Annotated in this window: 129 protein-coding genes, 1 pseudogene, 1 riboswitch and 2 other annotated features (2 of these 133 cut by a window edge); of the genes and pseudogenes, 87 read left to right on the forward strand and 43 right to left on the reverse strand. The window is 36.4% G+C overall.

Annotated features, from left to right (window positions below):
* Window positions 1–590, forward strand: the 3' portion of a protein-coding gene (locus AABL52_RS02215) for a pirin family protein (RefSeq protein ID WP_341518839.1). 109 nt of this gene lie to the left of the window's left edge; only the last 590 of its 699 coding nucleotides appear in the window; the start codon falls outside the window, past its left edge; its stop codon occupies window positions 588–590.
* A 157-nt stretch (window positions 591–747) separates the two neighbouring features.
* Entirely contained in the window at window positions 748–2,397 is a 1,650-nt protein-coding gene (gene nprB / locus AABL52_RS02220) for a neutral protease NprB (RefSeq protein WP_141524336.1), read from the forward strand.
* A 192-nt stretch (window positions 2,398–2,589) separates the two neighbouring features.
* Here nprB and AABL52_RS02225 read toward each other — a convergent pair whose 3' ends face one another.
* From AABL52_RS02225 to AABL52_RS02240, 4 genes are all read right to left on the reverse strand, one after another.
* Window positions 2,590–2,907, reverse strand: a complete 318-nt coding sequence (locus AABL52_RS02225) for a metal-sulfur cluster assembly factor (protein ID WP_000082521.1) — start codon at window positions 2,905–2,907, stop codon at window positions 2,590–2,592.
* Window positions 2,908–3,025: 118 nt separating this feature from the next.
* Window positions 3,026–4,717 (reverse strand): methyl-accepting chemotaxis protein, encoded by a 1,692-nt coding sequence (locus tag AABL52_RS02230; protein WP_341518840.1) that lies wholly within the window; start codon window positions 4,715–4,717, stop codon window positions 3,026–3,028.
* Window positions 4,718–4,941: 224 nt separating this feature from the next.
* Window positions 4,942–6,636: a methyl-accepting chemotaxis protein gene (locus AABL52_RS02235; RefSeq protein WP_341518841.1), complete on the reverse strand. Its 1,695-nt coding sequence runs from the start codon at window positions 6,634–6,636 to the stop codon at window positions 4,942–4,944.
* Between the two features lie 413 nt (window positions 6,637–7,049).
* Window positions 7,050–7,868 (reverse strand): class I SAM-dependent methyltransferase, encoded by an 819-nt coding sequence (locus tag AABL52_RS02240; protein WP_001072222.1) that lies wholly within the window; start codon window positions 7,866–7,868, stop codon window positions 7,050–7,052.
* Window positions 7,869–7,982: 114 nt separating this feature from the next.
* Window positions 7,983–8,253: a binding site (T-box leader), on the forward strand.
* Window positions 8,254–8,303: 50 nt separating this feature from the next.
* Between AABL52_RS02240 and metG the strand changes: the two genes are divergently transcribed.
* On the forward strand, window positions 8,304–9,938 hold the full coding sequence (metG, locus tag AABL52_RS02245; RefSeq protein WP_341518842.1) for a methionine--tRNA ligase: 1,635 nt from the start codon (window positions 8,304–8,306) through the stop codon (window positions 9,936–9,938).
* A 42-nt stretch (window positions 9,939–9,980) separates the two neighbouring features.
* Here metG and AABL52_RS02250 read toward each other — a convergent pair whose 3' ends face one another.
* From AABL52_RS02250 to AABL52_RS02275, 6 genes are all read right to left on the reverse strand, one after another.
* Window positions 9,981–10,235: a hypothetical protein gene (locus AABL52_RS02250; RefSeq protein ID WP_341518843.1), complete on the reverse strand. Its 255-nt coding sequence runs from the start codon at window positions 10,233–10,235 to the stop codon at window positions 9,981–9,983.
* Between the two features lie 71 nt (window positions 10,236–10,306).
* Window positions 10,307–11,209 carry an EamA family transporter gene (locus AABL52_RS02255; protein WP_341518844.1) on the reverse strand — a complete coding sequence of 301 codons (903 nt, stop codon included), beginning with the start codon at window positions 11,207–11,209 and terminating at the stop codon, window positions 10,307–10,309.
* 139 nt (window positions 11,210–11,348) lie between these two features.
* Window positions 11,349–12,794 (reverse strand): sensor histidine kinase, encoded by a 1,446-nt coding sequence (locus AABL52_RS02260; protein WP_336182252.1) that lies wholly within the window; start codon window positions 12,792–12,794, stop codon window positions 11,349–11,351.
* Window positions 12,772–13,437: a response regulator transcription factor gene (locus AABL52_RS02265; protein ID WP_002145008.1), complete on the reverse strand. Its 666-nt coding sequence runs from the start codon at window positions 13,435–13,437 to the stop codon at window positions 12,772–12,774. Before AABL52_RS02265 ends, AABL52_RS02260 begins: the two co-directional genes overlap by 23 nt.
* A 364-nt stretch (window positions 13,438–13,801) precedes the next feature.
* Complete coding sequence (locus AABL52_RS02270) at window positions 13,802–14,263, reverse strand: L,D-transpeptidase (protein WP_000735049.1); 462 nt, start codon at window positions 14,261–14,263, stop codon at window positions 13,802–13,804.
* A 30-nt stretch (window positions 14,264–14,293) separates the two neighbouring features.
* Window positions 14,294–14,737 carry a DUF3978 family protein gene (locus AABL52_RS02275; protein ID WP_000388764.1) on the reverse strand — a complete coding sequence of 148 codons (444 nt, stop codon included), beginning with the start codon at window positions 14,735–14,737 and terminating at the stop codon, window positions 14,294–14,296.
* A 412-nt stretch (window positions 14,738–15,149) separates the two neighbouring features.
* On the opposite strand from AABL52_RS02275, the gene AABL52_RS02280 reads away from it, so the two are divergent.
* The 10 genes from AABL52_RS02280 (at window position 15,150) to AABL52_RS02325 (ending at window position 22,913) form a co-directional block, all read left to right on the forward strand.
* Window positions 15,150–15,764, forward strand: a complete 615-nt coding sequence (locus AABL52_RS02280) for a DedA family protein (RefSeq protein ID WP_341518845.1) — start codon at window positions 15,150–15,152, stop codon at window positions 15,762–15,764.
* A gap of 219 nt (window positions 15,765–15,983) precedes the next feature.
* Window positions 15,984–16,205: a helix-turn-helix transcriptional regulator gene (locus AABL52_RS02285; protein WP_076541749.1), complete on the forward strand. Its 222-nt coding sequence runs from the start codon at window positions 15,984–15,986 to the stop codon at window positions 16,203–16,205.
* Complete coding sequence (locus AABL52_RS02290) at window positions 16,195–16,902, forward strand: DUF3169 family protein (protein ID WP_341518846.1); 708 nt, start codon at window positions 16,195–16,197, stop codon at window positions 16,900–16,902. Before AABL52_RS02285 ends, AABL52_RS02290 begins: the two co-directional genes overlap by 11 nt.
* A 12-nt stretch (window positions 16,903–16,914) precedes the next feature.
* Window positions 16,915–17,997, forward strand: coding sequence for a site-2 protease family protein (locus AABL52_RS02295; RefSeq protein WP_048563509.1), 1,083 nt, complete (start codon window positions 16,915–16,917; stop codon window positions 17,995–17,997).
* Between the two features lie 96 nt (window positions 17,998–18,093).
* Complete coding sequence (locus AABL52_RS02300) at window positions 18,094–18,234, forward strand: DUF3985 family protein (RefSeq protein ID WP_000404783.1); 141 nt, start codon at window positions 18,094–18,096, stop codon at window positions 18,232–18,234.
* Between the two features lie 219 nt (window positions 18,235–18,453).
* The gene (locus AABL52_RS02305) at window positions 18,454–19,182 is read left to right on the forward strand and encodes an ABC transporter ATP-binding protein (RefSeq protein ID WP_048566638.1); all 729 of its coding nucleotides are present in this window, start codon (window positions 18,454–18,456) and stop codon (window positions 19,180–19,182) included.
* A complete protein-coding gene (locus AABL52_RS02310; RefSeq protein WP_048566637.1) occupies window positions 19,179–19,997 on the forward strand; it encodes an ABC transporter permease subunit in 819 nt (272 codons plus the stop codon). The genes AABL52_RS02305 and AABL52_RS02310 overlap by 4 nt, the downstream gene beginning before the upstream one ends.
* Window positions 19,998–20,007: 10 nt before the next feature.
* Window positions 20,008–20,778, forward strand: coding sequence for an ABC transporter permease (locus AABL52_RS02315; protein ID WP_048566636.1), 771 nt, complete (start codon window positions 20,008–20,010; stop codon window positions 20,776–20,778).
* A 12-nt stretch (window positions 20,779–20,790) separates the two neighbouring features.
* Window positions 20,791–21,480 (forward strand): response regulator transcription factor, encoded by a 690-nt coding sequence (locus tag AABL52_RS02320; RefSeq protein WP_048566635.1) that lies wholly within the window; start codon window positions 20,791–20,793, stop codon window positions 21,478–21,480.
* Entirely contained in the window at window positions 21,480–22,913 is a 1,434-nt protein-coding gene (locus tag AABL52_RS02325) for a sensor histidine kinase (RefSeq protein ID WP_048566634.1), read from the forward strand. Before AABL52_RS02320 ends, AABL52_RS02325 begins: the two co-directional genes overlap by 1 nt.
* Before the next feature lie 89 nt (window positions 22,914–23,002).
* Here AABL52_RS02325 and AABL52_RS02330 read toward each other — a convergent pair whose 3' ends face one another.
* On the reverse strand, window positions 23,003–23,389 hold the full coding sequence (locus tag AABL52_RS02330) for a DUF3938 domain-containing protein (RefSeq protein WP_001077775.1): 387 nt from the start codon (window positions 23,387–23,389) through the stop codon (window positions 23,003–23,005).
* Window positions 23,390–23,850: 461 nt separating this feature from the next.
* On the opposite strand from AABL52_RS02330, the gene AABL52_RS02335 reads away from it, so the two are divergent.
* Entirely contained in the window at window positions 23,851–24,372 is a 522-nt protein-coding gene (locus tag AABL52_RS02335; protein ID WP_341518847.1) for a GNAT family N-acetyltransferase, read from the forward strand.
* A gap of 110 nt (window positions 24,373–24,482) precedes the next feature.
* Here AABL52_RS02335 and AABL52_RS02340 read toward each other — a convergent pair whose 3' ends face one another.
* Complete coding sequence (locus AABL52_RS02340; RefSeq protein ID WP_000530035.1) at window positions 24,483–25,376, reverse strand: YitT family protein; 894 nt, start codon at window positions 25,374–25,376, stop codon at window positions 24,483–24,485.
* A gap of 277 nt (window positions 25,377–25,653) precedes the next feature.
* Here AABL52_RS02340 and AABL52_RS02345 point away from each other — a divergent pair, with 277 nt between their 5' ends.
* The 3 genes from AABL52_RS02345 (at window position 25,654) to AABL52_RS02355 (ending at window position 27,839) form a co-directional block, all read left to right on the forward strand.
* Window positions 25,654–25,938, forward strand: coding sequence for a hypothetical protein (locus AABL52_RS02345; protein WP_016085668.1), 285 nt, complete (start codon window positions 25,654–25,656; stop codon window positions 25,936–25,938).
* 28 nt (window positions 25,939–25,966) lie between these two features.
* On the forward strand, window positions 25,967–26,749 hold the full coding sequence (yidC, locus tag AABL52_RS02350) for a membrane protein insertase YidC (protein WP_098412669.1): 783 nt from the start codon (window positions 25,967–25,969) through the stop codon (window positions 26,747–26,749).
* 130 nt (window positions 26,750–26,879) lie between these two features.
* Window positions 26,880–27,839, forward strand: coding sequence for a hypothetical protein (locus AABL52_RS02355; protein WP_341518848.1), 960 nt, complete (start codon window positions 26,880–26,882; stop codon window positions 27,837–27,839).
* A gap of 81 nt (window positions 27,840–27,920) precedes the next feature.
* On the opposite strand, the gene AABL52_RS02360 is transcribed toward AABL52_RS02355, so the two are convergent.
* Window positions 27,921–28,148 carry a hypothetical protein gene (locus AABL52_RS02360; protein ID WP_341518849.1) on the reverse strand — a complete coding sequence of 76 codons (228 nt, stop codon included), beginning with the start codon at window positions 28,146–28,148 and terminating at the stop codon, window positions 27,921–27,923.
* A 166-nt stretch (window positions 28,149–28,314) separates the two neighbouring features.
* Window positions 28,315–28,551: a binding site (T-box leader), on the forward strand.
* Window positions 28,552–28,616: 65 nt separating this feature from the next.
* Here AABL52_RS02360 and AABL52_RS02365 point away from each other — a divergent pair.
* The 4 genes from AABL52_RS02365 to AABL52_RS02380 all read left to right on the forward strand — a co-directional run bounded on the left by AABL52_RS02365 (window position 28,617) and on the right by AABL52_RS02380 (window position 33,895).
* Entirely contained in the window at window positions 28,617–29,930 is a 1,314-nt protein-coding gene (locus AABL52_RS02365; protein ID WP_341518850.1) for an APC family permease, read from the forward strand.
* A gap of 108 nt (window positions 29,931–30,038) precedes the next feature.
* Window positions 30,039–31,223, forward strand: coding sequence for an MFS transporter (locus AABL52_RS02370; protein WP_341518851.1), 1,185 nt, complete (start codon window positions 30,039–30,041; stop codon window positions 31,221–31,223).
* Window positions 31,224–31,304: 81 nt separating this feature from the next.
* A complete protein-coding gene (locus tag AABL52_RS02375) occupies window positions 31,305–31,469 on the forward strand; it encodes a hypothetical protein (RefSeq protein ID WP_000312825.1) in 165 nt (54 codons plus the stop codon).
* Window positions 31,470–31,738: 269 nt separating this feature from the next.
* The gene (locus AABL52_RS02380; RefSeq protein WP_341518852.1) at window positions 31,739–33,895 is read left to right on the forward strand and encodes a SpaA isopeptide-forming pilin-related protein; all 2,157 of its coding nucleotides are present in this window, start codon (window positions 31,739–31,741) and stop codon (window positions 33,893–33,895) included.
* Window positions 33,896–33,926: 31 nt separating this feature from the next.
* Here the strand turns inward: AABL52_RS02380 and AABL52_RS02385 are convergent, their stop codons facing one another.
* Window positions 33,927–34,685: a TrmB family transcriptional regulator gene (locus AABL52_RS02385; protein WP_341518853.1), complete on the reverse strand. Its 759-nt coding sequence runs from the start codon at window positions 34,683–34,685 to the stop codon at window positions 33,927–33,929.
* Window positions 34,686–35,014: 329 nt separating this feature from the next.
* On the opposite strand from AABL52_RS02385, the pseudogene AABL52_RS27095 reads away from it, so the two are divergent.
* The 5 genes and pseudogenes from AABL52_RS27095 to AABL52_RS02405 form a co-directional block, all read left to right on the forward strand.
* Window positions 35,015–35,878: pseudogene (locus AABL52_RS27095) on the forward strand (cache domain-containing protein); the annotation flags it as partial.
* 171 nt (window positions 35,879–36,049) lie between these two features.
* Window positions 36,050–36,874 (forward strand): methyl-accepting chemotaxis protein, encoded by an 825-nt coding sequence (locus AABL52_RS27100; protein WP_423250477.1) that lies wholly within the window; start codon window positions 36,050–36,052, stop codon window positions 36,872–36,874.
* A gap of 77 nt (window positions 36,875–36,951) precedes the next feature.
* Window positions 36,952–37,254 carry an MTH1187 family thiamine-binding protein gene (locus tag AABL52_RS02395; RefSeq protein ID WP_001018860.1) on the forward strand — a complete coding sequence of 101 codons (303 nt, stop codon included), beginning with the start codon at window positions 36,952–36,954 and terminating at the stop codon, window positions 37,252–37,254.
* A 48-nt stretch (window positions 37,255–37,302) separates the two neighbouring features.
* Complete coding sequence (locus AABL52_RS02400; protein WP_001290594.1) at window positions 37,303–37,548, forward strand: YusU family protein; 246 nt, start codon at window positions 37,303–37,305, stop codon at window positions 37,546–37,548.
* 311 nt (window positions 37,549–37,859) lie between these two features.
* Entirely contained in the window at window positions 37,860–38,777 is a 918-nt protein-coding gene (locus AABL52_RS02405) for a proline dehydrogenase family protein (RefSeq protein ID WP_000436767.1), read from the forward strand.
* Between the two features lie 22 nt (window positions 38,778–38,799).
* Here AABL52_RS02405 and AABL52_RS02410 read toward each other — a convergent pair whose 3' ends face one another.
* Entirely contained in the window at window positions 38,800–39,639 is an 840-nt protein-coding gene (locus AABL52_RS02410; protein WP_000831469.1) for a D-alanyl-D-alanine carboxypeptidase family protein, read from the reverse strand.
* 97 nt (window positions 39,640–39,736) lie between these two features.
* Window positions 39,737–39,883, reverse strand: a complete 147-nt coding sequence (locus AABL52_RS02415) for a YuzL family protein (RefSeq protein ID WP_001096344.1) — start codon at window positions 39,881–39,883, stop codon at window positions 39,737–39,739.
* Between the two features lie 237 nt (window positions 39,884–40,120).
* On the opposite strand from AABL52_RS02415, the gene AABL52_RS02420 reads away from it, so the two are divergent.
* The 5 genes from AABL52_RS02420 to AABL52_RS02440 all read left to right on the forward strand — a co-directional run bounded on the left by AABL52_RS02420 (window position 40,121) and on the right by AABL52_RS02440 (window position 47,280).
* A complete protein-coding gene (locus AABL52_RS02420) occupies window positions 40,121–42,502 on the forward strand; it encodes a 3-hydroxyacyl-CoA dehydrogenase/enoyl-CoA hydratase family protein (RefSeq protein ID WP_098257774.1) in 2,382 nt (793 codons plus the stop codon).
* Window positions 42,503–42,523: 21 nt separating this feature from the next.
* Window positions 42,524–43,696, forward strand: a complete 1,173-nt coding sequence (locus AABL52_RS02425) for an acetyl-CoA C-acetyltransferase (RefSeq protein ID WP_001206343.1) — start codon at window positions 42,524–42,526, stop codon at window positions 43,694–43,696.
* 368 nt (window positions 43,697–44,064) lie between these two features.
* Complete coding sequence (locus AABL52_RS02430) at window positions 44,065–45,867, forward strand: acyl-CoA dehydrogenase family protein (RefSeq protein ID WP_002019643.1); 1,803 nt, start codon at window positions 44,065–44,067, stop codon at window positions 45,865–45,867.
* A gap of 138 nt (window positions 45,868–46,005) precedes the next feature.
* Complete coding sequence (locus AABL52_RS02435; RefSeq protein ID WP_341518855.1) at window positions 46,006–46,728, forward strand: MBL fold metallo-hydrolase; 723 nt, start codon at window positions 46,006–46,008, stop codon at window positions 46,726–46,728.
* Between the two features lie 3 nt (window positions 46,729–46,731).
* On the forward strand, window positions 46,732–47,280 hold the full coding sequence (locus AABL52_RS02440; RefSeq protein WP_097844288.1) for a TetR/AcrR family transcriptional regulator: 549 nt from the start codon (window positions 46,732–46,734) through the stop codon (window positions 47,278–47,280).
* 94 nt (window positions 47,281–47,374) lie between these two features.
* On the opposite strand, the gene AABL52_RS02445 is transcribed toward AABL52_RS02440, so the two are convergent.
* Complete coding sequence (locus AABL52_RS02445; RefSeq protein ID WP_002193867.1) at window positions 47,375–47,503, reverse strand: hypothetical protein; 129 nt, start codon at window positions 47,501–47,503, stop codon at window positions 47,375–47,377.
* 242 nt (window positions 47,504–47,745) lie between these two features.
* Between AABL52_RS02445 and AABL52_RS02450 the strand changes: the two genes are divergently transcribed.
* The 5 genes from AABL52_RS02450 (at window position 47,746) to AABL52_RS02470 (ending at window position 51,284) form a co-directional block, all read left to right on the forward strand.
* Window positions 47,746–48,459, forward strand: coding sequence for a CPBP family intramembrane glutamic endopeptidase (locus AABL52_RS02450; RefSeq protein WP_341518856.1), 714 nt, complete (start codon window positions 47,746–47,748; stop codon window positions 48,457–48,459).
* A 146-nt stretch (window positions 48,460–48,605) separates the two neighbouring features.
* Window positions 48,606–48,791, forward strand: coding sequence for a hypothetical protein (locus AABL52_RS02455; protein WP_044738025.1), 186 nt, complete (start codon window positions 48,606–48,608; stop codon window positions 48,789–48,791).
* A 13-nt stretch (window positions 48,792–48,804) separates the two neighbouring features.
* Window positions 48,805–49,053 (forward strand): spore coat protein, encoded by a 249-nt coding sequence (locus tag AABL52_RS02460; protein WP_001002991.1) that lies wholly within the window; start codon window positions 48,805–48,807, stop codon window positions 49,051–49,053.
* A gap of 244 nt (window positions 49,054–49,297) precedes the next feature.
* Window positions 49,298–50,248 carry an L-lactate dehydrogenase gene (locus tag AABL52_RS02465; protein ID WP_418656659.1) on the forward strand — a complete coding sequence of 317 codons (951 nt, stop codon included), beginning with the start codon at window positions 49,298–49,300 and terminating at the stop codon, window positions 50,246–50,248.
* Window positions 50,249–50,270: 22 nt separating this feature from the next.
* Entirely contained in the window at window positions 50,271–51,284 is a 1,014-nt protein-coding gene (locus tag AABL52_RS02470; protein WP_000666176.1) for a PTS transporter subunit IIC, read from the forward strand.
* 66 nt (window positions 51,285–51,350) lie between these two features.
* Here AABL52_RS02470 and AABL52_RS02475 read toward each other — a convergent pair whose 3' ends face one another.
* Window positions 51,351–51,998 (reverse strand): phosphatase PAP2 family protein, encoded by a 648-nt coding sequence (locus AABL52_RS02475; protein ID WP_341518857.1) that lies wholly within the window; start codon window positions 51,996–51,998, stop codon window positions 51,351–51,353.
* Window positions 51,999–52,141: 143 nt separating this feature from the next.
* Here AABL52_RS02475 and AABL52_RS02480 point away from each other — a divergent pair, with 143 nt between their 5' ends.
* The 19 genes from AABL52_RS02480 to yunB all read left to right on the forward strand — a co-directional run bounded on the left by AABL52_RS02480 (window position 52,142) and on the right by yunB (window position 68,698).
* Window positions 52,142–52,669 (forward strand): hypothetical protein, encoded by a 528-nt coding sequence (locus tag AABL52_RS02480; protein WP_341518858.1) that lies wholly within the window; start codon window positions 52,142–52,144, stop codon window positions 52,667–52,669.
* 242 nt (window positions 52,670–52,911) lie between these two features.
* Window positions 52,912–53,154: a DUF3937 family protein gene (locus AABL52_RS02485; protein WP_341518859.1), complete on the forward strand. Its 243-nt coding sequence runs from the start codon at window positions 52,912–52,914 to the stop codon at window positions 53,152–53,154.
* Window positions 53,155–53,812: 658 nt separating this feature from the next.
* Window positions 53,813–54,178 (forward strand): arsenate reductase family protein, encoded by a 366-nt coding sequence (locus tag AABL52_RS02490; RefSeq protein ID WP_000218969.1) that lies wholly within the window; start codon window positions 53,813–53,815, stop codon window positions 54,176–54,178.
* Between the two features lie 41 nt (window positions 54,179–54,219).
* On the forward strand, window positions 54,220–54,603 hold the full coding sequence (gcvH, locus tag AABL52_RS02495) for a glycine cleavage system protein GcvH (RefSeq protein WP_000026896.1): 384 nt from the start codon (window positions 54,220–54,222) through the stop codon (window positions 54,601–54,603).
* 379 nt (window positions 54,604–54,982) lie between these two features.
* Entirely contained in the window at window positions 54,983–55,327 is a 345-nt protein-coding gene (locus AABL52_RS02500; protein WP_000640866.1) for a toprim domain-containing protein, read from the forward strand.
* Window positions 55,328–55,330: 3 nt separating this feature from the next.
* Complete coding sequence (locus tag AABL52_RS02505; RefSeq protein WP_002008881.1) at window positions 55,331–55,639, forward strand: thioredoxin family protein; 309 nt, start codon at window positions 55,331–55,333, stop codon at window positions 55,637–55,639.
* Window positions 55,640–55,793: 154 nt separating this feature from the next.
* On the forward strand, window positions 55,794–56,138 hold the full coding sequence (locus tag AABL52_RS02510) for a hypothetical protein (protein ID WP_000781217.1): 345 nt from the start codon (window positions 55,794–55,796) through the stop codon (window positions 56,136–56,138).
* A gap of 125 nt (window positions 56,139–56,263) precedes the next feature.
* A riboswitch (SAM riboswitch) is annotated at window positions 56,264–56,371 on the forward strand.
* 179 nt (window positions 56,372–56,550) lie between these two features.
* Window positions 56,551–57,576 carry a methionine ABC transporter ATP-binding protein gene (locus tag AABL52_RS02515; RefSeq protein ID WP_088027909.1) on the forward strand — a complete coding sequence of 342 codons (1,026 nt, stop codon included), beginning with the start codon at window positions 56,551–56,553 and terminating at the stop codon, window positions 57,574–57,576.
* Window positions 57,569–58,234, forward strand: a complete 666-nt coding sequence (locus AABL52_RS02520) for a methionine ABC transporter permease (RefSeq protein WP_000359546.1) — start codon at window positions 57,569–57,571, stop codon at window positions 58,232–58,234. Before AABL52_RS02515 ends, AABL52_RS02520 begins: the two co-directional genes overlap by 8 nt.
* A 23-nt stretch (window positions 58,235–58,257) precedes the next feature.
* Window positions 58,258–59,070, forward strand: a complete 813-nt coding sequence (gene metQ, locus AABL52_RS02525; RefSeq protein ID WP_000735101.1) for a methionine ABC transporter substrate-binding lipoprotein MetQ — start codon at window positions 58,258–58,260, stop codon at window positions 59,068–59,070.
* A 71-nt stretch (window positions 59,071–59,141) separates the two neighbouring features.
* The gene (gene metQ, locus AABL52_RS02530; protein WP_000722402.1) at window positions 59,142–59,948 is read left to right on the forward strand and encodes a methionine ABC transporter substrate-binding lipoprotein MetQ; all 807 of its coding nucleotides are present in this window, start codon (window positions 59,142–59,144) and stop codon (window positions 59,946–59,948) included.
* Between the two features lie 238 nt (window positions 59,949–60,186).
* Window positions 60,187–60,972 (forward strand): Fe-S cluster assembly ATPase SufC, encoded by a 786-nt coding sequence (sufC, locus tag AABL52_RS02535; protein WP_000929163.1) that lies wholly within the window; start codon window positions 60,187–60,189, stop codon window positions 60,970–60,972.
* 15 nt (window positions 60,973–60,987) lie between these two features.
* Entirely contained in the window at window positions 60,988–62,280 is a 1,293-nt protein-coding gene (sufD, locus tag AABL52_RS02540; protein WP_000152177.1) for a Fe-S cluster assembly protein SufD, read from the forward strand.
* Entirely contained in the window at window positions 62,280–63,500 is a 1,221-nt protein-coding gene (gene sufS / locus AABL52_RS02545; protein WP_071724955.1) for a cysteine desulfurase SufS, read from the forward strand. The genes sufD and sufS overlap by 1 nt, the downstream gene beginning before the upstream one ends.
* Window positions 63,490–63,921: a Fe-S cluster assembly sulfur transfer protein SufU gene (gene sufU, locus AABL52_RS02550; protein WP_000009521.1), complete on the forward strand. Its 432-nt coding sequence runs from the start codon at window positions 63,490–63,492 to the stop codon at window positions 63,919–63,921. Before sufS ends, sufU begins: the two co-directional genes overlap by 11 nt.
* 48 nt (window positions 63,922–63,969) lie before the next feature.
* Window positions 63,970–65,367, forward strand: coding sequence for a Fe-S cluster assembly protein SufB (gene sufB, locus AABL52_RS02555; protein ID WP_001118824.1), 1,398 nt, complete (start codon window positions 63,970–63,972; stop codon window positions 65,365–65,367).
* Window positions 65,368–66,206: 839 nt separating this feature from the next.
* Entirely contained in the window at window positions 66,207–67,544 is a 1,338-nt protein-coding gene (locus AABL52_RS02560; protein ID WP_240527175.1) for a bifunctional metallophosphatase/5'-nucleotidase, read from the forward strand.
* Window positions 67,545–67,609: 65 nt separating this feature from the next.
* A complete protein-coding gene (locus AABL52_RS02565) occupies window positions 67,610–67,912 on the forward strand; it encodes a YunC family protein (protein WP_016118834.1) in 303 nt (100 codons plus the stop codon).
* Between the two features lie 54 nt (window positions 67,913–67,966).
* The gene (yunB, locus tag AABL52_RS02570; protein WP_000021813.1) at window positions 67,967–68,698 is read left to right on the forward strand and encodes a sporulation protein YunB; all 732 of its coding nucleotides are present in this window, start codon (window positions 67,967–67,969) and stop codon (window positions 68,696–68,698) included.
* Between the two features lie 36 nt (window positions 68,699–68,734).
* Here yunB and AABL52_RS02575 read toward each other — a convergent pair whose 3' ends face one another.
* Window positions 68,735–69,718 carry a M23 family metallopeptidase gene (locus tag AABL52_RS02575; RefSeq protein WP_000944676.1) on the reverse strand — a complete coding sequence of 328 codons (984 nt, stop codon included), beginning with the start codon at window positions 69,716–69,718 and terminating at the stop codon, window positions 68,735–68,737.
* Window positions 69,719–69,907: 189 nt separating this feature from the next.
* Between AABL52_RS02575 and lipA the strand changes: the two genes are divergently transcribed.
* Entirely contained in the window at window positions 69,908–70,804 is an 897-nt protein-coding gene (gene lipA, locus AABL52_RS02580) for a lipoyl synthase (RefSeq protein WP_000166376.1), read from the forward strand.
* 20 nt (window positions 70,805–70,824) lie between these two features.
* On the opposite strand, the gene AABL52_RS02585 is transcribed toward lipA, so the two are convergent.
* On the reverse strand, window positions 70,825–71,304 hold the full coding sequence (locus AABL52_RS02585) for a YbaK/EbsC family protein (RefSeq protein WP_341518860.1): 480 nt from the start codon (window positions 71,302–71,304) through the stop codon (window positions 70,825–70,827).
* Between the two features lie 74 nt (window positions 71,305–71,378).
* Window positions 71,379–71,933, reverse strand: a complete 555-nt coding sequence (locus AABL52_RS02590; protein ID WP_336182222.1) for a histidine phosphatase family protein — start codon at window positions 71,931–71,933, stop codon at window positions 71,379–71,381.
* A gap of 140 nt (window positions 71,934–72,073) precedes the next feature.
* On the opposite strand from AABL52_RS02590, the gene AABL52_RS02595 reads away from it, so the two are divergent.
* A complete protein-coding gene (locus tag AABL52_RS02595; RefSeq protein WP_144564054.1) occupies window positions 72,074–72,517 on the forward strand; it encodes a hypothetical protein in 444 nt (147 codons plus the stop codon).
* A gap of 22 nt (window positions 72,518–72,539) precedes the next feature.
* Here the strand turns inward: AABL52_RS02595 and AABL52_RS02600 are convergent, their stop codons facing one another.
* Window positions 72,540–73,355, reverse strand: a complete 816-nt coding sequence (locus AABL52_RS02600) for a YhfC family glutamic-type intramembrane protease (RefSeq protein ID WP_144564120.1) — start codon at window positions 73,353–73,355, stop codon at window positions 72,540–72,542.
* Between the two features lie 99 nt (window positions 73,356–73,454).
* Here AABL52_RS02600 and AABL52_RS02605 point away from each other — a divergent pair, with 99 nt between their 5' ends.
* Window positions 73,455–74,186 carry a MerR family transcriptional regulator gene (locus AABL52_RS02605; RefSeq protein WP_341518861.1) on the forward strand — a complete coding sequence of 244 codons (732 nt, stop codon included), beginning with the start codon at window positions 73,455–73,457 and terminating at the stop codon, window positions 74,184–74,186.
* Window positions 74,187–74,223: 37 nt separating this feature from the next.
* Here AABL52_RS02605 and AABL52_RS02610 read toward each other — a convergent pair whose 3' ends face one another.
* Window positions 74,224–74,802 carry a YhcN/YlaJ family sporulation lipoprotein gene (locus tag AABL52_RS02610; RefSeq protein WP_097844274.1) on the reverse strand — a complete coding sequence of 193 codons (579 nt, stop codon included), beginning with the start codon at window positions 74,800–74,802 and terminating at the stop codon, window positions 74,224–74,226.
* A gap of 115 nt (window positions 74,803–74,917) precedes the next feature.
* Here AABL52_RS02610 and AABL52_RS02615 point away from each other — a divergent pair, with 115 nt between their 5' ends.
* Window positions 74,918–75,229 carry a YutD family protein gene (locus AABL52_RS02615; protein WP_002073449.1) on the forward strand — a complete coding sequence of 104 codons (312 nt, stop codon included), beginning with the start codon at window positions 74,918–74,920 and terminating at the stop codon, window positions 75,227–75,229.
* A gap of 45 nt (window positions 75,230–75,274) precedes the next feature.
* On the opposite strand, the gene AABL52_RS02620 is transcribed toward AABL52_RS02615, so the two are convergent.
* From AABL52_RS02620 to glpX, 3 genes are all read right to left on the reverse strand, one after another.
* Window positions 75,275–75,772, reverse strand: coding sequence for a cytoplasmic protein (locus AABL52_RS02620; protein ID WP_340423189.1), 498 nt, complete (start codon window positions 75,770–75,772; stop codon window positions 75,275–75,277).
* A gap of 372 nt (window positions 75,773–76,144) precedes the next feature.
* Window positions 76,145–76,411: a DUF3055 domain-containing protein gene (locus AABL52_RS02625; protein ID WP_000392615.1), complete on the reverse strand. Its 267-nt coding sequence runs from the start codon at window positions 76,409–76,411 to the stop codon at window positions 76,145–76,147.
* 16 nt (window positions 76,412–76,427) lie between these two features.
* Complete coding sequence (gene glpX, locus AABL52_RS02630; protein WP_000439090.1) at window positions 76,428–77,399, reverse strand: class II fructose-bisphosphatase; 972 nt, start codon at window positions 77,397–77,399, stop codon at window positions 76,428–76,430.
* 147 nt (window positions 77,400–77,546) lie between these two features.
* Between glpX and AABL52_RS02635 the strand changes: the two genes are divergently transcribed.
* The 4 genes from AABL52_RS02635 to AABL52_RS02650 all read left to right on the forward strand — a co-directional run bounded on the left by AABL52_RS02635 (window position 77,547) and on the right by AABL52_RS02650 (window position 80,227).
* A complete protein-coding gene (locus AABL52_RS02635; RefSeq protein WP_097950958.1) occupies window positions 77,547–77,987 on the forward strand; it encodes a DUF86 domain-containing protein in 441 nt (146 codons plus the stop codon).
* A gap of 85 nt (window positions 77,988–78,072) precedes the next feature.
* On the forward strand, window positions 78,073–78,705 hold the full coding sequence (locus AABL52_RS02640) for a helix-turn-helix transcriptional regulator (RefSeq protein WP_000503348.1): 633 nt from the start codon (window positions 78,073–78,075) through the stop codon (window positions 78,703–78,705).
* A gap of 109 nt (window positions 78,706–78,814) precedes the next feature.
* Window positions 78,815–79,579, forward strand: a complete 765-nt coding sequence (locus tag AABL52_RS02645; protein WP_000276470.1) for a TIGR01457 family HAD-type hydrolase — start codon at window positions 78,815–78,817, stop codon at window positions 79,577–79,579.
* Between the two features lie 117 nt (window positions 79,580–79,696).
* A complete protein-coding gene (locus tag AABL52_RS02650; protein ID WP_341518862.1) occupies window positions 79,697–80,227 on the forward strand; it encodes an iron ABC transporter substrate-binding protein in 531 nt (176 codons plus the stop codon).
* Window positions 80,228–80,261: 34 nt separating this feature from the next.
* Here the strand turns inward: AABL52_RS02650 and AABL52_RS02655 are convergent, their stop codons facing one another.
* On the reverse strand, window positions 80,262–80,843 hold the full coding sequence (locus AABL52_RS02655; RefSeq protein ID WP_341518863.1) for an NAD(P)H-dependent oxidoreductase: 582 nt from the start codon (window positions 80,841–80,843) through the stop codon (window positions 80,262–80,264).
* Between the two features lie 381 nt (window positions 80,844–81,224).
* Here AABL52_RS02655 and AABL52_RS02660 point away from each other — a divergent pair, with 381 nt between their 5' ends.
* The 3 genes from AABL52_RS02660 (at window position 81,225) to AABL52_RS02670 (ending at window position 85,554) form a co-directional block, all read left to right on the forward strand.
* Window positions 81,225–82,013, forward strand: coding sequence for an ABC transporter ATP-binding protein (locus AABL52_RS02660; RefSeq protein WP_341518864.1), 789 nt, complete (start codon window positions 81,225–81,227; stop codon window positions 82,011–82,013).
* A complete protein-coding gene (locus AABL52_RS02665) occupies window positions 81,997–84,570 on the forward strand; it encodes an FtsX-like permease family protein (RefSeq protein WP_341518865.1) in 2,574 nt (857 codons plus the stop codon). The genes AABL52_RS02660 and AABL52_RS02665 overlap by 17 nt, the downstream gene beginning before the upstream one ends.
* 504 nt (window positions 84,571–85,074) lie before the next feature.
* The gene (locus tag AABL52_RS02670) at window positions 85,075–85,554 is read left to right on the forward strand and encodes a GNAT family N-acetyltransferase (protein WP_341518866.1); all 480 of its coding nucleotides are present in this window, start codon (window positions 85,075–85,077) and stop codon (window positions 85,552–85,554) included.
* A gap of 72 nt (window positions 85,555–85,626) precedes the next feature.
* Here AABL52_RS02670 and AABL52_RS02675 read toward each other — a convergent pair whose 3' ends face one another.
* Window positions 85,627–86,118 carry a phosphatidylglycerophosphatase A family protein gene (locus tag AABL52_RS02675; protein WP_000665100.1) on the reverse strand — a complete coding sequence of 164 codons (492 nt, stop codon included), beginning with the start codon at window positions 86,116–86,118 and terminating at the stop codon, window positions 85,627–85,629.
* Window positions 86,119–86,238: 120 nt separating this feature from the next.
* Here AABL52_RS02675 and yutH point away from each other — a divergent pair, with 120 nt between their 5' ends.
* Window positions 86,239–87,240 carry a spore coat putative kinase YutH gene (yutH, locus tag AABL52_RS02680; protein WP_097843797.1) on the forward strand — a complete coding sequence of 334 codons (1,002 nt, stop codon included), beginning with the start codon at window positions 86,239–86,241 and terminating at the stop codon, window positions 87,238–87,240.
* A gap of 60 nt (window positions 87,241–87,300) precedes the next feature.
* Here yutH and AABL52_RS02685 read toward each other — a convergent pair whose 3' ends face one another.
* Window positions 87,301–87,516, reverse strand: coding sequence for a hypothetical protein (locus AABL52_RS02685; RefSeq protein WP_001125489.1), 216 nt, complete (start codon window positions 87,514–87,516; stop codon window positions 87,301–87,303).
* Between the two features lie 312 nt (window positions 87,517–87,828).
* Window positions 87,829–88,065: a NifU family protein gene (locus tag AABL52_RS02690; protein WP_000431158.1), complete on the reverse strand. Its 237-nt coding sequence runs from the start codon at window positions 88,063–88,065 to the stop codon at window positions 87,829–87,831.
* A 207-nt stretch (window positions 88,066–88,272) separates the two neighbouring features.
* On the opposite strand from AABL52_RS02690, the gene AABL52_RS02695 reads away from it, so the two are divergent.
* The 3 genes from AABL52_RS02695 to AABL52_RS02705 all read left to right on the forward strand — a co-directional run bounded on the left by AABL52_RS02695 (window position 88,273) and on the right by AABL52_RS02705 (window position 90,025).
* Window positions 88,273–88,581, forward strand: coding sequence for a YuzD family protein (locus AABL52_RS02695; RefSeq protein ID WP_000248590.1), 309 nt, complete (start codon window positions 88,273–88,275; stop codon window positions 88,579–88,581).
* 52 nt (window positions 88,582–88,633) lie between these two features.
* Window positions 88,634–89,428 (forward strand): nucleotidyltransferase domain-containing protein, encoded by a 795-nt coding sequence (locus AABL52_RS02700; protein WP_341518867.1) that lies wholly within the window; start codon window positions 88,634–88,636, stop codon window positions 89,426–89,428.
* 96 nt (window positions 89,429–89,524) lie between these two features.
* Complete coding sequence (locus tag AABL52_RS02705) at window positions 89,525–90,025, forward strand: hypothetical protein (RefSeq protein WP_423250472.1); 501 nt, start codon at window positions 89,525–89,527, stop codon at window positions 90,023–90,025.
* A gap of 2 nt (window positions 90,026–90,027) precedes the next feature.
* Here AABL52_RS02705 and AABL52_RS02710 read toward each other — a convergent pair whose 3' ends face one another.
* Complete coding sequence (locus AABL52_RS02710) at window positions 90,028–90,666, reverse strand: DUF4304 domain-containing protein (RefSeq protein ID WP_341518868.1); 639 nt, start codon at window positions 90,664–90,666, stop codon at window positions 90,028–90,030.
* Window positions 90,653–91,123: an SMI1/KNR4 family protein gene (locus AABL52_RS02715; protein ID WP_341518869.1), complete on the reverse strand. Its 471-nt coding sequence runs from the start codon at window positions 91,121–91,123 to the stop codon at window positions 90,653–90,655. Before AABL52_RS02715 ends, AABL52_RS02710 begins: the two co-directional genes overlap by 14 nt.
* An 89-nt stretch (window positions 91,124–91,212) precedes the next feature.
* Here AABL52_RS02715 and AABL52_RS02720 point away from each other — a divergent pair, with 89 nt between their 5' ends.
* The 3 genes from AABL52_RS02720 (at window position 91,213) to phnA (ending at window position 93,004) form a co-directional block, all read left to right on the forward strand.
* Complete coding sequence (locus AABL52_RS02720; protein WP_016085720.1) at window positions 91,213–91,380, forward strand: hypothetical protein; 168 nt, start codon at window positions 91,213–91,215, stop codon at window positions 91,378–91,380.
* Between the two features lie 253 nt (window positions 91,381–91,633).
* On the forward strand, window positions 91,634–92,428 hold the full coding sequence (locus AABL52_RS02725) for a DUF2628 domain-containing protein (protein WP_341519687.1): 795 nt from the start codon (window positions 91,634–91,636) through the stop codon (window positions 92,426–92,428).
* A gap of 234 nt (window positions 92,429–92,662) precedes the next feature.
* Window positions 92,663–93,004, forward strand: a complete 342-nt coding sequence (phnA, locus tag AABL52_RS02730) for an alkylphosphonate utilization operon protein PhnA (RefSeq protein ID WP_000212737.1) — start codon at window positions 92,663–92,665, stop codon at window positions 93,002–93,004.
* A gap of 94 nt (window positions 93,005–93,098) precedes the next feature.
* Here the strand turns inward: phnA and AABL52_RS02735 are convergent, their stop codons facing one another.
* The 4 genes from AABL52_RS02735 to AABL52_RS02750 form a co-directional block, all read right to left on the reverse strand.
* On the reverse strand, window positions 93,099–93,896 hold the full coding sequence (locus AABL52_RS02735; RefSeq protein WP_341518870.1) for an ABC transporter permease: 798 nt from the start codon (window positions 93,894–93,896) through the stop codon (window positions 93,099–93,101).
* Window positions 93,880–94,539, reverse strand: coding sequence for an ABC transporter ATP-binding protein (locus AABL52_RS02740; RefSeq protein ID WP_000470294.1), 660 nt, complete (start codon window positions 94,537–94,539; stop codon window positions 93,880–93,882). The genes AABL52_RS02735 and AABL52_RS02740 overlap by 17 nt, the downstream gene beginning before the upstream one ends.
* 54 nt (window positions 94,540–94,593) lie before the next feature.
* Window positions 94,594–94,767: an aspartyl-phosphate phosphatase Spo0E family protein gene (locus AABL52_RS02745; protein WP_001054620.1), complete on the reverse strand. Its 174-nt coding sequence runs from the start codon at window positions 94,765–94,767 to the stop codon at window positions 94,594–94,596.
* Window positions 94,768–94,997: 230 nt separating this feature from the next.
* Window positions 94,998–96,068: an NAD(P)/FAD-dependent oxidoreductase gene (locus tag AABL52_RS02750; protein WP_000682069.1), complete on the reverse strand. Its 1,071-nt coding sequence runs from the start codon at window positions 96,066–96,068 to the stop codon at window positions 94,998–95,000.
* 501 nt (window positions 96,069–96,569) lie between these two features.
* Between AABL52_RS02750 and AABL52_RS02755 the strand changes: the two genes are divergently transcribed.
* The 3 genes from AABL52_RS02755 to AABL52_RS02765 all read left to right on the forward strand — a co-directional run bounded on the left by AABL52_RS02755 (window position 96,570) and on the right by AABL52_RS02765 (window position 98,315).
* Window positions 96,570–96,809 (forward strand): YuzB family protein, encoded by a 240-nt coding sequence (locus AABL52_RS02755; RefSeq protein WP_000595024.1) that lies wholly within the window; start codon window positions 96,570–96,572, stop codon window positions 96,807–96,809.
* A gap of 244 nt (window positions 96,810–97,053) precedes the next feature.
* Window positions 97,054–97,920 (forward strand): diaminopimelate epimerase, encoded by an 867-nt coding sequence (gene dapF / locus AABL52_RS02760; protein ID WP_000077403.1) that lies wholly within the window; start codon window positions 97,054–97,056, stop codon window positions 97,918–97,920.
* A 41-nt stretch (window positions 97,921–97,961) separates the two neighbouring features.
* A complete protein-coding gene (locus AABL52_RS02765) occupies window positions 97,962–98,315 on the forward strand; it encodes a HesB/IscA family protein (protein WP_000573830.1) in 354 nt (117 codons plus the stop codon).
* A gap of 144 nt (window positions 98,316–98,459) precedes the next feature.
* Here AABL52_RS02765 and AABL52_RS02770 read toward each other — a convergent pair whose 3' ends face one another.
* Complete coding sequence (locus AABL52_RS02770) at window positions 98,460–99,023, reverse strand: GNAT family N-acetyltransferase (RefSeq protein ID WP_098872582.1); 564 nt, start codon at window positions 99,021–99,023, stop codon at window positions 98,460–98,462.
* Window positions 99,024–99,181: 158 nt separating this feature from the next.
* On the opposite strand from AABL52_RS02770, the gene AABL52_RS02775 reads away from it, so the two are divergent.
* The 3 genes from AABL52_RS02775 (at window position 99,182) to AABL52_RS02785 (ending at window position 100,003) form a co-directional block, all read left to right on the forward strand.
* Window positions 99,182–99,370: a hypothetical protein gene (locus AABL52_RS02775; RefSeq protein WP_087959436.1), complete on the forward strand. Its 189-nt coding sequence runs from the start codon at window positions 99,182–99,184 to the stop codon at window positions 99,368–99,370.
* A gap of 66 nt (window positions 99,371–99,436) precedes the next feature.
* The gene (locus AABL52_RS02780; protein WP_341519688.1) at window positions 99,437–99,544 is read left to right on the forward strand and encodes a methyltransferase; all 108 of its coding nucleotides are present in this window, start codon (window positions 99,437–99,439) and stop codon (window positions 99,542–99,544) included.
* A 105-nt stretch (window positions 99,545–99,649) separates the two neighbouring features.
* A complete protein-coding gene (locus AABL52_RS02785; RefSeq protein ID WP_000833154.1) occupies window positions 99,650–100,003 on the forward strand; it encodes a YxeA family protein in 354 nt (117 codons plus the stop codon).
* Window positions 100,004–100,030: 27 nt separating this feature from the next.
* On the opposite strand, the gene AABL52_RS02790 is transcribed toward AABL52_RS02785, so the two are convergent.
* Complete coding sequence (locus AABL52_RS02790; RefSeq protein WP_340423138.1) at window positions 100,031–100,492, reverse strand: DUF523 domain-containing protein; 462 nt, start codon at window positions 100,490–100,492, stop codon at window positions 100,031–100,033.
* Between the two features lie 77 nt (window positions 100,493–100,569).
* Between AABL52_RS02790 and AABL52_RS02795 the strand changes: the two genes are divergently transcribed.
* Complete coding sequence (locus AABL52_RS02795; protein ID WP_341518871.1) at window positions 100,570–101,451, forward strand: helix-turn-helix domain-containing protein; 882 nt, start codon at window positions 100,570–100,572, stop codon at window positions 101,449–101,451.
* Window positions 101,452–101,885: 434 nt separating this feature from the next.
* On the opposite strand, the gene AABL52_RS02800 is transcribed toward AABL52_RS02795, so the two are convergent.
* Complete coding sequence (locus tag AABL52_RS02800) at window positions 101,886–103,073, reverse strand: MFS transporter (RefSeq protein ID WP_341518872.1); 1,188 nt, start codon at window positions 103,071–103,073, stop codon at window positions 101,886–101,888.
* 91 nt (window positions 103,074–103,164) lie between these two features.
* On the opposite strand from AABL52_RS02800, the gene AABL52_RS02805 reads away from it, so the two are divergent.
* A complete protein-coding gene (locus tag AABL52_RS02805; RefSeq protein WP_000158035.1) occupies window positions 103,165–104,034 on the forward strand; it encodes a LysR family transcriptional regulator in 870 nt (289 codons plus the stop codon).
* A gap of 584 nt (window positions 104,035–104,618) precedes the next feature.
* Here the strand turns inward: AABL52_RS02805 and AABL52_RS02810 are convergent.
* From AABL52_RS02810 to AABL52_RS02820, 3 genes are all read right to left on the reverse strand, one after another.
* On the reverse strand, window positions 104,619–105,866 hold the full coding sequence (locus AABL52_RS02810; protein WP_073516975.1) for an MFS transporter: 1,248 nt from the start codon (window positions 105,864–105,866) through the stop codon (window positions 104,619–104,621).
* Between the two features lie 175 nt (window positions 105,867–106,041).
* Entirely contained in the window at window positions 106,042–106,521 is a 480-nt protein-coding gene (locus AABL52_RS02815; RefSeq protein ID WP_341518873.1) for a GyrI-like domain-containing protein, read from the reverse strand.
* A gap of 123 nt (window positions 106,522–106,644) precedes the next feature.
* Window positions 106,645–107,634 (reverse strand): NAD(P)/FAD-dependent oxidoreductase, encoded by a 990-nt coding sequence (locus AABL52_RS02820; protein ID WP_000829779.1) that lies wholly within the window; start codon window positions 107,632–107,634, stop codon window positions 106,645–106,647.
* 462 nt (window positions 107,635–108,096) lie between these two features.
* Between AABL52_RS02820 and AABL52_RS02825 the strand changes: the two genes are divergently transcribed.
* The 5 genes from AABL52_RS02825 to pepA all read left to right on the forward strand — a co-directional run bounded on the left by AABL52_RS02825 (window position 108,097) and on the right by pepA (window position 112,592).
* The gene (locus tag AABL52_RS02825) at window positions 108,097–109,305 is read left to right on the forward strand and encodes an NAD(P)/FAD-dependent oxidoreductase (RefSeq protein WP_000856609.1); all 1,209 of its coding nucleotides are present in this window, start codon (window positions 108,097–108,099) and stop codon (window positions 109,303–109,305) included.
* A 123-nt stretch (window positions 109,306–109,428) separates the two neighbouring features.
* A complete protein-coding gene (locus AABL52_RS02830; RefSeq protein ID WP_048561638.1) occupies window positions 109,429–109,935 on the forward strand; it encodes an NUDIX hydrolase in 507 nt (168 codons plus the stop codon).
* Window positions 109,932–110,249: a YuiB family protein gene (locus tag AABL52_RS02835; RefSeq protein WP_341518874.1), complete on the forward strand. Its 318-nt coding sequence runs from the start codon at window positions 109,932–109,934 to the stop codon at window positions 110,247–110,249. The genes AABL52_RS02830 and AABL52_RS02835 overlap by 4 nt, the downstream gene beginning before the upstream one ends.
* A gap of 86 nt (window positions 110,250–110,335) precedes the next feature.
* On the forward strand, window positions 110,336–110,962 hold the full coding sequence (locus tag AABL52_RS02840) for a 3D domain-containing protein (protein ID WP_140392587.1): 627 nt from the start codon (window positions 110,336–110,338) through the stop codon (window positions 110,960–110,962).
* A 145-nt stretch (window positions 110,963–111,107) separates the two neighbouring features.
* Window positions 111,108–112,592, forward strand: a complete 1,485-nt coding sequence (pepA, locus tag AABL52_RS02845; protein ID WP_341518875.1) for a cytosol aminopeptidase — start codon at window positions 111,108–111,110, stop codon at window positions 112,590–112,592.
* Window positions 112,593–112,684: 92 nt separating this feature from the next.
* On the opposite strand, the gene cdaS is transcribed toward pepA, so the two are convergent.
* The gene (gene cdaS / locus AABL52_RS02850) at window positions 112,685–113,290 is read right to left on the reverse strand and encodes a sporulation-specific diadenylate cyclase CdaS (protein ID WP_001158733.1); all 606 of its coding nucleotides are present in this window, start codon (window positions 113,288–113,290) and stop codon (window positions 112,685–112,687) included.
* Between the two features lie 143 nt (window positions 113,291–113,433).
* Between cdaS and AABL52_RS02855 the strand changes: the two genes are divergently transcribed.
* Window positions 113,434–114,767, forward strand: partial view of a phospho-sugar mutase gene (locus AABL52_RS02855; RefSeq protein ID WP_001104195.1) — the 5' portion only. The gene runs 391 nt beyond the window's last position; 1,334 of the gene's 1,725 nt are visible here — the first part of the coding sequence; the start codon lies at window positions 113,434–113,436; its stop codon lies off the right edge, out of view.

Consider the following 114,767-nt stretch of genomic DNA (forward strand, 5'->3'; position numbering starts at 1 on the left):
TCGGTGCATTGCGTGTAATTAATGATGACCTAGTAGCGGCACAAACTGGTTTTGATATGCATCCGCATCGCGATATGGAAATCATTTCGTACGTTGTAGAGGGTGCTTTAACACATGAGGATAGCATGGGGAACCGCGGAACAATTGAGCGAGGACATGTTCAATATATGAGTGCTGGCACAGGTGTATTCCATAGCGAGCATAATTTAGGAAATGAAACACTACGTTTATTACAAATTTGGATTTTACCAGATCGTGCGGATCATAAACCAAAATATGGTGAGTTTACATTTGATTGGAGCAAGCGTGAAAACGAATGGTTTCATATGGTATCTCCACTAGAAGGAGAGGCGCCAATTCAAATTCACCAAGATGCGAATTTATATTCTTTATCGTTAGATGCTGGAAAAGAAATTCATTTTCCTGTGAAAGAAGGTCGTCAATTGTACCTTGTACAAATTGAAGGAAGTAGTGTAATAAATGGTGAAAAGCTTGTTATGCGTGATGCAGCAGAAGCGATAGAAGAAGATATTCATATTGAAGCGAAAGAGCAATCACACTATTTAGCAATCGAATTGAAAAGACAATAGAACGTTTATGAAAAAGAGGACACCCGATAGGATGTCCTCTTTTTTTGAGTGGAATTGTCAGAAAAAACTTTCTCAATATTTAGAAAAAGGTATTAGCCCGGAAAATAAGAATTGTATAAAAGTGTCAAAAATCTTTATGGGAATGGGGAATGTTATAGTGAAAAAGCAAGTCATTTCATCAGCATTAGCGTTAACTGTTATAGCCGGGGGATTTGGAACATTTGGAGCAACGACAACGAAAGCGGAAGAACAAAAAATTCAATATCATCAAGAATTTAAAACACCTGCATACATAGGTGAAGAATGGAAAGCACCGGAAGGACTAGATAAAAAAGAGACGGTCTTTCAATATTTAGAGAGTAAGAAAGATATGTTTAAATTAGCAGGAAATATTGATAAACACTTCAATGTCGTTGGGGAGGAAAAAGATGCTGAATCTGGTACGACACATGTGAAGTTAGTTGAGAAGCATAATAACATTCCTGTGTATGGTTCAGATCAAACTGTTACACTTGATAAAGAAAATAATGTAAAAGCATTCTTCGGACAAGTTATTCCGAATTTAGAGGATAAAAATATTCCTGCGTTTGCAAATATTAGTGCAGAGCAAGCTGAAACGATTGCAAAGGCAGATATTGAGAAGGAAATTGGTAAAGTAAAGAATTATGACGGTGTGAAAAAAGATTTATTTGTGTATGAAAAAGATGGGAAGTACTATCTTGCATACTTAGTTAAAGCATCGATTTCAAAACCAGCGCCAGGATACTGGCATTATTTTGTTGATGCAACGAATGGAAATGTGATTGAGAAATATAACGCTGTAGATCACATTACAGGATTTGGTTACGGCGTATTAGGCGATAGACAATCATTTGAAATTGCTCAAGATGAGAAAACAGGAGCGTTCAACTTGTTTGATGGTAAACGAGGACAAGGTGTTCATACATTTGATGCAGAAAATATGGATGAAAACTTGTTTAACTTATTCTCACAATGGCTTGGATACACAGGAGAAGAAGTTGAGAGTAAATCTAAGTTCTTCGAAGATAAAGCAGCGGTTGATGCGCATGTAAATGCAGGGAAAGTATACGATTACTACAAAAAGACATTTAATCGTAACTCTTTCGATGATAAAGGTGCGAAGCTTATTTCTACTGTTCACGTCGGTGAAAGCTGGAATAACGCAGCTTGGAACGGTATTCAAATGATGTACGGTGATGGCGATGGAAAGACATTCATTCCGTTATCTGCTGGGCTAGATGTTATCGGTCACGAATTAACGCATGCTGTAACTGAAAATACAGCAAACCTTGTTTATAAAAATGAGTCAGGTGCGTTAAATGAATCGTTATCTGATATTATGGGTGTCATGGTTGAGAAGAAGAGCTGGGATTTAGGTGCTGACATTTATACACCTGGAAAACCTGGTGATGCACTTCGTTCTCTGAAAGATCCAGCATCTATTCCAAATCCATTAAAACCAGGTGAAGGTTACCCAGATCATTACAATAAACGCTACACTGGAACAGCTGATAATGGCGGCGTTCATATTAACAGTAGTATTAACAATAAAGCTGCATATTTAGTGTCTGATGGCGGAGAGCATTACGGCGTGAAAGTAACTGGAGTAGGCCGTGAAGCGACAGAAAAAATTTACTACCGTGCTCTTACGAAATATTTAACTGCAAACTCTGACTTTAAGATGATGCGTCAAGCTGCTCTTCAGTCAGCTGAAGATTTATATGGTAAAAACTCTAAAGCTGTACAAGCTGTAACGAAAGCTTATGATGCAGTAGGCATAAAATAATAAGAGAAAAAGACCTGACTAGGATGTCAGGTCTTTCTTTATCCCGCTTTAATGGGCAGTAAGACCCCCACCTCAAAATTCAGCGAAAGCAAAGAAGTTAGGTGGGGGTCGGGCTGCCCATAAAAGTCCGATTGGTGAGGGCTAATAATCAGTGGGGGATGAAGCCCCCCACTGATTAAAGTTTCACTTTATTTAGTCGCGAATACCTAATGCGATTTTCGCCATACGTGACATGCGTTCTTTAGACCAGGGCGGATTCCAAACGACATTTACTTCTATTTCATTGACTTCAGGTACGTTCGTTGACAATACTTTTTTAACGTCTGATACAATTTGCCCAGCCATTGGACAACCGATAGAAGTCATCGTCATTGTAATGACAGCATTATTATTTTCATCTGCTGTAACGTCATAAACTAATCCAAGATTGATAATATCAACACCTAGTTCAGGGTCAATAACAGCTTCTAAGTTTGCATATAACTTTTCTTCAAATGCTTGTTGTGACATGTGTAGCACCCCCTGCATAATTAATGATATCGATTCTCATTATAACGGAAATGTGCATAATGTGCAGGAAATGAGCTCAAAAAAAGATCCCTTTTGGAAGAGGGATCTTTTTTAAAGGCTATTCAGTTTTGAAGTGAGATACGAGTTGATCTAATTCTTCAACTGTTTGTTTCATTTGTCTAGCGGTTTGTGTCATCTCATTCATCGTAATGACTTTTTTCTCAGCAGATTGTGCTGTTGCCGCTGTTTCACTAGATACTTCAGTCGAAATAGAAGCGATGTTATTCAGTGAAGCGTTCATCTCTTCAGCGCTTGCAGCCATTTCCTCAGCAGTTGCTGAGATGTCTTGCATTTGAGTAGATACTTTATTTACTTGTTCCACAATCGTTGTGAAAGAATTGCCAGCTTCACGAATGACATGAATGCCTTCAAATGCTTCAGAACGACCTTGTGACATCATAGAACTTGCAGTTTCAGTATCTTGTTGAATTTGATGTAGCAATTGGTTAATATCTGTTGCCGCTGTTTTAGATTGTTCAGCAAGTTTTCGAACTTCGTCAGCTACGACAGCGAAACCTTTTCCTTGTTCGCCAGCACGAGCTGCTTCGATAGATGCATTTAAAGCAAGTAAGTTTGTTTGTTCCGCGATATTAGAAATAGATTGTACAGCTGTATCAATGTATTTCGTATGTGTGATTAGACGTTCGACCACTTCTGACGTAGCATTTACCGCGTCGTGTATCGTTGTCATTTGTGAAACAGATTTTTGAATAACTGAACTTCCGTCGTTAGCCTGTTCAGATGTAGATACAGCAAGTTCAGTTACAGATGAAGCAGATTCAGCAATACGCTGAACGCTTACTGTCATATCGTCCATTGCAGTTGAGCTTTCTTCCATACTAGAGGCTTGCGATTGAATATTTGCATTTAAGCTAGACATCGAGCTTTGAACTCTTATTGTCGCCTCGCGTGATATATTCGTCTTTTCTAGCATATGTTCAGAAGCGTTTTGTACTTCTACGGATGTTTTTTGAACACGATTGATAATATGTTGTAGGTTTTCTAACATTGTATTAAATGATGTTGCGATTGCACCAATTTCATCATTACTATTTACTTGCAGGCGGGCTGTTAAGTCACCTTCTTGAGATGATAATTCTTTTAGTTTACTATCAATTTGTTGAATTGGTTTAACAAGTTTACCAGAGAACCACCATGCAAGAATGATAGCTACGATAATACAAATAACAAGTGATAAGAAGACAACATATTCGATTTGTAGTGAAGATTGATCAATTTTTTCGATAGATTGATCACGTAACTTAGCTTGCTCATTACTGTAATTTGTGAAGTCCCCAATTACTTTATAAACAGTACCATTTTCTGCATAAGCTACTTGTAAAGCCTCTTCCCACTTTTGTTCTTTTGCAAGAGTGAAAACTTTTTCTTCAATAAATTTTCTCCAAGTCGATCCGGATTCCATTGTATTTTTCACAGATTGAGAAATGTTAGGATTTGAAAGAAGCTGCTCTTTCGTATCTTCAAGAAGTTTACTCATCTCATTAAATTTGTCTAATTCAACTTGATCACGTTGTAATAAATAACCTCTTAAAGCAGAGAGTTGTACTTGATAAGCGTCCCCACGCTCTTTTAATTGTGTTGCTAGAGGAGAAATTTCTTTTTGTAATGCTTCAGCTTGACGAGATTGGTCAATAGCAAAAAATAAAATAAGAGCTAAGGCGATGCCAAATAAAGCGCAAATCGTTCCCATCATGAACATTAGTTTTTTTCGAATGCTAATAAAATTCATATGATAAAAAGCCTCCTTGTGAAATCTTAGTATTAGAATTAATAAATGTAAAAAATTGAAAGAAAGCTTTACTCCGACTGGAATAAAGCTTTCTTCTTTCCTTTAGGAATTATAGCAGACGGAATGAGAGATAGAAAGAGATATTTTAAGGTGAAAAAAGAGAGATTGTAAATCTCTCTTTTTAAAAATTTAGAGCTCATAGAAGTATACAGGAAAGTTTCGCTTTAAATGTTTGTTTTGAAATGAGAAACGAGAACTTCAAGTTCTTGTACAGTCGTTTTCATTTCAGACGCTTTTTTAGCGACGACACTCATTTTGTTTACTTGGTCACCAGCTGAAGTTGCTGTTTGTGATGTTTCGGAGGCAACTTCATTTGAAATAGAAGCAATGTTATTTAAAGCTGCATTCATTTCTTCAGAACTTGCGGCCATTTCTTCAGCAGTTGCAGACATTTCTTGCATTTGCGTAGAGATTTCGTTAATGTGGTTAACAATTTCTGAGAATGAAGATCCAGCGGTACGAATAACTGTAATTCCTTCAGAAGCTTCTGACTGACCTTGTGTCATCATTTCATTTGCTATTTTTGTGTCAGCTTGAATTTGATGAAGTAAATGGTTAATGTCAGTTGCTGCTAGCTGAGATTGTTCAGCAAGTTTGCGTACTTCATCGGCAACAACGGCGAATCCTTTTCCATGTTCGCCAGCACGTGCTGCTTCAATTGAAGCATTTAAAGCGAGTAAATTCGTTTGTTCCGCGATATTAGAAATGGATTGAAGTGCAGTATCAATATGATTCGTATGTGTAATGAGTCGTTCTACTACTTGTGATGTAGCGTTAACAGCTTCGTTAATGGTATGCATTTGTGTAATAGATTTCTCAATGACTTTATTCCCACTATCTGCTTTTTCAGCAGTTGTAACAGCTAGGCTAGCAACAGAAGAGGCAGATTCTGCAATACGCTGAACACTCGTTGTCATATCATCCATTGCAGTTGAACTTTCTTCGATGCTGGAAACTTGTGAACGAATGTTGTGTTCAAGGGCATTCATAGTTTCTTGGGTTTTTGCGGTATTTTCCATAGACGTAGTTGTTTCGATAAACACATTTTCAGACGCTTCTTTGACACTTGTGGATGTTTGTTGCACTTGTTTTATAATACGTTGTAAATTAGCGAGCATTTGATTAAAGGAATTGGCGATATCACCAATTTCATCTTTACTTGTTACGTGCAATCTAGCAGTTAAATCGCCGTCTTGAGAAGCTAATTCTTTTAATTTCTCATCAATTTGTTGTATCGGTTTAACAAGTTTACCAGAGAACCACCATGCTAATAAAATAGATGTTAACGTACATGTAATGAGTGAGAAGAAAATAATATATTGAATAAGAGATGAAGAAGACTCTACGTCAGCAATTAATGCGTCACGTTTATCATTTTCTTCATTTGTATATTTAGTAAAGCGACTTAAAAGGTCGTTTACATAATCGGTTTGAGCTAAAGCAATTTTGGATGCTTCGTCCCATTTTCCTTCTCGAGCGAGAGGGAGGACTTCATTATCTATGACGCTTCGCCATTTTCCTCCCATTAAAATCGCTTCTTTCATTCCTTCTGGGAGTTTTTTATCACTTGTTACTTTTTCTCTAGTATCAGCTAGTTTTTTTCCTTCTCGGTTGAATTTATCCAGTCCTTTTTGATCATGTGATAGTAAATATTCTTGTAAACCAGCAACTTGTGCTTGGAACCAATCGCCACGTTCTTTTAAAATCGTTGCTCTTTTTGATACATCATTTTTTAATGTTTCGACTTCATTGGCTTGATGCATGGCGAATGAAAGAATAACAATAAGAGCAATGCTAAATAAGGAACAAATACTTAAGAGTGTGAAGAGTAGTTTTTTTCGAATGCTAACATATTTCATCGTTACCCCTACCTTTTAAAAACTATTTATTATAATTTATAAATATCATGAACGACATTAATAAAAACATTATTATGAAGTTATTAATCTGTTCAATGAAAATTATAGCAGATAATGGAATATGGCAGATTCATATGAGTAAATGTTCTTAAAATGTATACATTTGTATATCAAAAAAATCATAAATAAAAATGAGAAATGCTATTGAAATTTGAAATAACATCATGTATACTTCTAATTAGTTGATAACGATTATCACTATCAACTATAAACATTACTCTTCGTTATGTTGGTCATACCCCTTTTTGACGACGTAAGTCAGAGACGAAATGTTGAAATATCTTGTGTCCTATTCTACAGAATTATGGTAATCTCCAACCTCAACTTATATGCGTGAGCATGCAAAAAGGATCCTATCCGTGAAGGGATCCTTTTTTGCATGCTGTCGCAATTAATGTATATAAACCGGGCACACGTTCTTCAATTCCTTCCGGTGCAGTAGAAGGGAAGACCCACCTTTGATGACATCCGTGTTCTTCAACTAGTTTTTCAATTTTAAAATGTTCTTCCGCAAGTGTTGAAATAATTTCTCCTAGCGTCCAGCGACGGATGAGCGTTTTAGGTAACGATTCTTTCTGCGCTTCTGTAAGAAGGATGCTATAAGCAACATCATCTTCAATTAATTCTTCATCGAAGTAATTTCCATTGGCCCGAAATGATGGGTGGTCTACTCCTAATAATTTCGTGTAAACAGGATGATAGTCACGAAGGATAAGCATGCCATCTCCTTTAAGCAAGGTAGCAATTTTTTGAAAGAGCGGTTTTAAATCTAAAAAGTAATGGAGTACACCAAGTTCCAGCAATACGATATCGAATGATTCGGAGAGCTGTACATTTAATACATCAGAAACGACATACTGGATAGAGACACCTGCTGCTTCGGCAAGTTCATTTGCATATTTTGCATTACTTGCTGAAATATCAACAACTGTTACGTCAGCCCCTAAAAGAGCTAGAGCAACGGCTTTATTTCCTTTTGACCCGAGTAAATTAATAATACGTTTTCCTTTTGGAGATTGTATGTAAGGTAAATAGTGATCTACCTCGCGCGCGGGATCTGCCATAAGCTTTTTCGCATAATCGGCTGGCGCCCCGTGGCGATTCGTCCAAGCTTCATAAGCAGCTGCATTCCAGCTTTTTTCATTATGTTTACTTAGTTGTTTTTGATTCAATCGAATCACTCCTTTTGTGAACGTATAGTTATTCTGTGTGAGAAGGGGATTTCCTTTTCTTTTTGAATTAAAGTTTGATTTTTCTGCAATTAGGTCGTAAAATACGTGTTATATATAAAAGCGTTGAAAAGGAAAAGTAGAATGAAATCATTCTGTCCAGAGAGCTTCGGTAGCTGAGAAGAAGCAAGAATATTCATTTGAACAATGGCCTTTGAGCTTCGTCCTGAACTTATCAAATGATAATAGTAGGCGGCGACGAGAGTTGGTACTCGTTATCAAAATCACAGTATAAGAGCATATAGCTCCGTACTTGTTAAGGCTAGTTATGTGAGTAATTGGCGAAATAAGGTGGTACCGCGACTGTTTATACAGCCCCGCCCTTATCTTTTTAAGATAAGGGCGGGGCTTTTTTATATTTAAAAGGAGGAATGTAAGATGAGTATTTTTATTGGAGGCGCTTGGCCGTATGCAAATGGTTCGTTACATCTTGGACATATTGCGAGTTTGTTACCTGGAGACATTTTAGCACGTTATTACCGGGCAAAAGGTGAGAATGTGTTGTATGTTTCGGGAAGTGATTGTAATGGAACACCGATTGCAATTAGGGCAAAACAAGAAGGTGTGACGGCGAAGGAAATTGCTGATAAGTATCATGAAGAGTTCCAGCGATGTTTTCGTAGCCTTGGTTTTACTTATGATTGCTATACACGTACAGATAGTGAGCACCATCATGAAACGGTTCAAAATGTCTTTTTACGTTTATTAGAAGAAGGTTATATTTATAAAAAAACAGTGGAACAAGCGTATTGTGAAACGTGTACGCAGTTTTTACCTGATCGTTATGTAGAAGGAGTTTGTCCACATTGCCATGAAGCAGCAAGAGGAGATCAATGCGATGCGTGTTCAGCTATTTTAGATCCACTTGATTTGTTAGAAAAGAAATGTAAGTTATGTGGTAGTACGCCATCCGTACAGGAAACAGAGCATTTCTATTTCGCATTGCATACATTTCAGGAGCAAATTAAAAGGGCTGTAGAAACTGCAAAACAAACAGGAGCATGGCGCGACAATGCGATTCAATTAACAGAGAGGTATGTTAAGGAAGGATTATTAGATAGGGCCGTATCACGTGATTTACCAATTGGGGTACCAATTCCAGTAGAAGGGTATGAAGATAAGAAAATTTACGTATGGATTGAAGCAGTGACAGGATATTATTCGGCGAGTAAACATTGGGCTGAAGAAGCAGGGAAAGATGATCAAGAGTTTTGGGGTAAAGAAGCGAAAACATATTATGTGCACGGAAAGGATAATATTCCGTTTCATTCCATCATTTGGCCAGCGGTATTGCTTGGAATAGGAGAAGGAGCTATTCCGCGTCATATCGTTTCGAATGAATATTTAACAGTTGAAAAAAGAAAATTATCTACAAGTAAAAACTGGGCAGTGTGGGTGCCAGACATATTAGAACGATACAATCCAGATTCCATTCGTTACTTTTTAACAGTCAACGCACCAGAAAATCGTGATACTGATTTCTCGTGGCGTGAATTCATTTACAGTCATAATAGTGAATTATTAGGTGCATACGGGAACTTTGTGAACCGGACATTAAAGTTTATTGAAAAGTATTATGGTGGTACTGTACCGAAGGGAAGTATTGATGTAGAACTGAAAGGTAAAGTAGAAGGATTATATAAAAATATTGGAGAGGCCATTGAGCAAACTACATTTAAGGTGGCGCTAGAAACAATATTTGAGGCAGTACGTTTTGCAAATAAATACTTTGATGAGAGGCAGCCGTGGAAACAACGAGAAGATGATCCAGTTACATGCGAAGAAACGATTTATAATTGTGTGTATCTTATCGCTAATTTTGCAAATCTCCTTGAACCATTTTTACCATTTTCAAGTGAAAGAGTTAGAAATACATTATCGATTGTGAAACGAAATTGGGAGCCTCAAAACACGTTGCCGAATAGAATTGATAGTATGCAGCCGCTATTTGAAAGAATTGATGTAAAACAAATTGAGCATGAGGTAGAAAAGTTATATGGAGCGGTAAAGTGAGATAGAGAAAAAGACCTTTCAAATACATGAAAGGTCTTTTTGTTATGCAGTAGGATTCTCTTTCTTATCCTTTAAGAAGAAAAGAACAGGAAGGATTATGAGAATAATAGCTGCAATATTATATGTTGTTTTGAATGTAGTATTAAAGTTTAAGTACTCTACTAAAGGAGTTTTGACTGCCCCAGCATATATACAAATGGGAATGAGGAGCAAATCGTAAAAATTCTTTTCTTTCATATATCTTATTAGGAAGAAGATACATATAATAGCAAAAAAGGCTACGCTTAAAATAGTCATTTATACCTCAAATAGATTTAAAATTATACCGTATTGTAACTGTATTTACATTTATATAAAATTTTCTCTTTTCATGCACTATGCACGCTACTATGTTTCTTTGCTTTCCTAGCTGCAAGCAGCTGAGGAGTAAAAATTCCAAGTAGTATAAAGATGATCCCAATCCACTGCATGAAGGTTACGACTTCATGTACAAGTGTAATAGAAGCGATAATGGCCGTGGGTAATTCAGCTGCTCCTAGTATTGTACTAAGTCCTGTTCCGACTTTTGGTACGCCAATTGAAAAACAAATGACAGGTACGACAACGCCGAACAATCCGAGGAAGAAAGCGTATTTCCAAAGACCGGCTTGCAGGGCACCATCCGTTAAAAAGGTTGGCGGGAAGAATAGGCATACGATAAGAGTAGCGCTTGTTGTCATAAGGAAGCTTTTCGCATAAGGCGGAACTTCTGTAGCAACGCGCCCGCTTGCAAACACATAGAATGAAAAAGAGACAGCGGCTAATAAACCAAAGATAATACCTTTCGTGGAAAAGCTTTGTCCGAGACCTTCAAAGACACCGCCTGCAAACAATGTACCAGTAAATAAAATAATGATAGATATAACTTTCTCACGGCTTGGAAATGTTCGATTTGCAATTGCTTCAATGACTACACCAATCCATGTGAACTGGAAAAGTAGGACAACAGCGATAGATGCTGGTAGTTCTTCTACAGAGATAGCGTAGAAGATACCAGTCATACTCATTGTTGTGCCAACTGTTAGTAAGGAAAAGAATTGCTTTTTTGTTACTTTATGACGTGAAGCGAAAAGAACGAGCAGAAGAAGCCCGATCCATCCGAAGACATATTGTCCCCCTAATAGTTGATGTGCTGAAAATCCATCAATGAATCCGAGTTTGAAAATAGTTGAAAGTACACCGTAGCTACAAGCTCCGAATAAAACGAGTAATGAATATTTAAATTTTTCCATGAAAATCCTCCTTTTACATAATAAAAAACGCCCGCTATCCAAATAAGGATAACGGGCGAACGAAACAGAGTAAGATACTCTACAAAATTCCGCCACTCATACGAAGTATGAATTTGGGGTATGAAATTGTAGTAGGTTTTTACATTGCTTTTGGGAATACAATAGAACATTTTACACCTTGAGCTGTGTTTTGTATCCCATAAGGAAACTGATGTTTATCTAATATTTGTTTTACAATATATAGCCCAAGGCCACTACCTTGCACTAATCCGTGTTTGCCAGGATTTGCGCGATAGAATGGCTCAAATAAATGGGCAAGTTTATCCTCATCAATTTGTGAACCTGTATTTAATACTTCTAATGCGTAACCGTTTGGCTTTTCATAAAGCTTTATATAGACATGCTGATGGTCAATTGTGTAATGAATTGCATTTGAAATAATGTTAAAAATAGCAGTTTGAATAAATTTAGGATCAGCTAAAATTTGTACATCTTGCTTAATGTTAGATTGAACATTTAATTGCTTTACAGATACAAAGTAATCTACTTTTTTCATAACATCCTCAATAATAGAAGTTAATGAAATAACTTCTAAATTCGGTTTAAATTGAGGGTTTTGTATTTTGGATAATTCTGACATCTTTTCCGTTAATATGTTAATATCTTGCATCATCTCATAGGAGCGTTTTAAATATTTATCTCTATCTTTATAAGCACCAATTCCGTGAATCATGCCATCGAGTTGTCCCATAACTGCCGCGATTGGTGTTTTTAATTCATGGGATACCATAGACATAAATTCTTTACGAGATTGTTCTAACTGTTGTTCCTTTTTAAGCTCATTTCTTAAATCTTGATTGCTCGCATGTAAATTCTTCACAATATTTGGGACCTGTGAAGCAGCTACTTGTAAATTAAAATCAGTTTGGTCTGTATTTTTGTTAAGTGCTTTTTTATCTGAGAAATCAATATTCATAATATCTTTTAAAGCATCGCTCATATATTGAAAAGGTTTGGCAATTAGTTTTGTATAAAGTAAAGATCCGAGTAAAGATAATGCAAGCATTGTCGCGCCAATATGTGGAGCTAATTGCTGCAGTGCATCTGCTAATTTTGGATGATCTTGTGCATCATTTGTTTTACTGGCTGCATCTTGTTTATGTAAGGCATCATTAGTAGCGACTTGCTTTTCCGTTTCTATAGGTGGAGCAGAAGTGCTATTTTTTTTCGCAATATTTTGGGTATGTTGTTCTTTTGCTTTTGCAGTTTGGCTAGGCTGCAAAAGGTGATTTATGGCTGTAGAGAGTGCTTTATAATCTATAATAGAAGGTTGGAAATTGGAAATCAAACTCTCTGAAACAGCCTTACTTTGATTCGTTTTACTTTGGTCATTTTGTTTGTCTGAATCCGCTTGTTCTGTAGACAGCGCTCCATTTTCTTTTGCAAAACGTTCTTTATCGTAGTTTGAAGCTAGAAAATAAATAATTTGATAAAGACAAAGTGATAAAAGAATACAAAATAATAAGGTTTTGATGAAAATATTTTTGGTGATGTTGTCTGTGCTACGATTCGATTTTGTAGCCAATGCCTTTCACCGTTTTAATATAAGGAATCCCTAATTTTTTCCTTAAGTTTTTAATATGTGTATCTATAACTCTTACATCACCATAATGTTCATAGCCCCATACCTTATTCAGCAAATCACTTCTTGATAATACTTTTCCACGATTTTGCAGTAAAGTATAAATAATTTCAAATTCCTTTGTTGTTAATTCAATTTGATTACCATGAACATAAGCGGCATATGCTGTAGAATTTAACATCAATTCATGGAATTGTAGTATAGTTGCAGTTTCTGCTTCCTTCGTTGCTGCCCTTCTTAATACAGCTTCTACACGTTTAATAAATACGGTGTAATGGAACGGCTTTGTAATATAGTCATCAATACCTAATTCAAATCCTTTAATTTCACTTTCTTCATTATGTAAGCCTGTTAACATAATGATCGGTACATCAGATTGTCCTCGCATAATTTTACAAATACTATAGCCATCTATATCTGGTAACATCACATCAAGGAGGACAAGATCGTATGAATTCTTTTGGAAAAGAAGTATACCTTCTGTTCCAGCGCCAACGACATCAACGGTAAAGTTTTGTGCCATTAGAAATTCACGAATCAGTTCTTGTATATCTGGGTTGTCTTCAATCACCAGTATATGCGTCATAGTAACACCTCCTAAATAACGCTTTTTACTGCAATATTCGAATTCATCATTTTTGAATGGCTCAGATTGTTTATACATATAATAAGCCCCCGCTATAAAATAATCATGAAAGTAGCAAGGGGATTTGTTTTAGCGAAACTGAATATTTCAGAATTACAGTAGTTCTATTATAGTATGTAATGTAAAATTTATAAAATATTATAACTGTATAATTTTAATATCCATGTTTATCAATGTTTTAATGTCATTTGACACAATCTATTTTCATTATATATGTAAATACAGTTGTTTTGCTACTGTAAATGAAGAAATAAAATAAGCCAAGACATAAAATTCTTGGCTACACGTAAATCGTGTTGTTAGGTTATTTTACAGTGACAGTAGCCTGCTGGGGAATACGCTCAAATAACCAGTGTATATCATTGTTATACATACGAATACAACCTAGTGTTGTCCATTTGCCGATTGCCTGATTATTGTTCGTACCATGAATCGCATAAGTTGTTCCATAAGTTCCAGCCATATTTAATCCTAGCCAACGGTCACCAAGTGGATTACGTGGGTCGCCGCCTTTAATTTTTCCTGTATAGTAAGGACGGTTTTTAATTTTATTAACGATTTGAAAAGTACCTTTAGGTGTAGGTGTGGCTGCTTTCCCAGTAGCGACAGTAAAACTCTTTATGAATTTTCCGTTTTGATAATAATCCATTTTATTTAACTGCGTGTTTACAATCAGTTGATCTTTCGTTGTAGCTGCCTCTGCATTTGTGAATGGAATAGTTAAAAATCCTAATGATAATAGTGCGCTTAATAATAGTTTTTTCATTATATTCTCCTTTTTATCATTGTAATAGTCTTACATACAATGAATTTGCAATCCTCGTAATACTTTATTTACATTTTCATCTAATGTTTCAAAGAAGGTAGTAATCTTTGGGTTTTGTTTGTTGTTTTTATCAATAAGTAATCTTTCATTTAGTAAAAGTTCACCATGTAGTCCAAAACTTTGAACTTGAATATTTAATTCATCTTCAGTTTCAGAAATAATTGGTAAAAAGTAGTGGAAAGCTTTCGTTGGAATGATGTAACTTTTGCCAATCATGCTTTCTTGATTTGAATTAATCCATTTTTTCGTAACGATCTTAATGTTCTTTTTTGAAACGATAAAAGACAGTGTTGTAGATTTTGTTAAACTTACGTCAAATTCACTTGTTTCACACATGTGTAAATTAAAAACGGTTTCATTTTGATGAGATTCAACATTTGTATTAATAAAATCGTGCATTTTATAAGCTTCCATTTCTTATTCACCCTTTTTTCAATTTCGAAAAACGACTTATATTTATTCAATTTAATGCTTAGTCATATATTGGTTAAATTTTTCAACAAATTCCGATATAATCTTACAATACGTATATGAAGCTAATATGAAGTTCGTATGAGTTTGTGGTGGTTTTTTATTGAGAACAAAATAAGGTGATTTTAAGTGTTAAAAACTGGATAAAAAATGCATATTAATTCCAAGTTTCTCACGGTATATATTTGTTAAGGTGTTTTGAAATGAACGTAAATAGAAGTAAATAAAGAACGGGAAATTTTAGTGTGAGCCTTACAAAAATGTAATAAAAATGTAAGCTATTGTGATAGTTATTTCGACAATTTTTTTATACAATAATAGTAAGAAGTTGTACGTGATTGGAAGGAGAGATGACATGGAATGGATTCATGAATTATTTCAGCAGTACGGGTACTATGTTGTACTTGTTGGTTTGCTGTTAGAATATATTGCACTTCCGTTTCCGGGAGAGCCAACGTTAGCATATGCGGGGTTTTTAGCACAGAAGGGCGATTTAAGTTTACCGATTTTAATTATCCTATCCTTTATTGGGACAAGTGTAGGAATGACAATTCAATACTTTTTAGGAAATAAATTAGGTATGCCCTTTATTCAAAAGTATGGGAAATACGTATTTTTAACACAAAGAAAAATCGACTTAACAAGAATGTGGTTTGATAAGTATGGATACTTCCTTATTTTTATCGGTTTCTTTATTCCTGGTGTACGTCATTTTACAGGATATTTTGCAGGAATTATTAACTTACCATTCCGTCGTTTTGCAATTACAATTTACTCAGGTGCTCTATTTTGGGTATCGTTCTTCTTAATCGGTGGTTATTGGTTAGGTGGAAACTTACATGACATCTTTGGAGTGCTAGAAGATCATATCGGTAAAATCATTATTGGAGTTATCGTGATTGTAGCAATTACGTTAGGTGTTCGTTTCCGCAAACAGTTAAAACGAGTATTGTTACAAAACGCAAGTTAATATGAAATCCATTCTATGTCAAAATTTAGGGAGGCAGTGCAAACGCACTGCCTTTTTTATTTTATGTTTCAATCTATTTTAATAAGTTTTTATTTGTTCATCTGTTTAAAATTATATAGATTATACTGTCAATTATTAACGTCAAAATGACAATTATAATTGACAATTATAAGGATATTATTTACAATTTTATTTAAATAAATGAAAAAGAGGGAAGACATGAAGCTTCAAAATCGAGTGAGGGAATTGCGAGCAAAGCATCGCTTATCACAAGGGGATTTAGGAAAAGCGATTGGATCATCACGACAAACGATTAGTTTAATTGAGCGCGGGGATTATGCACCATCTATTGTATTGTCGCTAAAAATCGCACAAATTTTCAATGTACCGGTGGAGGAAATATTCAAGTTAGTGGAGGGGGAAGAGGACGATGAAGAGTAATCGAAAAAAACAATTTGATGTTGTGGGGAAAATAGCATTAAGTATGATGGGTGGCTTTTTAACATCTTATATAGCTTTAAATTTACTCTCGGATGAACCGAGAAAATTATCATCTAATACATTTATAGGTGTATGTACTATTTTTGGAGTCTTAATGATGTACTACACTTGGAAGAATACACGTATGTTAGCAGAGGCACGCGATGAAGAAGAGAGCGTACAAGGCAGAAAATTAGGCATTATAAGTATATATTTACGTGTAGGTGATATAGTTACGCAAGCATGGTTTGTATATGCAGTTATTACATGTAGACGTGCACTGTTACAGGATACAAATGTTTCATTTGCAGTGTGGAATTTAGTAGCTTCTATTGTTTGTTTAACCACTGTAGTGATTAGCGGGCTCATAACAAAAAATCGTTATAATAAGCTATATCCTGAACAAGGTGTAACATATATGGAATCTATGAAAATGTGGACGAAAAACGCAGATGAAGGATTAAAGCACATTGTGCATGAGGCTGGATATAAAGCGTATGAATTTACGAATACAATATTGGCATATGTATGGTGGGCTGCCGTTATATATACAGCGGCTAGTGATATCGATTTTGTATTAATTGGCTTAATCTCATTTATTTGGATATTGCATCTTGGAAAATTCATGTACGAAATGCAGAGAAAAATGATTTATTAAGGGGAGAAAAGGGTGGATATTTTAAGAAGGCCAGCTGGTTCACTGACAGTGGCGTTAATTCTGTCCATTTTATACGGAGTGATCCGAACTGGGAAATTAGAAACAATGTTGAATATATGGGTATTATTGGGTATTTTTCTGTTAGTGGTAATCATTCATGAGTTAGGACATGTCGTATTCGGCGTAATAGGTGGTTTGACATTTAAATTTATGACAGTAGGGCCTATTACTGTTCAAAAAGAGAAGGGGAAAGTACGTATTCGAGAAAATAAATTATGGGCGTACTTCGGAGGCGTGGCAATGTTAATACCACCTTCTATAGTAACACCGAACCTTTCAAAAAAATGGGCATGGATGACTTTAGGTGGACCAATTACAAGTTTACTATTTGGTTTTACTTTTGGTTACATATACATGGTGAGTTATTATCAATATCTTTTATATTTTTCTGTTTTCCATTTTATCATTTTTGCGGTTACAATCGTGCCGATAAAAGGAACGCTTATGAGCGATGGTATGCAATTTCTTATTTTAATTAAAGATGATGAAAAGGCGAAGCAGCATGTATATAACATTCAAGTATCGAGTGAGTTATTTAGTTATAAGAGGCCGAAAGATTGGGATAAGAGATTAGTAGAACTTACCGAAGATAAAATAAAAGAACATAAAAGTATAAGAGAGATCATGAGCGGACTTATGCTTGTCTTCCTTGCCCGGTCGGATCAAAAGGGAATGGAAAAAGCGATACCGTATGTAGAACAAATCGTGAAACTCCCTGTAACGAAAGAAAATAAATTTTTCGTTAGTAGTTTTCATAGTTGGTATCTTTTATATAAAGCTCTTTATGAGATGGATCGTCTTTCTCTGCAAGAAGCGAAGGAACATTGGAAGGCCATTACAAAAATAGACTTACATGGGTATTATCGAGCACAAGCAATTGTTACATATGCAGAGAATGATTTAGAAGCTTCCCGTATGTATATGAAGAAAGCCGATAAAGAATTACAGAATGCTGAAAAGAATGAACTGGGATATTTACAATTAGAGAGAGAATGGTTTGAGCAGTTGAAAGAGAGGGTATCTTACGATGGGTAAGGTATCCTCTTTTTTCTATGTCGTCTTCTGCCGTTCCATAAAAAGTCTGTGGCGAGTAAAATAAGATAAGAAGAGCAAAGCTTGGAGGAATTCTAGATGGAAATTTTAACGATTATTTTAATAGTCCTGCTCATTTATGCTGTTTTTAAAGTAGCATATGTGGCATTAAAGATACTCGCGATCCTATTAGTTATCTTTTTAATCGTAGAGTTCGGCAGTAAATTGCTTGGGGGATAGGGTATGTTGTGGGTTTAGGGTGTCGGTAAATCGATAACCTGTATTGGAACGTTGATATAAGTGGAGAAATGATCGATATATTTGGAGAATCGTTGATATATTATAGTGAATACTAAGTGGGGTATATGGAAAAGAAGTTGCCGTGAGGGTAGCTTCTTTTTATTTGTTTATAAATTGTTTATTTTTACCTTCTATTCTTATAGTAAGGAGGCGATAGGGATGAAAAAAGCGGTTTTAGAAGTAAGAGATGTGACGAAAAGAGTGAAGGGAAGAACGTTGTTAAGCCACATGTCTTTTTCTGTTTATAAAAATGAAATTTGTGGTTTTGTTGGGCCAAATGGTTCAGGGAAGACGACTCTTATTCGAACGATTATGGGATTAATTCGACCAAATGAAGGTGAAATCTTAATTAATGGCAGTAGCGTACAAAAAGATCGGAAAGAAGCTCTTCAGCATGTGGGTGCAATTGTAGAAGCACCAATTTTCTTCCCTTATATGTCAGGGCGAAAAAATTTACGGAATTTAGGTAGGATTACGCTACGTACTGGTGGAGAAGTTCTTGAAAAAAAGGTGCAGCAAGTATTAGAAGTCGTCGGTTTAGAAAATCGTGCTGACGATAAAGTTGGTACGTATTCGTTAGGGATGAAGCAGCGTTTAGGGATTGCGCAGGCGCTTCTTGGGGATCCAGATTTTATCATTTTGGATGAACCGTCTAATGGATTAGATCCAGTTGGAATTAAGCAACTTCGTAAAATTGTACTCGACTTACAGCGTGAGAAGGGAATAACTTTTTTCATTTCTAGTCATTTAATTCGTGAATTGGAGCTTATGTGTGATTCATGGGTCATGATTCGTGAAGGATCACTAATATGGCGGGGGACGACGGAAGAGTTACAAGGAAGAAATAAAGAATTAGAAGATATTTTCGTGGAGATGATGAGCTCATGATGATGTTAGTACGCTCGGAATGGGAGCGGATTTGGGCTAAGAAAGTAACATGGCTTTGTTTTTTGATGATACCTGTGATGTTACTTGGGGCTGCGAAGTACTATTTGAAACATAATCAAAAAGTAGAAAGGATAGCAGTTGATTATACATATGCGAATTCATTCCCAGTGCTTGCATTATCAGAAATGCTTATGAGTATATGTAATCTTGTTTTACTCGTTTTGATTGTCCTTGTGTTTGCTCAAGAGTATCACAGTGGTCAAATTCGGATGGTAATCCAAAGGTCATACATGTATTCGGAAATTCTTATTGCGAAAATAATTACGATATTAGCAGTAAGTTTGCTATTTATAGGTGCCTATTTTATTTGTAGTTATTGTATTGGCTATATTTTCTTTGAGCATGAACCGAATATTCTTTTGTTTTATCATACGGAAAAAACGAATGCACTTGGCGTTTTCTTATACTGTATTTCTTATTATGGAATTGCTTATCTTACTTTAATAGCGATGGCTAGCATATTAATTATGCTTTCGGTTATAAGTAAATCGATAACAAGTGCAACACTTCTTGGTATGGGATTTATTATATTTTCTTTTGGATATCCAGCGATGGCGTTAGTGATAGGGAAATCACCGGCTTTTCTTTATATTAATTATTCGTCTTTAATTAAATTGCAACATGAGGGAATTGCTATAGCTTTATCTGGTAGTTCACGGCTGATTCTTTTTGGATCTGTAATTTTACTTGTATACATTGCTGTTTGTAATGTTGTAACAGTTTATTGGATAGGAAAAAAAGATAATTTTGTGTGAGGTGTGAAGAATGAGACAAATACTTATAAGCGAATTTGAACGGATTTTTGATAGAAAGAAGACGAAAGTATTAATTGTTATTTTTGGACTGTTACTTATTTTGCACAGTGTATGGGTTCATACTTTTGGAGTTGCTATTTACGATACAAAAGGGACGGAAGCAATCTTAAGTAATTTGAACTTTCCTGTTGCAGTTACAAGAGAATGGTATTTTACGCTATTCTTATTAATTTTTCCAATCTTATTTATTGATAGTTTTAATAGCGAAATTTCATCTGGCGCATATCGTCTTGTCATGATCCGCCCGGTAAGTAGAGGGGAATTATTATTGGCAAAATGGGCTACTCAAATGAGTATCGTAAGTTTATTTTTATTAATAGCATTTATAGAGAGTAATATATACGGAACATTTTTTATTAGGCACGCAGAGGAGACATTCTTTTTGGATAAACAAGTCATTTATGGGACGGGTGCCTCTATTTTATATACTGTAAAATATTATTTAATATTATGGTTTATCGCAAGTGCTTTAATTATGTTGAGTAGCCTTGTAAGCCTTTGGTTTCAAAATTCTATTATTACATATTTTGTGATAGTCGGTTTACTAGTAGCAAGTTTATATGTGAATGAAGAAGTAAGTTATTTTGTAATTGGAAGCGAATCAATTCTAAGAATATTAAGTGAGGGGAAAGTAACGTTTTACCTAATAAATGGTACAATTCTAGGAGGATGTGCAATAGCGGCTATGTTTAGTTGGTGTAAAAAAGATGTATTTAATTAGGAGGGACTTACCGTGGCGGACAAAATATTAGTTGTAGACGATGAACCGGATATTCTTACATTTATTGAAGATAGTCTTGTCATGGAGGGGTATGAAGTAAGAAGTGCACTAAATGGTGAAGAGGCTTTGAAAAAATTAGATAGTAGCGTGGACCTTATTGTTTTAGATGTTATGTTGCCAGATATGAATGGATTTAAAGTGTGCGAGAAGATGAGAGAGTCTTATGCATGTCCCATCTTATTTTTAAGTGCCGATGGTAGTGAACGCTCTCGTATAGAAGGTTTATTGATTGGTGGAGACGATTATATTAGTAAGCCGTTTAGTTTAAAAGAGTTGAAAGCGAGAATTATTGCTAATTTGCGTCGTACGACAGAATTGCAAATGATGGGGCAAAAGAATTTTCTACGTTATGGCGATTTAGTAATAGATTTGCAGAGTTATGAAATACTATTAGGTAAAGAAAAAATTCACTTTACAAAAAAGGAGTATGAAGTCGTGAAAATGTTAGCACTTCATGCTGGCCAAGTTTTGACGAAAGAGCAGCTGTTTGAAAAAATTTGGGGATATGATAGTGAAAGTGATGTCTCTACTGTAGTTGAGCATATAAAGAAAATTAGAACAAAGCTTAGTGTATATGATAGAGAATATACATATATTCAAACGGTGTGGGGAATTGGATATAAGTGGAGTGTACAAAATTGATGCAAAGATTACGGATTAAACAACAGCTAGTAATTGGCTTCTTAATAGTTTTAATTGGTAGTTTAATACTGACCGTTTTAACGGCGGTTAGTGGTTGGTATTGGTTAACGAAGAGTGGAAAAGTATTTCCTGCAAATTATTATGAGCAGAAAATTCCTATGATAAAAGAATACGTAAAAGATAAAGGCGCGCTATTGTTAGACGAGAAAGAGCAATATGAATTAGAGAAAATTGTCCCTCGTGAGGGCATTCAATATCAAATTGTTAATAGGCAAGGAGCTATTTTTTATGGTACATATAAAAAGAAAGTAATAACAAATGAGAGACCAATTTTGAGTGTTATTAATACAAATATTCATGAGGAAGATGATGATACTGAAGTTACGACATATCTGCCTTTAGTGGATAAGAATGGAGATTTACAAGGAGCGATAGGGTTTAATTATCATTTGATAATATCAACCGCTTCGGCAGTTGATTCCTTTTTTGTAATCTTATTTTTAGCTTCACCCTTTATATACATTACAATTTTATCCTACATCGTTTCAAACCGAATGGGAAAAAGAATAAAGAAACCACTTGCTGAATTATCAGAGGCTTCAAAAAGAATTCAAGAGCAGGATTTAAATTTTCATTTAGAATACAACGCGCAAAATGAGATTGGTGAATTAGTCAGTTCGTTTGAAAACATGCGTGGAGCATTAGCTACTAGTTTGTCACGACAATGGGAGTTAGAAGAAGAAAGAAGAGAATACATTAGAGCTATTTCTCATGATTTGAAAACACCGCTAACGATTGTGCAAGGTCATGCAGAAGGTCTGCAAAGTGGCTTATGGAAAAATGAAGATTTATTACATCGTTATTTACAAACGATTGAACGAAACACAAACAGAATGACAAAACTTCTTGAGGAGTTCCAAACAGTAAATGAGTTAGAAAGCTTTGCATTTCAATTACGTTTAAATAGAGTACATATAAATCCATTCTTTCTAAAAAAACTAGAAGAATATGAATGTATAGCTAGGAAAAAAGAAATTAAGTGGGATGTTATCTTTGAAAATAATGGGGATGTACAAAGCTTAGTATTTGACCAAGAGCGGATCAGTCAAGTAATGGATAATATCGTAATGAATGCAGTTCGGTTTACCCCGGTGTCAGGGAAGGTGCTCGTTAAAGTGTGTACTTGGCATGACACAATAGAGTTTCATGTATATGATTCAGGGCCTGGTTTCCAAGAAGGAGATTTGAAAAAAGTATTACAACGTTTTTATCAAGGAGATCAGTCACGCTCAGGAAGCAAGGAGCATTTTGGACTCGGTTTATATATTGCTAAGACAATTGTTGAGAAGCACGGCGGTAAAATACAGGTAGAAAATAGCGAGGTGCGAGGTGGGGCACATGTTTCGTTTCGGATTCCGAGCGGAGGTATGTAGGAAAGAAGTTGCCGTGAAGGTAACTTCTTTTTATTGTGGTGACGGGATCTGCAAAACAACATAAAAAAAGCTGGAAGAATCCTTCCAGCTTACGAGTTACTTTCAATTTGGCGACCGTTTTCTTCTTCATTGTCTTGTAAAAGGTTGAATACGTCTGCTAGGCAGAATGCAATGAACCAAGTCCATAGACCGTGGAAGAAAGCTGAGCTTAATTGAAGTGGTAATGTATAGTTAGTCATTGAGTAGGAAATACATCCGCCAACGATTCCGATCATTGTTAATAACATTGTTTTTTGTGCATTTTCTTCTGGATTGAAGAGGAAGTAAATGTATCCACCTAAAATTGAAGCGCTTACAAGGGTTTCGATTCCATTAAAAATGATATTCTCTCCAAGCTGAGTGTTTGTCCAGAAGCAGATTGTTCCACCGATAATAGCAAACAGGACAGCTATTGTATATCTTATATATTGATTCATATGTTCATCTCCCTATGTAATAAGATGATTTGGAAGTCAAAAAGGTAGGTATAGTATATTGAAGTGAATTTTAGTTGTACGTATCTTTTTTTATAAAAAGATCATGGAAGAATAACTAAGATGATCGGTTTTTTAAACCGTTACGTGTATGGTGTTTGAAATATACCCGACTGCTCGTTTCTTTTTGCTTGTAAAATAAGAGAAACTTCCAAGTCTATATACTCTTTTTTTGTGAGTCTGCTTTCATTATAACACATTTAGGCCCACAATAATAGAATTATCTGATTTTGTAATAAGTGTAAAAAATAAAAAGCGCAAGGAAATACCGTCAACGGTGCAGTTTAGTGGGAGAAGGATTTTAATTTATTATGATGAAATATGTAATCAAGGTGAGATCTAGGAAAGAGGCTTAAATATTATAAAAATGTTTTGTAGCATGAATGTAAGGGAGGAGAGCTAACTTGGAGATTGCAACAGAAAGATTAATAATTAGACCTTTTAAGAGTACTGATTTACAGGATGTATTTGCTATTTATAATAATGATGATACTTGTAAGTTCTTATTACATAATAAGTGGACTTATGAAGACATGCAGAAAAGATTTAATAAGAAGCTAGCAAACAACGTACTTACTAAAGAATCAATATTAAGTTTGGCAGTTATATACAAGACTAAAGTAGTTGGTGATTTATCCGTGTGGTACACAAATATGAGAGATACTGTTGAGATTGGTTATAGTTTTTTAAATGAAGTAGCTGGGAGAGGTTTGGCAACAGAAGCGGTAAGTAGTTTGGTATTTAAATTATTTAATGAATGTAATGTACATCGTATACAAGCTAATCTTGATGCACGTAATATAGCTTCAAAAAAATTGTGTGAACGAATAGGCATGAGAAAGGAAGCCCATTTCATACAAGATTTTTGGAATAAAAATGAATGGACAGATAGTTTTGTATATGGAATGCTATCCTCCGATTTGTAGTAATAAACTTAGTGATTTTATTATGCTAAAGGGTGCGTTAGTTGAATAACAAAGGGCATAACATATTATATATGACTAATATGTTATGCCCTTTAATGTATTAACCTTTTTTATATGCGTTTGAAACGGCCGACAATTTCAACTGTTTCAGTAATGTTCATAAATGCTTTGTTATCCACTTGACGGATAATACGTTTCATTTCGCCTAACTCATAGCGAGTCACGACAGTGTAAATCATTTTTTTCTTATGGTTTGTATAGCCGCCGACAGCATCTACCATTGTCACTCCGCGTATGCCGTGATGTAATAGTGCGCTTTTTATTTCCTCGCCTTTTTCTGTAACTGTCATTATCGTTAATTTAATATGTTTCGTATGCACGGCATCAATTACTTTACTGACTACAAACCGGCTAATTAACGTATAAAGCGTAATATCCCATCCGAAAATAAATCCTGCTGCAACAAGTAAGATTAAGTTGAATCCAAAGATGATTGCTCCAATCGAAATATCTCGATGTTTCGCTACAATCAATCCAACAACATCAAAGCCACCTGTTGAAGAAGCGAATCGGAATATGATTCCTGAGGCTGCTCCGCAGATTACACCGCCGAATACAGAGGACAGTAAAATATCGTCTGAAACTTGGTGTACAGGGATAATATTCATCGCTAACGATGATACAGCTACAAAGTACGCTGTTAAAAAGGTTGTCTTCTTGCCTAAGTAAAAGTGACTTAAAATAAGAAGAGGAATGTTTAGTAAAAAGATAAGTGCACCGATATTGTAATGCATTAAATAACCGATAATCATCCCTACACCAGCGAATCCACCGCTAATCATGTTATGCGGGATAAAGAACATATTCATAGAAATTGCATACAAAATAGAGGCTACGAAAATAACAACCAACTGTATGATAAATTCTAAGTGAAATGTTTTAGCTGCTGGGAAGGATAAAAAGGCGGTGTCGGGAACGTAATCGGCGTCTCCTAGTTGACCCATAGTATGTTTCATCTCCATATTCATTTTTGATTACAAGAAGAGAATAAAGGTTTTTTCAAAAACTGGCAATAGTTTTATTATAATGCAAAAATTTTATAAATTTCTAATAAATCAAGCCTATTCATTGATGTGTGTGAATATACTAAAGAAAGCGAATACAATGTTTCTTAATTATTGTTTTCTTGAGAAAATATGCAAAATACTTTTTTTGAAAATAAAAGGAAATAGAGAATGTTTGTTGAATGTGCTAAAATGATCTTATTAAGGATGTGAAGCGATGGAATTTTTATTGCAGGATGCAATTCTATATATATCGTTTGTAACGACGGCGCTTTGTTTGTTAGAAGTTTTCTTCCTTGCTAACGTTTCTCGTTTTGTGCGTCAGCAAGCATCAAGCGGTAGACAAAGAGCTTTTAAACTAGTTAATACGTGTGAAGAGGGTACTGGTAATGTACCGCTTTTCTCTATTTTTTATAAATATGGAATGATTCGATCTGTGCGCAGACAAGAATCAAGTGAAGAGAATGACGAGGTAGGTCCGTATACACCAATGTTTCGCTAAATAATTACGAAACATTGGAGGAATGAACATGTTAAAATCATACCGAGCTGTGCTCGTTAGTTTATCATTATTACTTGTTTTTGTTTTATCTGGTTGCAGTAATGCAGCCCCAATTGATGCACATAGTGCGGGAATTTGGGATCATTATTTCGTGTATCCAATCTCGTTTATGATTCAATTTGTTGCTCATCATATACCAGGAGCTAGCTTCGGGATTGCTATCATTATTATGACGCTCGTTATTCGTTCAGCAATGATTCCATTAGCTGTTTCGCAATATCGTAGCCAAGCGAAAATGAAAAAAATGCAACCTGAATTGCAGAAGCTCAAGAAAAAATACGGTGATGTAAGCAAAGATCTTGAAAAACAAAAGCAGTATCAAAAAGAAATGTCAGAACTAATGAAATCAGGGGGTTGGAATCCACTTGCTGGTTGCTGGCCACTATTAATACAAATGCCGATTTTCTCTGCTTTGTATTATGCGATTAGCCGAACAGAAGAGATTCGCACATCTTCATTTTTATGGGTGAACTTAGGACATGCAGATCCGTATCACATATTACCAATTCTTGCAGCGCTAACGACATTTATTCAGATGAAAGTTTTCCAATCTAATATTACACCTGGAGAACAAGTACAGATGCTGAAAATGCAGCAAATTATGATGCCGGCAATGATTCTATTTATGGGATTTGCGGCGCCATCAGGACTTGTGTTGTATTGGATAACAGGTAACTTATTTACAATGACACAAACAATTGTATTAAGAAGAATAATGGAACGTGAAGAATTACAATTACAAAAAGCTTAGAACAACGCCGCTCGGGATGAGCGGTGTTTTTTTTGTTAAGTCGTTAAGGAAATGTTAAGAAACCGACATTACTATAGGCATTGTATACGAAAGTGTACATGCTTTAGAAATATGAAGGAGGAAATTTCCTATGAAGAAGAAAACAGTTGGGTATTTAGCAATTGCAGGTGCTTTATCATTCGGAATCATTGGAGGAGCCGGCATACCAGCATTTGCGGCAACGAATACTCCAGCAGCTGAGCAATCTACAAAAACGGCGAAAAAAGATTTAGATGACGCTACAAAACAAAAGGTAAAAACGATTATGGCCGATACAAAGAAACAGTTGGAGGAGCTAGGTGTAAAGCTTCCAGAGAAAGAAAAACGTAAAGACATGTTCGCAGGATTAGATGATCAAACAAAAGAAAAAGCGAAGTCAATCTTAGAACAAGAGAAATCCGGAAAGCTAACACGTGAACAAGCGCAAGAGGAATTAACGAAGTTAGGCGTGAAAATGCCAGAGAAGGGTAAGCATGGAGATATGTTTGCTAACTTAGATGAAGCAACAAAAGAAAAAGCGAAGTCGATTTTAGAGCAAGAGAAAACTGGGGAATTAACACGTGAACAAGCAAAAGAAGAGTTAACAAAACTAGGCGTGAAGTTCCCGGAAAAGGGTAAGCATGGGGATATGTTTGCTAATTTAGATGAAGCAACAAAAGAAAAAGCGAAGTCGATTTTAGAGCAAGAGAAAACTGGGAAATTAACACGTGAACAAGCAAAAGAAGAGTTAACAAAGTTAGGCGTGAAAATGCTGGAGGGTAAGCGTAAAGATATGCTTGCTGACTTAGACGAAGCAACAAAGGAAAAAGCAAAGTCTATTTTTGAACAAGAAAAGTCCGGGAAATTAACGCATGAGCAAGCAAAAGAAGAATTAACAAAACTAGGTGTAAAACTTCCAGAGAAAGAGAAGCATGAAGATATTTTTGCGGGATTAGATGAGGCAACGAAAGAAAAAGCGAAATCGATTTTAGAGAATGAAAAGAAACAATTAGAGGCGTTGAATGTGGATCTTCCACATCACAAATTTTTAATGAAAAAAGATGAGAAATAATTGAGTGAAGTCGTACCTTTCGCGTGGGCAACCGAAAGGTACGTGAGAGGACCGATTTCTGTTAGCAGAAATCGGTCCCTTTTAATGATTTAATAAAAATTTTTTCATTGTTAGTATGTATCCAAAGACGCAGTAGAAGATTGCAAAACCGATAAATACTTCTGTATATTGGTATTTACCTAATACGTAGAAGGAAGCAGCTGGTATAAGAGCTACTGCTAAAATGCTATAACCAGGATACTTGTGCCTGTACATGATAGCGAATAGAGCCGAAAGTAATGTAGCGATAATACAAAAAACAGCAATCATTATTCGTGCACCTCCTATATGGAGTATACCATTTTTAGGGAATTAGAGAAGTGCCGTAACTTCTGTTATAATATAAGAAGAGAAATATTTCGTATGTTATATAAAAAAATATATTGATTTTTTCTAACAATTCAATATAATGGACAATAACTACAAAATTCGACATCAAGAAGTGATGATGAGGACATGATCAATTTTTTGCGATTCTCAGAGAGGGAAGCCTTTGGCTGTGAGCTTCCTAATACGGAAAAATGGATTACCACCTCTGAACTGCAGCAGTGAACGGATACCTAGTAATTGCTTGCCGGCAAAAACCGTTATTTAGACTTGAGAAATTGGTGAAGTGTGTCACTTTACGAATTGAAACAAGGGTGGAACCACGAATACAACACTCGTCCCTTTTTTAGGGAGGAGTGTTTTTTTATTTCATTTTTGCATCACACTAGAATTGGAAGGAGGATACGCAGCATGCATCATGATGAGAAGAACAAAATTGGTTTAACAGTAGCACTTTCTATTGTGGTAGGAACGATTATTGGATCTGGTGTGTTTATGAAACCAGGGAGCGTATTAGATTACTCGGGGAGTTCTAATATGGCCATTCTTGCTTGGGTAATTGGTGGTCTGTTGACGCTAGCAAGTGGTTTGACAGTAGCTGAAATTGGAGCGCAAATCCCGAAAAATGGTGGGTTGTATACGTATTTAGAGGAGATTTACGGAAGTTTTTGGGGATATTTATCAGGCTGGATGCAAACGATTGTTTATGGACCAGCTATTATTGGAACATTAGGGTTGTACTTTAGTTCTTTAATGATTAACTTCTTCTATTTAGATAAAGTATGGAATTTACCAATTGCAATTGGAACAGTTGTGTTCCTTGGCGTTGTAAATAGTATGGGAACAAAATATGGAGGTATCCTCCAAACGGTTACGACAATTGGGAAGATGATTCCGATCGTTTTAATTGTTGTGTTAGGTTTTTGGAAAGGAAATAGCGATATCTTTAACGTAGTTGTGCCGATATCGGAAAATCAAAGTATCGGGATGGCAATTTTAGCAACGTTATTTGCGTATGATGGCTGGATTTTACTTGCTTCGATTGGTGGAGAAATGAAGAATCCAACAAAGCTATTACCGAAAGCAATGACAGTTGGGATTTTAATTGTAACAGCTGCTTATGTATTAATTAACTTGGCATTATTAAATGTATTACCAGCAGCGAAAATTGTAGACCTTGGAGAAAATGCAACAGCGACGGCTGCGGGCATGCTATTAGGAGAGTATGGCGGGAAAATTATTAGTATTGGTATTATCGTTTCTATTTTCGGTTGTTTAAATGGAAAGATTTTAACGTTCCCACGTATCCCGATGTCGATGGCAGAACGTGGACAACTTCCATTTGCTAAGTTTATTGCAAAGGAAAGTCCAAGGTTTAAAACACCAGCAAATGCGATTACTGTTGAAATCATTTTAGGAATTATTTTAATGATTATTAGTGATCCGAATAAGCTATCTGAGATTTCCGTATTCATTATTTATATTTTCTACGTAATGACGTTTATTGGTGTCTTCATTTTAAGAAAACGTAATAAGAATAAAGAGCGTGCATACAGTGTACCGTTATTCCCAATCGTACCAATTGTCGCGATTTTAGGTTCGTTCTTTGTAATTGGTAGTGCAATTATCAATGATCCGGTAAGTTGTTTCTTATCAATTGGAATTGTCTTTACTGGACTTCCGGTGTATTGGTATTTAAATAAGAAGAATAAAACTACTGTTTAATAATTAGAAGGCAGGCGTATCATACGCCTGTTTTTTATTGTAAAAAAATTGTACTTGTGTTCAATTTCTATTTTGGTTACTATAGTCGTAGTAACCAAAATAGAAAGCGTGGGGAAAGACTTGAATTTTCGTGTGTATATTTTAGCTATCGCGGCTTTCGTAGTCGGAACGGTTGAGCTAATTATAGGAGGAACGCTTGATTTAGTTGCCGATGATTTAGGAGTATCTATTAGTGCAGCCGGTCAGCTTATCACAATATTTTCAGTAGTATTTGCTTTATCAGGTCCTGTTTTATTAGCATTAACAGGGAAATTTGAAAGAAAAACATTGTATGTTGGGGCATTATCAATTTTCTTAATCGGAAATATTATTTCAGCATGTAGTGTGAATTACGGGATGTTAATGTTCTCAAGGGTGATTTGTGCGGCGAGTGGTTCGCTTATTATTGCACTGTCAGTAACACTTGCTTCTAGTGTTGTAGAACCGCATTTTCGTGCGCGTGCAATTGGAATCATTTTCATGGGGATTAGTGGATCACTTGTACTTGGAGTACCCCTCGGTCTTGTACTCGGAAATGCATATGGATGGCGTGCACCATTTGTATTAATTTCGGTATTAACAGTTATGGCAATTGCTTGTATTTCATTATTCTTAACGAAAGTACCACCGACATCGGTATTATCAATAAGAGAACAAATTGCTACGTTAAAAGATAAGAAAATCGTAAGTGCACAGTTAACGTCATTCTTATTTTTAACGGGTCATTTAACGCTATATGCATATTTAACACCATTTTTAAAAGATGTGATGCATGTGGAAGCGAATTGGATTAGTGTATTTTACTTCATTTTCGGAATCGCAGCGGTACTTGGAGGCGGCCTTGGGGGCTTGCTTGCTGATAAATGGGGATCGAAGAAAAGTATTATCTCAATTATTATCGTATTTGCGTGTGCAATCTTCATATTGCCGATGATGACATTCTCATTCCCGCTGTTCATTATTATGATGGGGATTTGGAGTATGCTGAGCTGGGCTATTTCGCCAGCGCAACAAAATTATTTAATTGAAATTGCACCAGAATCGGCTGGTATTCAGCAAAGTTTAAATAATTCTGCTCTTCACCTAGGAATTGCACTCGGTTCAACAGTAGGCGGAGTTGTTATTGAAAAATCATCTGTTATATATAACGCTTGGGTAGGCGGTGGCTTTATTATATTAGCGCTACTTTGTGCGATTTTCTCTATTACGAGAGGACGTTCTACTCAGTTTGCGAAGGAAGAATCTATCGTTTGATAGGTTCTTTTTTTAATTTGTAAAATTTTGCAGGTTTTAGTAGATATATGGAGAAAGTTGTATGTAGCGAGGTGATGGAAAATGGCATATGATTTAGTCGGAGTTATATTGGGCCTTATACCAATATTTGTGGTCGCGTTTATTTTTAGATGGGTTCGTTTCATCTATCAAAATTCAGAGAAACAAGTGGAGCAAAATGAGAAAATTATTGAGCTGTTGACGGAGATAAAAGAAAAAGATAAATAACATGTATTCGTTTGAAATTTGTTTCTGGTAAGTAAAAAAGGCACTTATAAAGTGCCTTTTTATTATTTTTAAAAATTTTAAATATGTAACATTCATTTGTCAATAGCAGCATGAGAACAAACAATTGTAATGTTGCTTATTGCTTTGAAACTTTCTCAACAATTCGACAAGATAATACAAAAAAACCACCTATTCTCTTTTTTTCACTATAAGTACAATGAAACAGTAAGATTGCTTCATGTAGAAATTTATATATGGTGGTGGAGAGAATGAAACGAAAGATGGTAGGGAAATGGTTTAGTTTTTTTAGTGCTCTTATTATTTTATTAGGAATTGCAATGCCGCAAGTAAAGGCAGAAGTAATGAACAGAGAAACATATAAAATGGATTGGAGTTATAGTAATTCGAAACATCGTGAAATAAAAACAGAAATAATTAAAACGGCTTCGGGTAGTATTGCGTATTGTTTAACACCTGATTTGCGTTCTCCAAATGGAGATGATTTGCCTGAAATGGGGAAAACATCTGATGACGTATATCGTGTTTTATTAAATGGATATCCTCAAAAAAGCCCATCTGAATTAGGGGTAGCGACAGTAGAAGAAGCGCATTATGCTACACAATTAGCGGTATGGATTGCAGCAAATGAATTAACAGTAGAAGATTTAGTTGCAAAAAATGAACGAGTACATAATCTTATGAAGCGTTTAGTAGAGGCTTCAAAAAAAGAAACTGGATCACAAGATGTATTTTTTAAAGTTAATCCTGTAGATCCACAAACTGCTACACAAAAAGGTGATTATTTAGAAACAGGATTTTATGCAGTGCAAACAAATGCGGTTTCTGGCTCTTATACAATTCTTCCTGAAAACGCTCCTAAAGGGGTTCGAATTGTAAATGAAAATGGAGAAGAGAAAAGTACATTATCAATTAATGGAAAATTCAAGATTTTAATCCCGAAGGATACGAGTAGTGGTAATTTTAAAATGAAAGTGAAGTCTACTTTAACAAATTTACAAGCAATAGCTTTTAAAGGCTCGGAAAAAGTTCAAAATACAACAGTATTGTTACAAAGAAATAGTGAGAAAATCAGTACAGATTTAGTTGTAAATTGGGAAACAGTAGTCTCTTTAAAGATTATGAAATTAGGAGAAAAAAAGGAATTATTAAAAGGGGCTGTGTTTGAAGTTTCTAATGAAAACTTTAAACAAAATGTTACGACTAATGATAAAGGAATTGCGGAGCTAGGGAATCTTTCAATCGGTATATATAGCGTCAAAGAAATTCAAGCGCCAGCTGGATATGTGGTAGACGGAAGTGTTAAAAAAATTGAAGTGAAAACTGGTGAAACTGCTCTATTAGAGTGGAAAAATGAAAATATAAAAGGTGAATTAGAAATAACGAAAGTAGATATAGCGGATGGAAATACGAAACTGCCAAATGCAGAGTTTACAATCTACAACGAACAAGGGAAAGAAGTAGTAAAAGGGAAAACGGATGAAAAAGGTGTAGCGAAATTTAAACTACCATATGGAAAGTACACGTATAAAGAAACAATAGCACCGAATGGCTATGTAATAAATGAAGAGACGTTCTCATTTGAAATAAAAGAGAATGGAGAAATTATTAAACATATCGTTCAAGATAAGAAGGTAGAAGGTGAGTTAGAAATAACGAAAGTAGATATAGCGGATGGGAATACGAAACTGCCAAATGCAGAATTTACTATCTACAACGAACAAGGAAAAGAAGTAGTAAAAGGAAAAACAAATGAGCAAGGTATAGCGAAATTCAAATTACCATACGGAAAGTACACGTATAAAGAAACAATAGCACCAAATGGATATGTAATAAATGAAGAGACATTCGCATTTGAAATAAAAGAGGATGGAGAAATTATTAAACATATCGTTCAAGATAAGAAAGTAGAAGGTGAATTAGAAATAACGAAAGTAGATATAGCGGATGGAAATACGAAACTGCCAAATGCAGAATTTACAATCTACAACGAACAAGGAAAAGAAGTAGTAAAAGGAAAAACAAATGAGCAAGGTATAGCGAAATTCAAATTACCATACGGAAAGTACACGTATAAAGAAACAATAGCGCCAAATGGCTATGTAATAAATGAAGAGACATTCGCATTTGAGATCAAAGAGGATGGAGAAATTATTGAACATATTGTAAAAAATAAGAAAGAGGAAAAGGCATCGCTTCCTTCTAAGCCAAATAAGCCAACACCGAGTGGAGAAGTGAAACCCTCCGCTGATGTGAAGCCAATGCAACAACCTAATACTCATAATGAAGTGCGTTTACCAGCTACTGGCGGCGTTGGCAATGAATTTACCGTTTTATTCGTTTTAGGAATTGGCTTTATTATTGCTGGTGCTTATGTGTTAAGGATGAAAAATAGAAAAGAAATGTAGAAAAAAAACGCCTTGTAATAGAGGCGTTTTTTTAGTATCTCAATTTCCTCAACAAACTTTTAATTTCTTCATCTTGCATGAAGAGATCATGGTGTTTCTGGGTAATCTTTGCAAGTGCAACATCGTGATAAAAGAATTCTGTAAAGAACTTCACGAAAGGTTTTGACATTGTTTTCATTGCTTGCCATGACTCTTGCTCTACACCAGCAAATAAAATTTCACGGTCGTCAACGATGAGCAACAAGTAGCGTTCTAATGCGTTAGGTTCTTCTGTTGGGATTAGAAAATGCATGTTTTCTAAGTCTGTTTCTACTTTACCAACTATAAGCGACTCGAGTTTGACGCCTTGTTTTGCCTTTTCTTCTAGTGAAGGGAGATATTCTAAAAGAGTATCGTTCCAAGCTGAAATGCGAATTGATTCTTTTGCACTTTCGATGAGTTCTTTACTTTGAACTCGAATAGAAGATTGCATTTTTAAGCTCCACACACGGTCATCTGTAAATGATTTTTTTGATATATTCGTTTCCAATTCTTTAATATTTGATTGGAATTCTGTCGTTAATTTTTCAATTGCTAGCTTGAGTGGTAATGCTGTATACAGCTTTTTCTTTTCTGAAACAGAATCCATTACCATGCCTTTATCGATTAGGCGTGCTAGCACTTCATATATTTTTGCTTTTGGAACGCCAGAATGCTTTACAATCGTTGTAGCATCTAGTGGTTCGTTGCTTGATACGACAACTTCATAAGCTTGGCTTTCATATTGTGAGAAACCGAATTTTTGTAACATAGTTCCCTCCGAACGAATGAGATGATATAGCTTAAGGATAATGAACTATTTGTTTTTACACAAGTGGTAGTAGGTTTTCTACTCAAATTGAGATGAGAATTAATTTCAATTTTTTAATTTTATCCATTATACTTAATATAATGATTAATACGATTATAATACAACGAGAAGGAGATGCTTGGGGGAAGATGTTGAGAAGTTTACGTTTAAAAATTGCGGTAGTATTTTCGGTACTTATTTCTATGATGTTTGTAATATTAGGTACAGCTATGTATCAATTACAGAAAGAGAAGGAAGTGCGCTCCTTAGACCAGTATTCTCAAAATACGATGGATCTTGTTACAGAGCAACTTACGACATTTGTTCAAAGAACGGATGAAGATATGGGATATTATGCGAACAGTGAGATGGTTCGTAATATGCTTCAAGACGGAGTTACTCCAGAAGAAGAAGCATTTTTGACGAAAGAGTTTTCGGAGTATAAAAAGAATCATCCTGGCATTTTAGACTTATATATTGGTACGAAAGATAAAAAAACATTAAGTGCCAATCTTGCTGAAGGTGGACAAGTGCCAGAAGGATATGATCCAACGACAAGACCATGGTATAAAGACTCAGAGGCTGATGTGAAAAAGGTTCACTGGGGACAACCTATGTACGAAATTGCAACAGGTAAGTTAAGCGTGGGAGTTTCTAAAGCCATTACAGCTCAAGATGGATCTGTATTAGGTGTTGTTGCGATGGATGTATCACTTGGAACAATTCAGAAGTTACTTCATAATATTCAATACAATAATGGCGGAGAAATGTTTATTATAAATGATAAAAGTATGGCTCTTGTTTACCCAGAGAAAATAGGGAAAGATGTTTCGAAAGAGCCACTTGTGAAGAGTTTAAATAAAGAGGTAACAAAATATGCTGTCACTACATTAAAAGGTGAAGATGTAGTTGTTTATAGTCAGTCATTTGATTTGATGAAATGGAAAATAGGAATCTTTTATCCGAAAGAAACGATTGATGGGCTATTGAATAGTACGAGAAATACAGTCCTTATAATGGCATGTATTAGCTTATTAGTTGGAATCGTAGCTTCATACTTGTTCTCAAGAAGATTAGCGAGACCGCTGCAACTATTAAAGAATCACGTTCAAAAAGTAGCAGAAGGTGATTTAACGTTGCAAATGAAAGTGACAAGTAAGGATGAAGTTGGAGAACTGACGAATCATTTTAATCATATGGTTGAGCAAATGAATGAAATGGTAAGTAAAATTAAAAATAGTGTATCAACAGTGCAGCAATCAACGAATAATCTACATTATTTAACGAATGAAACTGTAGCGGCTAGTAGAGAAGTTTCAGGTGCAATGGATGATGTGAGCGGAGGAGCGTCTACTCTTGCTAATAGTGTCGATGAAGTTTCAGAACAGCTCGAGAATATGGCGCAGTCAGTGGAACAAATGAATCACTCCGTTGGTGAAATAAAAGGAGTGGCTGGCAAAGCTGAAGAGGCATCTAAGCAAGGATTAAATACGATGCGTAATTTAGTTCGTACGAGGGGCCAATCATCTTCGATTGTTGTTCATACAGAGGAAGCCTCCGGAAAGTTAGAGCAAAGAGTTGGGTCGATTCAAAATGTTGTAGAGCTTATAAAAGGTATTTCGGATCAAACGAATTTACTTGCTTTAAATGCTTCAATTGAGGCGGCACGTGCAGGTGAACAAGGTAAAGGGTTTGCTGTTGTTGCTGAAGAAGTTCGGAAATTAGCGGAACAATCAAAAGATGCAACAGTAGAAATTGCGACGATGATTGGTGATGTACAAGTAGAGGTAAGACGTGTTGTAGAAGTTGTAAGTAAATTGAAAGATATTGCGGATATACAAAATAAAGTTACGACAGAGGCAGAAACGGAATTCCGCACAATTATGTCAGTTGTAAATACGATTAGTACTTCGGTGGAACAAATTGTAGAAGAGGTACATAACATCGGTTACGAGCAAGGAGAAATTACAGCGGTAATGCATACAATTGCTGGTACGAGTCAAGAAAGCGCAGCTGTTTCGGAAGAGGTAAATGCTGCAACTGAATCTCAAGTGAATCATCTAGAAAAGGTAGCTCATACGATGGAAAGCTTGACGGAGCACATGAGCGACTTAGAAAGATTAGTTGAGCAATTTAAAATAGAGGAATAACAAATTAGTAAAATGATGAGTATTTCGGTAAAATAGACAATGGATATATAAGAAGCAAGTATAGGAGGAAGACTACTATGGCAATTGTTGACGTATCGATTATTCCAGTAGGAACAGGTAATCCAAGTGTTAGTGAATATGTAGCAGAAGTACAAAAGGTGCTAGAGAAAAATGCAGATCGCGTGAAGTATCAATTAACACCAATGAATACAATTATTGAAGGAGATCTTCCTGTCATTCTAGAAGTTATTCAACAAATGCATGAAGTTCCATATACGAAAGGTGCACAGCGTGTTGCGACAACAATTCGTATCGATGATCGTCGTGATAAAGTAAGCACAATGGAGAAGAAATTAAACTCTGTTCGATCAAAATTATAAGAAAAAGCAGCGATCTTCGCTGCTTTTTTCATATAGGAGGTAGATAAAATGAGTGAAAAGTTTAACGAACAATTTGATGGGTTGTTAGAGAAATACACGGAACTATTACTTGGAGAGAGTAATGAAGAGAGAAAGGAACAGGTGCAGAAGTGGGCACTGTATTCTTACATAGCTAAGACGATGCCAGCTTTAGTGAAGCATTGGAACGAGACTTACCCTGATGCGAAAGAAGAGATGGTACAGTTAATTACAGATATTAAAAGGCTTAATGAAGAGAAGAGAAATGAGCAATAAAAAAACTTGAGATAAATATAATCTCAAGTTTTCTATATTAATATCCTTGTATAATTTACATGGAATATAAAGGGTTTTATAAGCGTGTCGAATATTTTCGACATGCTTATTTTGTGCCTAGTAAATTCGTTTTTTCTAAATGTCGAAAAATATTTCCTGCATATTTATAAGCGGAAATATAGGGTTTTAAATGTTTTTATAGTATTTTATAAATTATCTAAATAATTATTTGTATCCAATAATTTTAAACAATGATATAATTTTGAAGAGGGGTAAAAAACAGATAAATCACAGTCATAGGGGTGAATTACATGGAACAATTAATGCGAAATTCGTTTCTTTTCTTGTCAAAAAATAAAGCGCTAACAAAACTGGCTAAAAAGTACGGTTTACGCTTTGGTGCAGGTCGCTTTGTCGCAGGGGAAACGATTGAATTAGCGACAGCTGCAATTAAAGCATTAAATAAGCAAGGTCTTTGTGTAACGATCGATTATTTAGGTGAATTCGTTGATAACGAAGCGGAAGCAAATGAAATGGCTAGCGAATCGATTGAAGCGATTCGTGCAATTGGAAGAGAAGGTCTTAATTCGCAGCTTTCTTTAAAGATGACTTCTATGGGATTAGATATCTCTGATGAAATCGTAATGAACAATATGCGCCGTATTTTAGAAGCTGGAAAAGAAAATGGTGTGTTTATTACAATTGATATGGAAGACTATACGCGCTGCGGGAAAACAATTGAGATCTTTAAACAATTAAAATCTGAATACGATAATATTGGTACAGTTATTCAAGCCTACCTTTATCGTACAGAAAAAGATATGGAAGAATTAAATGCTTATAGTCCTAATTTACGTCTTGTAAAGGGAGCTTATAAAGAACCTGAAGAGGTAGCGTTCCCGGATAAGAAAGATGTAGATGATAACTATAAAAAAATTATAAAAATGCACTTATTAAATGGAAATTATACTGCAATTGCTTCACATGACGAAGCGATTATTGAATATACGAAAAAACTTGCCGAAGAACACAACATTCCAAGAGACCAATTTGAATTCCAGATGTTATATGGTATTCGTAATGAGCGTCAACTTGAGCTAGTAAAAGAAGGTTACAAAATGCGTGTTTATGTACCTTATGGAAACGACTGGTATGGCTACTTCATGCGTCGTCTAGCAGAGCGTCCAGCAAACGTTGCGTTCGTATTAAAAGGTATGGTTAAAAAATAACCAAGGAGAAAATACTCCTTGGTTATTTTAATTGCTGAAATGCGTAATGTGCCATTTTTTTCGTATCAGGATATAGTTGCGTGCGAGTAGAAGATAATACAACATTAATGACGCGTTTACCGTCTTTTTCATCCACTGTTACGACCGTATATTTTCCTAGTGCTGATAGACCGCTTTTACTTCCAATTGCATATGGATCGTCATATAGTTCTTCTCGTCCATAGTTTGCGATGTTTGGAGAGCGTTCTGAAGTATGTAGAGTTGTACGTGTTGAATTCATATATTCTAAAACAACTGGGTACTTTAATGCTTCTTTCGTAATCATAGCAATGTCATAAGGTGATACTTTATTTCCGAGTGCATCAGCGCCACTTGCGTTTTTGAAAGTCGCATGCTTTGTACCAAGTTCCTTCGCTCTAGCATTCATCATTTTTACAAATTCATTTTTTGATCCTGCGATATGTTCTGCGATGGATTCGGCTATTGGGTCTGCACTAATGATAAGCATCAGTTTTAATGCCTCATCACGCTTTAACTTTTCCCCAGCACGAAGTTTAATTTTCTTACTTTGACTTTCTGTTTTAATTGCGTTCTCTGTAATTGTAATTTCTTCATCTTCTTTTACATTCTCTAGTAAGAGAAGAGTTGTCATCATTTTGGCTATACTAGCCGGATAAGAGCGTTCGTCTTCTCGTTTTCCATACAAGATTTCACCTGTGTCCGCATCGATTGTAATGGCGTATTGTCCAGTGATGCTAGGTTGATCGGCTCTTACAGCTTGTTGTCTTTGTGCGTAAGAGAAGAAAATCATCCCTGTAAATAGTGTAGCAATCATTACAATCATAACTATTGTTCGTTTCATCATCGTTCCCTCTTTTGTTTTCCATATGTACAAATAAATTGGGCAGAAAAAGCAGCCATTACCCATTATGCCACGTTTTCTGCCCAAAAATATACCGTTATTTTTCGCCCATATTATGCTTCTTATATTGTTGGTTATTACCTTGACGGCCCTTTTCCACACCGTGATTATGCGGACCTGCATTTCCAGTTACACTTGCTGCGCTAATTCCAGCTTTTGAAGGGTTCTTCTTAAGTTTTGCCATATATATTCCTCCAGTTTCGTCAGATTATAAAAAGGAAAAGTGTATTTGAGTGAAGAAAATACATACATATAGCATGGGCAAATAAAAGAAAAGTATTTATTTCAGAAAATTTTATCAATAAATATATTGCGAAAATTCAAACTGTATCATATATTTATTAGTAGAGGCTCACTCATTGATTGCGACTTATGTCGAAAAATTGAATGAGCATTCATTCAAGAATAGGGGGAGAATTGGATGTTCCAAATTAAAAAGGCTGCTGTTCTAGGTTCAGGCGTAATGGGTTCAGGGATTGCGGCACACTTAGCTAATATTGGTATTCCGACATTATTGCTTGATATTGTACCACCTGCGCTAACAAAAGAAGAGGAAGCGAAGGGACTTACATTAGAACATAAAAGTGTGAGAAATCGTTTTAGTAATACGGCTGTGCAAAAACTATTAAAGCAAAAACCAGCTCCTCTGACAGTGAAAGGAAATCTAGCACTGATTGAAGCAGGTAACTTAGAAGATGATCTTGAGCGTCTAGCTGATGTAGATTGGATTATTGAAGTAGTAGTTGAAAACCTAGATATTAAAAAGAAACTATTTGAAAAAGTAGATGCTGTTCGTAAACCGGGTTCTATCGTAAGCTCGAATACGTCAGGCATTTCAGTAGAAAAAATGGCAGAAGGTCGTTCAAACGACTTCCAGAAGCACTTCTTAGGCACACACTTTTTTAACCCACCACGATATTTAAAACTTCTAGAGGTAATACCGACGAAAGAAACAGATCCACAAGTATTAAGCTTCATGAAACTATTTGGCGAAGACGTTCTTGGAAAAGGCGTTGTTATCGCAAAAGACACACCAAACTTTATTGGAAATCGCATCGGTACGTACGGTTTATTAGTAACTCTTCAAGAGATGATAAAACGCGGCTATAGCATTGGGGAAGTTGATTCTGTAACAGGCCCACTTATTGGTCGTCCGAAGAGCGCAACGTTCCGTACATTAGATGTTGTTGGTTTAGATACATTCGTACACGTTGCAAATAACGTATATGAAAACGTACAAGAAGAAGAGCGTGATGTATTTAAAGTACCAGCTTTCATGCATGACATGCTTGATAAAAAATGGCTTGGAAGTAAAACAGGTCAAGGCTTCTTCTTAAAACAAGGAAAAGAAATTTTAGAACTAAATCCTGAAACGATGGAATATGAAGCACGCAAAAAATTAAAAGCTGCATCTATCGAGTTAAGTAAACAAGAAAAAGGTTTATCGAATAAATTGAAAGCGCTTGTATACGCGAAAGACCGCGCAGGAGAGTTGTTATGGAACATCATCACACCAACTCTTTTATACTCTGCAAAACTTCATAAAGAAATTGCTGACGATATCGTTGCAATTGACCAAGCGATGAAGTGGGGCTTCGGCTGGGAGCAAGGACCATTTGAAGTTTGGGATGCAATTGGCGTTGAAAAGTCTGTTCAAAAGATGGAAGAAAACGGCGCAGTTGTTCCGACTTGGGTGAAAGAAATGGTAGAGAAAGGTTTCACTACTTTCTACAAACATGATAACGGAGATAGCTACTATTATGATAATGGTGAATATAAGCTAATTGAACGTAATAAAAAGGCAATTTCCCTTAAACAATTAAAAGCGAAAAATGGCGTATTAAAGAAAAATAGCGGAGCAAGCTTAATTGATTTAGGTGACGGTATCCTTTGCTTAGAATTCCATTCGAAGAGCAATGCAATTGGTATGGATATTACGCAAATGATTAACTACGCTGTTGATGAAGTAGAAAAGAATTATAAAGGTCTTGTTATCGGTAACCAATCGAAGAACTTCTGCGTTGGTGCGAACTTAGCAATGATCTTAATGGAAGCACAAGATGACAACTACTTTGAAATTGAGTTGGTTGTGAAAAACTTCCAAGATGCAATGACGAAAATTAAATACTCTTCTAAGCCAGTTGTAGCAGCACCATATGGTATGACGCTTGGCGGAGGTACAGAAGTTTGCTTACCAGCAGCGAGCATTCAAGCTTCTAGCGAAACGTATATGGGCTTAGTAGAAGTTGGTGTTGGCTTAATCCCTGGCGGAGGCGGTAATAAAGAGCTATACATTAAACACTTAAACAAAATGCCAAACGGTGTAGAGTTTGATCTGCAAAAAGTTGCGAATAAAGTATTCGAATCTGTAGCGATGGCGAAAGTTTCTACATCAGCACAAGAAGCTGTATCGAACAACTTCTTAGGCGATAAAGACGGTATTAGTGTGAATGGTGATCACTTACTATATGATGCGAAACAAAAAGCACTTGCTTTATATGAAGCTGGCTATAAAGCGCCGATTCGTAAAAAGATACCAGTTGTTGGTGAAACAGGATATGCAACTCTTGTACTTGGTGCAGAAGCAATGCATTTATCAGGTTACATTTCTGAACATGATCTTCACATTGCGAAGAAACTTGCATATGTCATTGCGGGCGGAAAAGTGCCGTACGGAACAGAAGTTGATGAGCAGTATTTATTAGATGTAGAACGTGAAGCATTTATTAGCTTAGTAAGTGAGATGAAATCACAAGCAAGAATGCAGCACATGCTTGTAAAAGGAAAGCCATTACGTAACTAATAACGAGGGGAGATATCGTTCATGAGAGAAGCTGTCATTGTTGCGGGAGCAAGAACACCAATTGGAAAAGCAAAGAGGGGTTCATTAAAAACAGTTCGTCCTGACGATCTAGGGGCGTTAGTAGTAAAAGAAACGTTAAAGCGTGCGAATTATGAAGGACCAATCGATGATTTAATTTTCGGTTGTGCGATGCCAGAAGCAGAGCAAGGTTTAAATATGGCTCGTAATATCGGCGGATTAGCAGGACTTTCTTACGATGTTCCAGCTATTACGATTAACCGTTACTGTTCTTCAGGTTTACAAAGTATTGCTTACGGAGCAGAGCGTATTATGCTTGGTCACTCGGAAGCTGTATTATCAGGCGGAGCGGAATCAATGAGTTTAGTTCCAATGATGGGACACGTTGTTCGTCCGAATAGTCGCCTTGTAGAAGCAGCGCCAGAATATTATATGGGTATGGGACATACAGCAGAGCAAGTCGCTGTGAAATATGGAATTTCTCGTGAAGAGCAAGATGCATTTGCAGTAAGAAGTCATCAACGTGCTGCGAAAGCATTAGCTGCAGGTAACTTCGCTGATGAAACAGTATCTGTAGATGTCACGTTACGTACTGTTGGATCAAACAATAAACTGCAAGAAGAAACAATCATTTTCGCACAAGACGAAGGTGTAAGAGCAGAAACGACGCTAGACATTTTAGGTAAATTACGTCCAGCATTTAACGTTCGCGGTTCTGTAACAGCTGGTAACTCTTCACAAATGAGTGACGGTGCAGCATCTGTACTATTAATGGATCGTGAAAAAGCAGTGAGTGATGGCATGAAGCCACTTGCGAAATTCCGTTCATTTGCAGTAGCTGGCGTACCACCAGAAGTAATGGGAATCGGCCCAATTGCAGCAATTCCAAAAGCATTAAAATTAGCTGGCTTAGAGCTATCTGATATTGGCCTATTCGAACTAAATGAAGCATTCGCTTCTCAATCAATCCAAGTTATTCGTGAACTTGGTTTAGATGAAGAAAAAGTAAACGTAAACGGCGGTGCAATCGCACTTGGACATCCACTTGGCTGTACAGGAGCAAAACTAACACTATCTCTTATTCACGAAATGAAACGCCGCAACCAACAATTCGGTATCGTAACAATGTGTATCGGCGGCGGAATGGGAGCAGCGGGAGTGTTTGAATTACTATAAAAAGTGGAAGTGGCTTGCTCAGAACAGGAGGGCGTTGGAAGCCCTGACGAAGAGGCGTTTTTTGCCTCACAGGAAGGGGTGAAACGACCGACTGTTCTAGCCACTGGAACTGGATTATGAAAAAAAGTGGAAGCGGCTCGTTCAGAATGTGAGGGGGATGGAGCTTCAGACGTAGAGGCGTTCTTTGCCTCGCAGGAAGAAGCGAAGCCACCGAACATTCTAGCCGCTGGAACTAGATTATAAAAAGTGGAAGCGGCTCGCTCAGAACGAGACGTCGCCAATGCAAAGAATGGAAGCAACAACGGTTTATAAAAAATAAAATTGAGAGCTAGCTTCTTTCAAAAAAGAAAGAAGCGGCTCATGAAAATATGAAGGAGGAAATTTTCATGGAAAAAACAGTAGGAAGTGCGGTTAAAGGCGGTAGCTTTTTAGTTGATGAGATTACGATTGATCAAGTGTTTACGCCAGAAGATTTTTCATCTGAGCATAAAATGATTGCAAAAACGACAGAGGACTTTATCGTAAATGAAGTTCTTCCAGAGCTTGAATATTTAGAGCAACATGAGTTTGATCGTTCTGTTCGTCTTTTAAAAGAAGCTGGGGAACTTGGTTTATTAGGCGCTGACGTACCAGAAGAGTACGGTGGAATTGGTCTTGATAAAGTAAGCTCAGCGTTAATCGCAGAGAAATTCTCTCGCGCTGGTGGCTTTGCAATTACTCACGGTGCTCACGTAGGTATCGGATCGTTACCAATCGTGTTATTCGGTAACGAAGAGCAAAAGAAAAAGTATTTACCATTACTTGCGACTGGTGAGAAATTAGCTGCATACGCATTAACTGAGCCAGGTTCAGGGTCTGATGCATTAGGTGCAAAAACGACTGCACGTTTAAATGCAGAAGGTACACATTACGTATTAAATGGTGAAAAGCAATGGATTACAAACTCTGCATTCGCTGACGTATTTATCGTATACGCAAAAATTGATGGAGAGCACTTCTCAGCATTTATCGTAGAGAAAGAATATGCTGGCGTATCTACAAGCCCAGAAGAAAAGAAAATGGGTATTAAATGTTCTTCAACTCGTACGTTAATTTTAGAAGATGCATTAGTACCGAAGGAAAACTTACTTGGTGAAATCGGTAAAGGTCATATTATCGCGTTCAACATTTTAAATATCGGCCGTTATAAATTAGGTGTTGGTACAGTTGGATCTGCGAAACGTGCAGTAGAAATTTCAGCACAATATGCAAACCAACGTCAACAGTTCAAACAACCAATCGCTCGCTTCCCATTAATTCAAGAGAAACTTGCGAATATGGCAGCGAAAACATATGCAGCTGAAAGCTCTGTATACCGTACAGTAGGTTTATTCGAAAGCCGCATGAGCACATTATCTGAGGAAGAAGTAAAGGACGGTAAAGCAGTAGCAGCTTCTATCGCTGAATATGCAATCGAGTGCTCTTTAAATAAAGTATTCGGTTCTGAAGTATTAGATTATACAGTAGATGAAGGTGTTCAAATTCACGGTGGTTACGGATTTATGGCAGAGTACGAGATTGAAAGAATGTACCGCGATTCTCGTATTAACCGTATTTTCGAAGGAACGAACGAAATTAACCGCTTAATCGTACCAGGTACGTTCTTACGTAAAGCGATGAAAGGTGAATTACCACTTCTTCAAAAAGCACAAAAATTACAAGAAGAGTTAATGATGATGATGCCAGAAGAAGTAGGCGATGAGCCATTAGCACTTCAAAAATATTTAGTAACTAACGCGAAGAAAATCGGTTTAATGGTAGCTGGATTAGCTGCTCAAAAATACGGTAAAGCATTAGATAAAGAGCAAGAAATTCTTGTGAATATCGCTGACATCGTAAGCAACCTATACGCAATGGAGTCAGCTGTTCTTCGTACAGAAAAAGCGATTAAAACAACTGGTCTAGAAAAGAATAAACAAAAAGTGTTATACACTGAAGTATTCTGCCAAGAAGCATTCAACGAAATCGAAGCAGATGCGAAAGAAACACTTATCGCAGTTGAAAACGGCGACATGCTGCGCATGATGTTATCATCATTACGTAAATTAACTCGCCACACACCACTTAACGTAATTCCGAAGAAACGTGAAATCGCTGCGAAAATTTTAGAAGATGAGCGTTACACAGTTTAATAGCTGTAAAGAAAAGTAGTCGTATAAACGGCTACTTTTCTTTTTTTTGTAAAAATGAAATTTTTAGTGGAACAAAACTAATACCATTAGTATAATAAAACTAATGATATTAGTTTTCGTGAAAAGGGAGATGGAAATATGAGAATGATACATGAAAAAACGGTATATCAATTGTCATTTTTGCCAAGAGTGTTTCCTGTGAATTGTTACTTTGTGGAGGAAGAAGATGGTTTAACTTTAATTGATGCGGCTTTGCCATATAGCGCAAAAGGTATTTTACAGGCGGCTGAGAAAATAGGGAAGGCAATTACTAAGATTGTATTAACGCATGCGCATGATGATCACATCGGTGCATTAGACGCATTAAAGGAAGTACTTCCTAATGTTCCAGTTTATATTTCTAAGCGGGACGCAAAGCTGTTAGAAGGAGATACGACGTTACAAAAGGATGAACCGAATATACCGATAAAAGGCGGTGTACCTAAAAAAGTAAAAACGGTACCTAATGTTTTATTAGAAGATGGCGACCGAGTTGGCTCGCTTCTTGCGATTATGACACCGGGACATACGCCAGGCTCCATGTCGTTTCTTGATGTACGGAATAAAGCTCTTATTGTCGGGGATGCATTCCAAACAAGAGGAGGTATGGCTGTTTCGGGACAAATGAAATTTTGGTTTCCGTTTCCTGCGATGGCAACGTGGAGCAAAGAAATATCATTACAAAGTGCAGAGAAGCTAAGTGAATATGAGCCTTCCTTGCTTGCGGCAGGACATGGGAAAATGATAAAGGATCCAAGCACTGTCATTAAACTTGCTATTAAGGAAGCTAAGCGGAATATAGAAAGTAGAAAAGAGGGTTAATCTATGTCACCGAGAATCGGACTTACATTACAGAAAATTGTAGAAACAGCGGCAGAAATTGCAGATACGAATGGAATACAAGAAGTAACGTTAGCTTCATTAGCGCAAACATTAGGGGTACGTTCACCCTCGCTATACAATCATGTGAAAGGTTTACAAGATGTACGGAAAAATCTTGGTATTTACGGAATCAAACAGCTGCATAACAGACTGGAAGAAGCTGCTGAGGGTAGATGTATGGACGAAGCGATTCATGCTTTAGGAGAATCGTATGTAGCATTCGTCCGCAAACATCCTGGGCTGTATGAAGCAACCTTTTTACGAGATGAAGAAGTAAGAAAAGCAGGTGACGGGATTGTAAAGCTTTGTCTTCAAGTTTTACAACAATACGGCTTAAAAGGAGAGAATGCACTTCATGCGACACGTGGATTCAGAAGTATTTGTCATGGATTTGCGTCGATTGAACAGCAGGGTGGATTTGGTTTGCCCCTAGATTTAGATACAAGTTTACATGTGTTATTGGAAACGTTTATTAAAGGATTACGTGAATAAGAAGCAAGGCAAACAAAAACCTTAGAAGTGATTCTAAGGTTTTTTAGTGCATATGATTTGAAAAGAATGGTAGGCTTTTTCTCATGAAATGATATCATTTTGCAGGTTTGAAAAATGTATATATCGCTAAGAAAAAGCAAACGAAACTGAATGCGATAGGATCTTGATATGGACTAGGCTCAGAGCCCTTCTGGATTTCTGTAAGGAAGTCATGTGTTTTCATGTTCATTGCTCCTTTAACTAATAAGTTTTATATGATGCGAGGGTTATGGTGGATAGGAAGTGTTTTTTTGAAATTTCATATAATAATTATTGCATAGCAATCCTATTCCTAAAACTATAAAATATAAAGTTTTCATAATATGTAAAATTGCATATTATTCTTTTTGTAAATTTTGTTATATTATCTCTATATTTTAATTTAAGGATTTAAATAAGGTAAATGAGAATAACTGGAGGGATACTGTGAGTAAAACAGTGTTAGAAGCGTATAGTGTGGAAAGAGAAATAGAGAATATAACATATAAAAATCTATTTGTAATGATAGCAATGATTATAGGGATTTCACTCCTAGGAGGACTATTCCTTGGTTTAGCCTTTGGGATTTATGGAGAAGAAGCATTAAGTACTAAATTAGAAGGATATTATTTGCTCTTATTCGATGCATCTGTTGTTGCTATCGTTGTATTAGCTTATAAACCGGTTTTTCATTTTATTAAATCTATTTGGGATTTATCCGTTTTGAAGAGTGGGAAGACATATTTATATCTATTAATTGGTTTTATTATCATTGCGGTATCACAATATTTAATGTTACATATGTTTAGTTTTGAAAGTGCAGCAGAACAAAAGAAACAATTAGGAAGTTTAGGGCTTCAAAGTAGCATACAAAGTATTATATATGTGCTAAGTGTCGCTATCATTACACCGATTAAAGAAGAAATTCTATTTCGAGGTATTTTATATCGATTTTTAGAAAAGAAATATAATTTTTTAGTTAGTATCATTATTTCTTCCTTTATTTTTGGAATTCTTCATGGGGGTCTTTTAATTACGGCAACGATTATGGGGATGGTATTTGCAATGTTATACAAAAAGACGCAATCTATTATACCTAGTATTATGTTACACATTGTATGGAACTTACTTGTGAGTATAAGTATGATTGTATCTCTATAAAAATAAATACATAACCAGTATAAAAGATGAATGGCTTAGCTATTCATCTTTTATTTTGTATGCACGTGAAAAAGTTAATTCATGTATACAATTAAAAAATAGCTAAATACTAACAGTGAACGAATAAAGAAAGGTAGGAGTATTCTATGCAAAACTTAACAGAGCTTGAAGTAGAAAACTTACGTCATTTGATCGGTGGACACGCAACAATTATTAACAAGTTGGAGCAGTATGCACAGGCTTGTACAGATCCAGAGTTGAAACAAATGTTACAAAAGGATGCGCAAGATGCACGAAATACGAAACAGCAATTAATGACTTTCCTAGGATAGGAGGAAGCGACAGATGAATGAAAAAGATATGGTAAATGATTATTTAGCAGGATTAAATGCAAGTTTAACAAGTTATGCAAATTATATTTCTCAGTCTGATAATGAACAGTTACATCAAACATTAATCCAAATTCGTAATCAAGATGAGATGCGCCAACGTAATATGTATGAGTACGCAAAGCAAAAAAGCTATTACAAACCAGCTGCACCTGCAAACCCGATGATTGTCCAGCAATTAAAAGGTCAATTAAGTGCTGAATAACAGGAAAAAGAAAACGAGCGAATTTATTCGCTCGTTTTCTTTTTGTATATGTCAATAAATACATAATAAATATTTTTCCAGTTGTAACAAATATGACGAAAATGGAATATAACAATTCACAAAAAGGACAAAAGTTTGTTCAATATTTCACAAAGTATCCATGGTTTATATCGTGGGAATCTCTATAATTAGGAGTGTAAAGAACAAAAGAAATAGATTATATGATCAATTAGGAGAGATTGCTATGAGACGAAATACAAGAAAAATTGCAATTATCGGTACTGGATTAGTTGGATCAAGTTGTGCATATTCCATTGTGAATCAAGGCATTTGCGAAGAGCTATTATTAATTGATATAAATCATGAACGTGCAGTTGGGGAAGCGATGGATTTATCACACTGTATTAACTTTACAAATACAAGAACAAAAGTATATGCAGGAAGCTATGAAGACTGCAAAGATATGGACATCGTTATTATTACAGCAGGACCAGCACCAAAGCCTGGACAAAGTCGCTTAGATACTTTAGGAGCGAGTGCGAAGATTATGGAAAGTGTTGTTGGCGGCGTAATGGAAAGTGGATTTGATGGTATTTTCTTACTTGCATCGAACCCAGTTGATATTATTACATATCAAGTGTGGAAATTATCTGGATTACCTAGAAATCGTGTAATCGGCACTGGTACATCACTAGATTCTTCTCGCTTACGAACAATTTTATCTGAAATGTTACATGTAGATCCTCGTAGTATTCATGGGTATTCATTAGGAGAACATGGTGATTCTCAAATGGTTGCTTGGTCTCACGTAACTGTTGGTGGAAAGCCAATTCTACAAATTTTAGAAGAGAAAAAAGACAAATTTGGTGAAATAGATTTAGATAAAATCGTTGAGAAGACTGCAAAAGCTGGATGGGAAATTTATAAACGAAAAGGTACTACTTATTACGGAATCGGAAATTCTCTAGCATATATTGCGAGCTCAATTTTTAACGATGATCACCGTGTCATTGCTGTATCAGCCATTTTAGATGGGGAGTACGGTGAATACGATATTTGCACAGGAGTACCAGCTATTATTACTAGAGACGGTATAAAAGAAATTGTAGAATTAAACTTAACAGAGGATGAAGAATCTCGATTCGCAAAATCAAACGATATTTTACGTGATTATATGAAAACAATTGGTTACTAACTTATAGGAGAAGGTGAAACAAATGAAGGAATATATAATGTCTCGTGTATTTAAAGCATCTGCTGGAATCGCACAAGGTATTTTCGTATCCCTTGGAATTGGTTTACTAATCGAAAATATAGGAAGAATTGTTGATATTCCGTTGCTTATTACAATCGGAGTTGTTGCAAAATCACTTATGGCACCAGCCATTGGTGCCGGAATTGCTTTTATGCTCGGTGCAAATGGTCTTGTAATCTTCTCGGCTATGGTAGCTGGAGCGATTGGTGCTGGATCCATTTCAATTACTGAAGCAGGTCTAATTATTAAAACAGGTGAGCCAATCGGTGCATTATTAACAGCGACTTTAGCTGTTTATATTGGTAAACGTTTAAGTGGAAAAACTGCGTTAGATATGATGCTCGTTCCATTTGCGGCAATATTAGGTTCTGGTTTAGTCGGTATTTGGTTATCTCATAATATTACTCCTGTGTTAAATACAGTTGGAGCGTTTATTAAAGATAGCTCAGCTGGTAGCCCGTTTATCGCTTCTATCGTCATTGCAGTCGTTTGGGGATTATTACTTATCTCTCCAGCTTCATCAGCTGCGTTAGCAATCGCACTTAGCTTAGATGGTGTTGCGGGTGGTGCTGCTCTTGCAGGCTGTGTTGCTCAGTTTATCGGATTCTCTGTTATCTCAGCGAAAGAAAATAATTTAGGCGGCATATTAGCTCAAGCACTTTGTACTCCGAAAGTACAGTTGCCAAATATCACTAAAAATCCAATGATTCTCGTCCCAACTGTCGTCGCCAGTGCTATAGTTGGTCCAGTATCCGCATTAATTTTCCAACTGGAAGCAGGAAAAGAAATTGCAGGTCTTGGATTAAGTTCTCTTATCGCACCAATTAATTTAATTTCTAGCGAAGGATGGGAAGTTGTCCCAGCGATGGTAATCACTTATATCATCATCCCAGTAGCTGTTTCTTATATACTTTACATTGCTCTTAAAAAAGCAGGTCGTATTCACTCTGGTGATATGACTGTACCGCAATCTTAAATTGAAAATCTCCTTTTATATAGAGAAAAGCAGACTGTAGAAGCCATAGTCTGCTTTTTTGTTATGTTACATCTTATGATTTTGTTTTACTGGAACACGTACAGTTTCTTTTGCTAATAATAACTGAACGCCGAAGTAAAGTATGCTTGCAAGCGTCATTCCAGAGATGGCGTCTACAAACGCGTGTTGCTTCGTAAATAGCGTTGATAAAATAATAAGCGTACCGAAGAACATAAGGATATAATATTCAAAAGCATGTTGTTCTCTACGTTTAAAGGCAGCTAGCATAATGACGAAGGTAGTAAGTACGTGAATGCTAGGGAAACAGTTTACCGGTTGATCGATACTATAAATATAGCGGACTAGTTCGGAAAATACGTCTGATCCAACGACTGTTGGACGTGGTACAGTTGTCTGCCAAAAATAATAAATAGAAAAACAAGCAAGTTTTCCAAGAATGATACTACTTAAAGTGACATAATATTGTTTTCGATTGGCAAAGCAATAATAAATAAGTGCGCCGTATAAGTAAGGGAACCAAAGTAAATAAGGAATAATAAATGCTTTCACAAATGGAATCCAATCATCTACTACAGTTGTGACATCTACTGCGTGTACAGTAGATTTATTTAATACATCGTAAAGGGGACTTACGAGTACGAGTAGAAGTATATAACTTAACGGAAGAAAAGATGGAAGTTTAAATTTCTTCATGATAATCTCCTATGTTTAGTAATGTAAGTAAATTCAATTGATTATAATATAGAAACGTAATTTGAGCTATCGATTTTACTTACATTTTCTTGAATTAACCTTACGTTTTTGTCACTTGACTGAAAAGAAGGGGAGGGTGCTATATGAAGCGTTTATCGTATTTCTTATTTTTTATATTGATATGCCTAGTCGGTGCTGGGTGTGCAAAGGATAAAGAAGGAGAGAAATTAGAATATAACGGAAGAGCACTCGTAATTGGAGTTATTGGAGAAAAGCCGAAAGATACGTTTAGGAATATAAAGTTTGAAAATGTGAAGTTAGAAGAGATGCAGGAAAAAGCAGCAAAAGTTGATGGATTTCTTGTCATGAAAGAATACTTTCAAGAAGCATCAAAGGAGCAGTATACGGACTTATTTTTATCATTAAAGAAGCCGGTATTTTTTATCGGTCTAAAGGATCGTCCATACTTGATTTTTACTGAAAAAGATTTAGATTATAACAATGCCCCAAGGGACGAAGCTATGATGTATACACAAGGATTTGTAAATATGGGGAATCCTGAGGGACAATATTGGGGTATGGGATTATATAATGATACTGTTTCGGATCAAAATATTCATAATATGTATATCATAGTATTTCAAACAATTGCAGATTATTTGAGTCGATAAAGAAGGAGCCTGTAAACTAGGCTTCTCCTTTATTTCACATGCAGGAATCGGTTACATAGTGGGTTCAAATGATGCCATTGTTTATGAGGTTACTAGTCGAAATTATGGAATACTGTCAATACAATATGCAAATATACACATTGTATTTATTTGGAATTTTTATGTGTTAAAATTAAATATATGGATTTTCGTATATAATGAAATGAAATTAGAAATATCCAATGAATTTTGAGAGGTGTTATATGTTTAAAAACAAGAAATTAATTCGATTTGGTCTAACATTACTAGTATGTTTATATGTAATTGATTTTACAATTAGTTATTTTCAAACATATCTTGAATCAGCGGCAGGTATTAAATGGGTAGTCTCAGAAACTTGGAGAACTATTTTGTTAGATGCCCCTGAAAGTATACTGGTTATTTTAGGCGCAATTGCTTTATATGATTTCACAAAAGAAATATCGCCAAAAGACGCATCCATTTAAATGCGTCTTTTTTCTTTGCAGTAATTTCTTCAATATCATGGAATACTCTCATTATTACGGCTAAAATCGTTAATTCCTTTCATCCCGCTTTAATGGGCAGTAAGACCCCCACTGATTAAAGTTTCACTTTATCTGTACGCCTTTGTCATGTAAAGTGTTTCCAGGTTTTGTGACTATAGGATGAAATGGTTAAATAAACGTTTGTTTAAGATATATGTTCGGTAGGAAGAAATCGATGCAGATCAAGGGTTAACAAAGAAAAATAGGGAATTAAATAAACGTTTGTTTAAGGTATATGTTCGGTAGGAAGAAATCGATACGGCTCAAGGGTTAACAAAGAAAAATGAGGAGTTAATCAAACGTTTGTTTAAGATGTATGTTCGGTAGGAAGAAGTCGATGCAGATCAAGGGCTAATGAAGAAAAATAGGGAATTAATCAAACGTTTGTTTAAGATATATGTTCGGCGAGTGATAAGAGAAGAATCTAAAGAAATTTATTATTTATTTTTTCTTAACAAATGGCGGAAAAATAAGAAAAATTTGCAGGATTATTAAAAATTATCACGAAATAAGTAAAAGTTTAGCGAATAATCGTTTGAAATAATAAAACGTTTTCTATATGATAAAGGTAAAGGTTAGTAAAAAAGTAGGTGAATTTATGACAGTAACATTTTATTCATATCCAAAGTGTGGCACATGTCAAAAAGCAAAGAAATGGTTTGAGGCAAACGATGTAGCATATGAGATGATTCATATTGTTGAAAATCCACCATCAAAAGAAGATTTACGTAATTTACATGAAAAAAGTGAATTACCATTAAAAAAATTCTTTAATACAAGTGGAATGCGTTACCGTGAACTTGGTCTGAAAGATAAGTTAAAGGATGCAAGTGAAGACGAAATGTACGAGCTTTTAGCATCTGATGGCATGTTGATTAAACGTCCAATCGTAACAAATGGAACGAATGTAACACTTGGTTTTAACGAAGAGCAGTTTGAAAGTGTGTGGAAAAAGTACCAATAAGGTATTTTTACATAATTAATACATTCACTGGAGGTACAGTCATGAGCATTCCAAATAATTTACGTTACTCTGAAGAACACGAATGGGTAAAAACTGAAGGTAATGAAGTTGTTATCGGTATTACTCACTTTGCACAAGGTGAGCTAGGCGATATCGTATTCGTTGAACTTCCTGAAGTAGGTGCAACAATCGAAGCTGACGAGCCATTCGGAAGCGTAGAATCTGTTAAAACAGTTTCTGAGTTATACGCACCTGTAAGTGGTAAAGTTGTAGCAGTAAACGAAGAATTAAGTGACCAACCAGAACTTGTTAACGAATCTCCATACGAGGGTGCATGGATGGTTAAAGTTGAACTTTCTGATGCAAGCCAAGTTGAGAAGTTATTAACTGCAGAAAAATATGCAGAAATGACAAACCAAGACTAATTATAGTCGACTAAAGGACAGCCTTTGTGCTGTCCTTTTTTATTTTGTGTTACATAATACATTTAAAATCGGGTGCAATTGAATAAGCTATTATGGGAATGAATGTTTTTCGGTAAGGTTTCATGGGGCTTCGTAATCTGAGCGAGCCGCTTGCGCTTTTCTTTATGATCTAGCTCCAGCGGCTAGAACAGTCGGTCATTTCACTCTTTCACTTGAGGCAAAAAGCGCCTCTAGTTCAAGAGTTCCAATGCCCTCTTGTTCTGAACGAGCCGCTTGCGCTTTTCTTTTGCAAAAATAAACAGGAAACAACATGAAAATAACGAATATAATATATACTAAGTTAAAGGTTGTATAGTATATGGTGATCGGGTGATGACATATGATTTATGTAGAAAAAGTCATTATTGTAGAAGGTAAATCAGATAGAAGAAAGATTGAATCTATTATTCGTGAACCGGTGGAAATTGTTTGTACAAATGGTACAATTGGTTTGTCGAAAATGGATGAGCTCATTGATCAGTTTTTTGATAAGGAAGTGTATGTACTAGTGGATGCTGATGATGCTGGAGAAAAGTTAAGGAAACAGTTTCGAAAAGAATTTCCGCAAGCTGAGCATATTTATATTGATCGCTCGTACCGAGAAGTGGCAACTGCGCCATCTTCACACTTAGCAAATGTATTATGGGGAGCTGACATTGACGTTTATACAGAATATTTACGGTAAGGAATGATAGAAGTGATTGACTGGACAGGAGCCGAAGCAACAGCCCTAATAGAGAACGAAGAAAAAACAGTGTTATATGTATATACTCCAATGTGTGGAACATGCCAATTAGCAAAAAAGATGTTAACAGTTGTTGAGATGACAATTGAAGACCTCAAAATTGGAATGTTAGATTTAAATTATGCTCCGCATTTAGCGAAAGAGTATGGAATCGAAAGTGTACCGTGTTTACTTGTTTTTGAAAATGGGACACTCATGAAGAAGATATATGCATTTCATTCGGTTGAATATTTATATACGGAATTAAAGTAGGCGGCAAAGTTTTTGCCGCCTCGACATATTTCTCGGGAAATATGTCGAGATGCAGGGTGGTTACAGTATTTGTCGAGCGAAAGTAACAGGATTGCTCTTTAGTGAGAGGGAATGGTATGTGTAATAGAAAGTGATATGAAGGATGTGATTTAGGGTGAAATTATATTCTTTGCTGCAATCATTTGTAAATTACGCTAATGGTCAATATCATTTAGAGCCGCTTTTAAGACAAGGAGAAAAAACTGTTAATTTCCGTTTTGGAGATGAAAGTTGTTCGCTACAAATTTCAAGGGATTATATAGAGCTGCTACATGAGGAAAGAGGAACGGAACAAATCGTTTGTGTAGATGAAGAAGATGTAAAACAATTGGTGAACGGAAATGTAAGGTTGCAAATGTTAATGAACGATGGACGTGTACAATATTCAGGAACGTATCGAACGATGCTATTAGTTGAATCGATGTTTCATATATGTAAACCGATGTCAGTAGGCGCTTAAAATTCTGAAGGTTCATTTTTTACGAAAATTTCTGTTGACATGGTGTGTGGATATTGATACAATTCAATTCATAAAATATAGACAATTTCATAAATTACAAATCAGACGAAAATGTAATCTGATTTCTCTTATCAAGAGAGGTGGAGGGACTGTGCCCTGTGAAGCCCGGCAACCGTCAACTTATGTTGAAATGGTGCCAATTCCTGCAAAGCAAATGCTTTGAGAGATGAGAGAGAGGGATAATGTTGTTATATACGCATATAAACCTTTCTGCTTCTCTAAAGCGGAAAGGTTTTTTTATTGTTTGAATGTGGAGGACATTCAAATAATAAAAGTAGTGATAACGGTGGACTACACGCATTAAACATAAAAAATTGCGGAGTCGATCCAAATAAAAAAGGGGTGATACACCATGATTCTATTAGAGAATGTAAAGAAAATATATAAAGCAAAAAGCGGTGATGTCACTGCTGTAGATAATGCCAATTTAAAAATAGACAAAGGTGAAATATTTGGTGTTATCGGATATAGTGGCGCTGGGAAAAGTTCGTTAATCAGATTATTCAATCAGCTAGAGAAACCAACTTCAGGCCAAATTACAATTGCAAATCGTGTGATTTCAGCAATTACAGGAAGTGAACTTCGTAAGGCAAGGCAAGAAATCGGAATGATTTTTCAGCATTTCAACTTACTTTGGTCACGAACTGTACGTGAAAATATCGAGTTTCCACTTGAAATCGCAGGTGTTGATAGGGCGGCGAGAAGAAAACGCGTTGATGAGCTAATTCATCTTGTTGGATTAGAAGGAAGAGGAGATGCGTATCCATCTCAGCTGAGCGGAGGACAAAAGCAACGCGTTGGTATTGCAAGAGCATTAGCTAACAACCCACAAGTGCTTTTATGTGATGAGGCAACATCAGCTCTTGATCCAGAAACGACAGATCAAATTTTAGATTTGTTATTAGATATTAATAAGCGTCTCGGTTTAACAATTGTACTCATTACACACGAGATGCATGTGATTCGGAAGATTTGTAATCGAGTGGCGGTAATGGAGAAAGGAAAGATTGTAGAAACGGGTCCAGTGCTGGATGTATTTCGCAATCCGCAGAAAGACATTACGAAACGATTTGTACAGCAGTTAACGGATTCTGAAGATACAAATGAAACGATTGAAAGCTTAATTGAAAAGTATCCAGATGGTAAAGTAGTTCGTTTGCAGTTTATCGGTGAGGCTGTAGAAAGACCAGTACTTCAAAGATTAATGCAACGCAGTGATATAGAAGTTAGCATTTTGCAAGGAAATATCGCACAAACGAATAACGGCTCTTACGGTACTTTAGTTGTTCATTTAAATGGTGAGGAAACAGCGATCCAGCAAGCGATAGAGGGAATACATCAAGATCAAGTAGAGCTGGAGGTGATTGCACATGGATAAGTTACTCACAAATATTGATTGGAATCAAATGTTAGAAGCAACTGGTGAAACGTTATATATGACGGCAATCGCAGCTCTTGCCACATTTGTTTTAGGACTAATTTTAGGATTGTTACTCTTTATGACAGCGAAAGATAATTTATGGGAAAACAAAGCAGTTAACACGGCGATTGGAGCGTTCGTAAACATTTTCCGCTCGATACCGTTCATCATTTTAATCATTTTATTAATCCCATTCACAAAGATTCTGCTTGGAACAATTCTTGGAGCGAGTGCAGCACTGCCGGCTTTAATTATTGGAGCGGCACCATTCTACGCGAGAATGGTTGAAATTGCACTTCGTGAAATTGATAAAGGTGTAATTGAAGCTTCAAAAGCAATGGGAGCAAAAACAAGCACAATTATTTTGAAAGTATTAATTCCAGAATCGTTACCAGCATTAGTATCTGGTATTACGGTTACGACAATTGCTTTAGTAGGCTATACAGCAATGGCGGGGGTTGTTGGTGCTGGTGGCCTTGGAACACTTGCATATTTAGAAGGATTCCAGCGAGGAAATAACGATGTAACAATCGTTGCGACAATTTGTGTATTACTAGTTGTATTTTTCATTCAGTGGATTGGTGATCGTGTAACGACTCGAATAGATAAACGATAATAAAAAACGGGAGGATGTTTCAAATGAAAAAATTATTACTTACAGCACTTATTTCAACTTCAATTTTTGGTTTAGCTGCTTGTGGAGGGAAAGATAAAGATGAAAAGAAACTAGTTGTGGGGGCTTCTAACGTGCCACATGCGGTTATTTTAGAAAAGGCTAAACCTTTATTAGAGAAAAAAGGAATTGAGTTAGAAATTAAAAAATTCCAAGACTACGTATTACCAAATAAATCGTTAGCGGATAAGGATTTAGATGCAAACTACTTCCAGCACATTCCGTATTTAGAAAAAGAAATGAAAGATAAAAAATATGACTTTGAAATAGCAGGGAAAATTCATTTAGAGCCAATTGGTGTATATTCTCAAAAATATAAGAGCTTAAAAGAACTTCCGGACGGAGCAACAATTATTATGAGTAATTCCGTTACTGACCATGGACGTGGCTTAGCAATTTTACAAAAAGAAGGCATTTTAAAAATTAAAGACGGAGTAGATCCAGTTAGTGCAACTCCAAAAGATATTGCAGATAATCCGAAACACTTAAAATTCAAAACGGATATTGAGCCTGGTTTGTTGCCACAAGTGTATAACAATAAAGAAGGCGACGCTGTTTTAATTAACTCGAACTATGCAATTGATGCGAAATTAAACCCAGAAAAAGATGCAATTGCAATTGAAGGCGATGATTCTCCATACGCAAACGTATTAGTGGTTCGTAAAGGTGATAAAGATAAAAAAGCGATTAAAGAGCTTGTAGAAGTATTGCATTCTAAAGAAATCGAAGACTTTATTACTAAAGAATATAAAGGAGCGGTTGTTCCTGTAAAAGAATAATTGCTGAAAAGGGCTGGTGTATGCCGGCTCTTTTTATAACTACATAACTATAGGGGAGAAGGGGACATCATATGAAAAAGATTCTACTGTCAGTTGTTACAGCACTGTCTGTATTTACATTAGCTGCTTGCGGAGGGAAAGAAGAGAATAAGCTAGTTGTGGGAGCTTCTAACGTGCCGCACGCTGTTATTTTAGAAAAGGCACAGCCGATATTAGAGAAAAAGGGTATTAAATTAGAGATTAAAAAATTCCAAGATTATGTGTTGCCGAATAAAGCGTTAGCGGATAAGGAAATTGATGCGAACTACTTCCAGCACATCCCTTACTTAGATAAAGAAATTCAAGAAAAGGGATATAAAATTGTAAACGCAGGAAAAATCCATTTAGAGCCAATGGGCATTTATTCTAAGAAATATAAAAGTTTAAAAGACTTGCCAGATGGCGGGACAGTTATTATGAGTAATAACGTAGCGGAGCGTGGCCGTATGCTCGCATTATTACAAAAAGGCGGAGTTATTAAATTAAAAGATGGCGTAGATGTTGTTAAGGCAACAGTAAAGGATGTTGTAGAAAACCCGAAAAACTTAAAGTTTAAAACAGATGTAGAGCCTGGATTGTCACCAAAGCTGTATGAAAATAATGAAGGCGATGCTTTATTTATTAATTCAAACTACGCAATTGATGCAAAATTAAATCCAACAAAGGATGCAATTGCGATTGAAGGATCAGACTCTCCGTATGCAAATATTATTGCAGTTCGTAAAGGTGACGAGAAGAAAAAAGAAATTAAAGAATTAGTAGAAGTATTGCATTCAAAAGAAATTCAAGACTTTATTACTAAAGAATATAAAGGTGCTGTACTTCCGGTAAGTGAATAAATATGAGGAAAGGACTGGAAAATTACCAGTCCTTTTTTCTTTATATAAATAAGAAGAAAGGTGTATCATATAAGGATGCAAGGGAAATACTTATATACATTTGTGAAAAAATTGTTACTTTTTTTCGTCGTTTGCGATATCATTTTATTTGATATAAGATTAGAATGAGAATAAAATGAGAATATGAACGTTTTAGGAATTTTTAAAATGTATATATAGGATTAATGGAGGTATTGAGATGGCTGGTTCTACATTAACGGTTAAAGACTTACACGTATCAATTGATGGCAAAGAAATTTTAAAAGGTGTAAACCTTGAAGTAAAAGGTGGAGAAATCCACGCAATTATGGGACCTAACGGAACAGGTAAATCAACTTTATCTTCTGCGATTATGGGTCACCCAAAGTATGAAGTAACAGAAGGTAGCATCATCATCGACGGTGAAGATGTATTAGAAATGGAAGTAGACGAGCGCGCACAAGCAGGTCTATTCCTAGCAATGCAATATCCAAGTGAAATTAGCGGAGTAACAAACGCTGACTTCTTACGTTCTGCAATTAATGCACGTCGTGAAGAGGGCGATGAAATTTCTCTTATGAAATTTATCCGTACATTAGATAAAAACATGGAATTCCTAGAAATGGATCCAGAAATGGCACAACGTTACTTAAACGAAGGTTTCTCTGGTGGAGAGAAAAAACGTAACGAAATTCTTCAATTAATGATGATTGAGCCAAAAATCGCAATCTTAGATGAAATCGACTCAGGTCTTGATATCGATGCATTAAAAGTTGTATCTAAAGGTATTAACCAAATGCGCGGCGAAGAGTTCGGTTGCCTAATGATTACGCATTACCAACGTTTATTAAACTACATCACTCCAGACTTCGTTCACGTTATGATGAACGGTCGTATCGTTAAATCTGGTGGCCCTGAGCTTGCACAACGTCTAGAAGCTGAGGGTTATGACTGGATTAAAAAAGAATTAGGTATTGAAGACGAAACAACAGAGCAAGAAGCGTAAGAGAGGAGCATAAACATGACAATCGGTACATTACCTTTCGATCAAGAAACAATCCGTCAACGCGCAAGCGAAGTAAACGAAGCTGCTTGGTTGACTGAGTTCCGCTTACAAGCTCTTGCACAAGCAACTGAACTTCCAATGCCAACGCCTGATAAAACGAAAATTGAGAAATGGGACTTTATCGGAAAAGGCGACGCTGCTAAGCAAGAGCCTGTAAGTTCTTTAACAGAGCTTCCAGAAGCAGTGAAAAACTTAATCGATGAAAATAACAGCGTATTAGTACAACGTACTGGTACAACTGCGTTCGTTTCTTTAGCAGACGAAGCAAAAGAAAAAGGTGTTATTTTTACAGACATCGTAACAGCTGCAACAGAGCATGCTGAACTATTACAAAAGTATTTAATGAAAGACGGCGTGAAGGTAGACGAGCATCGTTTAACTGCACTTCATGCTGCATTAATCAACGGCGGTGCATTCGTATATGTTCCGAAAAACGTTGTTCTTGAAACTCCACTTCAAGCTGTATTCTTAGTAGACGGCGAAGAAGCTAACGTATATAACCACGTATTATTCGTAGCTGATGCGAACAGTACTGCAACTTATGTAGAAAACTACGTTGCAAATGAAAATGCTAAAGGTATTGCAAATATCGTAGCAGAAGTAATCGTGGAACAAGGCGCACAAGTGAAATTCGGTGCGGTTGATTTATTAGCAAAAGACGTAACAACTTACGTTAACCGCCGCGGTGTTGTAGGACGCGACGGCCGTATTGATTGGGCTCTAGGTCTTATGAATGACGGAAACACAATTTCAGAGAACGTTACAAACTTAATGGGCGACGGTTCATATGCTGATACGAAAACAGTAACAATTGGCCGTGGTAACCAAACACAAAACTTTACAACTAAAGTTGTTCACTTCGGTAAACACTCTGAAGGTTGGATTTTAAAACACGGTGTACAAAAAGATAGTGCAACATCTATCTTTAACGGAATTGGTAAGATTGAACACGGTGCATCTAAATCAAATGCACAACAATCTTCTCGCGTTCTTATGTTAGATGAGAAAGCACGCGGTGATGCAAACCCAATTCTTTTAATCGACGAAGATGATGTAATGGCAGGTCACGCAGCTTCAGTAGGCCGCGTAGATCCGTACCAATTATACTACTTGATGAGCCGTGGTATTCCAAAACGCGAAGCAGAACGTTTAGTCATCCATGGATTCTTAGCACCTGTAGTAAATGAGCTTCCAATTGAAGGAGTAAAAGCACAGCTTGTTGAGGTAATTGAAAGGAAAGTTCGCTAATGAATATTCATGAAATACGCAAACAGTTTCCAATTCTTGATCAAAAAGTGAACGGCAAACAACTTGTATATTTCGATAGTGCAGCAACTTCTCAAAAACCAATTCAAGTCATTGAAACGTTAGAACGTTACTATAAAGAATATAATTCTAACGTGCATCGCGGTGTTCATACGCTCGGTACGAAAGCTACCGACGCGTATGAAGGTGCACGCGAGAAAGTTCGCAAGTTTATTAACGCGAAATCAATGGAAGAGATTATTTTCACGCGCGGAACGACAACTGCATTAAATACAGTAGCGGCTAGCTATGGTCTTGAAAATGTAAAAGAAGGCGATGAAATCGTTATTTCTTACATGGAGCATCATAGTAACATCATTCCATGGCAACAAGTTGCGAAGAAAACTGGTGCAACTTTAAAATACCTTCCGCTTCAACCAGACGGTACAATTTCTTTAGAAGATGTTCGTCAAACAGTTACACCGAATACAAAAATCGTTTCTATTATGCAAGTTTCAAACGTGCTTGGAACGATTAACCCTGTAAAAGAAATCGGAGCAATCGCACACGAAAATGGCGCAATTATGGTCGTTGACGGTGCACAAAGTACACCTCATATGAAAGTGGATGTACAAGATTTGAACTGCGATTTCTACGCATTATCTGCTCATAAGATGTGCGGACCTACAGGTATCGGCGTATTATATGGTAAAAAAGAATTGCTAAACAATATGGAGCCAATTGAGTTTGGCGGTGAAATGATTGATTTTGTAGATTTACAAGAATCTACTTGGAAAGAGCTTCCGTGGAAGTTTGAAGCAGGTACACCGATTATCGGTAATGCAATCGGACTTGGAGCGGCAATTGATTTCCTAGAAGAAATCGGTCTTGATAATATTGAAAGGCATGAACATGAATTAGCGCAATATGCTTTAGAAAGACTATCAGAAGTAGATGGCGTTACAATTTATGGTCCAAAGCATCGCGCTGGTCTTGTTACATTTAATATTGAAGACGTACATCCTCACGATGTAGCGACAGTATTAGATGTAGAAGGCATTGCGGTTCGCGCAGGACACCACTGTGCACAACCGCTTATGAAGTGGCTGAAAGCTTCTTCTACAGCACGTGCGAGCTTCTATTTATATAATACAAAAGAAGAAATTGATACATTTGTTGAATCGCTAATCAAGACAAAGGAGTATTTCACAAATGTCATTTAATAATTTAGATACGTTATATCGTCAAGTTATTATGGATCATTATAAGAATCCTCGTAACCATGGCGTGTTAGAAGATAGTGTTACAGTTAACTTGAACAATCCAACTTGCGGCGATCGTATTCAACTTACGATGAAAGTAGCAGAAGGTATTGTGCAAGAAGCGAAGTTTGAAGGAGAAGGATGTTCCATCTCAATGTCTTCAGCTTCAATGATGACACAAGCAGTAAAAGGTAAGAAAATTGAAGAGGCACTTCAGCTTTCTAAAATTTTCTCTGACATGATGCTAGGAAAAGAGTACGATGACAGCATTGATTTAGGAGATATTGAAGCATTACAAGGCGTATGCAAGTTCCCGGCACGTATTAAATGTGCAACATTAGCGTGGAAAGCGTTAGAAAAGGGCTTAAACGAAGATAAGTAATGTTAAAGGTTCCTAAAAACGAGGTTATCTAAGGAGGGACACACCAACATGGCGAAGCAACTGCCAGATATCGGCGATTATAAATATGGTTTCAAAGACAAAGACGTTTCGATTTTCCGTGCTGGACGCGGTTTAACAAAAGAGATCGTTGAAGAGATTTCACGTATGAAAGAAGAACCACAGTGGATGTTAGACTTCCGTTTAAAATCACTGGATAAGTTCTATGAAATGCCAATGCCACAATGGGGCGGCGACTTAAACGACTTAGATTTCGATGAAATTACGTACTACGTAAAACCATCTGAGAAATCTGAGAAGTCTTGGGATGAAGTACCTGATGAAATTAAAGCAACATTTGATAAATTAGGTATTCCAGAAGCTGAGCAAAAATATTTAGCTGGTGTATCTGCACAGTACGAATCTGAAGTTGTATACCACAACATGAAAGAAGACCTAGAAGCTCTAGGAATCGTCTTCAAAGATACAGATAGCGCATTAAAAGAGAACGAAGATATTTTCCGTGAGCATTTCGGAAAAGTAATCCCACCAACAGACAACAAATTCTCTGCATTAAACTCTGCAGTTTGGTCTGGTGGATCATTCATCTACGTTCCAAAAGGTATTAAAGTGGATACACCACTTCAAGCGTATTTCCGTATTAACTCTGAAAATATGGGACAATTCGAGCGTACGCTTATCATCGTAGACGAAGGCGCACACGTACACTACGTAGAAGGTTGTACAGCACCTGTTTACACGACTAACTCACTTCACAGTGCGGTAGTAGAAATCATCATTAAGAAAGATGCATATTGCCGTTATACAACAATCCAAAACTGGGCGAACAACGTATACAACCTAGTTACAAAACGTGCGGTTTGTGAAGAAAACGCAACGATGGAATGGATTGACGGTAACATCGGATCTAAATTAACGATGAAGTACCCAGCAGTTATCTTAAAAGGCGAAGGCGCTCGTGGTTTAACATTATCTATCGCGATTGCTGGTAAAGGCCAACACCAAGATGCTGGTGCGAAAATGATTCACTTAGCACCAAACACGTCTTCAACAATCGTTTCTAAATCGATTGCGAAGCATGGTGGTAAAGTAACTTACCGTGGTATCGTACACTTCGGACCAAAAGCGAAAAACTCTCGCTCTAACATCGAATGTGACACGTTAATCATGGATAACCAATCTACATCTGATACAATTCCTTACAACGAAATCAAAAACGATTACGTTTCACTTGAGCACGAAGCGAAAGTATCAAAAGTATCAGAAGAACAATTATTCTACCTAATGAGCCGCGGTATTTCTGAGCAAGAAGCTACAGAAATGATCGTAATGGGCTTCATCGAGCCATTCACTCGCGAACTTCCAATGGAATACGCAGTTGAAATGAACCGCCTAATCAAGTTTGAGATGGAAGGTTCTATTGGTTAAATAGAAATGCGGAGCCGACTGTTCAGACCCGTTGGCTAAGGTTCTTTTGCACAGAAGATGCTTTTTATCTTCTTGTGCGGAAGGTTCTTAGACATGAGGGTCTAGGAGGCGGAGCTGGACAATATTTAAAGTGGAAGCGGCTCGTTCAGAATGTGAGGGGGATGGAGCTTCTGACGTAGAGGCGCTTTTTGCCTCATAGGAAGAAGTGAAGCCACCGAACATTCTAGCCGCTGGAACTGGATAATATATAAAGTGGAAGCGCCCTGCTATGCAGGGCGCTTTTTTATGTTGTGCTGGGATCGATTCAGTTTAGTTCAGGTCAGGCTGAGATACCTAGTCGGGTGTTCAGTTAAATATATCAGCGATTATTTCAATATATCGACGATTCGACAAGGAATATCGACTTATCGACAAAGTAAGACAAAAGAAATTCTTCATATACCACGCAACATTTTATATGAAAAGAGAACGAATGAAGTAAGGAAAAGATACTGACAAACCCACTGGATAATCCAATCGAACACCACTTACCGAACCCTCTGTTAAACTTTTTGACAAATCCCCCAAAACCAACCCAGAATCCACCATCTAAAATCCTTCCACACAATAAAAAAAGTTTTCATACCAAAAAGGGCAATCTTTTGCTTTTTCTCTCAATGCGAGTACAATGTAAAATAGCAAGAAAAGACGAAAAGTATTTACAGGATTATTGCGTACGCATAGCGTAAATGGCAGTAAGGAACTGAGAGGAGGTTTTTTCTCTGAATATAAATAAAGAAACAATCATCCACCTTTATCATACAAACGATATACATAGTCATTTTGAAAATTGGCCGCAAATTTCTCGGTTTGTACAAGGAGAGAAAAAGCGAAGACAGGAAGCGGGAGAGACCGTTTTGACGGTTGATATCGGCGATCATGTGGATCGTTTTCATAGTATTTCGGAAGCGACGAATGGACTTGGCAATACGAAGCTTTTAAATGAGGCGTTATATGATTATGTAACGATCGGAAATAATGAAGGAATTACGTTAGCGAAGGAGCATTTGAATCGTCTATATGATGATGCTGGATTTGAGGTGCTCGTCGCGAATTTATTTGAAAAAGAAGGCGTACGCCCAGAGTGGGCAAAGCCTTATAAATTACATACAACGATAGATGGGATTACGATTGCTTTTATCGGGTTAACAGTTGCGTATCCAGAGTTTTATCATATGCTTGATTGGCATATTGAAGATCCGCTTATCCATTTAGAGTCTATTTTAGAAGAAGTGCGAGATGAGGCTCATATTACAGTTGTCCTTTCTCATCTTGGAAAAAGCATGGATGAGTATATGGCGGAGCATTATGATATAGATGTTATTTTAGGGGCACATACGCACCATTTATTTGAGCGTGGTGTTCTTATGAATAATACTTTACTTTGTTGTTGTGAAAAGTGGGGACGTTACGTTGGGCACGTTCAGCTTACTGTGGATAAAGAGACGAAGAAGCTGTTGAAAAAAGACGGTAGAGCGATTAAGACAGAACGTTTAGGGGCTTATAGTAAGCCGTTATCCACAATTGAAATGCTGCAGGAAGAAAGTAAACATATTATGGAAGAGCCTGTCGTTCATTTAAAGGAAGCATTACCGGTCGATTGGTTTCAGGAGACATCATTTTCGCACATGTTAGCAAGTGCGCTGAAAACGTGGTGCAGTGCAGAGATTGGCATGGTGAACGCTGGTGTGCTATTAGAGGGATTAAATGAAGGTGTTGTGACGCGCGGAGATATTCACAGAATTTGTCCACATCCCATTAATCCATGTTTATTAAAAGTACCAGGGAAAACGTTACGAGAAGTTATTTTGAAAGCGCGCCGTCCGAATATGGAGAACCTTGAGGTAAAAGGATTTGGATTTCGCGGGAAAGTGATGGGGAAAATGATTTACGCTGGTGTAGAAGTTATTCCAGATACGATTCCTGGGAATAAAATTTTACTTGAAGATGTATTGATTAACGGGGAATCACTGGAATTAGATCGTATATATACGGTAGGAACGATTGATATGTTTACATTCGGATACTTATACCCAGAGCTATCCACACTTTCTGACAAACAATATTATATGCCAGAACTACTTAGAGATGTGTTAACAGACATGTTGATAACTCATACATTTTCCGTCAAACTATAGGCTAGTTAACTTGTAACACTCATTTTTCTCTTGTCATACAGATAAGAAAGAGAGGAGTGTGAACTATGGTTAATGTGGAGCCAATTATAATTGATAATTATACGTTTATTGCGGTTAGCGTCAAACTTCCAAAGACAAATTTGCTAGCTGTAATGAGCGATAAAGGATATATTATGTGCGGTGCATTAGATGTAGGTCTTTTAAATGAGAAGTTAGGGGATCGAGGAATTATTGCTGGCCGCGCGGTTGGTGTAAGAACGATTGAACAACTTCTTGAAGCACCGCTAGAATCAGTAACGATTGAAGCCGAAGCTTTAGGTATTACGACTGGCACAATCGGAAAAGAAGCATTATTAAAAATGAGATAAGCATATATCGTCCCTCCTTCTTGCATAGAAATGATATAAGAAGGAGGTTTTTTTATGAGTATATTTCGTTCGAAAAATTCGCGGTTTCGAAGGGGACCTATTTCCTTTCGGTACATACTGCTTATGTCGTTTATTCTTTTTGTTATATTACTCGTGCAAGGATTATGGATTGTGAATAAAAGCATTCAGCCGACATTACTTAAATATGGAGAAGTAGAGACGCATAAAATGGCGACAGCGATTATGACGAAGGCAGTAAAAGATAGAATTAATGAGGGATTCGATGTGGATTCATTAATGAAGGTACAAAATGATAAAAACGGGAAAGTATCCACAATTAATTTAAATACGAAGCAAGTAAATGAAATCGTAACGTCAACGACCACATACATAGAAAAATATTTACAGCAAGTAGAACAAGGTAATTTGAAGGGGCTAGGTATTTCTGAAAAAAATGGGGCAACGATGGCAGTTCCTTTTGGTCGTGTAACGGATAATGCGCTTCTTGGAAATATAGGCCCCGATATTCCAATTGATTTCACGACGATTGGTCATGTGAATACGGATATTAAACAAAAAATTGAACCGCACGGTATCAATACGACAGCGATTCAAATTATTATGGAGATGGAAGTCACGTTACAAGTCATTATTCCATTTCATACGAAAGAAATAAAAGTAAAACAAGACGTTCCGATTGCAACGCGTATTGTTCAAGGGGAAGTGCCAACTTATTACGGAAGCGGGAGTGTTGTTGTACCTGATAAAAAGAAAACGGATAGTTAGTCGAATATAAAAAATAACCGTAGCAATGTGCTACGGTTATCGTTTTGTATTCGCGCGTTCTTTTCGCTCCCAAAGGCTTAAATGCATGTATGGATCGAAAGCCCATTCTGTATAGCCATTGTCTTTATACATGCCGAAATGTAAGTGAGGAGGGAATTTTCCCGCTGTGCCGGGAGGGCCGTAACCGGTGCTACCAACAAATCCGATTACTTTTCCTGGTTCGACAATTTGTCCAAGCTGTATTTCTTTTGAGAATCCGCCTAAATGAGCGTAATAATGGTAATTATTATGAAGGTCACGAATACCGATGCGCCATCCGCCAAGGCGGTTCCAGCCCTTTGTTTCAATGATGCCATAGCAAGTGGATCTGACTGGTACGCCATAGCCTGCAAAAATATCGGTTCCTTCATGAACTCTTCTTCCCCCAAAACTTCTTCCAGCGCCAAAAGTACTACGGTAGCTATGGTCGCTACGAATTGGAAGTGGGAAAGCATTTCCTTCTAAGTTAATACGTCCATAATGTTTATAAATTTGGGCGTATTCGCTAATTAATTCAACTGTTTTCGCACGTCTATAATATTCCCAAAGCATAATGTGAACACGGTCTTCGGACGTTCCTTGTTTCTTTAAAATTGTTGCTGCTGTATGCAAAAGATCACGGTCGTTATTTGCATTTGCAAATCCATCTTTGTCACCATCTAAACCTAACCCGCCAAATAGAGAAATTGTATGTGGGAGAGTGTCGTTACCATTAACGGGTCCAGCCCATATTTCTGGTTTGAAATAAAGGGAAATGATGGCATCTGGTTTTTTCGGAATATCTTTTCTTACGCTCCGTATATTTCTTTCATATTGATCCATTGCAGCTAAGTAATACCACGGAATGCCTGAAGATTGCTCGGTTTCTTTATATAGTGCCATGCGCTTTTCGTATATGCTTTGCTGATTATCTTCACCGTAAGCGATGTTTTGGTGGAGAAGAAAGCAAATTGAAAGCAAAAGAGAAATTTTTCGAAGCATGAAATAGACTCCTTTCACAACATCACTCTTTTTAGTGTGGGATATACGGAGTATTTCATTATAGGGAACGATTGGAAAAAATCTTAGAATCTTCATTTGAGCAAATCGCTTTCATACGTTAGAATAGATATGTTACATTGAAAGAAGCGAACACGGTAAACTATTTCATATTGTGCGGAGTTGATAACCATGACAAAACAAACAGAATATAAGCGCAAGCCCGAATGGTTGAAAATTAAGTTAAACACGAATGAAAACTATACAGGCTTAAAGAAAATGATGCGTTCTAAGAATCTTCATACAGTTTGTGAGGAAGCGAAATGTCCGAATATTCATGAATGCTGGGCTGTAAGGAAAACAGCAACATTTATGATTTTAGGTGCGGTTTGTACACGTGCTTGTCGTTTTTGTGCGGTTAAAACAGGCTTACCAACTGAGCTTGATTTACAAGAGCCAGAACGCGTAGCAGATTCTGTAGTACAAATGGGCTTAAAGCACGTTGTTATAACAGCGGTTGCACGTGATGATTTAAAGGACGGGGGAGCAGCTGTTTTTGCTGAAACAGTACGCGCTGTACGTCGTAAAAATCCATTTACGTCAATCGAAGTATTACCATCTGATATGGGTGGAGTAGAAGAAAACTTAAAAATGTTAATGGATGCAAAACCAGATATTTTAAACCATAACATTGAAACAGTACGTCGATTATCTAACCGAGTTCGCGCTAGAGCAAAATATGACCGTTCATTAGAGTTTTTACGTCGAGCGAAAGAAATGCAGCCTGATATTCCAACTAAATCGAGCATTATGGTGGGCTTAGGTGAAACGAGAGAAGATTTAATTGAAGCAATGGATGACTTACGTGCAAACAATGTGGATATTTTAACTCTTGGACAATACCTACAACCATCTAAGAAGCATTTACCAGTTCTTAAATATTACCCACCAGCAGAATTTGCAGAGCTTAAAGAAATTGCACTTAGCAAAGGCTTTAGCCACTGTGAAGCTGGCCCACTTGTGCGTTCTTCTTACCATGCGGACGAGCAAGTTCGTTCTGCAAAAGAAAAAGTAGCAGAAGCAAAATAATGAAAAAAGAGAGCTAATCATTAGCTCTCTTTTTGTTTATATTCTAAAACAGTATTTGGACAGGTTAATAAGATTTTCTTTAATTCCTCTGTGGATAATTCAATTGTAAATTCAGGTACACCAGGTGTAATTAAAATTTTATCGTAAGCATAAATCGCACGATCCACAATAATCGTTACATGCTGTGAATAACCGAAAGGAGCGACACATCCTGGCGTACAACCAGTTTCGTCTCGCATTTCGTCAGGAGAACAGAGAGATAAGCGTTCTCCTGTTATTTCTTTCATCTCGCCCCGGTTGAGCCTTGAGCCCTCTAATGTGAAAAATACGTAATAATCTCCAGACTTTGATTTTAAAAATAAGCTTTTACTTGGAGTACCTTGTAAGCCAAGTCTTTCACGTACGATACGATCTGTTTCATAATCGAGTACTGGTTCGTGCTCAAACTTTTCGTAAGAAGCATTTGTTTTATGTAGTAAAGCAAGTACATCTTCGTACATATGGAGTGATACCCCTTTCTATTGTTAGTACAGTTTCTTCTCGTGGCGTCAACTGAATGTGTTGGAAAGAGATATTACTTGGACGATGCTTCCCATAATCGTTTTATAGTACATTGTTCATCGATTATAATTTCATAAACATCAGGATTTGTTAAAGCTCTCCATTCATTAAAACCAATCGTATGATCAAAGTGCTTTAAAATGAGCGTAAGTAAGTTTCCATGTGTAACGAGTAGTGTTGTAGTATGGTTTAATTTTAAAACGTCTTGGATAAGCGATATAGCACGGTCTGTTGCTTGTTTTGTTGACTCTCCGCCTGAAAAGGCAATATCTATATTTGTAAAAGTAGATTCTAGTTTTTGCAACCAATCGTCCATTGGAACGTCGCTTAATATGCGTTCAGCTAATCGTTCATCTTCTTGGATAGACAAATTAGCTTGGAGTGCATAAGGCCGAATAGAATCGATAGCTCGCACAAATGGGCTTGAAATAATATGATCTATTTGTGGTTGGTTTTCTAAGAGGAATGTAGCAAGAATGTTTGCTTGATTTTTTCCTGCAATCGTTAATTCGGCACCACATTCTTGGCCAATTGCTGAACAATGTCGTATTACAATCAATTTCTTCATAATTCATCCCCATCTTTCAAGTTGACGCTATATACTTCGACAAATGTGGAAAAAATTCCTTTTTATTGGAAACGGGAAACGGCATATTGATTTTAATATGTGGAAAAGTAATGTGGACAACGAATATTTGAGGTGCACTTATGAAAAAAATGATGTGTATTATATTCAGTCTTTGTTTTTTTATGCACTTGTCCACAACATATGCAGAATCGAATACAAAATTAAATTATCCAAGCAACCGAAATAAATTGTTTGTGAGTGAAGATGTATTTTATGAACAGTTAGATAAGAAAATCTACAAAGAATACAACAATGCAGCATATAGCGTTCGGAAAAAGATCTTATTTAAAGAAGTACCTGATGAAGAATTTTCTTTCTTACAAAAAACAGCTGTGGGTTGTCGGAGTAGTGTGGTGTTCCAAGATTCTTTTATTCACCCTGATCGCCAAGTTTATTTTTTCGCGTCCTTTTCTCAAAATGAAGCAGACGAATTTCGTAAGTACATTGTTATAGATGCAGAAACAAAGAAGGAGCTGCGAGAGGGGAAAAGTTATCATCATTACGATAATCCATATGAAAAATAACCCACCAATTGGCGGGTTATTTTTATTCCGGCACACACATTAATTTTTCTTTCATTTTACGAATAAGAATGACAGCACCAATTGTGAAGAGAAGGGTAATTCCTTCTGCAACAAAGATGTTGATTGTTTTTGTTTGGTAAAGTGCCGCGAAAAAGTCTACAAATGCGTGGAATAATATAGCGTAAACAAGGAAGATATATTTCTTCTGTTTTACTGCGTATAAGACAAGCATTGTAAAGGCAATTTGCAGTACTAATGCCATAATTCTTTCTAGGCTACCAAATAAGTATAAATAGGCAGGTTGCTCTATCAACAAGTCCTTAATATGGATCAACTGTGGATATTGTTCAACCATTTGAGCGAAGCTACCGTTGTTAATAGATGTTGCGAAGGTAAGAGTTTGAAGCCCAGCGAATCCGCCAACTAAAATCGATTCAATACCGCCGTGCCCAATTCCGTATGCAAGACCGTCTGTATACTCACGATATTTTTTCAATAAGTAGTAAAAGGCAACGAAACGTCCTAGTTCTTCAAAAACACCAGCAGTTAGTCCGCCATAAAGTGCAAAGACAAATGGATTTTCTAAAATTGGAGCGATTGCTGGATTACCACGCATAAATAGGTGGAACGGTGTTTCGAGAATTTGGGTAAACCCAATAAAAATAAGAACACCAACGCCGACTACTTTCCAATTAATATGATATTTTTTACGAAAATAAACAAACGCAATAATAGGTACCAGAATCGAAAGCACAAGTTGAATTGTGATACTGGCAATTACCGTACTTGAAACCATACTTTCACCGCTTTCTAATATATGTACATATCTATTATGCATGAAATATAGTGGAGATGAAACTTTTAACAAAAAATGAATGTACTTATTGACTCTAACGTTGCGTCATACTTTATCGTATGTATTAAGGGGGAGATACACATGACAATGAAGGTAAAAGAGGTAGCTAATTTAGTTGGAATTAGTGTGCGCACACTGCATCATTACGATGAAATTGGGTTGTTAACCCCAGATGAGACGACAGAGTCTGGATATCGTCTGTATTCCAATGAAAATTTAGAGACATTGCAGCAAATTTTATTTTTTAAAGAACTAGGCTTCCCTTTGAAGAAGATTAAAGAAATTATCATGAGTCCATCATTTGACCGAGAAGAAGCGCTACAGCTTCATAAGAAAATGCTTCTTGAAAAGCGTGCTAGGTTAGATAAAGTGATTGCGACGATTGATAAAACAATTCAGCATACAAAAGGAGAGATTGAAATGACGAACAAAGAGAAATTTGAAGGCTTCGATTTCAGCCAAAATCCGTACGAAGAAGAAGCGCGTGAAAGATGGGGAGACGCAGCTGTAGATAAAGCGAATGAATATGCGAAAGGTATGTCAAAAGACAATCAAGAAGAGTTCAATGCGATTTACAGAAATTTAGCGGCGATTAGACACGGCGCACCAGATTCTAAAGAGGCGCAGGAAGCAATAGGAGTATGGTACGATTACTTGCAAAACTTCGGAGAATATTCATTAGATGCTTTTAAAGGGCTCGGTCAAATGTATGTTGCTGATGAGCGCTTTATGAAAAATATTGATAAGTTTGGCGAAGGGTTAGCACAGTTTATGTGTGATGCGATGGAGGTTTATGCGGATCGTAAGAAATAGTCAAAAATAAAGAAGGTGGAGGTTTTCTCCACCTTCTTTATTTTTTTATCATATCATTCAAAGTCTGATCCCCCGTATTGTTCAAATGAGGATTTTTGCTCATTTCACGTTTTAACATATCAATGCTTTGTGTATATTCTGTATCATTTAAAGCGCCAGATTGAAGTCCTTGAATTTGAGAAATCAACTTTTGGTCTGTTGATACATATGCTTTATAATAGCGAGGGACGATGGATAAAGCTGCTTTATATACTTGGTCTGCTACGAGTTTTGGATCCGTTGTGTTTGCACGGTATACAACAAATACTTCATCGTCGGTAACGAGCGTAGCAGCGTTTGTAACGTCAGGAAGTTTGACTGTCATGCTTGTAATCATTTCAGCGACTTTCTCACGGTTAATGGCTCCTACTTGTTTGTTAGATACTTCATGCTTTTGTTTAGATGAATAACCGACTCTCGATAATCGTGTATTTGTATTTTCCGTATGATACATGTCGTTTTTATTGGAAACAAGAACACGACTTCCTTCTTCACGTTCCATTTCGGCTTTATTCGTTGATTGACAGCCTGCAAATAAGGAAAGAGTGAGGAGAGAGAGTATAATTTGTTTTTTCACGATGTATCACCTCCTTCTTCATAGCATGCACTAATTTTCAATTTTTTGTATTTGAAATTGTTGGTTGGTATGCTTTGTGATACGATAAAAAGAAGAATGCTTAGAGAGGAAGTTAATGATGGAGCAAAAGCAAGAGCAAGAGATGCATGCTACGGTGAGCATTAATAATGTTCAGTACGAAGTAATTAAAAACTTTCGTGATGGTTTTAGTGAAGAAGCATTTAAAGAGCGTTATGCAGAAATTTTAAATAAATATGATTACATCGTTGGGGACTGGGGTTATGAGCAACTTAGATTGCGCGGTTTCTTTGATGATAGTAATCAACGTTCGACATATGATACGAAAATTAGTACTTTATCAGAGTATTTATACGAGTACTGTAACTTCGGTTGTGCACACTTCGTATTACGAAAAATGAAGAAATAAAGAAATCCTCTTACGATTGTAAGAGGATTTTTTGCATATTCTCACTTATAAACAAATTGAGATATAATCGCCTTCAGAAAGTATTGCGTTTGGTTTCATTAGTTGTCCGTTTAATTGAATATCCCCATTTTTAATTTTATCCACAATGCGTGTACGGCTCCAGTCGGAAATATATGTGGATAAAGCTTTATCCATTCGATGGGAACCGAAAACGAGGTCTAATACAATCGTAATTTCAGCTATGCCGTTTTCTTTATGTTGCGTAATGGAAATGGTAGTAGTTGTTTCTGTTTGATCTTGCTGCGTCATGTCGACTGTTTCAACGTGATCAGTAAATGCTTTATAAATACGAAGTTTTTGATTCCATGTATGATCTTTCGGACATTTATAAATGGCAAAGCGGTATATATTTTTTCCATTGGCGTTATGCCTACGAATATTCGTGTCTGTAAATAGGGTAGTGCGTCTGCAATTTTTACAATACTTTTCGATTGTGTTTTGCTCATTTTCATATAAGCTCCAAGAAAGTTGTACTTTCTGCATTTTCCTTCACCTCTTATAGGATTGGTAAAGAAACGTAATACAGCTATTTGGATGTCTTGTAGTATGAAGACATGAGAAATAGACAAAAATAAAAGGAGGTTCCCCAAAGAGGAACCTCCGTAAACATCATACTACAGATGCGTTACGTTCCTTTGTAATGGGAATGGGCAGACTACTCCCTTGAAAAAGCACGGTGCTTTTTTGAGAGTAATGCTATCCAATTGCTGGTCCACTACAAAGTAAATGTCGGCATACGTAGATAACGTCCTTTCTATCCAAATAGATTTATTCTTAATTATAATATAAGGTTTGAAAATTCAAAATACTTATAGTGAAAAAACACCAGCTAAAATAGCTGGTGCCTACGATAAATTATATAAGTTCAAATAAAAATGAGCGTAATTCTTCTGCAATTTCTTCAGTCATAGAAAATGCATGCTCTAAGTAGCCTGGTTCGTTTAAATCGTCAGGACCGATGATTGCAAATTTATTGCGCTGCATATCAAGGACAATTGTTTTACCGTAATGACGATCGGAGTATAAAAGCGCTAAATCATGACGCTCATTTTCTCCCATAAAGCTAACGAAACGAGTTCTTGTAGCGACTGTATCGTCGTACAGAAAGAAACGTTCTTCCATACACATGGCTCCTTTATTAAATATCTAAGTTTAAGTGTGGTTTATGATCTAAATGGTGATGCGTTTTAATGAATCGTACCGTTCTTGTTTTGTAGCGCATAACGATAGAATATGTTTCAGCTAAATCTCCGCCAAGGAATTTAACACCGTCTAATAACTCACCAGCAGATACACCAGTTGCTGAGAAGATTGCATCATCCCCAGATACTAAGTCATCTAACATAAGAAGTTGACGAGGATCTTCTAATCCCATTTCACGACAACGAGCTTCTTCTTCTTCGTTCATTGGAACTAAGCGAGCTTGCATTTCACCTTCAAGGCATTTTAATGCTGCTGCAGAAATAACGCCTTCTGGAGCTCCGCCAATACCTACGAATAAGTCGATACCCGTTCCAGGTAGTGCTGTTGCGATTGACGCACCAACATCACCATCACCAAATAATTTTACGCGTGCACCTTTTGCACGAACACGGTCAATAATATCTTGATGACGTTCACGTTCTTGCACGATAACTGTTAGATCACGAATCTTTTTATTGTTAGCTTCTGCTACAATTTCAATTGTTTTTTCAATTGGATCATCTAAGCTAATTTTACCAGCTGCTTTTGGACCAACCGCGATTTTTTCCATGTACATATCAGGAGCATGAAGAAGGTTTCCTTTATCTGCGATTGCGATAACTGCCATTGCATTTGCAAGACCTTTTGCAACGATGTTTGTACCTTCTAATGGATCAACGGCGATATCTACTTCTGGACCGTTACCTGTTCCTAGTTCTTCACCAATATATAACATCGGTGCTTCATCAAGTTCTCCTTCACCAATTACAACTGTACCTGCCATGTTTACTGAATCGAACATATCACGCATTGCTGTAGTTGCTGCATCATCTGCTTCATTCTTCTTTCCGCGGCCCATCCACTGTGCGGATGCTAATGCTGCTGCTTCTGTTACACGGACAATTTCTAGTGCGAGTTCACGTTCCAAGATTCCATTCCTCCAATTTCAAAAATCATACAAATATAACTATAACAAATAACGGAGAAAAGGTGAATTCGAAAAATTGTCGATTTTTTCAGAAGAAAGCGTTACAATTAAAATGTAAATGCTTTAATTTCCAGGTAGGTGACATTCATGTATTTTGTAGACAGAAAGAAAATAGAACAAATGCTAGTATGTTTAGAACGAGCAACAAGTACATTTCAAGAGAAAAAGATATATGAAACCGAGTTTGAATTTTACGCATTAGAGCGCATAGCGCATCTAATTATTGATACTGTATTAGATGTAGGAAATGCGATGATTGATGGATTTATTATGCGCGATCCAGGAAGCTATGAAGATATTATTGATATTTTAATGGACGAGCGAGTGATAAGTGCAGAAGATGGACAAGGGATGAAAGAAATTATCCTTCTTCGAAAAATGCTTACGCAAGATTATATTCAAATGAATCATGATGAATTATATAAGACGATTCAAAAACATATTGCAGTGGTAGAGAAATACCCAGCAAATATTCGCAGTTATTTAGAAAAGGAATTAGGGCCTGTATCTGCATTTGTACCAGAATAATTATGCTTATAAGATCCCCGGGACTATCTTTTGGGGATCTTATATTGTATGTGAGAAAGTAAGGGAAAAGGGAGAAGGGTTAAGCATGGGGGAAGCACGTACGACGAAAGATGAAATTGTACAATTGTTGAAAGTAAAGGGAGAGCACACGGTAGCGGAACTAGCTGACGTTTTAGAGATTACAGAAATGGCAATCCGAAGACATTTAAGTAATCTCGAGAAAGATGGTTTAATCTATTCCAAGATGGTAAGGCAACATGTCGGAAGACCAACTTATTTGTATGGATTAAGCGAAAAGGGAGAAGATACATTCCCGAAGGAGTATAAGCAATTTGCGATTGATATGCTAGAAGATTTAGCTCGAATGGGCGATGAAAAAATACTTCGTTACGTTTTAAAAGAGAGAACGAAGCGAATGGAAGAACAGCTACAAAAACGAGTGAGTAATCAAAAGAATTTAGCATATAAAGTGCAAGAGATAGCAGCTATGCAAGAGAAAAATGGTTATATGGTTCAAATAAAGAGAGATGGAGAGAACTCTTTCGTAATTGAAAAACAAAACTGTCCATTAAAGGAAATTGCAGAGAGATTCCCGCAAGTATGTGAAGATGAAAAAGAGATGTATAATCGTTTATTTGCAGGAGCAGATGTAAAGACGCTAGCAAACATGTGCGAGGGCGATTGTAGTTGTTCTTACCAAGTAAAAGAGAAAAAATGAACGTTATGGGGCGCTTTAAGGTAAAGCGTTTTTTTCTTTTGGAAAAGCGGGTAATATAAGAGTGGTATGATAAGGTGAGAACGTTAGCATAGAAGGAGAGACATAATCGATGTATAAAGGTTACTTAATTGATTTAGACGGTACAATGTATCGCGGAGAAGAACAAATTGAAGAAGCGAGCGACTTCGTAAAAGCATTAGGAGAGCGCGGCATTCCGTATTTATTTGTTACAAATAACTCAACGCGTAAACCAGAACAGGTGGCAGAAAAACTTGTTCGTTTCGATATTCCAGCGAAAGCAGAGCAAGTATTCACAACGAGTATGGCAACAGCGAACTTCATTTACGAACGTAAACAAGACGCAACTGTATATATGATTGGTGAAGAAGGCTTACATGATGCGCTTGTGGAAAAAGGATTTGAACTTGTGGATGAAAATCCTGATTTCGTTGTTGTCGGTTTAGATCGTGACATCACATATGAAAAATTAGCAAAAGCTTGTCTTGCTGTACGTAACGGCGCAACGTTTATTTCTACAAATGGAGACATTGCCATTCCGACTGAGCGCGGATTATTACCAGGTAACGGCTCATTAACATCAGTTGTAGCAGTATCAACAGGTGTGGATCCAATCTTTATCGGAAAACCAGAATCGATCATTATGGAACAAGCGTTAAAAGTGCTTGGTATAGGAAAAGATGAAGCATTAATGGTTGGGGATAACTACGATACAGACATTTTAGCGGGAGTAAATGCTGGCATGCATACGCTTCTTGTCCACACTGGAGTCACAACTGTGGAGAAGTTAACAGAATACGAAGTTCAACCAACGCAAGTTGTGCATAACTTGACGGAGTGGATTGAGAAGATGTAATGAAAAACAGGTAGCCGGAAGAGGTTACCTGTTTTTTTTTATGCATAATTGCATATGTGCTATCGTTATATAAAATGTAAAATTTATATGTAACGGTATTTTGAGGAGGGAATAAGAGTGTACTGGATGTCATGTATTATGTTTATTTTTACATTATGTGTGTTGTTTTTTGTTCTCTGGAAGATATATAAAATAAATGAAATGAAAAAAGGTGCGGGAAAACTTATTGCAACATATCCTCGAGTGAAGAGACGGTGGATTGCGTTACTTGGACCAGCATATTTTATTGGACAATGTATGTATATATATGCTCAGTACGTAAGTGGAGATATTGATACAGTTGAACAGTTTCTTGTTCAGTCGGGTAGTTATGTTTTAGCAAGTTGTTTTATGACTTTAATAGCTATCCATCTTATTAAAGGTGTACAAATATATGAAAAAGGTGTAGTAGACGGGTTAAACTTTTATTCATACGAAGAATTAAAAGGCTATAAAACATCAACATGGGAAAATCCAAAAGAAAATATATTTTTATATCGCGGGCGAGAAAAAATGAATGACAATGTGAATTTACTTATTAGACAGGAAGATATGAATGAATTAGAAAGCATTCTTCAAAGATATATTCCGAAATTAATGATGAAATAAAAAAACTCCGGTTTTAACAACCGGAGTTTTTTTATTAGAATGCACGATTCACAACATCTTTCACTTCTTCAAGATATTGTTTACGCACACTATCATCCACAGAAGGAACACTCGTATAGAATGTATGCTCAATTGTTTCAATGCCTGTAAATTCAAAAATACCAACATCCGTTGTTTTCTTCATTGCGTCAAACATACCGCCTGCTGTGTATGCTTCTTTCGTATTTCCCATTGTAGATAATAGTAAGCCTTTTTTACCGCTTAATAACTTTTCAATACCATTTTCACCGTAAGCATAAGCGAAGCCGTGGCTAAATACACGGTCAACGTATCCTTTTAAAATAGCAGGAAGTCCTGCCCACCAAACTGGATAAATGAATGTAATGCTATCAGCCCAAGAGATATGCTCTTGCTCTTCTTTAATATCTTCTGGTGTGTTTCCTTGAGAAAATGAGATGAAATCGGAAGCGCCTAATACTGGATTGAAGTTTAATTCGTATAGATCGCGAACGCGTACTTCATGACCTTTTTCTTCTAATTCACTTTTTACCGTTTCTAAAATCGCATGGTTGAAGCTTTCTGTATTTGGGTGTGCATAAACGATTACATGTTTCATTATTCTTCCTCCTATTTGTGGATATGTGAATAGTTTTTTTATTTATCCCGCTTTAATGGGCAGTAAGACCCTCACCTCCAAATTCAGCGAAAGCAAAGAAGTTAGGCGGGGGTCGGGCTGCCCATAAAAGTCCGATTGGTGAGGGCTGATAATCAGTGGGGGATGAAGAAAACCCCACTGATTAAAGTTTCACTTTATGTAACTATTATGGTTACTTCTGTTGTGAGAGTCAACTTTTCTGACGTGAGAAATAAAGTGAAAATGTAATTAGCTAATATGGGATACATGTTAGTATGTGACAAAAAAATACAAAAAAGTAGGAATTTTGCATTCTGAATAGAATATATAGATTGGTAAATAGAGAGAGAAGGGGATATGGGGATGAATATTATTGAAATTGAAAGGTTAGAAAAATCGTTTGATATTGGGGATAGTAAAGTCAAGATATTAAAAGGCATTAATCTTCAAATTCAAAAAGGAGATTTTGTTTGTATTATGGGGGCAAGTGGTTCAGGGAAAACGACTTTATTGCAGCTATTAGGTGGATTAGATATTCCATCGGTAGGTAGTATTCGAGTTGATGGTACAGAGATTTCAACATTAAAAGAAAAAGAGCTCGCTTTATTTAGAAGGCATAAAATCGGTTTTATTTTTCAGCAGTTTAATTTGATTCCAGTGTTTAGTGCAGAGGAAAATGTAGGATTACCTTTACTGTTAGATAATGTCTCGCAAAAGAAGGCAACGGTGACAGCAACTCGTTTATTAGAGCTCGTTGGCTTGAAGGGAAAAGAAAAGTATTTACCAGCGCAGTTATCAGGCGGGCAACAGCAAAGGGTTGCGATCGCAAGAGCTTTTGCAAATGAGCCAGCTATTATATTAGCAGATGAACCAACAGGGGCACTAGATTCGGAAAATAGCAAAAACATAATTGCGGCACTTCGCAATGCGTGTGATGAATTAGGGCAAACAGCTGTCATTGTAACGCACGACCCTTTCGTAGCGGCCCATGCGGATAAAGTTGTTTTTTTATTAGATGGTGAAGTGATACATGAACATGCTGAAAGTAAAGGGTGGAAATTTCGAAATATCTCGCAACAAGTTACTCACATTCAAGAGATTATGAATCGTCACTTTAAAGTAGGAGGTAAAGGTGATGCGATGGGTAATTAAGTATGCAGTAAAATCGATGAAACAAAATTGGTTACGTAATATGTTGATTGCTCTCGGTGCAGCTTTAGGTGTTATGTTAGCGACGATGTTATTACTAGGCAATCAATCAGTAGAGAAAAGTGTGAAAGAACAAGTAGTAAGCCGGTATGGAGATTATAATTTGCAATTTGGTTATATAAAAAATGATATGTATTTAAATAATGAAAGTTTAAAAGGAATAGATGGCTTAGAAAATGCTGAAAAAATATCAAAAGTACTTATACCATATCCTTTTCCAAATTATAAAGAGTTATCGGGAAAACCGTCCTATTGGGGTGTGGAGCAAGATTCTCCAGAAATGCATTCTTATAAAATATTAGAAGGACGATATCCGAAAGAAGGTGCTGAAGTAGCGCTGACAAAAGTATATACAGACCGTGAAAATATACGGTTAGGAGATACGATTCAGTTGCCATTTCCGCAGCATGGAGAAAAGAATGTGAAAGTCGTCGGGATTTTAAATCCGCCGTTAATGGCAGCAATGGGGCATAGTGCGTATTTTCCAATTCATTGGCTTCAAAAAGAATTAAATCTACCAAATCAATTTAACCTCGTTCAAGTTAAAACAGCCGATGTAAATGTGAAAAGAGCAATTGCTCTTGATGTAAATAAGAAGATAGAAAATATAAAGGTGGATCAACGTACTTATGTTGATAAGGCGTTTGAACGACTAAATGTAATGAAGCCTTTAATTTTTAGTTTAGGTGGTATTGCTTTATTTGTTGTAGCTCTTTTAATAATGGGAAGTTTCTTCTTATCTGTTAGAAGTCGATTTAAGCAGTGGGCATTATTACGTGCGCTCGGTAGTAACCCAAATCAAATTATAGTCGTCGTTTTATTAGAGGCTTTATGCATCGGAGCAATCGGATCGCTAGCAGGAGTTATTCTTGGAGCAGGTACGCAAACAATCGCTGCATCATTCATTAATAAATGGGTGAATATTGAGGGCGCAGGGAAAGCATCATTCTCGATTTCAGGCGATATTTTACTCATTACCTTTTTACTAGGGATTGTTATGTCTATCATAGGGGCCATTATACCAGCTTTCATGGTTAGAAAGATTCCACCAGTTCAAGCACTTCGGCCTGGTCTTCCTAGTAATGAGAAAAAAGAAAAAAGATGGAGTGCTTTTAGCCTTAGCATTTTAATCATTGGTACAGTTATTGGACTCACGGGTAGCGTATTAGAGCAGTATATCGGTTTTAATCCAAGTGCGATAGGAGCGCTTTTATTTGCGGTCGGTTTGTTATTGGCGATTCCGTTATTTATTCGTATGATAGCACCAGTGATTGCAAAACCGTTTCAAATGATCTTACGAATTGAAACGACGATTAGTAGTCGGAATGTAATTCGTTATCGAAACAAGGCAGCTGTGTCGGTTGCTATACTAGCATTTGGTTTTATGTTAGCACTTGTTGGAACGATGTATGTAAATTCTATGTATGAAGGTATGAAAAAAGGGTTACAAAAACATTTACCAGCGGACTTAGTAGTAAGAATTCCAGTAGAGTCGCAAGGAATAGAAACATTACCGTTTAGTTGGATGGAGAAGGTTAGAAAAATTGATGGTGTGGAATCGAGTGTTGGGAATGCTACTGACTTTACAGCAAAGCTTGTGAATTATGACTTTAAAAAAGCGAATCAAGAGTGGTATGAATTTATGAAAAAAAACAATTTGAACTATGATTCAATGGAAGTTGTAGGTAACGATATTGTAGCGTACCAGAAAGTAACAAAGGCGAAAGTGATTGCAGGACAACCTTTAAATAAGCCATTACAAGATGGTGAGGGAGTCATTACGAAAGAAGTGGCTAAAAATTTAGGGCTTCAGTTGCATGATACGGTTGACGTACAAGGAAAAGGGAAAGAAAAACAAAGAATTAAAGTCGTTTCGATTATTGAGCAAGGATTAAGGTTAAGGAGTTTGGATATTTTTGTGAATGAACAATGGGCTCACGATAAGTTTCACGTACAAGGATATGAAGCAATTCAAATTATGATTAATTCTAATCAATCATTTGAAGGGATTAAGAAGCAAGTAAAAGAAATTACAAAGAATAAAGAGAATGTAGAAGTTATAAACAGTTATGATTTATTGAAAGAACAAGAGCAGTTATTATCGCAAATGATGATGTTAATTCGCTTGTTAGTTGTAATTGTTTTCATTATTTCTGGCATAGGATTAATGAATGCAATTGTCGCAAGCTTGCATGAAAGACGTGCTGAAATTAGTATGATTCGTGCGGTAGGAGCTATTCCGAAGCAAATGAGAATGATCGTTTTATTAGAGGGAACTTTACTTGGAGCGATAGCTGGTTGTATCGGAATTTTTGGTGGGATTATGTTTAGCTATATCGTGTTATCAAGCTTAGAGTTAACGGTTATTATTATTCCGTATAATCAAGTTGTCATACTGGCTCTAGCTAGCGTGATGCTTGGAGCGGGGGCAGCATTGATTGCGTCATTACAATTAAGAAAGTTTAAATTAAGTGATACTTTAAAGGAGTTATCAGCATAAAAGATTGCTATACCCCACTCATACAAAGAACAAAGAAAACAAATAAAATAATAACAATACCAATGCCGAAGTTAAATACGAGAGTACTATCCATATTATGTAACCTCCTTATTTGAAAGTAAAAAGCACTCTAGCCAAGAGTGCTTTTTTTATTTTGAGTCTACTTCACAACTTTTAGAAAAAGATTCATGTGTGTAAAGAGTTACATTATTTTATGTATTTATACTTTTAAATGAGTAAGTCCTTGTAAGATATAAAAAAAAAGACACTCTTTTGAGTGTCTTTCATGATGACAAAATGTGCCAATTGCTTGAGTTTGATAAGGCGCTAATATCCGTTTTAACGCCTTTTCTTTGATCAAGAAGTGTAGCAACAGCGATTCAAATAAATTGTACCATTTGATTTATAGGTGTGCGTATGCAATTGTGCATATTCCTATTAGAGGGAAATGAGGCACGAAAAATGAATGAGTATATATAGAATATTCGATTAGGGGAGAGAAGGATGAATATACATAAGTTAACGGTAGAAGAAGCAAATGAGATAAATACGTGGGCGTATGAAGAACCTTATGATTTGTATAGTTTTTCAGGAGAGGAAGAAGCGATAGAAGAATTATTAGATGGGACGTATTACGGTTGTTGTGACGATAAGGGGGAGTTTATCGGCTATTTTTGTTTTGGGGAAAATGCACAAGTGCCAGGGGGAAGAGATGCTCATTTATATGATGGAGAAGATGTAATTGATATCGGACTTGGCATGAAGCCAGCGTTAACAGGGAAAGGGCTGGGAAAAATGTTTTTTCAAGCGGGGATAGCATTTGCTGTTAAAGAATTTAAGGCGAAGACGTTTCAACTTAGTGTAGCGACATTTAATACAAGAGCAATTACGCTATATAAAAACATAGGTTTTCAGCAAGGTCCTATTTTTTTGAGCCGCGGAAGAGAATTTATGCTCATGGAATATGAAAGACCGTCAGTATGAAACTGACGGTCTTTCATGTTTTATCCCGCTTTAATGGGCAGTAAGACCCCCACTGATTAAAGTTTCACTTTATTATTCCGAATGCTCAGCTCTATGTGCTAAGCGGCTTGAAGCAGCGGCAGCAATTCCGCCAACGATATCATCAAGGAATGTATGCACCTTTCCAGATGATTTATCATTTAAGAATTCTAAAATACCAGGTTTTAATTTATCGATATATCCAAAGTTTGTGAAACCGATAGAGCCGTACACATTAACGATAGAAAGTGCGATCACTTCATCAATTCCGTATAAGCCTTCATCACGTTTTACGATATCTTGTAACGGCTCACTTAACATTCCTTTTTCAGCAAGAACATCGAGTTCGATACCAGTAATCAGTGCGTTTTGTACTTCACGTTTTGATAATACACGCTCAACGTTATAACGGCATTCTGACATCTCTAAATTTGGATGATATTTTTTTTGAAGAAAATGGACAAGCTCAGCAATATCGTCAATTGTTACACCGCGCTCTTGTAATAGTTGTAATGCTCTTTCTTGTAGTTGATTCGATTCTTTCATGTTTATCACCTTTTTTTCTTTTTAGTATTTGTATACGTTTCGTTGCTTTATCATGTGCATAGGAATGAAAGGCGAGCACAAGCTCATATATATAAAGAAAAACCATAGGTGGCGACTGCGATGATTCATCATATTTATGAGCATTATCACATGCATGTTAAAGAATTAATCCCCCTTGGCCCCTATAAAAGCTTTTGGATTCGCAACAAAATTTATGTACTTGTTCCAATTGGAGAAATGGAGGAAGAAGTACTTGTAGAGATGAAAAAGCTCAGTGACTATATGAACCAGCAAGGGGATATAACTGTAGCGACTTTCGTTCCGACTATACACGGCTACTATGTATGTGAGATAGAAGAACAAAATTACTGCTTATTAAAAGGTATGCGTGCGTTAGAACGACATGCTACGTCATTAGGAAGTGAGCTTTCTATATTCCATAAACGAGGTGCATTCTTTCCAGAAGAAGTTGAGCAATTAAGCCGCATTGGTGAATGGAAAGCGTTATGGGAAAAAAGGCTCGATCAATTAGAAAAGTTTTGGCAATCACAAGTGATGAACCACCCTACAGACGTATTCGATCAATTGTTTATTGAATCCTTCCCGTATTACTTAGGAGTTGCAGAAAATGCAATTCAATATGTTGTTGATACAGAAATGGATGATACGCCGCAACTAACTGATGCAGCAACAATTTGCCAAGAACGATTTACACCCTTATTATGGCATCAAACGAAGCGTCTCAAACTTCCTTTCGATTGGGTGTATGATCACCCAACTCGAGATATGGCAGAATTAATCCGCTATATGATGATAGAAAAAAAGAAAGACTGGGAGCAAACAATCGTTCAATTTGTTACAGACTATGAACGAAATTATTCGCTATCCTCATTTGGTTGGCGCTTATTATTTGCAAGGCTTCTTTTCCCACTTCACTACTTTGAAACAGTCGAACGATATTACCAAACTGGAAATGAAGAACAAAAAAGCATATATAGAGATCGCTTAGAAGCCATTTTACACGATGTGAACCGCTCTGAGCAATTTATGAAGCACTTTTATGGCTCACTTCGTTTACCGGTCGATAAGTTAGGGATTAGGAAATTAGATTGGCTATCTTAAAATATAAAAAAGAGACCGATTGAGGTCTCTTTTTTATATATCACAATTGTATGTAATACATTATGCCCCTACCTGTTGATCTGCACATATATTTAAAATGAATTGATGTCTTTCAATTTTTTCATTTACTTTACTCAATAATTCTTGCTGGATTTCTTTAAATAAAAATTGATAACTTGCATTCCATGTTGGTATAACGGATGAAAGGTCTAATAAATACTCTTTTTTCTTTTCTAGTTCTTGAATTGTTAAGAAAGTGTTCCCCATTTTTGGCATGTGTCGTCCCCCTATGTTTTTTTCTGTATATGTGTGAACGATTCTATAGTATTAATTATCTCACTTTTTGAGAAGGATTTCCAATTTTGTTTTATGATGTTAAAGGAGAAGTGTTATTTGAATAAAAAAAGAGACCCATTTGGGTCTCTTTCTAGGAAGTGATTCTGAACGAGCCGCTTCCGCTTTTAATTAATATCTAGCTCCAGCGGCTAAAATGTTCGGTGGCTTCGCTTCTTCCGTCGAGGCAAAAAGCACCTCTATGTCAGAAGCTCCATCCTCCTCACATTTTGAACGAGCCGCTTCCGCTTTTAATTAAAATACTTGTTCTACTTCAATAACGCCTGGTACTTCTTCTAGTAATGCGCGTTCGATACCAGCTTTTAGTGTGATTGTAGAACTTGGGCAGCTTCCGCAAGCACCCATAAGGCGTAATTTTACGATACCTTCTTCAATGTCTACTAATTCAACGTCTCCGCCATCGCGAAGTAAGAATGGACGTAATTTATCTAATACTTCTAGTACTTGTTCTTCCATATGTGGGTTTTCCATTTTTATCGACTCCTTTCATCAGTTTTATTATAATCAAGATAGAGGGGAAAATCTATTTTTTCTGTTCTTGTTTTAATGTCGAAATTTTTTATCATGTTTACAACGTGTTTTTTCAGTATAGGGGTAGGGAATAAGTTTGTAAAATGATGTGCTTATGTACTAAGACATCTGAATATACTGTTGAAACAAGAAGTGGGGGGAGAAGAAATGGTTAATGTGCAAGTGTATGGGACGAAAGTAATTTGTGCGAGCTGCGTTGGAATGCCATCTTCAACAGAAACGTTTGAATGGCTACAAGCGGCGATTGGTCGTAAATATGAAGGACAAGAAAATAAATTTAATTTCGAGTATATTGATTTTCAAGAAGAACAAGAAGATGAAGATAAAAAAGCATTCGCAGAGCGCGTAGTGGAAGAAGATCTATTTTATCCGGTCGTTCTTGTAAATGGAGAAATTGTTGGAGAAGGAAATCCTCGTTTGAAGGATGTTTACGAAGAAATCGAGAAATATTTATAAAGCAGGAAGCCTTTGCGAATTTGCAAAGGCTTTTTTTATTGGAGGGATAGTTGTGGAGAATGTAGTAAAGCATGCGTTACCAAAAGAAGTAGAGCAGTTGATGGAGCAGTACATAGTAGGGTTAAAAGAAATTTTCTTAGACGAAAAAATAGTCGGCGTATATATTTACGGATCTATCGCGCTCGGTGCATTTCATGTGGAAACGAGCGATGTTGATTTTGTTACGGTAATAAGTGATTCCGTGAATGAGGCTGAAAAACAACAACTTGTAGAACTACATAAGAAACTTAGTAGTAGTACGTTAGGTAAAAGAATGGATGGTATGTATATTCCGCTTGCTGATTTAGGGAAATACAATGATGAAATGAATGAGTACGTGTATTGTGCAGATGGCAAGGCGGATATAGGACATTGGGACATTAATGCGGTCACATGGTGGACATTGAAAAATCAAGGCATTACAGTTACCGGGAAAGAAGCGGGAGACCTTTCGTTTCAAATAGGGTGGGATGATGTAGTAAATACGATGAAATACAACGTAGAACAGTATTGGAGTGGAAAGGCCAAGCAGCCATATTTATTCTTTATAGAAGAATGGGTAGAATCAGCTGTCGTTACGATGGGGCGTATTTTATATACGTTAGATCATAAAACAATCGTTTCAAAAGATAGAGGATTGCAATACTTGTTAGAATGTTCAGGGGAAGAATGGGAGCTTTTATTAAAAGAAGTAGCGAGAATAAGGCAGAATCCAAAAGAAAAGCGAATGCTCTCAAGGTGGAGAAGGGCAGATATGACGAGGAAGTACTTAATGTATTTAATTGAAACATGTAGAGAGAAATGGTAGGGAAAAACAGACGATACAGTAAATTGTATCGTCTGTTTTCGTGTTAAAAATGGTATATAATGGTTTAAAAGGTTTAATTATACTGGAGGGGATAGGGTGAACACAGAATTAGCTACATATGAAGAAAAGATTGATGATTTTTCTAAGCTAGAAGATTTAAGTGCTTTAAGTAAGTGTCCGCAACTCAATACCTTTTACATGGGCGGTGGGATAAATACAGCGATGAAAGTACAAACTTTACAACCACTCGCTGCATTACAGCATTTAAAAAAACTTACTCTTATGAACTTAAAGGTTAAAGATGATTCGTTAGAACCTTTAATTCAATTAAAAAATTTACGGGAGTTAAGTTTATCTAATCAATTTAAGGTGGAAGAGTATGCAAAATTATCTGTAGCATTGCCATATACGGAATGTGAATTTTTCAAACCATACGTATATATGAACGATGCAATAGAAGGAAAAAATATAATGGTGACTGGGAGAAGAAGACCACTCCTTAATTCGAAAACGGATACGGTAAAGATACAAAAGTATGAAGAGCAATTTAAAAAGTTACAAGAGGAATATAAAGCACTAGTAGAAAGTACAATGTGAAATTACATTGCGTTTTCTACTAGTTTTTTCATATACATATCAACTTCACGAAAGAATACTTGCTCTTTTTTCTCGGTATTAAGATGTACAGCACAATACAAATATTGCTGTAAGTAACGGTTAGCTTGATCGTACTGTTTTAAGTTGTAGAAAGAGAAACAAGTGAGAAGCAGAAATGCTTTTTCCTGTAATATTGGAACGACAGCTAGTACCGGAGTAATAGCGTGTATATTTGTTTTTGCTAAATTTTCATAAGACGCCCACACTTGAAACCAGTCGAAAATAGTAGAAAGGTAATTCGGAATGTCGATAGTTTCATGTGAAACATTATGCAATGGACGGTTCTTTTTGATGTTTATAGGGTCTATTCTCGTTTGTAGAATGCAATCGAATATTGAAATACTTTCTTTTATTTGTAATTGATCCGTAATAAGTTGCGGGAGACCAATTGGATGAACCACGATGTTTATATAAAAACTATCTCCAAACTGGCTTTTTTGTATGTTAATGAGCTTATAAAATCCGTTTTCAGCTTTGAAAAATGTATGTCTTTTCTTCTTAAATCCAAGTGGTTTTAAAGTAGTGTGCAAATTTGAAATGAAATTTTGCTCCTCTTTAGAATGAAGCTTACTCTTCGTCATATTCGTACGTAGTTAAGTTTTGTAAGAAACTTTCAAAGTTAGGTGCTAATTCAATAATTTGCTCCACCTCATTATCGATAAATATAACTGGAGGATTTTCAGCAACATTTCGATAGTCTAATGCAATCCATGTATGTCCGTCCCCAGATAAAAGTACGAGATTCTCAGGCATTTCCCATTCTTGAATTAAATAACGGCTCTCTAAAATACTAGATTCATTTTCATCAAAAGAAATGCCATATAGGCCAGACACATTAACGTGATCGTCTGCCCAAGAATTTGGTTCTGAAGTAGGGTGAACATCTAAGCGAAGAGTTCCTCCGTTTTGTTCTTTTAGAAGATTTATGTACGATTCTGGAAGCTTCACATTTAATACTTCTTCGGCTTTTTTTATTAGTTCGTCGTTAATAGGTGCTAATTTTAAATAGTCATCTTCTGTCCAAATTGTAGTCTTCATATTGGATCACCTCAAATAATAGTTTTAAGAATCTTATGTCATATATTATAGTTAGTTTGAATAACGAGCAATAGAAAGAGGGATAAAATATGGATGTATTCGAATACCTTGATCATGTGAATTCTAAAGAAGATTTGTTGGAGTTTCTTATATATCTCCAAAAGGATTTTAAAATGAATAAAGATGAATGGGAGCCTGAATGCATAGCGGAACGTATAGAAGATGTTATTGAAAAAGTTAAAGGTAGTTTAAAATAGTGAAAAATTAAGTGGATGTTTCAAAATAATTTTGGAACATCTTTTTTATGATTATGTAAAATGTTTAACTTAGTGTATTAAACGTATCATTCATAAGTATTCTAATATATTTAAAAGTAAAATGAAATAATAAACGGGTAATTGTCGTAATATATTCGATTTCCTTTCATTTTTATGAAATATATGTACTTTTTGTTAGATTCCTTCTTTTTATTTCTATAAAATACACGTATGTAGAAATAAGAAAAGGATGATGTACGTGAAGGACACGGTTTTACAAGAAACAATTTCTCCGCAACAGTTACATACAGTCGTTCAAAAAAGTACGGCGTATTATGACTTTAAGTGGGGGAAAGTAGAAAATCCAGCGCAAGGGAATACGTGGAACTGGGTAGCCTTTTTCTTCCCAACGTTTTGGTTAGCTTATCGTAAAATGTATAAGTTGTTTATTATACTTACGTTATTGGCGATACCTAGTATCGTTGTAACTCCTTTTATAGATATTCCAGATGGGGTTTATTTAACATGTAGTTTAGTTCTTCAGTTAGGAACGATGATATTTACTGGATGGCAAGGAAACCGTTTATATTATAAGCATGCTGTTCGTGTTTTACATAAGGGAGAAAATATGCCAGATCATGAGAAGGCGTATTACCTACAATCAAAGGGGAGCGCTAGTTTTGCTGGTATGGTTGGTGTCCAGGTTATAGTTGGAATCGTGTTTGGTGGAGCTATGTTCGGACTCTCCCTTTTACAAACTGAGCCGAATATTAAAAATGTTGTTCGTTCAAGTAGTGAAAGTGTTACTTTAGAGATTATGACGGATAATCCAACTTGGAAGTTTGTGAAGAAAGAACAAGATTATGATGTAGTAGAATTTACTGGTTATGATTATACAGAGAAGAAAAACGTGAAAATTAAATTTGCTGTTTATTTTAGTGAAGACTATTTTGAATGGCAAGAAGTATATGAGAATAATAAGAAGTTAAGTGAAGATGAGCTAGAAGAGTATCAATTTTATATTGAGGAAAATGGTTGGGGGCTCTAGTGAGAATTCGTTCATTTTGAAAAGAAGAATCTTGTGAAGGTTCTTCTTTTTTATTGGAAACACCATACGAATTAAAATTTTGTAAAATACAATAAAAAATGAGAATTCCAGGTAGGCTTGTCAATAACGTAAGACTGTGGCACTATAAAGAAATGCTATACAAATTTTATTTATCGAGATGTAAACATCAATTTTGATTTTTACGTATAAATAATGAACGGAGGAAATGAATTTATGGCTACTTTACCAAATTGTCCAAAATGTAATTCAGAATATACGTATGAGGATGGCGTTCTTTTCGTATGTCCAGAATGTGCTCATGAGTGGGGCCAAGAAGCAGAAGCAGAAAATAATGATGGTGCAAAAGTTGTAAAAGATGCGAACGGAAACGTTCTTCAAGACGGCGATGCTGTTACTGTCATTAAAGATTTAAAAGTAAAAGGAACTTCTTCAGTTGTGAAGATTGGTACGAAAGTAAAGAGTATCCGTCTAGTTGATGGCGATCACGATATTGATTGCAAAATCGACGGTTTCGGAGCTATGAAGTTAAAATCACAATTCGTTAAGAAGGCGTAAGTAAAAAGAGGAGGCGATTAGCCTCCTCTTTTTTTTATTGTCATTTTTGGTCGGTAAGTCGATATAATTTCATTTACGATGAACAGAGCATGATTTACCTCGCACTATAGTCAATCTCTTTCAACTGACACCGCTTATTAAAGAATGTTTTGTATCCAAGCTGTAAGAAGATAATGACCGAGAACGCGGTGCTTCCAGAGATACCAAGTATAATGGCGATTTGATATTGAATGGCTGTAAATGGTGATACACCAGATAAGATTTGACCGGTCATCATGCCTGGTAGGCTTATAATTCCCATTCCGACCATAGAATTGATGGTAGGTAAAATAGCAGAATCAAAAGCGTCGCGTATGAGCGGAGCAGTAGCCTCTTTCGGTGTTGCGCCGAGCATAAGTGCTCCTTCGATTTGGCCTCTTTGCGATTTCATATTGTTTAAGAATGTATTTGCACCGAGAGAAACACCTGTCATCGCATTCCCGACTAACATTCCCGTAATCGGAACGATATATTGCGGTGCATACCAAGGGTCGTGACCGATAATAACAAAGATAAATAGTAGGAGTGGCCCGATTGATCCGGCAACCATGGAAAGAGCGGCTACTCGTTTTAATTCTTTAGACATCGGGATATTGACACGTTTATAAATATTAAAAATTGCAAAGGTAGTAATAGAAGTAATGAGAGCAATTGTATAAAATGGATTACTATTTTCAAATACGTATGTAAGGACATATGCAACAAGTACGAGCTGAATCGTCATACGGAATGTTGCGAGCGCAATTTGTTTTTCACGCGGAATCCCTTTTAATTTTACAAGTCCAATTAATATAAGAATAAAAATATATGCGGCGGCAAGTTGCCAAATTTGGAGTTCAATAACGCCCTTCAACTGAGAGCACTTCCTTTCTAGTTGCACCGTTTGTTTTGCTAATTTCAATAATATCGTCTGCAATTTCTTCTGGAAGTTGTTGTGAGTGTGTGATGAAGATAACTGTTTTTTTCTTTTCTTTTGCTAGTATAGTAAATTGTTTCATAACGCGGCGTTCTGTATCGCTATCTAGCGCCGAGGTGGGTTCATCTAATAAATAGACAGGTGGATCCATAAGTACGATACGTGCAAAAGCAAGTCGTTGTTTTTCCCCGCCTGATAAGGAATCAGCGTTGTCTTCTAAATTTTTTTCTAAACTAACAGTCGTTAATGCACTCCGCAGGGCATCATCATTTGGAAATGGTTTTTCAGAAAGACGAAGTCCCATTAATAGATTGTCTTTAATCGTTCCATCAAAAATAGGTGGCGTTTGCCCAAGCATGACTACGTCACGTCGTAATTGAATAGGAGGATAGTCAGAAATTAGCTTTCCGTTATATTCAATTGTACCGGATGTTGGTGATTGCAAATCATTTAGCATGCGGAGCAATGTGCTTTTTCCGCTCCCACTCTCACCGATAATACATGTGATTTTTTCTTTTTGAATCTGTAAATAAGGAATGTGTAGTATATTTTTATATGTAACGTCTTTTAATATAAACATAGATGGCTCCTTTCTGATTCTAGTTCTATCGTATCAAAAAAGAGAAGATAATGGTTATAAAGAGCAACGTTTTTTCTTCGTCTTGAGTTCTATTAATAAGTTAAGTAAACGATCTAATTCTTGGCTGAAAGAAATCACTTTATCATGAGTGAATCCGTACTTTTCAACGAGATAGATCAATTCTTTCTTCTTCGCTTCTATTCGATCGTTTAGTTTCGTTAAGTTCATAAGTGAAATGGAATACCTCCTGTAAAAGTATTTATAACATAAAAAATAAGACCGAATGACTTCGGTCTTAAAGGAAATAAAACAACTTATAAATAGCATACACTGTTTATCAATAGTTTTTAATATAAAAATGAAAAATAAATCATCACCCATATTGAGAAAGATGTGTCTGATAATTATATTGTAACTCATAAAAGGAGCTGCCTACTTAGTAGACAGCATGTAAAGTATTAACCCTTATGATATTTGTACATCCAAAGAAGACCGGATTTTAATAATCTCGGTACACGTCCCATTAATGGTTGGTTTGCGAGTAAACCGAAGCCGTGCTTCTTCCCAAGAGAGCCGAGAACACCTTTCAATTTAATAACAGGTAGTTCGTCAGGAAGGGGTTCATTATTCCAACGTTTTAATAATATTTGGACAATTTGTTCTCCTTGACCTTCGGCAAGTTGGGCAGATGGAGCGTGTGGAAGTGCTGCGCAATCTCCTACAACATAAACGTGCTCGTTATTTGGAATATTGTGATATTTTGTTAAAACAACCCGTCCGCTACCATCTTGTTCAACTGGAAGGTTTCGAACAACTTCATTTGCTTGAATACCAGCTGTCCAGACGATTGCATCACATTCAAGTGGTTCATCGTGGTTGTACACAATATTTGGTTCTACTTTTGTAATGTCAGAGTTTCGTATAATAGTAACTTTATGTTTTACGAACCATTCTTCTACGTATCTACTTAATTTCTCTGGATATGGGAATAGAATTCTATCTTTTCGATCAAATAAGTAAATTTTTAAATCAGAACGGCTTTCGCGAAGTTCACTTGCAACTTCAACGCCACTTAATCCAGCACCAACGACAGCTACTGTTGCATTTGGTTCTAGACTATTTAATTGTTCATATGTCTTACGTGTTTGTTCAATCGATTGTAGGCTATGTGTAAATTCCTTCGCCCCAGGAACGTTATGATATTTATCCTCACAGCCAAGACCGATAATTAAATCATCATATTGGATCGATTCACCGCCATCGAGATGAACAGCTTTTTCTTCGAGATCAATATTTGTTATTGTGCCGTATTGAATATTGAGGCGTGGGTGCTCAGGAAACGGTATACGAATATGCGTTTCTGAAATAGTACCCGCAACTAATGCATAATATTCAGTTTTGAAGCAATGATATGGTACTTTGTCGATTAATGTCACTTGTACATCATCTGGAAGTTGGTTGCTTGGAAGTAGCCGCTGCAGAATTCTCATTCCACCGTAGCCGCCACCTAGTATTACGAGGTGTTTCATGATGGATTACCCCTTTTCTGTTGAAATATCCCCTAATCATACAATTTTATATTAATAAAATATTTTGACTTTACTCAATCAAATTATATCGAATTTGTGAACAAATAACAATGCATGAATGAATACTCTGTTGTACAATAAGAAGAAAAGTAAAGTAAACTGTTTTGCCTTTTTAGTTACCATTTCATTGCAAGTAGCATGTTATATAAAATAAGACTATCTACTTTGAAGTGAAATAGTGAAGTAACTAAATAGTTTAGAATGTATAACGAAAACAACAAGAGACAGCTTAGTTTTCTTCTTATAGATAAAGTGAAACTTTAATCAGTGGGGGGGGTTCATCCCACACTGATTATTAGTTGAACCAATCGGGCATTTACGGGCAGTTATCTCCCACCTAACTTCCTTGAGTTCGCCGAGTTTTGAGGTGGGAGTCTTACTGCCCGTTAATGCGGGGTAAAGTCAGAAGGTAATTTGTTTTGTAGTACAGGGGGGAGAATTTTGATTAAACCATTAATTGAATTTTGTGTAGGTAACCTTGCGAGTGGCTCACAAGCAGCTTTAGAAAAACTAGAAAAAGATCCGAATTTAGATGTAATGGAGTATGGTTGTTTAGGATATTGTGGCATTTGTTTTGAAGGACCGTTTGCACTTGTAAATGGTGAAGTAGTACAAGGTGCTACAGTAGAAGAACTTGTCCATAATGTATATGAGTATTTGGATGAAAATCCAATGTTTTAAGGTGTTGCAATCAGCAGCACCTTTTTCTTTTTCTATGAGATAAAATTTTGTTTCGCAGGGGAGGATAATATTGTATGTAAATAAAAAAAGACCCTTTTAGAAGGGCTTTTTTCTTACACAACTTGTGCAAGAATGGCTCATCGCCAAATGTTGTCAAATATGAGAAACGGGGGACATTCATATTGTGTTCTAAAAGCGTGCATTTTATACTTACAATAACAAACTATTTTTGGAGTGAATACAAATGAGCCAATTTTCTTTTACAAAAATGCATGGTCTTGGCAATAGTTATATATATGTAAATATGTTTGAAGAACAAATTCCTGAAGAAGATTTAGCTCTTGTGGCGGAAAAGGTTTCAAATATTAATACTGGTATTGGAGCAGATGGAATGATTTTAATTTGTCCATCTGACGTAGCTCCGGTGAAAATGCGCATGTTTAATAATGATGGATCAGAAGGAAAGAGCTGTGGTAACGGTTTACGCTGCGTAGCGAAATATGCGTATGAGCATAAACTAGTAGAAGAAACAGTTTTCACAATTGAAACGTTAGCTGGCATTGTAACGGCGGAAGTAACGGTAGAAGAAGGGAAAGTTACATTAGCGAAAATCGATATGGGAGCGCCGCGTTTAACACGTGCAGAAATACCGATGCTTGGTGAAGGTGAAACACCATTTATTCGTGAAAACTTCTTATACAATAATCATCGTTACGCATTTACAGCTGTTTCAATGGGGAATCCGCATGCGGTTATTTTTGTGGATGATGTAGAACAAGCACCACTTACAACACTTGGGCCAGTCCTTGAGACACATGAAATGTTTCCAGAGCGAGTAAATGTTGAATTCATCGAGATTTTGAATGAGGAAGAGATGAACTTCCGCGTTTGGGAACGAGGATCTGGTGTAACACAAGCTTGCGGAACAGGGGCGTGTGCTGCAGTTGTAGCCTCTATTTTAAATGGGAAAATGGAACGTGGTAAGGAAATTACAGTTCATTTAGCTGGTGGCGATTTAATGATTGCATGGACAGAAGAAGGCAATGTGTTAATGAAAGGACCAGCGGAAGTAATTTGCCGCGGAGTGTATGAGTACAAGATAGAAGCGTAAAGATGTATAATAGAATGAGAACAGAAAGGATGGTGTATTTCATGATTGAAGTAACAGAACAAGCAGCTTTTCAAATTAAAGATATGTTAAAAGATGCTGAAGATGGAGAGAAGTACGTGCGCCTTGCTGTACATGGCGGCGGATGTACTGGCCTTTCTTACGGCTTAGGATTTGAAGTAGAACCAAAAGAAGACGACACAGTTCTTGAGTTTTTTGGTGTTGAATTTGTTATCGATACAGAAAGTGCTCCAATTGTTAAAGGAGTAAAAATTGATTATAAACAATCGATGCTTGGCGGCGGATTTACAATCGACAATCCAAACGCAATCGCATCATGCGGATGTGGATCATCTTTCCGTACAGCGACGAATGCTGGTAAGCCGGAAGAGTGCTAAGTTTTTAGCAGAAATAGAGAAAGACCTTTTTAGCGATGAAATAAAATCGTTAAGGAGGTCTTTTTTTGTCGTAAAAAATCAAAAATGTCGCCTTCCAAATTTAGAACCCGACCTTAAGATGTGTTGCAAAACGAATATTTAAATCTAATTTATTTTTGCATAGATGCAAGTATCAGTTAGTTGTTTGCCGTCAGCTGTAAGATCTTCATTACGTAATATCCCTTCAAGCTCAAAACCTAGTTTTTCAGGGATTGCACGACTTTTCGTGTTATTGCGTTCACATCGTATTTCAATCCTTCTAAATTTGAATAACTGAAATCCAAGGTTTATTAACGCATTTACTACTTCTGACATATATCCATTGCCACTAAATTGGGTGTTAATCCAGTATCCGATTTCACATTTAAAAACCTTCCAATCAATTCCGTGAAGGCTAGCAGTTCCAATGAAATCATTTGTCTCCTTATGGTAGATAAGATAGCGAAAGCTTTCTCTTTTCAAAAAATCTATATGCGCATTTCTCAGGAGAATTTCCGTTTCTTCAATAGTAGGAATGGACTGGAATAGAGATAACCATTGCTTTAATTCACGAATGGAATCTTTAATAGCTTGTTGTACTATATTCCCTTCACCAGCTTGAAGTGGTGCTCGAAGAATGAGTCTGTCTGTTTCTATTTGTAACGGAACATCTAATAAAATAGGGTTCATATTATTTCTCCTTTCAAAAGCTAAAAACAATAAATATATATTCAACTCATCATTTAGAAATCCTTTTTCATCTATTGACTTCTAATTTATTTATCATTTATTTGAGCTTCAAGTTCTCTGTTTTCCAGTTATAATGGAAGGATAGAAAGAGGGGATATATGCTGGAAGATATTTTTGAATTTATATTGAAGTACGTTATAGGTCCTATTCTTAGATTTATAAGATACCTTGTGATAGATATTATAATAGAATGCATAATAGAAGGTGTAATAAACGGTATAAGGAAATTACGTGATAAAATCCGTGATAAGTGGCGAAACTGGCGTGAAAGACGTTATTGGCGGTAATAGATACATAAAAAATTGGCAGTAAAGAGATAGAGGATAAAAAGCCTTAAGAGAGATGATTAATTCATTTCCCTTAAGGCTTTTTATAACGAAGTAATAGCAACACATCCAATTTTAGAATCCGTACTTATTCCAATTGGTGACGGAATGACGGTTTCTAAAGTGAAGAAATAATTATTATCTTACAAAAGTGTAATGTTCATGTCATGTTTTTGAATTTCTTCTTTAAAGCTAAGGCTTTAAGATAACAATATAAGAAAAACACATGAGGTGAAGGAAATGAAAAGATATATTGCACTTTTTAGTATTTTAGTTGTATTTGCAAGCCTATTAGTTGGCTGTGATTTAAATCGTATGGGGAAAGACGAGTATTACGTTCAAATTACAGTAGATGGAAAAGAGTATAATGGTAAGTCTGATAATGGAGCGCCATATAAAGATTACCAATATAAATTAACTGGTTTTGATAAAGAAGGTAAAGAGAAAGAATTAGAATTTACTGCACAAAAAAACTTACGTAAAGATGCATTCCTACGTGTATATCATTCAGATAAAAAAGGTGTAACAGCTTGGGAAGAAGTGAAGAAAGACGAGCTTCCTGCGAAAGTGAAAGAAAAATTAGGTGCGAAATAAGAAAGAAAAAGGAATTGACGAACAGGGTCAATTCCTTTTTTCTTTCTCAAAATCCTCTTCTGAAATGACTTTCAATCCGTGTCTTTTGAATAAAGCAGTTGTTACCCCGTAACCAGTTTGTTTATTCCCGTTAAATTCTCCAGTGTAAATCGTAGAACTACCACAAGATGGACTACGTTCTTTTAAAATAATATATTCTGGATGTAAATCTTTAATTTGTTCTAACGCTTTATAAGCACCGCTCACGAAAGCTTCTGTAACATCTTCACCGTCTTTTGTCATCACTTTCGCTTTTCCATCCAAAACGTCATCGCCATTCCCACCAATAATTTCAGCTGAGGGACGAGGCGTTGGTAATCCTCCTAATACTTCAGGACAAATAAGGACTGTATCTTCTTGTTGCAGCAAAGCCCCTATTTTTGAAACGAGATTGTCATTTCCATCATACCGACAAGCGATACCACCTAAACAAGCACTTATTACGATCATATTGTCACCTCCAAAAAAAATTAAAATATCACGCCAATTTTGCTTCCTGACTCTTACCTATAAATGAGGTGATAAAAATGGGAAGCTTATATAATTTAATGAAACCATATAGTGAATTTCGAAGTAAAGAAGAGTTTAATACATATCAAAAGCAAGTTTTGAAGTACTATCGATTTCAATTAAATAAAACGGATGCTACTATTATTCATTTTCTAGGAAAGTATGCAGTGAATGAGAAACAGAAAACAGTGGGAGTTGCTTGCCCTTTAATGGAGACGATTGCTACAAATGTTGGAAAGAGTATTCGTACAGTACGCCGCTCAATTGCAAAGTTAGAGGAACTAGGAATTATAAAGCGTGTTGCGACAAAAGAAAGACATAAACGCGGCGGATATAGTGCGAACTTATATGTATTTCTTATATCTGCAATTGACCGCATGGATGACCGTATGAAACTGTCCGCATGTGAAAGTGAGGATGATGCAGCTGGCTGTAGTAAAAATGAGCAAAAAAATGAGGGGGAAACAATTTTTTCTAAAAACATCCCACAAATAAAAGAGAATAGAAAAGAAACGTACGAGCTTGATGAGACGTATTGCCGTCATGATATACCGAAGACTTTTGTATACGCACTTGTGCCGATGACGCGTAATCCGAAAAAGATTAATATACTTTGGAGTAAGGTGGAACTTGCATATAAAAAGAGCGGGTTAATAGAGCAAGGTGTGTTACTGGAGCAAATACTAGCTGATGAAGAAGTGTATGGAAATTTCATTTGGCGAGTGAAGAGTGTTGTGAGAGCGTATAAATACGGGGAAATCCGTAAAAATGTTAAGGCGCTTTTATATAGTACAGTGCGGGATTTATTTTTAGAGGTTGGACTAGAATGGGGGGCAGCTGTGAGAAGAAGTAAGGGGATACCGTTATTTGATCCGTTTAAAAAGGAGTCATGCGTATAATACATGACTCCAAGTGTGGCTTTAAAATAGTGTTTGATCAAAATTACCTTTCAAACTCGTATTTTACGTTAAATAAAAGGAATCCGTTTTGAAAAAAGATTGATCAAAACGGATTCTTCTCTTGTGAATTAGTATAGATCTGTTATAAAAAAGTTTGATTATTTTATGCCTGTGATCTTCCACAATCGCGCACTTTAATGGAATAACTAAAATATTTATCAAATCCTATACTCATTAGTCATACTCTAATGAAAGTTTCCTTGTTCTCTTCTTCAATACAAAAGACGTTAAATGCACAGCGAACTTGATATTCGGTACGTTCGTTCTAATATACATTTCCTCTCCCTTCACAACTGCAAAGGTGGGTGATGATTTCCCATTTCAAAACCTTCAACAAGTTTTTGAAATGCTGGTATTGGAGAATATTTTTATCCTTAAAATTGGTGATTATTCATAAAATTTCCATTTAAATGGAAAGAATATCTGATAAAAATAAGTGCAAGTATACCGAATAATCCTCCAATCCAGCTTAAATTCACTATATTTGTATACTGAATAATGATTCCTCCTAATGCAGAACCTAGCATCATTCCAACATTCATTAAGGCGGTATTAAAACTGAGTACTGTTTCAGAGGATTGTGGTTTTAGTGAAATCAGATAAAACTGCTTTGCTGGTGTCGTTGTCCAAGTGGCTACTCCCCAACAAGCTAGTGTGACAAATACACCGACTGCCCTATACTGTGTAAATGTTAGTACAAATAAAGAGATGATATGAACACATAAACTTAATGAAATCGTTCGATTAGGTCCCCATCTGTCTACCGCATATCCTCCAAAGCGTGAGCCAATAAAAGCAAAAGTGCCTAAAACAAATAAAGCGATACTTGTCATTTCTATAGAAAAACCAGCAGTATGACTTAATAATGGAGCAATGTAGGCGAACACCATCGTATATCCTAAAATCCAAAAGATCGTTGTCATTAAACCAGTAAGGACTCGTTTATCTTTCATAATTTGTAGCTGTTGTGTAAATGGCAGCGGTTGGTTTCCTTTTATTGATGGTAATAATTTGTAAAGTCCTATTATTAAAAAAAATGTGCCAAGCGCAATAATTAAGAAAATATAATGCCAATCAAAATGTCCAGCTAAAAATGTTCCGATAGGTACTCCAAGTACTAATGAAACAGTGAAACCTGTAATGACTGTTGCCATAGCACTACCTCTTTTTTCTGGAACTGCAATTTGCGCAGCATAATTGGTGGCAACAACAATGTATAACCCTCCACTCATCGCCATAATGACTCTGGATAACATAAGAAAGACAAAATTATAGCTAAAAAATGCAACTAGATTCCCTAGAATAAATATAGAGATAGCATATAAAAGTACTTTTTTACGATCCAATTTAGACGTTAGCATGACCAAGATCAAAGCTCCAATAGCATAAGATAAAGAATAAATCGTAATCAACTGACCAGCCATTGAAATTGAAATATCTAATTCAAAAGAAATCAGTTCTAAAATACCAGAAACAACAAACTCTGCTGTTCCTGTTACAAAAGCCCCTAAAGCTAAAAGTATGATGATTAGTTGATTCATATTATTTTTCAATTTGTACATCTCCTTATATTTGAACTACTGTTTTTATTTTATGTTCCATGTTAACATAAGTAAAATTGATGTTTTTAATAAAGGAGATGAGTAATTACTCATGACTATTGTGCGCTACGAAATCATTGCAAAAGTGGTTGAGCTAGGAAGCTTTACAGAAACTGCTGAAACATTAAATATGACCCAATCTGCCGTGAGTCATGCAGTTGCGAGTTTAGAATCTGAATGGGGAGTTTCTTTATTAATTCGTGATCGAAAAAAAGGAATAACACTTACAGATATAGGACAAAAAATTCTGCCGCATATTAGAGAAATATTGAAAAGAGTGGAAGTCATTAATCAAGAAATTGCGCTTATGACAAGCTTGGAAACAGGTATTATTCGTATCGGCACTTTTGCAAGTGCTTCTTCCTGCTTATTGCCTAAATTACTTGCAAAATTCCGGAAAAAGCATCCTAAAATAGAATTTAAATTTTACGAAGGAACCTATGAAGAGATTACGGAATGGTTAGGTTCAGGCATTATTGACATTGGATTTGTAGTAAAAGGAAAATCAAACCCAAATTTCGATTTGGTTCCTTTGATTAAAGACAAGATGGTAGTCGCTTATCACCCTGATCATCAATTTCATTCTAAAGAAATAGTAGAAATGAATGATTTAATGTATGAATCCTTTATTATGCCAACAGGGATGTACCAATCACATGTTGAGGAATTATTTGCAGAAGCGCAAATTAAACCATCTATTCTTTTTGAAGTACACGACTGTACAACGATCGCTAATATGGTACAGGAAGGACTTGGCGTTACGATAGGTCCAGAATTATTTTTAAAGACACAGCAAAACATAAAAATCAGCAAACTAAATATTGAAAACAGCCGTGAAGTAGCACTTGCCTGTCAATCAATTGCAAATGCTTCTCCCGCGGTTAAGGAATTTCTTCATGTGGCAAAAAATAGAAATTATTAATAAAACACTAAACTACTCTCCATAGTAAGCCAATCCTATTCATGGTTTGCGACGCTTTGAACGCCCAAACCATGGCAGGACTGGCCCTTTAGTTTAATAAGATATCCTACAATTCTTAAAGAATAGAAAACGAGAATACTGAGTAATAAAAAGATTTGAATGATAATTCCCACCACACTACAAATTAAACCGGAAGTAGCTAATCCACTACCACTTTGATTTTTTTCTACAATTTCTTTTGTCGCTTTTCTAGCAACTACAACTCCTAAACCACCAAAAAAACCGATAAATGGTATTAGGATCTAAATAATACCAAGGTTTAAAGAAATTACCGAATTACTGTTTGTTTGAGCATTTATAACCATTTAGATTTTCCCCTTTACAACCCTTTAGTTTAAGGGAAAATCTTCACAATTTTTTTGCTTCATAATTATTTTCATTAAAATGTTACTCAAGAAAATGGCCCGTTTGTGGAACAAGAAAAAATCCTGCATATCAACACAGGATTTTTAATCAAACTTTATTATAAATTATCGATCTTTATTATAAATAATCAGATTTTTTTCAAAAGCTACACCAAGTAGTTAATCAAACTTTCTTACAACTGGAACACGAACCGCTACAAAGAGTACGAAAACGATAACGGCGATTGCACCGCTTTTCATAACAGTTACGATTGGAATTCCTATTGCAAGTGCGATTGATGTGAATGCATAAGAAAGCGGGATAAAGCCCATTGATGATAGCATAAGTAGACTCATTACGCGTCCCATCATTTCTTCTTTTACTGTCGATTGAATCATCGCCATAAGCGGAACGATAGCCATTGCGATTGTAATACCGTAAAACATGCCAGCTAATAACGCTTGCCAAAGTACAGTGCTAAAGTTGATGGATAAGAAGAATACACCAGACAGTAGCATCATGATAATGCAAAATAGACCGCGTCTACGATTAATGTTTTTTAAACCGACAATGACAGCGCCTATTGCCATTCCGCCACCTACAGATGCTTCCAAGTAACTAAACTGAAGTGAATCACCGTGCAGAACATTTTTAACGAAAAGCGGGAAACCGACTTGCATTGGACCAATTAAAAATAAGTTTAAAAAGGCGCTGCAAAGAAGGAAAGTTGAAAGGAATGGTGATTCCTTCACGTATAAAATGCCTTCTTTAATAGAAGTGAACATGCCTTTGTCTGTATTTTGCTGCTCTGGCATTGTAAATTGTATTTTTTGAACGAGTATGGCTGCGACGATCAGTAATAAAATTGTGATCGAAAAAATCGTTTCATAGTTTGTAAATTTAATAAGAATTCCGCCAAGTACAGGGCCTAAGATGACCGATGCTTGGTTTGTCATTTGTGTAAGTGAGTTTGCTTGTGTTAAACGGCTTTTTTCTACAAGTTCAGGCAAGATAGATCCATCAGCTGACCAGAAAAAAGCATCAGCAAGCCCAAAGAATAAAGCGAATAAAGCAAATGTATATAGTGTTACATCACCTACGATGAACCATGTAAGAATGGTCGCGACGAGAATAGCACGAATAATATTAGAATAAAACATAATGTTTTTTTTCGGGAATTTATCAGCTACAGCGCCGCCGATAATCATAAAAATAAGCCTTGGAACACTAAGAGCTACGAAAACAACACCGAGTGAAGCCTCAAGGTTTAATGTTTTTGCTATGTACCACGTTTGTGAAAAAGTAAAAAAGGCTAAAGCAAAACTTGAAAAGAGTGTAGCTGCCCAAAGAAAAAGGAAATTCGTATTTTTTAATAACGGTTTTCCGCTTCCCTCTAAAGCAGATTTATTTTGTTGTAGTTCCTCCATATTGCTTCCTTTCTATGTGACAAATTTAAACTAAAAAACCTGTTAACAATCGTTTTATACAGTTTCTAATATTTCTATACTGCACTTTTTCATTGTAGACAATAATAATGAATTTGCACAGTGGCTATTTAACGACAAAAAAGAAGATACCAAATGGTATCTTCTTTTTTGTCGTTCAGGCTAATGCAATATAAATATCCAATTGAACGTTGTTTGGATCTAACGCTCTTTCATCATAAAGCTCAAAGTCTGTTGTAAAAGCACGTTTGTTTTCTTTTGACCATTTCCAAATATATTCCCAAGCCTCGCAAACGACTTCAGCAACTGGTCCTTTTCTCGTTGTAAATACCGCATAAGTAGCAGCAGGTATTGTTAAAGTTGTCATATTTTCAGGCACGTCTTCTAATGAAGAAACGGGCATACCGATTGTAAATTGATATGTACCAGTTTCATCTGATTCGTAATTGGAGTAGAAAGCGAGTGTTTCTTTCGTTTGTTGATTTGGGATGTGATGCATAATTTGTTCTTGGAAGTATTGGTTCCAAAGCCCTGGAATTTTTCCTTCAGTAGATGCCTCTATTTCATTTTTCGTCGTAATCGAAACGCCGATTGCTTGGAAAGCTTCTTTTTTTACGATGATAGGTTCGTTTATCATTAAAAATTCCTCCCTTGAATTAGAACGTTTGTTCTCGTTTTATTGTAACATATTTTGGAAGGATACGGTAGCACAATAACAAAAGAACTCCTTCATGTAAAAGGAGTTCTTTTCATTTCTATATTAAAACATACTAGAGCTATGCATCGGTTGAAGTTTTGCGTTTGGATCGAAGTAAGCTTTTGCATTGTTTACTGCTGTTGGTGCTTCACCGAAGCCGCAAGCAATGAGTTTTACTTTTCCTTCATATGTACAAATGTCACCAGCAGCGTAAATGCCAGGAATATTTGTTTCCATTTTTGAGTTCACAAGAATGCTGTTTTTTTGTATATCTAATCCCCAGTTTTTAATTGGGCCAAGAGAGGAAACGAAGCCGTAGTTTACAATTACGTCATCGACATCGATGATAATTTTTTCTTCCGTTTTTACATGCTGAAGAACGACTTGTTCAATTTTGTCATCACCAATGAGTTCTACTGGAACGTATGGTGTGCTTACTTCTGCACGAGAATTCATTAAGCTTTCTACGCTATGTTCATGCGCACGGAATTTATCACGGCGATGAACGATTGTAACTTTGTCAGCGATCGGCTCTAACATCATTGTCCAATCAACAGCTGAGTCACCGCCGCCAAATACTACGACGCGCTTACCAGCAAATTTATTCATATCATCAACGAAATAATGTAAGTTTTTCTTTTCGTACTTTGCTGTCCCTTCTAATTCTAAGCGGCGTGGTTGGAAAGCTCCATTGCCGGCAGTAATAATAACTGATTTAGAATAGTGAGTTTGCTTATTCGTAACAAGTTTAAATATACCGTCAGCTTGTTTCTCAAGCGTATCAACAGCTTCTTCTAAACAAACGGTTGGGTCAAATTTCTTCATTTGCTCTTTTAAGTTATCAACTAATTCTTGTGCGCGCACTTTCGGGAATCCAGCTACATCATAAATGTATTTTTCAGGGTAGAGTGCGGATAATTGTCCTCCAAGTTGAGGTAAGCTTTCAATGATTTTTACACTTGCTTGTCTCATACCGCCATAAAATGCTGTGAACAGTCCTGTTGGACCACCACCAATAATTGTTATGTCGTAAACTTTTTGATTTTCTGCCACTTTCATTCCCCCTATAGATGGAATTTTGATATTGATTTCATATATTGTTCATATGTACACGAAAATCCTGCAAATGATGACACTTTCAAATAAATGATAGCATATTTGAGTTCATAATACTTCTGAAAACGACTGAATTGTGTGTAAGTTTTCGCATAGATGCTTTTTTAATTGTATAAAATATGGTGAAAGGAAAATACATGAAAAAAAGGCTGAAAAACCCTTGAAAACGCTATGTTATTTTAAAATATTGATAATTCTCCAGACGCTTGAATTCTGGAATAAAACCGACTAATATAGGGAAGTATTATGTTAAATTTCTATGACAAAATTCGTACGATTTTTTGACTGCGTTTTGTTACGATATAGAATGTGATAAATTCCACATTCTTGACAAATAGAGTTTTTAGTACTTGGTATTATTTTTCATTACTATTATATAAAGAAAAGGGTTGTGATTTGGTGAAGACTCCAAAAATCGTAGTTTTAGGTGCAGGTTATGGCGGGATGATTACGACTGTTCGTCTGCAAAAAGCATTATCTGTAAATGAGGCTGAAATTACGTTAGTAAACAACAACAGCTATCACTACCAAGCGACTTGGTTACATGAGAGCGCAGCTGGTACATTACAAGATGAAAAAATCTGTCTAGATATTCAAGACGTTATTGATACAAATAAAGTGAACTTTGTACAAGATACAGTAGTAGAAATTAAAGCTGCTGAAAAACGCATTATCTTAAAAGATGGCGAGTTAGAGTATGACTACTTAGTAATCGGTCTTGGTTTCGAGTCAGAAACATTCGGAATTACAGGATTAAAAGAGCATGCATTCTCAATCGCTAACATTAATGCAACTCGTGAAATTCGTGAGCATATGGAAGCTAGTTTCGCTAAATATGCAACTGAACAACGCGATGAGCTAGTAACAATCGTTGTTGGTGGTGCTGGATTTACTGGTATCGAATACGTAGGTGAGCTTGCGAACCGTGTTCCTGAACTTTGCAAAGAGTACAATGTGCCACGTGAAAAAGCACGTATCATCTGTGTAGAAGCTGCTCCAACAGCACTTCCAGGTTTTGATCCGGCATTAGTAGAATACGCTGTAAAACAACTTGAGAAAAAAGGCGTAGAATTCCGCATCGGTACAGCAATTAAAGAAGCAACTGAAGAAGGTATTATCGTTGCAAATGGCGATGATACTGAATTAATTAAGTCTGAAACAGTAGTTTGGGCTGCAGGTGTTCGTGGTAACGGTATTGTAGAAGAGTCTGGCTTTGAAGCAATGCGCGGACGTGTAAAAGTTGATGAGTACATGCATGCTCCAGGATACGAAGAGGTATTCATGGTTGGTGACGCAGCGTTAATCATTAATGAAGAAATTAACCGTCCATACCCACCAACAGCACAAATCGCAATTCAACAAGGTTACAACATTGCACACAACTTAACTGTGTTAGTTCGTGGCAAGGGCGAAATGAAGAAATTCGCATTCGATAATAAAGGATCTGTATGTTCTTTAGGTCATGACGATGCAATGGGCGTTGTTATGGGCAAAAAGTTAACAGGTTGGAAAGCTTCCTTCATGAAGAAAGTAATCGATAACCGTTACCTATTCCTATTAGGTGGACCTTTATTAGTTCTTAAAAAAGGTAAATTAAAGTTCTTTTAATATATAGTAGAAAAAGCAGAAACGGCTAAGAGCTGTTTCTGCTTTTTTCATTTAAAAAATATAGTATAATATATAAAAAAGAAAGAATATTCTGTCCGTTCTAGTAGAGGAGGGTATTACATCATGGAGAAACGAGGAAAAGTATGGCTAGCTGTTAGTGGTTTAGTTGCTACAAAAGATGGCAGGTGGCTGTTCGTTAAGAAAAAATACAGTGGATTAAAGGGGAAATGGTCTTTACCGGCTGGTTTTGTAAATGAAGGTGAGACGGTTGATGAAGCTGTGAAACGTGAAGTGTTAGAAGAGACAGGTATCGTCGCTCATGTGAAGGGGATCATTGGTGTTCGATCGGGCGTGATTCGCAATGAGATTAGTGATAATATGATTATTTTCCTTTTGGAGCCTGAGGGAGAAAATATTATTGTACAGGAGAAGGAATTGTCTGAAGTAGCATTTTTACATCCAGATACGATTGCAGACGATCAAAATACGTCTTTACTTATCAAATATTTGTTTGAAGGAAGGTCAGAACTACATCTTGAGATGAATAAAACATTAGATCCAGGAGAGCAATTTGGTTATACAGCCTATCACGTATTTACGGCACAGACGAAGGAGAGGGAGAAAGAATGAGTATACCGGTACTACTTATTTCAATGATGTTATTCTTCATTTTGTTTTTTGGAATTGGATTTTTACTCAACATGATTTTGCGAGCTACGTGGGTAATGGTTATTGTGTATCCAATTATTTGTATGCTTATTATTAATAAAGCGAGTATGTGGGATTATTTTTCAAAGCCGAAAGAAACATTCTCTTCATTTGGGACAAGTGTATCGCATTTAGGACAGGCAGATGTGTTTATTCTAACTACTGGATTAGTAGGTGCTGCCTTAGCCGGAATTGTAATTAAGAAACTTCGGAAAAGCGGATATCAAATGTTTTAATCTCCAATTCATTTTGGGATTATTTTTTTGCATATTCCTTCATTGTATAGGGAATGATTAACGATGAAGGAGTGTGGAATATAAAAATGTTAAAACGATATTGTATTCGCATTATGATGACTTGTTTACTTGTATCTGCATTATGCGTAACATGGAATGCTTTCACAGGAGTTTCTTTATTAGAGATTGTAAAGAAATATGAGGGAACGAGTGCAAAAGAAGTACATGCAGCAGAAGTTAAGAGAAATGTTGCTCCGAGTAAAGAAGTGATAAATGCTTTAGAGCAGGCAAAAGACTGGTCTAAATATCGTTCAATTGAAATGACTGCAACAGGTTATACGTCAGGAATTGAGTCAACTGGTAAGAGGCCGGGACATCCGGAGTATGGTATTACATATTCAGGTGTTAAGGCGAAAAGGGATTTATATTCCACAATTGCAGCGGACTTACGAGTATTCCCAATTGGAACAATTTTATTCGTACCAGGTTATGGATATGGTGTAGTAGCTGATAAGGGCGGTGCAATAAAAGGAAACCGCCTTGATTTGTACTATGATACGGTGAAGGATGTTTATAGCCAATGGGGTAAGAAAAAAGTAAATGTGTACGTAGTGAAAGTTGGAGATGGTAAGTTTTCAGAGGAAGAGTTAACGATGTTAAATCAAGACGAAACGATGCAAGTGTTTCGCGGTCAATATTTAAAACAAAGATAGTCTAGTGGTAATTACGCTAGACTTTTTTAATTTTATATAGAAGAAATATGGATTATATAGGATGTAACAGAAGTTAGAATTGTCGCATTTTATCGAAAATAAAGTTATAATAAAGGTAGAGTAGAGAAATTTAGGGGGTCTGAACATGTTTCAAGTACAAAAAGAATTAGCAAGCCATGAAGCGGTAATCGTTGCCTTATTTGAAGAAGAGAAAACGAGTAGTTTTGTACAAGAACTGGACAAAGCGTTTGAAGGACAATTACAAGTTTTATTAGAAGAGAAAGAACTTTCTACGAAGAAGAAAGCTATTTCGAAAGTACATAGTTTAGGGAAAACAAATGTGAAATGTTATTATTTCGTTGGTTTAGGAAAGAAAGAATCGTATACGACGGAAACATTACGTGCGGCTCTTGGTAAGGCGTTCAAAACGTTACAAGCAGCGAAAGTACAAGATGCAGCAATCTTGCTTGATTCTTTCGTAACAGAGAAATTAGACGCGATTGATGTAGCTCACATTGCAGCAGAGGTACAAGGTCTTGGTACATATGAGTTACAAACGTATAAATCAGATAAAAAGGAACGTGTGGAGTTAGAGAAGTTCACGGCTATTACAGCAGAAGATGCACAAGAAATTGAAGCTGCATTAACAGTTGGCTACGTACATGGACGTGCAACAAATTCAGCTCGTACACTTGTAAATATGCCGCCAAACGTATTAACAGCAACAAAGCTTGCTGAGTATGCTGTTGAGTTAGCAGAAAAGTATGATATGGATTATAAAGTTCTTGAGAAAGAAGAGATGGAAGACCTTGGTATGGGTGCGTTACTTGCAGTAAACCAAGGATCTACTGAACCACCAAAAATGATCGCTCTTATTTATAAAGGAAAAGAAGAGTGGACAGATGTCATTGGATTCGTTGGAAAAGGAATCACATACGATACAGGTGGTTATTCATTAAAACCACGTGAAGGCATGGTCGGTATGAAAGGTGATATGGGCGGCGCTGCTGCTGTATTAGGTGCGATGGAAATTATCGGTGAACTTCGCCCAGAGCAAAATGTGATTGCTGTTATTCCATCAACTGATAACGTTGTAAGTGGTACAGCATTTAAGCCAGACGATGTAATCACATCTATGAGCGGAAAAACAATTGAAGTATTAAATACAGATGCAGAAGGTCGCCTAGCATTAGCTGATGGAATTACGTATGCGAAAAAACTAGGTGCAAACTATCTGATTGATGTTGCAACATTAACAGGTGGTGTAATTGTTGCGCTTGGAAATCATACGACAGGCGCAATGACAAACAATGAAGAGTTGTTTGAGCAAGTGCTAGAGGCATCTATGGAAACAGATGAATCAATTTGGCAATTACCGATTTTTGATCGTGATAAAGAACGCGTGAGAAACAGTAAGTTTGCTGATTTAAATAACTCACCAGGCCGTGAAGGACATGCGGTTATGGCAGGTACATTCCTAGGTGAATTCGCTGAGGATACACCATGGGTACACTTAGACATCGCTGGAACATCTGAAATGTCAGGAGCGCATGATTTAGGGCCAGCTGGAGCAACAGGTGCAATGGTACGTACACTTGCAACACTTGTTGAACGTTTCGGAGAAGAATAAGATCATAAGAGAAGGCTGTTCCGATATTTTGGAATAGCCTTTTTTATTGGTGGGACTATGGCCGGCTTATCCCATATGAACTCGTTTCATTATTATAAAGAAATTGTATATAACGTCCCATTTAAAGCGAATGAAGTGCGACCTGTTTCTTCAGAGACAACTAAAATAAGGGCATCGCTTTTTTCTGATAAGCCAATTGCAGCTCTGTGACGTGTTCCGAGTTCTGGATCAACTTCTGTGCTTTTCGTTAACGGAAGAATATTAGCAGCTGAAACAATATGATTATTTTTAACGAGAACGGCCCCGTCATGAAGAGGGTTACCTGGATAGAAAATGGATTCAAGTAACGGTGAGGTTAAATGAGCATGTAATGTTGTTCCAGTTTGAATGAGAGAGTCAAGTGGCTCGTTTCTTTCCACAATAATAAGAGCCCCGTGTTTTCGGGCGCTTAAATGTTGGACAGTCGCTGTAATAGAATGTGAGCTTTCCGTGTAAGGTGATAAATACGCTTGAATATAGTATGTAGCTGCCAATGTTTGTACATTGGCTAACATATGATGAATATCTTCCATTTTGCACAAAATACATTCATCTTCTTTATCAATTGCTTGCCTCATAATGGATAATTCTTTCTCAGCAATTTCAATCATTTGCTTTGTTTGTATTTTGAGCTCTTCTGACAAGCCCCATTCTTGCATAATCCTCATTCCCTTTAGTGGAGTATTTAACCATAGTGTATACAAATATTCCTAGTAAAATCCTGTTAGATTGTAAAAAATATTGAGATACAGGTTGTTTTTTTCATATAATAAAGGTATGACAAGCGAGAGGAGATAGAAGTATGAATTGGAAACAAGAATTTAGTCGCTGGCTTTCATATGCAGAGTTAGACGCAGAACTAAAAGAACAGTTAGAAAACATGAAGCAAGATGAGAAGAAAATTGAGGATAGCTTTTACAAAAATTTAGAGTTCGGCACAGGTGGTATGCGTGGTGAACTTGGTGCTGGTACGAACCGTTTAAATGTATATACAGTTCGTAAAGCGACACAAGGATTAGCGACGTTTATTGAAAAATTAGGTGAAGAAGCGAAGAAGCGCGGTGTTGTTGTAGCGTACGATTCTCGTCATAAATCACCTGAATTTGCAATGGAAGTAGCTGCTACACTTGGGGCACACGGTATCACAACATATGTGTTTGAAAGCTTACGTCCAACGCCAGTACTTTCTTTCGCAGTTCGTCATTTACATACAGTGAGTGGAATCGTTCTTACGGCAAGTCATAATCCGCCTGAATATAACGGTTATAAAGTATACGGTGAAGATGGTGGGCAGTTGCCTCCAAAAGAAGCTGATGAGTTAATTAGCTATGTAGATGCAGTAGAGGATGAGTTAACAGTTGAGGTTGCTAATGTGGAGCAATTAAAAGCTGACGGTTTATTACATATTATTGGACAAGAAGTAGATGATGCATATGCTGCAGAATTGAACAATGTCATCATTAATAAAGAAATGATACAAAATGTTGGGAAAGACTTAAAAATCGTCTTTACACCATTACACGGAACATCAAATATTTCTGTACGCCGTGGCTTAGAAGAAGTTGGATTCACAGATGTAACAGTTGTAAAAGAGCAAGAGTTACCAGATCCGAACTTCTCTACAGTTAAATCACCGAACCCAGAAGAGCATGCAGCATTTGAGTATGCAATTCGTGACGGTGAGAAAGTAGGCGCAGATGTGTTAATCGCAACGGATCCTGACGCAGACCGACTTGGCGTAGCAGTTCGTAATCATGATGGTGAGTTCCAAGTATTAACTGGTAACCAAACAGGTGCATTAATGCTTGATTACTTATTATCTCAAAAGAAAGAAAACGGAACACTTCCAGAGAACGGTGTTGTATTAAAAACAATCGTAACGTCTGAAATTGGCCGTACAATCGCGAAAGCATACGGTTTAGATACAGTTGATACGTTAACTGGATTTAAATTTATTGGTGAAAAAATTAAACAGTATGAAGAAAGCGGACAATACGAATTCCAATTTGGTTATGAGGAAAGCTACGGTTATTTAATCCGTCCATTCTGCCGTGATAAAGATGCAGTACAATCTGTTCTATTCGCATGTGAAGTAGCTGCATACTACAAGTCACAAGGAAAAACGTTATACGATGG

This window comes from Bacillus paramobilis (genome assembly GCF_038096195.1).
GTDB lineage: Bacteria > Bacillota > Bacilli > Bacillales > Bacillaceae_G > Bacillus_A > Bacillus_A mobilis.

Coding starts and splice junctions, on each gene's coding strand:
- AABL52_RS02345 (WP_016085668.1), top strand. CDS start 25,654: ATGGAATTTTTATTGCAGGATGCAATTCTATATATATCGTTTGTAACG.
- sufB (WP_001118824.1), top strand. CDS start 63,970: ATGGCGAAGCAACTGCCAGATATCGGCGATTATAAATATGGTTTCAAA.
- AABL52_RS02505 (WP_002008881.1), top strand. CDS start 55,331: ATGATAGAAGTGATTGACTGGACAGGAGCCGAAGCAACAGCCCTAATA.
- yunB (WP_000021813.1), top strand. CDS start 67,967: ATGAGTATATTTCGTTCGAAAAATTCGCGGTTTCGAAGGGGACCTATT.
- AABL52_RS02480 (WP_341518858.1), top strand. CDS start 52,142: ATGAAGCGTTTATCGTATTTCTTATTTTTTATATTGATATGCCTAGTC.
- metQ (WP_000735101.1), top strand. CDS start 58,258: ATGAAAAAATTATTACTTACAGCACTTATTTCAACTTCAATTTTTGGT.
- AABL52_RS02435 (WP_341518855.1), top strand. CDS start 46,006: ATGAGAATGATACATGAAAAAACGGTATATCAATTGTCATTTTTGCCA.
- AABL52_RS02790 (WP_340423138.1), bottom strand. CDS start 100,492: ATGATCGTAATAAGTGCTTGTTTAGGTGGTATCGCTTGTCGGTATGAT.
- AABL52_RS02840 (WP_140392587.1), top strand. CDS start 110,336: ATGTTAAAACGATATTGTATTCGCATTATGATGACTTGTTTACTTGTA.
- AABL52_RS02740 (WP_000470294.1), bottom strand. CDS start 94,539: ATGTTTATATTAAAAGACGTTACATATAAAAATATACTACACATTCCT.
- AABL52_RS02440 (WP_097844288.1), top strand. CDS start 46,732: ATGTCACCGAGAATCGGACTTACATTACAGAAAATTGTAGAAACAGCG.
- AABL52_RS02340 (WP_000530035.1), bottom strand. CDS start 25,376: ATGGGTCAACTAGGAGACGCCGATTACGTTCCCGACACCGCCTTTTTA.
- gcvH (WP_000026896.1), top strand. CDS start 54,220: ATGAGCATTCCAAATAATTTACGTTACTCTGAAGAACACGAATGGGTA.
- AABL52_RS02465 (WP_418656659.1), top strand. CDS start 49,298: ATGAGACGAAATACAAGAAAAATTGCAATTATCGGTACTGGATTAGTT.
- AABL52_RS02360 (WP_341518849.1), bottom strand. CDS start 28,148: ATGATTGCTGTTTTTTGTATTATCGCTACATTACTTTCGGCTCTATTC.
- AABL52_RS02715 (WP_341518869.1), bottom strand. CDS start 91,123: ATGAAGACTACAATTTGGACAGAAGATGACTATTTAAAATTAGCACCT.
- AABL52_RS02430 (WP_002019643.1), top strand. CDS start 44,065: ATGAAGGAGGAAATTTTCATGGAAAAAACAGTAGGAAGTGCGGTTAAA.
- AABL52_RS02745 (WP_001054620.1), bottom strand. CDS start 94,767: ATGAACTTAACGAAACTAAACGATCGAATAGAAGCGAAGAAGAAAGAA.
- sufS (WP_071724955.1), top strand. CDS start 62,280: ATGAATATTCATGAAATACGCAAACAGTTTCCAATTCTTGATCAAAAA.
- AABL52_RS02830 (WP_048561638.1), top strand. CDS start 109,429: ATGGAGAAACGAGGAAAAGTATGGCTAGCTGTTAGTGGTTTAGTTGCT.
- AABL52_RS02290 (WP_341518846.1), top strand. CDS start 16,195: ATGAAGAGTAATCGAAAAAAACAATTTGATGTTGTGGGGAAAATAGCA.
- AABL52_RS02395 (WP_001018860.1), top strand. CDS start 36,952: ATGGCAATTGTTGACGTATCGATTATTCCAGTAGGAACAGGTAATCCA.
- AABL52_RS02710 (WP_341518868.1), bottom strand. CDS start 90,666: ATGACGAAGAGTAAGCTTCATTCTAAAGAGGAGCAAAATTTCATTTCA.
- AABL52_RS02420 (WP_098257774.1), top strand. CDS start 40,121: ATGTTCCAAATTAAAAAGGCTGCTGTTCTAGGTTCAGGCGTAATGGGT.
- AABL52_RS02665 (WP_341518865.1), top strand. CDS start 81,997: ATGCGATGGGTAATTAAGTATGCAGTAAAATCGATGAAACAAAATTGG.
- AABL52_RS02645 (WP_000276470.1), top strand. CDS start 78,815: ATGTATAAAGGTTACTTAATTGATTTAGACGGTACAATGTATCGCGGA.
- AABL52_RS02695 (WP_000248590.1), top strand. CDS start 88,273: ATGGTTAATGTGCAAGTGTATGGGACGAAAGTAATTTGTGCGAGCTGC.
- AABL52_RS02405 (WP_000436767.1), top strand. CDS start 37,860: ATGGAACAATTAATGCGAAATTCGTTTCTTTTCTTGTCAAAAAATAAA.
- AABL52_RS02795 (WP_341518871.1), top strand. CDS start 100,570: ATGGGAAGCTTATATAATTTAATGAAACCATATAGTGAATTTCGAAGT.
- AABL52_RS02515 (WP_088027909.1), top strand. CDS start 56,551: ATGATTCTATTAGAGAATGTAAAGAAAATATATAAAGCAAAAAGCGGT.
- AABL52_RS02575 (WP_000944676.1), bottom strand. CDS start 69,718: ATGCTTCGAAAAATTTCTCTTTTGCTTTCAATTTGCTTTCTTCTCCAC.
- AABL52_RS02690 (WP_000431158.1), bottom strand. CDS start 88,065: ATGGAAAACCCACATATGGAAGAACAAGTACTAGAAGTATTAGATAAA.
- AABL52_RS02235 (WP_341518841.1), bottom strand. CDS start 6,636: ATGAAATATGTTAGCATTCGAAAAAAACTACTCTTCACACTCTTAAGT.
- AABL52_RS02565 (WP_016118834.1), top strand. CDS start 67,610: ATGGTTAATGTGGAGCCAATTATAATTGATAATTATACGTTTATTGCG.
- AABL52_RS02225 (WP_000082521.1), bottom strand. CDS start 2,907: ATGTCACAACAAGCATTTGAAGAAAAGTTATATGCAAACTTAGAAGCT.
- AABL52_RS02770 (WP_098872582.1), bottom strand. CDS start 99,023: ATGAACCCTATTTTATTAGATGTTCCGTTACAAATAGAAACAGACAGA.
- AABL52_RS02280 (WP_341518845.1), top strand. CDS start 15,150: ATGGAATGGATTCATGAATTATTTCAGCAGTACGGGTACTATGTTGTA.
- AABL52_RS02660 (WP_341518864.1), top strand. CDS start 81,225: ATGAATATTATTGAAATTGAAAGGTTAGAAAAATCGTTTGATATTGGG.
- AABL52_RS02315 (WP_048566636.1), top strand. CDS start 20,008: ATGAGACAAATACTTATAAGCGAATTTGAACGGATTTTTGATAGAAAG.
- AABL52_RS02595 (WP_144564054.1), top strand. CDS start 72,074: ATGAAAAAAATGATGTGTATTATATTCAGTCTTTGTTTTTTTATGCAC.
- AABL52_RS02330 (WP_001077775.1), bottom strand. CDS start 23,389: ATGAATCAATATATAAGATATACAATAGCTGTCCTGTTTGCTATTATC.
- AABL52_RS02265 (WP_002145008.1), bottom strand. CDS start 13,437: ATGACGCATATACTGGTGATTGAAGACAACCCAGATATACAAGAACTG.
- AABL52_RS02590 (WP_336182222.1), bottom strand. CDS start 71,933: ATGAAGAAATTGATTGTAATACGACATTGTTCAGCAATTGGCCAAGAA.
- AABL52_RS02270 (WP_000735049.1), bottom strand. CDS start 14,263: ATGAAAAAACTATTATTAAGCGCACTATTATCATTAGGATTTTTAACT.
- AABL52_RS02385 (WP_341518853.1), bottom strand. CDS start 34,685: ATGTTACAAAAATTCGGTTTCTCACAATATGAAAGCCAAGCTTATGAA.
- AABL52_RS02400 (WP_001290594.1), top strand. CDS start 37,303: ATGAGTGAAAAGTTTAACGAACAATTTGATGGGTTGTTAGAGAAATAC.
- AABL52_RS02250 (WP_341518843.1), bottom strand. CDS start 10,235: ATGACTATTTTAAGCGTAGCCTTTTTTGCTATTATATGTATCTTCTTC.
- AABL52_RS02460 (WP_001002991.1), top strand. CDS start 48,805: ATGAATGAAAAAGATATGGTAAATGATTATTTAGCAGGATTAAATGCA.
- AABL52_RS02415 (WP_001096344.1), bottom strand. CDS start 39,883: ATGGCAAAACTTAAGAAGAACCCTTCAAAAGCTGGAATTAGCGCAGCA.
- AABL52_RS27100 (WP_423250477.1), top strand. CDS start 36,050: ATGGATGATGTGAGCGGAGGAGCGTCTACTCTTGCTAATAGTGTCGAT.
- AABL52_RS02720 (WP_016085720.1), top strand. CDS start 91,213: ATGGATGTATTCGAATACCTTGATCATGTGAATTCTAAAGAAGATTTG.
- AABL52_RS02810 (WP_073516975.1), bottom strand. CDS start 105,866: ATGGAGGAACTACAACAAAATAAATCTGCTTTAGAGGGAAGCGGAAAA.
- AABL52_RS02775 (WP_087959436.1), top strand. CDS start 99,182: ATGCTGGAAGATATTTTTGAATTTATATTGAAGTACGTTATAGGTCCT.
- AABL52_RS02615 (WP_002073449.1), top strand. CDS start 74,918: ATGATGGAGCAAAAGCAAGAGCAAGAGATGCATGCTACGGTGAGCATT.
- AABL52_RS02470 (WP_000666176.1), top strand. CDS start 50,271: ATGAAGGAATATATAATGTCTCGTGTATTTAAAGCATCTGCTGGAATC.
- AABL52_RS02425 (WP_001206343.1), top strand. CDS start 42,524: ATGAGAGAAGCTGTCATTGTTGCGGGAGCAAGAACACCAATTGGAAAA.
- AABL52_RS02490 (WP_000218969.1), top strand. CDS start 53,813: ATGACAGTAACATTTTATTCATATCCAAAGTGTGGCACATGTCAAAAA.
- AABL52_RS02410 (WP_000831469.1), bottom strand. CDS start 39,639: ATGAAACGAACAATAGTTATGATTGTAATGATTGCTACACTATTTACA.
- AABL52_RS02445 (WP_002193867.1), bottom strand. CDS start 47,503: ATGAAAACACATGACTTCCTTACAGAAATCCAGAAGGGCTCTGAGCCT.
- lipA (WP_000166376.1), top strand. CDS start 69,908: ATGACAAAACAAACAGAATATAAGCGCAAGCCCGAATGGTTGAAAATT.
- AABL52_RS02750 (WP_000682069.1), bottom strand. CDS start 96,068: ATGAAACACCTCGTAATACTAGGTGGCGGCTACGGTGGAATGAGAATT.
- AABL52_RS02375 (WP_000312825.1), top strand. CDS start 31,305: ATGGCATATGATTTAGTCGGAGTTATATTGGGCCTTATACCAATATTT.
- phnA (WP_000212737.1), top strand. CDS start 92,663: ATGGCTACTTTACCAAATTGTCCAAAATGTAATTCAGAATATACGTAT.
- AABL52_RS02380 (WP_341518852.1), top strand. CDS start 31,739: ATGAAACGAAAGATGGTAGGGAAATGGTTTAGTTTTTTTAGTGCTCTT.
- AABL52_RS02285 (WP_076541749.1), top strand. CDS start 15,984: ATGAAGCTTCAAAATCGAGTGAGGGAATTGCGAGCAAAGCATCGCTTA.
- AABL52_RS02800 (WP_341518872.1), bottom strand. CDS start 103,073: ATGTACAAATTGAAAAATAATATGAATCAACTAATCATCATACTTTTA.
- AABL52_RS02485 (WP_341518859.1), top strand. CDS start 52,912: ATGTTTAAAAACAAGAAATTAATTCGATTTGGTCTAACATTACTAGTA.
- AABL52_RS02255 (WP_341518844.1), bottom strand. CDS start 11,209: ATGGAAAAATTTAAATATTCATTACTCGTTTTATTCGGAGCTTGTAGC.
- AABL52_RS02310 (WP_048566637.1), top strand. CDS start 19,179: ATGATGATGTTAGTACGCTCGGAATGGGAGCGGATTTGGGCTAAGAAA.
- AABL52_RS02300 (WP_000404783.1), top strand. CDS start 18,094: ATGGAAATTTTAACGATTATTTTAATAGTCCTGCTCATTTATGCTGTT.
- AABL52_RS02675 (WP_000665100.1), bottom strand. CDS start 86,118: ATGAAAGAATCGAATCAACTACAAGAAAGAGCATTACAACTATTACAA.
- sufD (WP_000152177.1), top strand. CDS start 60,988: ATGACAATCGGTACATTACCTTTCGATCAAGAAACAATCCGTCAACGC.
- AABL52_RS02785 (WP_000833154.1), top strand. CDS start 99,650: ATGAAAAGATATATTGCACTTTTTAGTATTTTAGTTGTATTTGCAAGC.
- AABL52_RS02230 (WP_341518840.1), bottom strand. CDS start 4,717: ATGAATTTTATTAGCATTCGAAAAAAACTAATGTTCATGATGGGAACG.
- metQ (WP_000722402.1), top strand. CDS start 59,142: ATGAAAAAGATTCTACTGTCAGTTGTTACAGCACTGTCTGTATTTACA.
- AABL52_RS02725 (WP_341519687.1), top strand. CDS start 91,634: ATGTACGTGAAGGACACGGTTTTACAAGAAACAATTTCTCCGCAACAG.
- metG (WP_341518842.1), top strand. CDS start 8,304: ATGAGTATTTTTATTGGAGGCGCTTGGCCGTATGCAAATGGTTCGTTA.
- AABL52_RS02600 (WP_144564120.1), bottom strand. CDS start 73,355: ATGCATAATAGATATGTACATATATTAGAAAGCGGTGAAAGTATGGTT.
- yutH (WP_097843797.1), top strand. CDS start 86,239: ATGATTCATCATATTTATGAGCATTATCACATGCATGTTAAAGAATTA.
- yidC (WP_098412669.1), top strand. CDS start 25,967: ATGTTAAAATCATACCGAGCTGTGCTCGTTAGTTTATCATTATTACTT.
- AABL52_RS02620 (WP_340423189.1), bottom strand. CDS start 75,772: ATGCAGAAAGTACAACTTTCTTGGAGCTTATATGAAAATGAGCAAAAC.
- AABL52_RS02635 (WP_097950958.1), top strand. CDS start 77,547: ATGTATTTTGTAGACAGAAAGAAAATAGAACAAATGCTAGTATGTTTA.
- AABL52_RS02365 (WP_341518850.1), top strand. CDS start 28,617: ATGCATCATGATGAGAAGAACAAAATTGGTTTAACAGTAGCACTTTCT.
- pepA (WP_341518875.1), top strand. CDS start 111,108: ATGTTTCAAGTACAAAAAGAATTAGCAAGCCATGAAGCGGTAATCGTT.
- AABL52_RS02500 (WP_000640866.1), top strand. CDS start 54,983: ATGATTTATGTAGAAAAAGTCATTATTGTAGAAGGTAAATCAGATAGA.
- sufU (WP_000009521.1), top strand. CDS start 63,490: ATGTCATTTAATAATTTAGATACGTTATATCGTCAAGTTATTATGGAT.
- AABL52_RS02805 (WP_000158035.1), top strand. CDS start 103,165: ATGACTATTGTGCGCTACGAAATCATTGCAAAAGTGGTTGAGCTAGGA.
- sufC (WP_000929163.1), top strand. CDS start 60,187: ATGGCTGGTTCTACATTAACGGTTAAAGACTTACACGTATCAATTGAT.
- AABL52_RS02625 (WP_000392615.1), bottom strand. CDS start 76,411: ATGGAAGAACGTTTCTTTCTGTACGACGATACAGTCGCTACAAGAACT.
- AABL52_RS02475 (WP_341518857.1), bottom strand. CDS start 51,998: ATGAAGAAATTTAAACTTCCATCTTTTCTTCCGTTAAGTTATATACTT.
- AABL52_RS02835 (WP_341518874.1), top strand. CDS start 109,932: ATGAGTATACCGGTACTACTTATTTCAATGATGTTATTCTTCATTTTG.
- AABL52_RS02455 (WP_044738025.1), top strand. CDS start 48,606: ATGCAAAACTTAACAGAGCTTGAAGTAGAAAACTTACGTCATTTGATC.
- AABL52_RS02355 (WP_341518848.1), top strand. CDS start 26,880: ATGAAGAAGAAAACAGTTGGGTATTTAGCAATTGCAGGTGCTTTATCA.
- AABL52_RS02655 (WP_341518863.1), bottom strand. CDS start 80,843: ATGAAACATGTAATCGTTTATGCACACCCAAATACAGAAAGCTTCAAC.
- AABL52_RS02640 (WP_000503348.1), top strand. CDS start 78,073: ATGGGGGAAGCACGTACGACGAAAGATGAAATTGTACAATTGTTGAAA.
- AABL52_RS02670 (WP_341518866.1), top strand. CDS start 85,075: ATGAATATACATAAGTTAACGGTAGAAGAAGCAAATGAGATAAATACG.
- AABL52_RS02815 (WP_341518873.1), bottom strand. CDS start 106,521: ATGATAAACGAACCTATCATCGTAAAAAAAGAAGCTTTCCAAGCAATC.
- AABL52_RS02305 (WP_048566638.1), top strand. CDS start 18,454: ATGAAAAAAGCGGTTTTAGAAGTAAGAGATGTGACGAAAAGAGTGAAG.
- AABL52_RS02275 (WP_000388764.1), bottom strand. CDS start 14,737: ATGGAAGCTTATAAAATGCACGATTTTATTAATACAAATGTTGAATCT.
- AABL52_RS02520 (WP_000359546.1), top strand. CDS start 57,569: ATGGATAAGTTACTCACAAATATTGATTGGAATCAAATGTTAGAAGCA.
- AABL52_RS02765 (WP_000573830.1), top strand. CDS start 97,962: ATGATTGAAGTAACAGAACAAGCAGCTTTTCAAATTAAAGATATGTTA.
- dapF (WP_000077403.1), top strand. CDS start 97,054: ATGAGCCAATTTTCTTTTACAAAAATGCATGGTCTTGGCAATAGTTAT.
- cdaS (WP_001158733.1), bottom strand. CDS start 113,290: ATGCAAGAATGGGGCTTGTCAGAAGAGCTCAAAATACAAACAAAGCAA.
- AABL52_RS02685 (WP_001125489.1), bottom strand. CDS start 87,516: ATGCCAAAAATGGGGAACACTTTCTTAACAATTCAAGAACTAGAAAAG.
- AABL52_RS02585 (WP_341518860.1), bottom strand. CDS start 71,304: ATGTACGAAGATGTACTTGCTTTACTACATAAAACAAATGCTTCTTAC.
- AABL52_RS02605 (WP_341518861.1), top strand. CDS start 73,455: ATGACAATGAAGGTAAAAGAGGTAGCTAATTTAGTTGGAATTAGTGTG.
- AABL52_RS02325 (WP_048566634.1), top strand. CDS start 21,480: ATGCAAAGATTACGGATTAAACAACAGCTAGTAATTGGCTTCTTAATA.